This window comes from Vibrio sp. YQ_11 (assembly GCF_043103065.1).
GTDB classification, from domain to species: domain Bacteria; phylum Pseudomonadota; class Gammaproteobacteria; order Enterobacterales; family Vibrionaceae; genus Vibrio; species Vibrio parahaemolyticus.
This window is the reverse complement of the sequence record NZ_JBICJM010000010.1, coordinates 1-115,343: the sequence shown is the minus strand read 5'-3', so window position 1 is coordinate 115,343 and position 115,343 is coordinate 1. Positions and strand designations below refer to the sequence as shown.

At 45.3% G+C, this 115,343-nt stretch carries 98 protein-coding genes and 1 pseudogene (1 of these 99 running past the window's edge); 63 read left to right on the top strand and 36 right to left on the bottom strand.

Annotated elements, in window-relative coordinates:
* A protein-coding gene (gene dusC, locus ACF8EG_RS07680) for a tRNA dihydrouridine(16) synthase DusC (RefSeq protein WP_206926088.1) crosses the window boundary here: on the bottom strand, positions 1-569 show its 5' portion. Its footprint begins 400 nt before the window's first position; the window shows 569 of its 969 coding nt (coding positions 1-569); its start codon is at positions 567-569; its stop codon lies beyond the left edge, outside the window.
* 149 nt (positions 570-718) lie between these two features.
* On the opposite strand from dusC, the gene ACF8EG_RS07675 reads away from it, so the two are divergent.
* Entirely contained in the window at positions 719-1,327 is a 609-nt protein-coding gene (locus ACF8EG_RS07675; protein ID WP_069504691.1) for an SEC-C metal-binding domain-containing protein, read from the top strand.
* An 84-nt stretch (positions 1,328-1,411) separates the two neighbouring features.
* Here ACF8EG_RS07675 and dsbB read toward each other — a convergent pair whose 3' ends face one another.
* Together dsbB and nhaB are read right to left on the bottom strand one after the other, a co-directional pair.
* Complete coding sequence (gene dsbB / locus ACF8EG_RS07670) at positions 1,412-1,948, bottom strand: disulfide bond formation protein DsbB (protein ID WP_069504690.1); 537 nt, start codon at positions 1,946-1,948, stop codon at positions 1,412-1,414.
* Positions 1,949-2,032: 84 nt separating this feature from the next.
* Positions 2,033-3,619: a Na(+)/H(+) antiporter NhaB gene (gene nhaB, locus ACF8EG_RS07665; protein ID WP_005461506.1), complete on the bottom strand. Its 1,587-nt coding sequence runs from the start codon at positions 3,617-3,619 to the stop codon at positions 2,033-2,035.
* Positions 3,620-4,260: 641 nt separating this feature from the next.
* Between nhaB and fadR the strand changes: the two genes are divergently transcribed.
* Positions 4,261-5,100, top strand: a complete 840-nt coding sequence (gene fadR / locus ACF8EG_RS07660) for a fatty acid metabolism transcriptional regulator FadR (protein ID WP_005461531.1) — start codon at positions 4,261-4,263, stop codon at positions 5,098-5,100.
* A 115-nt stretch (positions 5,101-5,215) separates the two neighbouring features.
* Here fadR and ACF8EG_RS07655 read toward each other — a convergent pair whose 3' ends face one another.
* Together ACF8EG_RS07655 and metG are read right to left on the bottom strand one after the other, a co-directional pair.
* The gene (locus ACF8EG_RS07655; RefSeq protein ID WP_005494538.1) at positions 5,216-6,022 is read right to left on the bottom strand and encodes a hypothetical protein; all 807 of its coding nucleotides are present in this window, start codon (positions 6,020-6,022) and stop codon (positions 5,216-5,218) included.
* 212 nt (positions 6,023-6,234) lie between these two features.
* Positions 6,235-8,301 carry a methionine--tRNA ligase gene (metG, locus tag ACF8EG_RS07650; RefSeq protein ID WP_069490069.1) on the bottom strand — a complete coding sequence of 689 codons (2,067 nt, stop codon included), beginning with the start codon at positions 8,299-8,301 and terminating at the stop codon, positions 6,235-6,237.
* A 162-nt stretch (positions 8,302-8,463) separates the two neighbouring features.
* Here metG and apbC point away from each other — a divergent pair, with 162 nt between their 5' ends.
* The 3 genes from apbC to ACF8EG_RS07635 all read left to right on the top strand — a co-directional run bounded on the left by apbC (position 8,464) and on the right by ACF8EG_RS07635 (position 12,629).
* Positions 8,464-9,540 carry an iron-sulfur cluster carrier protein ApbC gene (gene apbC, locus ACF8EG_RS07645; protein WP_025546071.1) on the top strand — a complete coding sequence of 359 codons (1,077 nt, stop codon included), beginning with the start codon at positions 8,464-8,466 and terminating at the stop codon, positions 9,538-9,540.
* Between the two features lie 171 nt (positions 9,541-9,711).
* Positions 9,712-10,353 (top strand): uridine kinase, encoded by a 642-nt coding sequence (udk, locus tag ACF8EG_RS07640; protein ID WP_005461598.1) that lies wholly within the window; start codon positions 9,712-9,714, stop codon positions 10,351-10,353.
* 188 nt (positions 10,354-10,541) lie between these two features.
* Positions 10,542-12,629: an AsmA family protein gene (locus ACF8EG_RS07635; protein ID WP_069504688.1), complete on the top strand. Its 2,088-nt coding sequence runs from the start codon at positions 10,542-10,544 to the stop codon at positions 12,627-12,629.
* 62 nt (positions 12,630-12,691) lie between these two features.
* On the opposite strand, the gene cobO is transcribed toward ACF8EG_RS07635, so the two are convergent.
* Positions 12,692-13,297, bottom strand: a complete 606-nt coding sequence (gene cobO / locus ACF8EG_RS07630; protein ID WP_005494542.1) for a cob(I)yrinic acid a,c-diamide adenosyltransferase — start codon at positions 13,295-13,297, stop codon at positions 12,692-12,694.
* A 117-nt stretch (positions 13,298-13,414) separates the two neighbouring features.
* On the opposite strand from cobO, the gene ACF8EG_RS07625 reads away from it, so the two are divergent.
* On the top strand, positions 13,415-13,864 hold the full coding sequence (locus tag ACF8EG_RS07625; protein ID WP_025506294.1) for a low molecular weight protein-tyrosine-phosphatase: 450 nt from the start codon (positions 13,415-13,417) through the stop codon (positions 13,862-13,864).
* 61 nt (positions 13,865-13,925) lie between these two features.
* On the opposite strand, the gene ACF8EG_RS07620 is transcribed toward ACF8EG_RS07625, so the two are convergent.
* Both ACF8EG_RS07620 and rne read right to left on the bottom strand, forming a co-directional pair.
* Positions 13,926-15,485 (bottom strand): SulP family inorganic anion transporter, encoded by a 1,560-nt coding sequence (locus ACF8EG_RS07620; protein WP_017448358.1) that lies wholly within the window; start codon positions 15,483-15,485, stop codon positions 13,926-13,928.
* Between the two features lie 327 nt (positions 15,486-15,812).
* Positions 15,813-18,884 (bottom strand): ribonuclease E, encoded by a 3,072-nt coding sequence (gene rne / locus ACF8EG_RS07615; protein ID WP_069504686.1) that lies wholly within the window; start codon positions 18,882-18,884, stop codon positions 15,813-15,815.
* 639 nt (positions 18,885-19,523) lie between these two features.
* Here rne and rluC point away from each other — a divergent pair.
* On the top strand, positions 19,524-20,471 hold the full coding sequence (gene rluC, locus ACF8EG_RS07610; protein WP_005461586.1) for a 23S rRNA pseudouridine(955/2504/2580) synthase RluC: 948 nt from the start codon (positions 19,524-19,526) through the stop codon (positions 20,469-20,471).
* A gap of 94 nt (positions 20,472-20,565) precedes the next feature.
* Here rluC and ACF8EG_RS07605 read toward each other — a convergent pair whose 3' ends face one another.
* Positions 20,566-21,147: a nucleoside triphosphate pyrophosphatase gene (locus ACF8EG_RS07605; protein WP_005494552.1), complete on the bottom strand. Its 582-nt coding sequence runs from the start codon at positions 21,145-21,147 to the stop codon at positions 20,566-20,568.
* 149 nt (positions 21,148-21,296) lie between these two features.
* On the opposite strand from ACF8EG_RS07605, the gene yceD reads away from it, so the two are divergent.
* The 15 genes from yceD to ACF8EG_RS07530 all read left to right on the top strand — a co-directional run bounded on the left by yceD (position 21,297) and on the right by ACF8EG_RS07530 (position 34,509).
* A complete protein-coding gene (gene yceD, locus ACF8EG_RS07600) occupies positions 21,297-21,821 on the top strand; it encodes a 23S rRNA accumulation protein YceD (protein ID WP_005461584.1) in 525 nt (174 codons plus the stop codon).
* Between the two features lie 59 nt (positions 21,822-21,880).
* Positions 21,881-22,051 carry a 50S ribosomal protein L32 gene (gene rpmF / locus ACF8EG_RS07595; RefSeq protein WP_005396978.1) on the top strand — a complete coding sequence of 57 codons (171 nt, stop codon included), beginning with the start codon at positions 21,881-21,883 and terminating at the stop codon, positions 22,049-22,051.
* A 10-nt stretch (positions 22,052-22,061) separates the two neighbouring features.
* A complete protein-coding gene (plsX, locus tag ACF8EG_RS07590) occupies positions 22,062-23,087 on the top strand; it encodes a phosphate acyltransferase PlsX (protein WP_005490633.1) in 1,026 nt (341 codons plus the stop codon).
* Between the two features lie 5 nt (positions 23,088-23,092).
* Positions 23,093-24,043 (top strand): beta-ketoacyl-ACP synthase III, encoded by a 951-nt coding sequence (locus ACF8EG_RS07585; RefSeq protein ID WP_069490072.1) that lies wholly within the window; start codon positions 23,093-23,095, stop codon positions 24,041-24,043.
* A gap of 76 nt (positions 24,044-24,119) precedes the next feature.
* Entirely contained in the window at positions 24,120-25,043 is a 924-nt protein-coding gene (gene fabD, locus ACF8EG_RS07580; RefSeq protein WP_015297035.1) for an ACP S-malonyltransferase, read from the top strand.
* A gap of 34 nt (positions 25,044-25,077) precedes the next feature.
* Positions 25,078-25,812: a 3-oxoacyl-ACP reductase FabG gene (gene fabG, locus ACF8EG_RS07575; protein WP_005494558.1), complete on the top strand. Its 735-nt coding sequence runs from the start codon at positions 25,078-25,080 to the stop codon at positions 25,810-25,812.
* 245 nt (positions 25,813-26,057) lie between these two features.
* Positions 26,058-26,291 (top strand): acyl carrier protein, encoded by a 234-nt coding sequence (gene acpP / locus ACF8EG_RS07570; RefSeq protein ID WP_004406112.1) that lies wholly within the window; start codon positions 26,058-26,060, stop codon positions 26,289-26,291.
* A gap of 93 nt (positions 26,292-26,384) precedes the next feature.
* Positions 26,385-27,635 carry a beta-ketoacyl-ACP synthase II gene (gene fabF / locus ACF8EG_RS07565; RefSeq protein ID WP_069504684.1) on the top strand — a complete coding sequence of 417 codons (1,251 nt, stop codon included), beginning with the start codon at positions 26,385-26,387 and terminating at the stop codon, positions 27,633-27,635.
* Positions 27,636-27,742: 107 nt separating this feature from the next.
* Positions 27,743-28,561, top strand: coding sequence for an aminodeoxychorismate lyase (gene pabC / locus ACF8EG_RS07560; protein ID WP_069504682.1), 819 nt, complete (start codon positions 27,743-27,745; stop codon positions 28,559-28,561).
* The gene (gene mltG / locus ACF8EG_RS07555; RefSeq protein ID WP_031853727.1) at positions 28,558-29,574 is read left to right on the top strand and encodes an endolytic transglycosylase MltG; all 1,017 of its coding nucleotides are present in this window, start codon (positions 28,558-28,560) and stop codon (positions 29,572-29,574) included. Before pabC ends, mltG begins: the two co-directional genes overlap by 4 nt.
* A complete protein-coding gene (gene tmk, locus ACF8EG_RS07550) occupies positions 29,571-30,203 on the top strand; it encodes a dTMP kinase (protein WP_020841031.1) in 633 nt (210 codons plus the stop codon). The genes mltG and tmk overlap by 4 nt, the downstream gene beginning before the upstream one ends.
* Before the next feature lie 24 nt (positions 30,204-30,227).
* Entirely contained in the window at positions 30,228-31,190 is a 963-nt protein-coding gene (locus ACF8EG_RS07545; protein ID WP_069504680.1) for a DNA polymerase III subunit delta', read from the top strand.
* A complete protein-coding gene (locus ACF8EG_RS07540) occupies positions 31,181-31,948 on the top strand; it encodes a TatD family hydrolase (RefSeq protein ID WP_069504677.1) in 768 nt (255 codons plus the stop codon). Before ACF8EG_RS07545 ends, ACF8EG_RS07540 begins: the two co-directional genes overlap by 10 nt.
* A gap of 445 nt (positions 31,949-32,393) precedes the next feature.
* A complete protein-coding gene (ptsG, locus tag ACF8EG_RS07535; protein WP_005453963.1) occupies positions 32,394-33,824 on the top strand; it encodes a PTS glucose transporter subunit IIBC in 1,431 nt (476 codons plus the stop codon).
* A gap of 283 nt (positions 33,825-34,107) precedes the next feature.
* Complete coding sequence (locus ACF8EG_RS07530) at positions 34,108-34,509, top strand: hypothetical protein (protein WP_031781943.1); 402 nt, start codon at positions 34,108-34,110, stop codon at positions 34,507-34,509.
* Between the two features lie 66 nt (positions 34,510-34,575).
* Here the strand turns inward: ACF8EG_RS07530 and ACF8EG_RS07525 are convergent, their stop codons facing one another.
* The 3 genes from ACF8EG_RS07525 to ACF8EG_RS07515 form a co-directional block, all read right to left on the bottom strand.
* Positions 34,576-34,671, bottom strand: a complete 96-nt coding sequence (locus ACF8EG_RS07525) for a MetS family NSS transporter small subunit (protein WP_005494570.1) — start codon at positions 34,669-34,671, stop codon at positions 34,576-34,578.
* Positions 34,668-36,134, bottom strand: a complete 1,467-nt coding sequence (locus tag ACF8EG_RS07520; RefSeq protein ID WP_005453956.1) for a sodium-dependent transporter — start codon at positions 36,132-36,134, stop codon at positions 34,668-34,670. The genes ACF8EG_RS07525 and ACF8EG_RS07520 overlap by 4 nt, the downstream gene beginning before the upstream one ends.
* 477 nt (positions 36,135-36,611) lie before the next feature.
* Complete coding sequence (locus ACF8EG_RS07515; RefSeq protein WP_005494573.1) at positions 36,612-37,202, bottom strand: outer membrane beta-barrel protein; 591 nt, start codon at positions 37,200-37,202, stop codon at positions 36,612-36,614.
* Between the two features lie 127 nt (positions 37,203-37,329).
* On the opposite strand from ACF8EG_RS07515, the gene ACF8EG_RS07510 reads away from it, so the two are divergent.
* Positions 37,330-37,422, top strand: a complete 93-nt coding sequence (locus ACF8EG_RS07510; RefSeq protein WP_005494575.1) for a YnhF family membrane protein — start codon at positions 37,330-37,332, stop codon at positions 37,420-37,422.
* 30 nt (positions 37,423-37,452) lie between these two features.
* Complete coding sequence (locus tag ACF8EG_RS07505; RefSeq protein ID WP_005453952.1) at positions 37,453-38,604, top strand: patatin family protein; 1,152 nt, start codon at positions 37,453-37,455, stop codon at positions 38,602-38,604.
* 68 nt (positions 38,605-38,672) lie between these two features.
* Here the strand turns inward: ACF8EG_RS07505 and pyk are convergent, their stop codons facing one another.
* Positions 38,673-40,115, bottom strand: a complete 1,443-nt coding sequence (gene pyk / locus ACF8EG_RS07500) for a pyruvate kinase (protein ID WP_015297028.1) — start codon at positions 40,113-40,115, stop codon at positions 38,673-38,675.
* 421 nt (positions 40,116-40,536) lie between these two features.
* On the opposite strand from pyk, the gene ACF8EG_RS07495 reads away from it, so the two are divergent.
* On the top strand, positions 40,537-41,754 hold the full coding sequence (locus ACF8EG_RS07495) for an ROK family protein (RefSeq protein WP_021453636.1): 1,218 nt from the start codon (positions 40,537-40,539) through the stop codon (positions 41,752-41,754).
* A 288-nt stretch (positions 41,755-42,042) separates the two neighbouring features.
* Entirely contained in the window at positions 42,043-42,996 is a 954-nt protein-coding gene (locus ACF8EG_RS07490) for a chemotaxis protein CheV (RefSeq protein WP_005494587.1), read from the top strand.
* A gap of 58 nt (positions 42,997-43,054) precedes the next feature.
* On the opposite strand, the gene ACF8EG_RS07485 is transcribed toward ACF8EG_RS07490, so the two are convergent.
* The 4 genes from ACF8EG_RS07485 to ACF8EG_RS07470 form a co-directional block, all read right to left on the bottom strand.
* The gene (locus ACF8EG_RS07485; RefSeq protein WP_053815701.1) at positions 43,055-46,129 is read right to left on the bottom strand and encodes an error-prone DNA polymerase; all 3,075 of its coding nucleotides are present in this window, start codon (positions 46,127-46,129) and stop codon (positions 43,055-43,057) included.
* 6 nt (positions 46,130-46,135) lie between these two features.
* Positions 46,136-47,539, bottom strand: a complete 1,404-nt coding sequence (locus ACF8EG_RS07480; RefSeq protein ID WP_065969441.1) for a DNA polymerase Y family protein — start codon at positions 47,537-47,539, stop codon at positions 46,136-46,138.
* A gap of 4 nt (positions 47,540-47,543) precedes the next feature.
* A complete protein-coding gene (gene imuA, locus ACF8EG_RS07475) occupies positions 47,544-48,236 on the bottom strand; it encodes a translesion DNA synthesis-associated protein ImuA (protein WP_069504675.1) in 693 nt (230 codons plus the stop codon).
* Positions 48,237-48,367: 131 nt separating this feature from the next.
* Positions 48,368-49,114 (bottom strand): YciK family oxidoreductase, encoded by a 747-nt coding sequence (locus tag ACF8EG_RS07470; RefSeq protein ID WP_005453938.1) that lies wholly within the window; start codon positions 49,112-49,114, stop codon positions 48,368-48,370.
* A gap of 254 nt (positions 49,115-49,368) precedes the next feature.
* Between ACF8EG_RS07470 and sohB the strand changes: the two genes are divergently transcribed.
* The 8 genes from sohB to ACF8EG_RS07430 all read left to right on the top strand — a co-directional run bounded on the left by sohB (position 49,369) and on the right by ACF8EG_RS07430 (position 58,428).
* Positions 49,369-50,430, top strand: a complete 1,062-nt coding sequence (sohB, locus tag ACF8EG_RS07465) for a protease SohB (protein WP_005494599.1) — start codon at positions 49,369-49,371, stop codon at positions 50,428-50,430.
* 247 nt (positions 50,431-50,677) lie between these two features.
* Complete coding sequence (cmk, locus tag ACF8EG_RS07460; protein ID WP_011106010.1) at positions 50,678-51,358, top strand: (d)CMP kinase; 681 nt, start codon at positions 50,678-50,680, stop codon at positions 51,356-51,358.
* Positions 51,359-51,468: 110 nt separating this feature from the next.
* Positions 51,469-53,139, top strand: coding sequence for a 30S ribosomal protein S1 (gene rpsA, locus ACF8EG_RS07455; RefSeq protein WP_005494602.1), 1,671 nt, complete (start codon positions 51,469-51,471; stop codon positions 53,137-53,139).
* Between the two features lie 204 nt (positions 53,140-53,343).
* Positions 53,344-53,625 (top strand): integration host factor subunit beta, encoded by a 282-nt coding sequence (gene ihfB / locus ACF8EG_RS07450; protein WP_005491075.1) that lies wholly within the window; start codon positions 53,344-53,346, stop codon positions 53,623-53,625.
* Between the two features lie 250 nt (positions 53,626-53,875).
* Positions 53,876-54,169, top strand: coding sequence for a lipopolysaccharide assembly protein LapA domain-containing protein (locus tag ACF8EG_RS07445; RefSeq protein WP_005457987.1), 294 nt, complete (start codon positions 53,876-53,878; stop codon positions 54,167-54,169).
* An 18-nt stretch (positions 54,170-54,187) separates the two neighbouring features.
* The gene (gene lapB, locus ACF8EG_RS07440; RefSeq protein WP_021448870.1) at positions 54,188-55,363 is read left to right on the top strand and encodes a lipopolysaccharide assembly protein LapB; all 1,176 of its coding nucleotides are present in this window, start codon (positions 54,188-54,190) and stop codon (positions 55,361-55,363) included.
* A 90-nt stretch (positions 55,364-55,453) separates the two neighbouring features.
* Positions 55,454-56,155 carry an orotidine-5'-phosphate decarboxylase gene (gene pyrF, locus ACF8EG_RS07435; RefSeq protein WP_005481650.1) on the top strand — a complete coding sequence of 234 codons (702 nt, stop codon included), beginning with the start codon at positions 55,454-55,456 and terminating at the stop codon, positions 56,153-56,155.
* Positions 56,156-56,589: 434 nt separating this feature from the next.
* Positions 56,590-58,428 carry an extracellular solute-binding protein gene (locus ACF8EG_RS07430; protein WP_005457989.1) on the top strand — a complete coding sequence of 613 codons (1,839 nt, stop codon included), beginning with the start codon at positions 56,590-56,592 and terminating at the stop codon, positions 58,426-58,428.
* A gap of 71 nt (positions 58,429-58,499) precedes the next feature.
* Here ACF8EG_RS07430 and ACF8EG_RS07425 read toward each other — a convergent pair whose 3' ends face one another.
* A complete protein-coding gene (locus ACF8EG_RS07425) occupies positions 58,500-58,739 on the bottom strand; it encodes a hypothetical protein (protein ID WP_015297020.1) in 240 nt (79 codons plus the stop codon).
* A gap of 490 nt (positions 58,740-59,229) precedes the next feature.
* Here ACF8EG_RS07425 and ACF8EG_RS07420 point away from each other — a divergent pair, with 490 nt between their 5' ends.
* The 4 genes from ACF8EG_RS07420 to ACF8EG_RS07405 are packed head-to-tail and all read left to right on the top strand — an operon-like array spanning position 59,230 to position 63,423.
* Entirely contained in the window at positions 59,230-60,234 is a 1,005-nt protein-coding gene (locus tag ACF8EG_RS07420) for an NAD-dependent epimerase (RefSeq protein ID WP_069504673.1), read from the top strand.
* A gap of 53 nt (positions 60,235-60,287) precedes the next feature.
* A complete protein-coding gene (locus ACF8EG_RS07415; protein WP_029802352.1) occupies positions 60,288-61,037 on the top strand; it encodes a glycosyltransferase family 2 protein in 750 nt (249 codons plus the stop codon).
* Positions 61,034-61,702, top strand: a complete 669-nt coding sequence (locus ACF8EG_RS07410) for a TVP38/TMEM64 family protein (RefSeq protein WP_029802351.1) — start codon at positions 61,034-61,036, stop codon at positions 61,700-61,702. The genes ACF8EG_RS07415 and ACF8EG_RS07410 overlap by 4 nt, the downstream gene beginning before the upstream one ends.
* Positions 61,699-63,423 carry a glycosyltransferase family 39 protein gene (locus tag ACF8EG_RS07405; protein ID WP_069504671.1) on the top strand — a complete coding sequence of 575 codons (1,725 nt, stop codon included), beginning with the start codon at positions 61,699-61,701 and terminating at the stop codon, positions 63,421-63,423. Before ACF8EG_RS07410 ends, ACF8EG_RS07405 begins: the two co-directional genes overlap by 4 nt.
* Before the next feature lie 91 nt (positions 63,424-63,514).
* On the opposite strand, the gene ACF8EG_RS07400 is transcribed toward ACF8EG_RS07405, so the two are convergent.
* From ACF8EG_RS07400 to dsrO, 8 genes are all read right to left on the bottom strand, one after another.
* Complete coding sequence (locus ACF8EG_RS07400; RefSeq protein ID WP_029802349.1) at positions 63,515-64,093, bottom strand: membrane integrity-associated transporter subunit PqiC; 579 nt, start codon at positions 64,091-64,093, stop codon at positions 63,515-63,517.
* Entirely contained in the window at positions 64,093-65,739 is a 1,647-nt protein-coding gene (gene pqiB / locus ACF8EG_RS07395; protein WP_025545886.1) for an intermembrane transport protein PqiB, read from the bottom strand. Before pqiB ends, ACF8EG_RS07400 begins: the two co-directional genes overlap by 1 nt.
* Positions 65,732-67,063: a paraquat-inducible protein A gene (locus ACF8EG_RS07390; RefSeq protein WP_005494620.1), complete on the bottom strand. Its 1,332-nt coding sequence runs from the start codon at positions 67,061-67,063 to the stop codon at positions 65,732-65,734. Before ACF8EG_RS07390 ends, pqiB begins: the two co-directional genes overlap by 8 nt.
* A gap of 313 nt (positions 67,064-67,376) precedes the next feature.
* Positions 67,377-68,429: a c-type cytochrome gene (locus ACF8EG_RS07385; RefSeq protein WP_069504669.1), complete on the bottom strand. Its 1,053-nt coding sequence runs from the start codon at positions 68,427-68,429 to the stop codon at positions 67,377-67,379.
* 8 nt (positions 68,430-68,437) lie between these two features.
* Complete coding sequence (locus ACF8EG_RS07380; protein WP_373897354.1) at positions 68,438-69,001, bottom strand: cytochrome c; 564 nt, start codon at positions 68,999-69,001, stop codon at positions 68,438-68,440.
* Between the two features lie 212 nt (positions 69,002-69,213).
* The gene (locus ACF8EG_RS07375) at positions 69,214-72,306 is read right to left on the bottom strand and encodes a tetrathionate reductase subunit A (protein ID WP_069504665.1); all 3,093 of its coding nucleotides are present in this window, start codon (positions 72,304-72,306) and stop codon (positions 69,214-69,216) included.
* Between the two features lie 16 nt (positions 72,307-72,322).
* Complete coding sequence (nrfD, locus tag ACF8EG_RS07370) at positions 72,323-73,453, bottom strand: NrfD/PsrC family molybdoenzyme membrane anchor subunit (protein WP_069504662.1); 1,131 nt, start codon at positions 73,451-73,453, stop codon at positions 72,323-72,325.
* On the bottom strand, positions 73,450-74,217 hold the full coding sequence (dsrO, locus tag ACF8EG_RS07365) for a sulfate reduction electron transfer complex DsrMKJOP subunit DsrO (RefSeq protein WP_023585286.1): 768 nt from the start codon (positions 74,215-74,217) through the stop codon (positions 73,450-73,452). The genes nrfD and dsrO overlap by 4 nt, the downstream gene beginning before the upstream one ends.
* Positions 74,218-74,395: 178 nt before the next feature.
* Here dsrO and ACF8EG_RS07360 point away from each other — a divergent pair, with 178 nt between their 5' ends.
* Entirely contained in the window at positions 74,396-76,231 is a 1,836-nt protein-coding gene (locus ACF8EG_RS07360; protein WP_069504660.1) for a sensor histidine kinase, read from the top strand.
* Positions 76,232-76,251: 20 nt separating this feature from the next.
* Positions 76,252-76,863 carry a response regulator transcription factor gene (locus tag ACF8EG_RS07355; RefSeq protein WP_005457930.1) on the top strand — a complete coding sequence of 204 codons (612 nt, stop codon included), beginning with the start codon at positions 76,252-76,254 and terminating at the stop codon, positions 76,861-76,863.
* Positions 76,864-76,882: 19 nt separating this feature from the next.
* On the opposite strand, the gene ACF8EG_RS07350 is transcribed toward ACF8EG_RS07355, so the two are convergent.
* Positions 76,883-77,779: a LysR family transcriptional regulator gene (locus ACF8EG_RS07350; RefSeq protein WP_069504658.1), complete on the bottom strand. Its 897-nt coding sequence runs from the start codon at positions 77,777-77,779 to the stop codon at positions 76,883-76,885.
* Positions 77,780-77,919: 140 nt separating this feature from the next.
* Between ACF8EG_RS07350 and ACF8EG_RS07345 the strand changes: the two genes are divergently transcribed.
* The 3 genes from ACF8EG_RS07345 (at position 77,920) to ACF8EG_RS07335 (ending at position 81,003) form a co-directional block, all read left to right on the top strand.
* The gene (locus ACF8EG_RS07345) at positions 77,920-78,318 is read left to right on the top strand and encodes a hypothetical protein (protein WP_069504656.1); all 399 of its coding nucleotides are present in this window, start codon (positions 77,920-77,922) and stop codon (positions 78,316-78,318) included.
* A 61-nt stretch (positions 78,319-78,379) separates the two neighbouring features.
* Positions 78,380-80,491, top strand: a complete 2,112-nt coding sequence (locus ACF8EG_RS07340; RefSeq protein ID WP_069504654.1) for a protein-disulfide reductase DsbD — start codon at positions 78,380-78,382, stop codon at positions 80,489-80,491.
* Positions 80,488-81,003, top strand: a complete 516-nt coding sequence (locus tag ACF8EG_RS07335) for a protein disulfide oxidoreductase (protein ID WP_069504651.1) — start codon at positions 80,488-80,490, stop codon at positions 81,001-81,003. Before ACF8EG_RS07340 ends, ACF8EG_RS07335 begins: the two co-directional genes overlap by 4 nt.
* Before the next feature lie 49 nt (positions 81,004-81,052).
* Here ACF8EG_RS07335 and ACF8EG_RS07330 read toward each other — a convergent pair whose 3' ends face one another.
* A complete protein-coding gene (locus tag ACF8EG_RS07330) occupies positions 81,053-81,586 on the bottom strand; it encodes a hypothetical protein (protein ID WP_017448384.1) in 534 nt (177 codons plus the stop codon).
* A gap of 399 nt (positions 81,587-81,985) precedes the next feature.
* Between ACF8EG_RS07330 and ACF8EG_RS07325 the strand changes: the two are divergent.
* The 9 genes and pseudogenes from ACF8EG_RS07325 to ACF8EG_RS07285 all read left to right on the top strand — a co-directional run.
* A pseudogene (locus tag ACF8EG_RS07325) lies at positions 81,986-82,198 on the top strand (class I SAM-dependent methyltransferase); the annotation flags it as partial.
* A gap of 25 nt (positions 82,199-82,223) precedes the next feature.
* A complete protein-coding gene (locus ACF8EG_RS07320) occupies positions 82,224-82,979 on the top strand; it encodes a class I SAM-dependent methyltransferase (protein WP_069504647.1) in 756 nt (251 codons plus the stop codon).
* A 19-nt stretch (positions 82,980-82,998) separates the two neighbouring features.
* Positions 82,999-83,424: a GNAT family N-acetyltransferase gene (locus ACF8EG_RS07315; protein WP_062854302.1), complete on the top strand. Its 426-nt coding sequence runs from the start codon at positions 82,999-83,001 to the stop codon at positions 83,422-83,424.
* Positions 83,425-83,427: 3 nt separating this feature from the next.
* Positions 83,428-83,988, top strand: coding sequence for a GNAT family N-acetyltransferase (locus ACF8EG_RS07310; RefSeq protein ID WP_079858800.1), 561 nt, complete (start codon positions 83,428-83,430; stop codon positions 83,986-83,988).
* 227 nt (positions 83,989-84,215) lie between these two features.
* The gene (locus ACF8EG_RS07305; protein ID WP_025558271.1) at positions 84,216-85,349 is read left to right on the top strand and encodes an efflux RND transporter periplasmic adaptor subunit; all 1,134 of its coding nucleotides are present in this window, start codon (positions 84,216-84,218) and stop codon (positions 85,347-85,349) included.
* Positions 85,342-86,613, top strand: coding sequence for a TolC family protein (locus tag ACF8EG_RS07300; RefSeq protein ID WP_069504645.1), 1,272 nt, complete (start codon positions 85,342-85,344; stop codon positions 86,611-86,613). The genes ACF8EG_RS07305 and ACF8EG_RS07300 overlap by 8 nt, the downstream gene beginning before the upstream one ends.
* Complete coding sequence (locus ACF8EG_RS07295; RefSeq protein WP_069504643.1) at positions 86,610-87,824, top strand: ABC transporter permease; 1,215 nt, start codon at positions 86,610-86,612, stop codon at positions 87,822-87,824. Before ACF8EG_RS07300 ends, ACF8EG_RS07295 begins: the two co-directional genes overlap by 4 nt.
* A 2-nt stretch (positions 87,825-87,826) precedes the next feature.
* Positions 87,827-89,110: an ABC transporter permease gene (locus tag ACF8EG_RS07290; RefSeq protein WP_069504641.1), complete on the top strand. Its 1,284-nt coding sequence runs from the start codon at positions 87,827-87,829 to the stop codon at positions 89,108-89,110.
* A gap of 22 nt (positions 89,111-89,132) precedes the next feature.
* Positions 89,133-89,852: an ABC transporter ATP-binding protein gene (locus ACF8EG_RS07285; protein WP_079858803.1), complete on the top strand. Its 720-nt coding sequence runs from the start codon at positions 89,133-89,135 to the stop codon at positions 89,850-89,852.
* Between the two features lie 121 nt (positions 89,853-89,973).
* Here ACF8EG_RS07285 and ACF8EG_RS07280 read toward each other — a convergent pair whose 3' ends face one another.
* On the bottom strand, positions 89,974-90,498 hold the full coding sequence (locus ACF8EG_RS07280) for a cysteine hydrolase family protein (protein WP_031853742.1): 525 nt from the start codon (positions 90,496-90,498) through the stop codon (positions 89,974-89,976).
* A gap of 110 nt (positions 90,499-90,608) precedes the next feature.
* Here ACF8EG_RS07280 and ACF8EG_RS07275 point away from each other — a divergent pair, with 110 nt between their 5' ends.
* The 3 genes from ACF8EG_RS07275 to ACF8EG_RS07265 all read left to right on the top strand — a co-directional run bounded on the left by ACF8EG_RS07275 (position 90,609) and on the right by ACF8EG_RS07265 (position 93,885).
* Positions 90,609-91,523, top strand: a complete 915-nt coding sequence (locus ACF8EG_RS07275; RefSeq protein WP_069504637.1) for a GlxA family transcriptional regulator — start codon at positions 90,609-90,611, stop codon at positions 91,521-91,523.
* Positions 91,524-91,851: 328 nt separating this feature from the next.
* Positions 91,852-92,826 carry a DUF1852 domain-containing protein gene (locus ACF8EG_RS07270; RefSeq protein WP_005457949.1) on the top strand — a complete coding sequence of 325 codons (975 nt, stop codon included), beginning with the start codon at positions 91,852-91,854 and terminating at the stop codon, positions 92,824-92,826.
* A 30-nt stretch (positions 92,827-92,856) separates the two neighbouring features.
* Entirely contained in the window at positions 92,857-93,885 is a 1,029-nt protein-coding gene (locus tag ACF8EG_RS07265) for a methionine synthase (RefSeq protein ID WP_005481684.1), read from the top strand.
* An 89-nt stretch (positions 93,886-93,974) separates the two neighbouring features.
* Here ACF8EG_RS07265 and ACF8EG_RS07260 read toward each other — a convergent pair whose 3' ends face one another.
* On the bottom strand, positions 93,975-94,994 hold the full coding sequence (locus ACF8EG_RS07260) for a DUF2955 domain-containing protein (RefSeq protein WP_206926087.1): 1,020 nt from the start codon (positions 94,992-94,994) through the stop codon (positions 93,975-93,977).
* Between the two features lie 9 nt (positions 94,995-95,003).
* A complete protein-coding gene (locus tag ACF8EG_RS07255; RefSeq protein ID WP_005376744.1) occupies positions 95,004-96,068 on the bottom strand; it encodes an HlyD family secretion protein in 1,065 nt (354 codons plus the stop codon).
* Positions 96,069-96,167: 99 nt separating this feature from the next.
* On the opposite strand from ACF8EG_RS07255, the gene ACF8EG_RS07250 reads away from it, so the two are divergent.
* Together ACF8EG_RS07250 and ACF8EG_RS07245 are read left to right on the top strand one after the other, a co-directional pair.
* The gene (locus tag ACF8EG_RS07250) at positions 96,168-97,028 is read left to right on the top strand and encodes a LysR family transcriptional regulator (protein WP_005376746.1); all 861 of its coding nucleotides are present in this window, start codon (positions 96,168-96,170) and stop codon (positions 97,026-97,028) included.
* A gap of 150 nt (positions 97,029-97,178) precedes the next feature.
* Positions 97,179-97,721, top strand: a complete 543-nt coding sequence (locus ACF8EG_RS07245) for a hydrolase (protein WP_005457944.1) — start codon at positions 97,179-97,181, stop codon at positions 97,719-97,721.
* A gap of 39 nt (positions 97,722-97,760) precedes the next feature.
* Here ACF8EG_RS07245 and ACF8EG_RS07240 read toward each other — a convergent pair whose 3' ends face one another.
* On the bottom strand, positions 97,761-98,657 hold the full coding sequence (locus ACF8EG_RS07240; protein ID WP_069504739.1) for a 1-aminocyclopropane-1-carboxylate deaminase/D-cysteine desulfhydrase: 897 nt from the start codon (positions 98,655-98,657) through the stop codon (positions 97,761-97,763).
* Between the two features lie 280 nt (positions 98,658-98,937).
* Between ACF8EG_RS07240 and ACF8EG_RS07235 the strand changes: the two genes are divergently transcribed.
* Positions 98,938-100,176: a leucine-rich repeat-containing protein kinase family protein gene (locus tag ACF8EG_RS07235; protein WP_069504635.1), complete on the top strand. Its 1,239-nt coding sequence runs from the start codon at positions 98,938-98,940 to the stop codon at positions 100,174-100,176.
* 95 nt (positions 100,177-100,271) lie between these two features.
* Here the strand turns inward: ACF8EG_RS07235 and ACF8EG_RS07230 are convergent, their stop codons facing one another.
* Both ACF8EG_RS07230 and ACF8EG_RS07225 read right to left on the bottom strand, forming a co-directional pair.
* Positions 100,272-101,561 (bottom strand): HAMP domain-containing sensor histidine kinase, encoded by a 1,290-nt coding sequence (locus ACF8EG_RS07230; RefSeq protein WP_042765777.1) that lies wholly within the window; start codon positions 101,559-101,561, stop codon positions 100,272-100,274.
* A complete protein-coding gene (locus ACF8EG_RS07225) occupies positions 101,558-102,235 on the bottom strand; it encodes a response regulator transcription factor (protein WP_005457963.1) in 678 nt (225 codons plus the stop codon). The genes ACF8EG_RS07230 and ACF8EG_RS07225 overlap by 4 nt, the downstream gene beginning before the upstream one ends.
* A gap of 561 nt (positions 102,236-102,796) precedes the next feature.
* Between ACF8EG_RS07225 and ACF8EG_RS07220 the strand changes: the two genes are divergently transcribed.
* The gene (locus tag ACF8EG_RS07220; protein ID WP_069504633.1) at positions 102,797-104,893 is read left to right on the top strand and encodes a methyl-accepting chemotaxis protein; all 2,097 of its coding nucleotides are present in this window, start codon (positions 102,797-102,799) and stop codon (positions 104,891-104,893) included.
* A 130-nt stretch (positions 104,894-105,023) separates the two neighbouring features.
* Here ACF8EG_RS07220 and ACF8EG_RS07215 read toward each other — a convergent pair whose 3' ends face one another.
* Positions 105,024-107,357 carry a YgiQ family radical SAM protein gene (locus tag ACF8EG_RS07215; RefSeq protein WP_069504631.1) on the bottom strand — a complete coding sequence of 778 codons (2,334 nt, stop codon included), beginning with the start codon at positions 107,355-107,357 and terminating at the stop codon, positions 105,024-105,026.
* Between the two features lie 432 nt (positions 107,358-107,789).
* Here ACF8EG_RS07215 and ACF8EG_RS07210 point away from each other — a divergent pair, with 432 nt between their 5' ends.
* The 3 genes from ACF8EG_RS07210 (at position 107,790) to ACF8EG_RS07200 (ending at position 111,659) form a co-directional block, all read left to right on the top strand.
* On the top strand, positions 107,790-110,246 hold the full coding sequence (locus tag ACF8EG_RS07210) for an EAL domain-containing protein (protein ID WP_069504628.1): 2,457 nt from the start codon (positions 107,790-107,792) through the stop codon (positions 110,244-110,246).
* Positions 110,247-110,410: 164 nt separating this feature from the next.
* On the top strand, positions 110,411-111,097 hold the full coding sequence (locus ACF8EG_RS07205) for a hypothetical protein (protein WP_021453098.1): 687 nt from the start codon (positions 110,411-110,413) through the stop codon (positions 111,095-111,097).
* 361 nt (positions 111,098-111,458) lie between these two features.
* A complete protein-coding gene (locus ACF8EG_RS07200) occupies positions 111,459-111,659 on the top strand; it encodes a DUF4250 domain-containing protein (RefSeq protein WP_005457961.1) in 201 nt (66 codons plus the stop codon).
* A gap of 20 nt (positions 111,660-111,679) precedes the next feature.
* On the opposite strand, the gene metR is transcribed toward ACF8EG_RS07200, so the two are convergent.
* Positions 111,680-112,591, bottom strand: coding sequence for an HTH-type transcriptional regulator MetR (gene metR, locus ACF8EG_RS07195; protein ID WP_005481610.1), 912 nt, complete (start codon positions 112,589-112,591; stop codon positions 111,680-111,682).
* A 445-nt stretch (positions 112,592-113,036) separates the two neighbouring features.
* On the opposite strand from metR, the gene metE reads away from it, so the two are divergent.
* Positions 113,037-115,319, top strand: a complete 2,283-nt coding sequence (metE, locus tag ACF8EG_RS07190) for a 5-methyltetrahydropteroyltriglutamate--homocysteine S-methyltransferase (RefSeq protein ID WP_023585308.1) — start codon at positions 113,037-113,039, stop codon at positions 115,317-115,319.
* Positions 115,320-115,343 lie beyond the last annotated feature (24 nt).

Sequence of the window (115,343 nt, the reverse complement as noted above, 5' to 3'; positions counted from 1 at the left end):
CGAATTTTATTGATGTATTCCCACTTGATTTCAGATGCTTTATAACCGCCTTGCTTAGTACGTGCGTGAACGGTCAGTTCATTCGCTCCCGCAGATTGAATCGCATCCACGATTTCAAAACAGTCTTCAGGGTTTTCCCAGCCCAGACGAATTTTTGCGGAGACAGGGATATTCGCAGGCACTGCGTCACGGCATGCTTTGACCACGCTATGAATCAACTCAGGATGCTGCAATAGCGCCGCACCTCCTTTGCTTTTGTTGACCATTTTTGCTGGGCAACCAAAATTTAGGTCGATGCCGCGCGCGCCAAGCTCTGCTGCTCGGATTGCGTTTTCCGCCATCCAGTGTGGCTCTTGACCTAGTAGTTGAACATGTACAGGCACACCAGAAGTGGTCTGAGAGCCTTGCATAAGCTCCGGACATAAGCGATGAAAGACATGGTCTGGCAGGACTTGATCGATCACTCGAACGAACTCCGTCACACACAGATCATAGTCGTTTATTTCGGTCAGGATTTGGCGCATCAAATGGTCTAAAACGCCTTCCATTGGGCCTAATACAACTCGCATAGTTTGCCTAATACAGTTTGGTGATAAAAAGGAGGGCGATTGTAGCGATGTCGGCTAAGTTTGTCATTAAAAGACTCGGCGCTGGTGCCAACTGGCATCTCACTTGTATTGGAGTATAATGCCGCCAAATTCATGGGAAACCAGATGTCATGCAATACACTTTGATTGAAAAAGGTGAAGTTCAACTTGATGAATCTTCGCTATTTATTGAAGGTGCGGTACTTGCCGCAAACCTAACCACAAAACCTTTGGCGCCAGAGGCCTGGCTTGAGCCGCTATTTGGTGAAGGTTTTAAATCGATTCAGCCAGCGGTCGAAGAGCAAATTCACAAGCAACATAACCGTATTTTACGTAATGAGTATTCAGCTCTAGAACTAACTGAAAAAGATCCTGAGCAGTTAGCCGATTTTGCTGAAGGTTTCATGTCGGTTTGGCCTTTGATTGAAGAGCAGTGGCAAGAGGTTGAATTAAATGATGGTTTACAACGTATGTTGCAAGCGCTGCTTACCACAATGATGCTAGCCATTGATGAAGAGTCTACTCAACAACATATGCGTGACGCGGGCATTGAAACACCGCCAGCGTTAACAGACCTTGTTGATCAACTTGATTTGATGTTAGTTGAAGTCGCATTGGGTGCAGATGAACTAATGGTTGGCAATAAATCTCAAAGCTTAAACCCATTTAAAAATGTGGGGCGTAACGATCCATGCCCTTGTGAGAGCGGTAAAAAGTTCAAGCAATGTTGTGGTAAGTAACACTATAAAAGCGAGTTACTGAATCGAACCTAATAAAAAGCCGACCCTAAGGTCGGCTTTTTCTCATCTATATTTTTATACGCCTTAACGAATTGGATTCTTACGTTTCACCGGAAAGAACTGTGCAATCACGATCAACGCCAAAGCAATCAAGTTACCAGCGAAGATAACCACCAACCATTGTGGCATCGATAAGTCGAAGAACTGCCAAACAATTTTTGAACAATCGCCATACGCTTCAAACATCCAAGGAACCCATTGGTTTAACGGAGCCCAACTTGGGAAGGTGACAAAAAGATCACAAGTTGCAAATGGTGATGGATTGAACTGGTAATCAACGTGCTGCATTGCAAGCATCAATCCTTTGTACGAGCTTAATCCCCAACCAATAAGCCCTAACCAGCGGAATAGTGCGTTGTTCGGTGCGATAAGTCCGATGATAGCTGCACCGCCAATACCCATCATTGCCACACGCTCATAAATACACATTACGCATGGCGCAAGCATCATTACGTGTTGGAAGTAGAGTGCGCAGGCTTCAAAAAATATGATGAACAAAAGAAGAAGCAACCACGATACGCGTCCCTTCGAAAATTGGTTAAGTGATGAAAAAATAGTCACGGTTTCAATCCTGTCTGAAATAGAAAAAAGCTCTGAATACTCAGAGCTTTTTATCGTGTATAAGTTTCCTAATCAACTCAAATTTTAGTGTCCGCCAGACACAACTGGAGTCAGATCACCGGTATGAGGTGCAATCCAGCCCGCATCGTAGAAAGACGCTGTTGCTGGCTCTAGGAAGAACATGATGCCCATCAGACCTACAATCGCCAAAACGACGGTGTATGGCAATGCCATCACTACCATTCGACCGTAAGACAGACGAATTAACGGTGCTAGCGCAGACGTTAGTAGGAATAGGAAAGCGGCTTGACCGTTTGGCGTTGCAACAGAAGGTAAGTTTGTACCGGTGTTGATTGCAACTGCTAACAGGTCGAACTGTTCACGCGTTATCAAGCCTTCCATAAGGGCTGATTTCACTTCGTTGATGTATACCGTACCTACGAATACGTTGTCCGAAACCATCGATAACAAACCGTTCGCAACGTAGAAGAGGGCAAGCTGTGTGCCTTTGTCTTCAACGGCTAACACGGCGTCAATAACAGGTTTGAATAGCTCTTGGTCAATGATTACTGCAACGATCGAGAAGAAAACCGCGAGTAGGGCTGTGAAAGGCAGAGCCTCTTCAAATGCTTTGCCCATTGAGTGCTCTTCAATGACGCCAGTAAATGACGTTGCTAGGATAATGACAGACAGACCAATCAGGCCAACGGCTGCTAAGTGAAGCGCTAACGCGACAATCAGCCAAACGGCGATAATGCCTTGTACCCACAGTTTTGCGACGTCTTGGTTTGTACGTGTCTTACGTTCTTCGCGGTCAAAGTCCACAAGGATTTGACGTACGTTATCAGGCAGTTGTGCGCCGTAACCAAATACTTTTAGCTTCTCAACCAATGCACAGGTAATAAGACCACAGATAAATACTGGTAACGTCACAGGAGACATACGGATTAGGAATTCACCAAATAACCAACCCGCTTGGTCTGCAATGATAAGGTTTTGAGGTTCACCAACCATCGTTGTTACGCCGCCCAGCGCGGTACCCACACCAGCGTGCATAAGCAGCGAACGTAGGAATGCACGATAGTTTTCAAGGTCATCACGAGTCAGTTCTGTGATGGTGTCGTCTTGAGTATGGTCGTGATCGCCAATTGGGTTACCTGAAGCAACTTTGTGGTAAATCGAGTAGAAACCAACTGCTACGCTGATGACAACAGCGATTACTGTCAGCGCATCTAGGAATGCTGACAAAAACGCGGCTGCGAAACAGAATGCAAGCGAAAGCAGAGTTTTTGAACGAATACCAAGCAGGATTTTGGTGAAGATGAACAGCAGAAGCTGTTTCATGAAGTAGATACCCGCGACCATGAATACTAAAAGTAGTAATACTTCTATATTCGCAACCAACTCATGCTTTACTTGCGCTGGGCTGGTCATGCCAATAGCAATAGCTTCAATTGCAAGTAAACCACCAGGTTGTAATGGGTAGCATTTTAAAGCCATTGCAAGCGTGAAAATAAATTCTGCGACGAGCAACCACCCAGCAACAAATGGATTTATTAGGAAGAAAACAATCGGGTTAATAATAAGGAAGGCTATAATGGCAACTTTGTACCAATCAGGCGCTTTACCAAGGAAATTCTTGATAAAAGCGTTTCCGAGCGATATCGGCATGATAATTCTCTTTATAACAATATTATGAATAGACACTACAATTAGCGCTCAAGTATCTGTTTGTTAGACTTATTAACTAGTCTTTTAAAACAATAACTTAGTAAAACAACAATCCTTTGTTTTATTGTAGTTTTGCCAAGTTACTTCCCCTGAACTCAAGCACCGCTCACTTTCGATCGCAAACTCTACACTCCGGCTTTTATTAGTCAATAACAAAACGTAATGCTTCCGACTAAAACTACTTTTTAAGTGTAATAACGCGATCAAAACGGCGTTACTATATCATGGAAAGCTTGAAAAAATCCCCTTGGATTTTAAATGACGCCAAGTGACGAGAAAAGATCAATTAAAAAGGAATATTAACCAGAGAATACAAATTTATTTTGCATATTATGAACATAAAAATGTGACGTACTTGTCGTTATTTTTTCTCTATTTGTGTTCGGTTTCTTTTTTATAAAATACAAATTTTACGGCTTTGAACTGCTTCACTAAGTATCCTAAATTCAGCGAACGTGTAGAGTATTAACTCTATATTGAGGGATCGTTTCAATAATTGATCGTAAATTTTCTCAAATCGTTAAGTAGTGGTATGATGAGTAGTATCGACCCTCAGAAATCAATATTGGATAAAAAGTAGAATGGTCATTAAGGCGAAAAGCCCTGCGGGATTCGCAGAAAAATATATTATCGAGAGCATTTGGAACGGCCGTTTTCCTCCAGGCTCAATTTTACCTGCTGAGCGCGAGCTGTCCGAACTGATTGGTGTTACTCGAACGACTTTACGAGAGGTTCTTCAACGACTAGCACGTGATGGATGGTTGACTATCCAACACGGTAAACCAACAAAAGTTAACCAATTTATGGAGACATCTGGTCTGCATATCTTGGATACGTTGATGACGCTAGACGTCGATAATGCAACAAATATTGTAGAAGATTTGCTTGCGGCACGTACCAACATCAGCCCTATCTTTATGCGTTATGCATTCAAGGCGAACAAAGAAAACTCTGAGCGTACAATCAAGAACGTAATTGAGTCTTGTGAAGCGCTTGTGAATGCATCGTCTTGGGATGATTTCATTGCCTCTTCTCCGTATGCGGATAAGGTGCTTCAAAGCGTTAAAGAAGACAACGAAAAAGATGAAGCAAAGCGTCAGGAAATCTTGATCGCGAAAACATTTAACTTTTACGATTACATGTTGTTCCAACGCTTAGCATTCCACTCTGGTAACCAAATCTACGGTTTGATTTTCAATGGCTTGAAGAAGCTGTATGACCGAGTTGGCAGTTACTACTTCTCTAACCCGGCATCACGTGATTTGGCGCTAAGATTCTACCGTCAACTGCTAGAAACTTGTGAAACGGGCCAGCGTGAACAATTGCCAGTTGTAATTCGCCACTACGGCATGGAAAGTGCTCAAATCTGGAACGAGATGAAAAAGCAACTACCAACCAACTTCACTGAAGATGATAGCTAAGCATTGAGTGAGCAAAGTTAGAAAAAACCGCAGGCAATGCCTGCGGTTTTTTATTGCTCGTTACTTACGGCTTTTGATCTAGTTCTGCATGCAATTATGTCGAAAAATGAGTCTTTCAGGCTAATGATAGTCTGGGCAAAGGCAAATACAGTGTTTCGACAATATCTGATAGCACGTGATCATAGGTATTGAAAATCGTCAGTGACAGGTCTGAGGTGATGCCATAAAGCTCTTCTTCTGTTAGTCCGGTGTGTTTTCCTTCGACATAGTCGTTTAACGCTTGTGTCGAACGTACGGAGATCGGCGCTGCGATAGTCAGCGGTGCTATTACCGCTAACTGATTCAGTTTACGTGTCATTACAGATGCGTAGTTCTTTACTCGAACGCTTCCTCCTTGTTCGTTTAAGTCTTGAATGCTAATACGAAGTTGAGTCAAGGTTTCGAGGCTATCGATAATGGTTTGCCAATTCATGTGGTACTCATCATGCAACTCATCTCGTTGCTCAACTGCTAGCCACGCAATAGTGACTTCATCCATTAAGAACAAACAATGTCGAATCAGCTTTCCGTGCTCCATTTGATTTCTCGCGATGCTGTTTTCCTGCCATTGTTCGAGCAACTTACTGACTTTTATCTGTAACACACGATACATGGGTTTATTTTCAAAGCGCGATGTTTCCAACAAAAGGTGCAGCTTGTTGTTGAGAGCATGATGGATCTCTTCTATTTCTCGCTCATAGTTTTGTTGGGATTGAAGGGAGTAATGTGTGATTGCTCGATGACGTCTAAGCAAGTTAACGACATCGCGAAGTAGGGTAAGCAACTGATACTTTCGTGCATGTTGCTGTTCGCGTTTTGTGGAAAGGTGGTAAATGCCGGCTAATATGGCGACGGATAATAACGTTGAAATCAAAACAAACATAACCAACTCCTTGTTAGTGTTTGGACCTAGCAAGAAGGAATTTGCAGTTTTGATGCCAATTAAAATTACTTTAAAAACAAGTGGTTAAAATTTAAACCTAAATGTTTTGCGCGTTATTGGTGCAGAATCTCCCCAATAATGTGAATTTGATCAAAAAAATCCCCGCCTAGAGAGGCGGGGATTGAACTCATTTCAAGCGTAACGTAAGGGAATTACATTACTCGCATGCCAGGCTGAGCGCCGTCGTGTGGCTCAAGAATCCATAGGTCGCTACCACCAGGGCCTGCCGCTAGGATCATGCCTTCAGACATACCGAATTTCATCTTACGAGGTTTTAGGTTCGCTACCATTACGGTTAGCTTGCCTTCTAGCTCTTCAGGTTTGTAGGCTGATTTGATGCCAGAGAAAACTTGACGAGTTTCACCACCGATGTCCAGTTGGAACTTAAGCAATTTGTTTGCTTTAGGCACTTCTTCACAAGAGATGATGCGAGCGATGCGCAAATCCACTTGAGCAAAAGTATCAAACTCAATCTCGTCCGCGATTGGGTCTTTGCTTAGCTCAGTTTCTGTTTTAGCCGCTTCTGCTTTCTCTTTCGCTGCCATTTCTGCTGCAGCGTCTTCTTTCGATGCTTCGATCATCGCTTCGATGTTCTTTGGATCTATACGGTTGAATAGCGCTTTGAACTTAGTGATTTCGTGGCCAGTGAGTGGCTGAGCAATGCCTTCCCAAGTTAGCTCTTGGTTTAGGAATGCTTCAGTACGTGCAGCAAGAGCTGGCATTACTGGTTTCAAGTAAGTCATTAGTACGCGGAACAGGTTGATACCTACAGAACAGATTTCTTGTAGTTCCTGATCTTTGCCTTCTTCTTTCGCTACAACCCAAGGGGCTTTCTCGTCAACGTATTGGTTTGCTTTGTCCGCAAGTGCCGTGATTTCACGGATAGCACGGCCAAATTCGCGAGCTTCAAAAAGCTCTGCGATACGGTCAGCCGCTGCCACGAATTCGTTGTAAAGCTCTGGTTCAGCGAAGCTGTCAGACAGTTTGCCTTCGAAACGTTTAGCGATGAAGCCTGCGTTACGAGATGCTAGGTTAACGATCTTGTTGACTACGTCAGCGTTAACGCGCTGAGTGAAGTCTTCAAGGTTAAGATCTAGATCGTCAATACGGCTGTTTAGTTTCGCTGCGTAGTAGTAACGTAGACATTCTGGGTCTAGGTGATCGAGGTACGTGCTTGCTTTCACGAATGTACCTTTCGACTTAGACATTTTCGCGCCGTTTACCGTTACGTAGCCGTGTACGAATACGTTGTTTGGTTTACGGAAGCCAGAACCTTCAAGCATTGCAGGCCAGAATAGGCTGTGGAAGTACACGATGTCTTTACCGATGAAGTGGTAAAGTTCAGTTTTACTGTCTTTGTTCCAGTATTCATCGAAGTCTAGATCTTCACGTTTGTTACATAGGTTTTTGAATGAACCCATGTAGCCAATAGGTGCATCTAGCCATACGTAGAAGAACTTGTCTTTTTCGCCTGGGATTTCGAAGCCAAAGTAAGGTGCGTCACGCGAGATATCCCATTGTTGCAGACCGGATTCAAACCACTCTTGCATCTTGTTCGCGGTTTCTGATTGCAGAGAACCAGAGCGAGTCCACTCTTTTAGCATGCTTTCAAACTGAGGCAGGTCAAAGAAGAAGTGCTCAGAATCTTTCATTACTGGCGTCGCACCAGAAACTGCAGATTTAGGATTGATCAGTTCTGTTGGGCTGTAAGTCTCGCCACAGTTGTCACAGTTATCACCGTATTGATCTTCAGACTTACACTTAGGACATGTACCTTTTACGAAACGATCCGGTAGGAACATCTCTTTTTCAGGGTCGAAAAGCTGAGAAATAGTACGGCTAGAGATAAAGCCGTTTTTCTTTAGCTCTAGGTAAATGTGAGATGCCAGCTCGCGGTTCTCTTCTGAGTGCGTGCTGTGGTAGTTATCAAAGCTGATATCAAAGCCAGCGAAGTCTTTTTGGTGCTCTTCGCTAACAGCGGCAATCATCTCTTCTGGAGTAATACCCATCTGTTGCGCTTTAAGCATGATTGGCGTGCCGTGAGCATCGTCAGCACAGATGAAGTTTACAGTGTTGCCGCGTAGGCGTTGGTAACGAACCCAAATGTCCGCTTGGATATGCTCAAGCATATGGCCAAGGTGGATCGAACCGTTAGCGTACGGAAGGGCACAAGTTACCAGCAGTTTCCTTGAAGGAAGGTGTCTTGGATCGTTTGCCATACTTAATATTCGCTTTTCTTGATAGGTATAAAAAAATTTTGATGGATAATACTACCCCATGAACTCACTAACTCCAAGGTGTCAAACCGCGGAATGCCTTAGTTTTTTTAGGGTTCTGGTTATGTCGGGTCGGTGGTAGCATGGTACTCAAAAGGAGGACTTATGCATCAGTTCACTTCAAAACAAGATTTTTGTCATTGGTTTAATCAATTTCAACATCCACAGTTAGTGGAAAACTGGGCCGATATTCACGGCGTTGTCACCATCACCGCTCAAGGTGAGGTGAAGATTACATTGCCATTTGCTAGTAATGAGCTTCAGCGCACATTGCAAGAATGGATTCAACAACAGCAAGCATCCAAAGCTGTAGCCGCGTTTCCGTTTCACATTGAACTCGGCGTAAAAGCACTAGAAACGCAGGTTTCTAATGCGGTGAAAGGCGTGAAGAATATCATTGCGGTGAGCTCTGCAAAGGGTGGGGTGGGCAAATCCACAACAGCCGTTAACTTAGCCTTGGCTATCGCGCAGTCGGGAGCGAAGGTTGGCCTATTGGATGCCGATATATACGGTCCATCGGTTCCGATGATGCTCGGCCAGGAAGATGCGAAACCAGAAGTTCGTGATGGCAAATGGATGGAGCCTATTTTTGCTCACGGCATCTATACTCATTCTATTGGCTATTTAGTTAATAAATCTGAAGCAGCGATCTGGCGTGGCCCTATGGCATCGAAAGCGTTAGCTCAGCTATTGAATGAAACCGATTGGCCAGATCTGGATTACCTAGTGATAGACATGCCTCCAGGCACGGGTGATATCCAGTTGACGTTGTCACAACAAATTCCTGTTACCGGCACGGTTTTGGTGACGACGCCACAAGATTTAGCGTTGGCAGACGCGCGCAAAGGCGCAGCAATGTTTAACAAAGTCAATGTGCCAGTAGTAGGTGTGGTCGAAAATATGAGTTACCACATTTGTAGCCAATGTGGCGCGACTGAACACATCTTTGGTATGGGTGGCGCGGAGAAAATGTCTCAAGAGTTTGGCTTAGCGCTATTGGGCCAAATTCCGTTGCATATTTCTATGCGAGAAGACATTGATGCTGGTGTGCCAACCGTTGCGAGACGACCTGACAGTGAGCATTCAGGCTACTACAAACAGCTTGCAGATCGAGTGTGTAGCACAATGTTTTGGCAAGGCAAAGCGAAACCAGATGCAATCAGTTTTACAATGGTAAACTGAGGTTGGTGGTTGAAAGTTGCACATTTTAACGTTTGCCCGGAGGTTAATCCTCTGGGCAGGCAGAAACTTATGACTAAACTCTAATTCCAGCTAGTAACTACGGGGTGAACTCCCTATAATCAGGCAGTTTATCTTTTTATGTGACTAGAAATCATCATCGGGTGCAAACTAATGTCTGATAATAATCAATGCGTCATCGTAGGTATTGCTGGCGCTTCTGCTTCTGGAAAAAGTCTGATCGCGAGCACAATTTACAATGAGCTTCGCGCGAAAGTAGGCGATCATCAAATCGGTGTCATCACGGAAGATTGCTACTACAACGACCAAAGCCACCTAAGCATGGAAGAGCGAGTAAAGACGAACTACGATCACCCGAGTGCGTTGGACCACGACCTATTGTGCGAGCACCTAGAGAAGCTTGTACGTGGTGAGGCCGTGGAAGTGCCTGAGTACAGCTACACAGAGCACACAAGAACAAGTAACACCACCACAATGACCCCTAAAAAGGTAATCATTTTAGAAGGTATCCTTCTTCTTACTGACCCTCGTCTTCGTGACCTGATGCACGCGACTGTATTTATGGATACGCCTCTGGATATCTGCCTACTTCGCCGCGTTAAGCGTGACGTTGAAGAGCGTGGCCGTACAATGGAATCCGTTCTTAAGCAATATCAGCAAACTGTTCGTCCGATGTTCATGCAGTTTATCGAACCTTCTAAGCAATATGCGGACATCATCGTACCTCGTGGCGGTAAAAACCGTATCGCGATCGATGTACTAAAAGCTCACATTGCAAAACTTTTGAAAGCTTAAGTCTTTAGACGGCTATATCGCTTTATTTTTATGATAAGAAGTGGCACTTTAGGTGCCACTTCTTTTTTTGTTTTTAAATTAGTCAGTTGCATGTCAAAACCGGATGATTTTCACGCTTTTGTGGAACTCTCGGCGGTAAATCTAGTCTGCGCTTATAATTTTAAAAACACACGAGCAAGGAAAAACAAATGAAGAAACTGCTCTTAGTTCTCGCGATACCTGTTGTGGTATTTGTTGCTGCAATTTTAGCGTTAACTATTTTTGTCAATCCAAACCAATTTAAGCCACTGATTGTTGAGCAAGCTCAGAAACAAACAGGGTTAGAATTAGTGATTGAAGGGGATATCAGTTGGCAATTCTTCCCATCAATTGGTTTTGAATTGGGAAGAACCGAACTGCGTAACCCGCAAGGTTTTAGTCAGCCAAATCTTTTTAAAGTCGACACTGTCGGTGTTGATGTTTCTGTCACACCACTTTTTAGCAAACAACTTGAAATCGGTAACATTACTTTAGATGGTGCGGAGTTCTACGTTGAAACGAAGAAAGACGGCAGCAAGAACATTGATGCTCTAACGAAAGCGCAAACTCAACAAGCAGAGCAACCGAATGATACTGCACCAGATCAAAGCGGCGAATCGCAGTCTGAAGGCTCAGATTGGAGTATCAACCTGGCTGGTGTTACGGTTTCTAATGGCTCACTAGAAATTCAAGACAAGCAAGCCGGCAATTACACCAAGCTGTATGATGTATCGTTGAACCTTTCTGAATTTGCTTTTGACAGCTGGACGACAGCTGACTTTGGTGTGAAAGGCGAAATGAATGACCAGAAGTTTACAGCAGAAGGTAAGGCAGACTTTAAACTGGCGAAAGGTCTTACCAGTTATGCGTTGAAGAACATCGATGTTGATGCGACGTACACTGATCCAAACAACACTATTGAATCGGCAAAAATTGGCTTAGATACATTTGAATTCGATAAAGTAAACAATCTTAACTACGCGCTTAAAGGCAGTGCTGCTGGTATGACGCTGGACATGCAAGGCGGTGGGCAGCTTACGGTTGACCAAGCGATTAGCAAAGTGTTGTTGAATAAGCTTACGCTGAAATCAAGCTTTGAAGGTGATGCTTTGCCACAATCACCAATGAAAGTTGATATGGTCTCTGACCTCTCATTTGACCTAAACAAAAGCCACCTTAGCTTTATTCTAGAGAAGTTAACCGCAAACGCGATTGCATTGGATGGTAAAGCCGATGTGACATTGGGAGACATTCCAAAAATACGTTTTACCCTTCATAGCCCTAATATCGATTTAGATGAATTCTTAGGCTTGGATAAACAAGCACCAGCAAGCGAAAAGCCAGCATCTGGTGGTAAGAGTGCATCCGCGGGGCCTGAAGTTGAGCCGGATCTTTCAGCACTGAAAACGCTGGATGTCAAAGGTGATATCACCATCGATAAGTTCAAAGCGGCTAACGCGAAAATGGAAGCGGTAAAAGCGAGCTTCATTGTCAATCGTGGTGTGTTTGACCTCACATCATTTAGCTCGAAGTTGTACCAAGGCACAATTTCAGCAACAGCAAGACTAGATGCACGTAAGACGCCAGCGACTTACAGCGTGAAAAAATCAATCAAAGGTGTGAAAGTTCAACCGCTACTGATTGATGTTGCTAACAATGACAAGCTAGAAGGTACGGGTAACATCGACGTGAATGTCCAAGGTAGCAGTTTGACGCCGACAGGTATCAAACAGAACCTTGCTGGTACGGTAACGATTAACTTTGCTGATGGTGCGGTAAATGGCATCAACGTTGCTCAATTGATTCGTGAAAACTACGCGCGATTCAAAGGGCAAAAAGTTGAAAGTACCAACGAAGTGAAGAAAACAGACTTCAGTGCGATGACCGCGACGTTGAAACTAAACAAAGGTGTGGTATCAACGGACAACTTGCATGCTCAGTCACCATTACTACGTGTGCGTGGTAAAGGCAGTGCAAACTACATCAATGAGACGGTCGACTTTACTATCAGTACTTCAATTGTGGGTACGCTAGAAGGCCAAGGTGGTAAAAACATCGATGAGCTGAAGGACATCACGATTCCAATCAATGTGTCTGGTAAGTGGGCGGACCCTAAATTCAAACTCGTATTCGATGATGTTCTTAAACAGAAAGCTCAGAAAGAAATTGACCGTGGCGTAGAGAAGCTAACGGACAAAATCAAAGATGAGAAAACCAAAGAAGCGGTCGATGGTCTGTTGAAGAATCTTTTCAACTAACCACGTGTTGAAAGTGAAAGGGTTGGCATTGTGCCAACCTTTTTTTCATTGTGCTGCAAGCTTTACCAGTCGACGCCTTTCAGCGCTTTTACGCCAGATTCAAATGCGTGCTTTACATTCTTCACTTCAGAAACGGTATCGGCCATTTCAATTAGAGTGCGATGTGCGCCACGACCAGTAATCACAACCGACTGCATTTTTGGGCGATTGTTTAACGCTTCGACCACTTCGTCCAAATCGATGTAACCGTAACTCACCATGTAAGTTAGCTCATCGAATAAGATGACATTAATAGAGTCGTCTTGCAGCATGCGCTTACATTCTTTCCAGACCAGTTGCGCTGCTTCGGTATCGGCGGTTTTGTTCTGCGTCTCCCAAGTAAAACCAGTCGCCATAACTTGGAATTCTACTCCCAGTTTTTCTAGCAAGTTGCGCTCGCCGTTGTCCCAAGTGCCTTTGATAAATTGAGCCACTGAACACTTAAGGCCGTGACCGACGGCGCGAGCAATCGTGCCAAAGCCAGATGTCGATTTACCTTTACCATTACCAGTAATGATCAGCAGTAGACCTTTCTCTTCTTGAGCGGCCGCAATTTTTGCGTCTACCTGTTCTTTTACTTTTTGTTGGCGTGCCTTATGGCGTGCTTCTTTATTTTCTTCGATAGACATAATACTTCCTTAAATCCGTTTCGTGCTTTGCCCACGGTAGCTTGGGTTCATTGAATTATCTCGCTATGATAGACCAACATATCGTGAAGAAAAACCATCGATAATTCAGGGAATAAAATGAAGAGAATACTCGTTGTTTGTATGGGAAATATTTGCCGTTCACCAACCGGTGAGGCCGTTCTGAGAGCTAAAGCAGAAGAGTTAGGTGTCGATGTCGACATTGATTCGGCTGGGACAATTGGCTATCACACCGGAAACACGCCAGACACAAGAGCCATGGCGGCAGGGAAACAACGTGGCTATTCGTTTAAAGGAATGCGAGCTCGCCAAGTGTCAGTGCAAGATTTCGAAGACTTCGATTTGGTACTGGCTGCGGATAAAGCAAACTTGGCTGACTTACTCGATATTTGTCCTGCAGAACATCGTCATAAAGTCTCGCTATTTTTAAGCCACTCTAATTCGAGTTATGACGAGATCCCAGATCCTTACTATGGTGGAGATGATGGGTTTGAGTTGGTATTGGACTTAATCGAAGAGGCGTCGGTAGCGGTTTTGCAGAAGCTGTAATTATCACGATATCAGATAAATAATAAAAGGGATGAGCATTGCTCATCCCTTTACGCATAGATTAGCCAGCTAAAATGTCCGTTGCGACTTTGTAGCTAGGGTCTTCTTTCACGTTGATTTCGACTAGACTGCCAGCTTTGTCGAGTAGTTTGCGACAATCTGGACTTAAGTGGCGAAGGTGAAGCGTTTTGCCGATGGAAGCGTAGCGCTCTGCTAGCGTTTCAATTGCCTCAATTGCCGAGTGGTCTGTTACGCGAGAGTCTGCGAAATCGACAATCACATCTTTAGGATCTTCTGGCGCATTAAACAGCTCGAGGAAGTTTGCTGCTGAACCAAAGAAGATTGGACCGTGAATTTTGTACTCTTTTGAGCCTTCTGCGTTCAAGCAAGTATCTGCGTAAATGTGCTTCGCATGTTGCCATGCAAACATCAGCGCTGAAGCGATTACACCAACCGCGACCGCAACAGCAAGGTCAGTCAGTACTGTAACGACGGTTACTAGTACGATAACGAAGAAATCTTGCTTTGGTACACGGCGAGCCAACTTAAATGTTGCCCATTCGAATGTGCCAATCACAACCATGAACATCACACCAACTAGGGCTGCTAGTGGAATCATTTCAATCAACGATGACGCAAACAAAATGAACATCAGCAGAGCTACAGCCGCTACGATGCCAGACAGACGGCCACGGCCACCGGAGTTTACGTTGATCATTGACTGCCCAATCATTGCACAACCACCCATCGCGCCGAATACAGAACATGTCATGTTTGCCATACCCTGACCGATACATTCACGGTTAGATTGGCCACGAGTATTCGTCATTTCGTCTAAAACGGTCAGCGTTAGCAAAGATTCAATTAGGCCGATGGCCGCAAGGATCACTGCATAAGGCAAGATGATTTGCAGAGTCTCTAGCGTAAATGGCACTGATGGAATAGAGAAGGTTGGCAAAGAGCCTGCTAGTGTAGCGGCTTCATTACCTGACATAGAACGTAGGAAGTCGACAACTGTACGTGTCTCTAGATCTAACCCAACAACTAGTGCAGTCACGGTTACGATAGCAACAAGTGAAGATGGCACTGCTGTTGTAATTTTCGGCAAGAAGTAGATGATCGCCATGGTCAGCGCAACCAAACCTAGCATTAACATCATTTGATCTTGTGGAAGCCAAGTCAGCACGCCATTCATGTCTGGAGCCTTGAATTGTCCTAATTGCGCGAGGAAGATAACAATCGCTAGGCCGTTAACAAAACCAATCATTACAGGGTGTGGAACGATTCGAATGAATTTGCCCAATTTAAATAAACCGGCAGCAATTTGAAGAATACCGGCCAACATAATGGCAGCAAATAAGTACTGAACACCGTGGCTTGCAACAAGAGAGACCATTACTACAGCCATTGCGCCTGTAGCACCAGAGATCATGCCTGGGCGACCACCAAAGATTGAGGTGATAAGGCCAACGATGAATGCTGCGTACAGACCAACCATTGGGTCTACACCAGCAACGAATGCAAATGCTACGGCTTCAGGGACAAGTGCCAGGGCAACCGTCAAACCTGATAGCACGTCATTTTTAATAGAGTGCTTAGAAAATTGCGGGAATTCGAACATGTTTGTCTTTAAGTTCTCGTTGAGATGAGTTTATCCCGACACATATTCGTATTTGCATTAACCACTAAGTGATGAAAATACATTCAAGGTACTTAGTGTAAACCGTAGTAATAAAAGAGCAGCAGTAGAATGGTGTCGAAAACTTGAGTTGGCGAATGCTACCGAAAAGTGTGATTAAGTTCAAGAATGATACGGATAATGAACCACAAATGTGATCCGTCGTTGATATTAATATGACCAATTACGCTAGACCGAGAACAAACAAAAAAGGCCACCTTTCGGTGGCCTTTTGATTCTAGCTTTCAGGCTATCGCAATGTATTCAAACTTAGTTGAAGTTTGGCTTTGTCATTGCTGCAGAGGCGCGGTTTGTTGCCACTTGGCTACCAGCACCTTTAGCTTGGTAGCGTTCAGCTTTAAACGGCGCTGCGGCTACTTCGATTTCACGTAGTTCTTGAGGACCAGGTGCTTTTGTCATTGGTGCGCTAGCTCGTGGCTTAGCAACAACGTTGATAACTTCAGCTTTCATCTCTGGCGCTGCTACTGGAGTTTCAACGGCAACTTCTGTTGCTGCTTCTTCCACAGTTTCTGCAACGACTGGCTCTTGAACCGGAGCTTCTTCAACAACTGTTTCTGTTGTTGCTTCCGCAACAGGTGCTTCAGCCACTTCAACGATCGGCTCTACAGGAGCTTGATCAACCGCTACTGGCTCTGCCTTTTCAGGCGCTACAGCTTCAACAATCGGTGATTCAGCTTTAGCTTCTACTGTTTCTTGAACTTTAGGTTCAACAACAGGTGCTTCAGCTACCGCTGGTTGCTCACGACGGATGATGACTTTACCCATTGCCATTTCAGGGCAAGCAAAACCACCTTGCATAGCAGGTGCAGTTGCAATTGCCACAACCGCTTCTTCCTGAACTCGCTCTTCCTTCTTAGGCGCTGGTTTTGGAATGTAACGTGGCATCACTTTACCCATTGCCATCTCAGGAGATGCTACACCGCCTTTGCGCAGACGGAATGGGTTAGGACGACGATCACGACCACGACGACGACGTTGACCACTTGCTCGTAGGTGACGAGGAGAACGACGGTTACGACGTTGTTTCGATTCACCTTGCTTGTTGTCTTGCTGTGCGTCTGCTGCTGTATCAACGGCTTGATCTACTTGAGACTCAACAGGTTCAATTGCTTTCACTGCTGTTTCTTCTACTTGCTCATCGGCAAGTTGATCTTTAACACGAACAGATTTGTTCAGTTTGCGACGTTGACGGCGCTCTTTGACTTTCTCTGTTTTCGCGTTTGCTTTCGCTTTATTCTCTTCAGGCTTCACTTCTGAGCGAGCTTCAGCCGCAAGTTGTAAGCCTTTTTCCGCTACTTTCGCGTTTGCTTTCGGCTCTTGAGCTTTTTCAGCTTGTTGAGGTTTTGGCTTACGCTTCTGGCTACGGTTTGGTTGCTGTTTGTTTGCAGGCTGTTGAGCTTCGTTTTGCTCATTTGCTTGCTCTTCACGAGGCTTACGGCGACGACGGTTATCACGGTTTTCACGACCTTCGCGGTTATCGCGTTGGTTGCTACGACGACGGTCGTTGCGATCGCGTTTGTTGCGCTTGTTGTCGCGGTTTGATTTCTTCTCTTCTTGTTTTGGTTCTTCTTTTACTTCTTCAGAACCACCAAATAGGAAGCTACCTAGTGCTTTAAACAAACGGCTGAATAGGCCAGGTTTTGCTTCTTGCTCTACTTCTTTCTTCTTCGCTACCGGCGCAGGTTTAGAAACAGGAGCTGGAGCGGTTTGAGCTGGCGCTGCAAAGCCCTTAAGAACTGGCTCTTCGATTCGCTTAGGTTTGATGTCTGTTTCAGAAGGTTCTTTACCTTCTGCTTCTTTCATTGCTTCCAACTTCTTAGGAAGTAGGTAAGAAATTAAATCAAACTCTTCACCTTCGCGTACGCGAATTACTTCAAAGTGCGGTGTTTCCATGTCTGAGTTAGGAACAACCGTAATTTTCACTTCTTGAATTCGTTCGATATGGTTAACCGAGCGACGTTTTTCGTTCAATAGGTAAGATGCGATTGGCACTGGTACTACAGCCAATACTTGAGCTGTGTTGTCTTTTAGTGCTTCTTCTTCAATCAAACGAAGAACAGAAAGTGCTAGAGATTCGTTGTCACGAACAACCCCTGTGCCGCTACAGCGAGGACAGATGTGGTGGCTTGCTTCTGCAAGAGAAGGGCTCAATCGTTGACGAGACATCTCTAGAAGACCAAAGCGTGAGATACGACCGATTTGTACGCGAGCACGATCTAGTCGAACAGCTTCACGTAGGCGGTTTTCTACTTCACGTTGGTGGCGTACTGGTGTCATATCGATAAAGTCGATAACCACTAGACCACCTAGGTCGCGTAGACGCAATTGACGAGCGATCTCGTCTGCTGCTTCTAGGTTGGTATTAAGTGCTGTTTCCTCGATATCACCACCCTTAGTTGCACGAGCAGAGTTGATATCGATAGAAGTCAGAGCTTCCGTTGGGTCGATTACGATAGAACCACCAGATGGTAGGCGCACTTCACGTTGGAAAGCCGATTCAATTTGGCTCTCGATTTGGTAGTGGCTAAACAGCGGCACTTCGCCTTCGTACTTCTTAACGCGGTTGATGAAATCTGGGCGAACCAATTGAATGTGCTCTTTCGCACGTTCATAAATGGTGTTGCTGTCGATAAGGATTTCACCAATATCACGACGCAAATAGTCACGAATTGCACGAACGATAACGTTACTTTCTTGGTGGATTAAGAATGGGGCAGGGTTAGAGTCTGCCGCGCCTTTAATCGCGCTCCAATGGTTCAGTAGTACGTTCAAGTCCCACTCAAGTTCTTCTGCGCTCTTACCAACGCCAGCAGTACGAACAATCAGACCCATGCCTTGAGGCAGTTCTAGAGTGCTTAATGCTGCTTTTAGTTGAGTACGCTCATCACCTTCGATACGGCGAGAAATACCGCCTGCACGAGGGTTGTTTGGCATAAGAACAAGGTAGCTACCCGCAAGAGAAATAAACGTGGTTAGAGCTGCGCCCTTGCTACCACGTTCTTCTTTTTCTACCTGTACGATTACTTCTTGGCCCTCAGTCAGCACTTCTTTAATGCTTGGACGGCCTTGGTAGGTATAACCTTCAGGGAAGTATTCGCGGGCAATTTCTTTAAGAGGGAGGAAACCGTGACGCTCAGCACCGTAATCAACAAATGCGGCTTCTAAGCTTGGTTCAATACGTGTGATACGTCCTTTGTAGATATTCGCTTTTTTAGATTCATGTCCTGGACTCTCGATATCAAGATCGAAAAGTCGCTGGCCATCAACCAGAGCGACACGCAACTCTTCTTTTTGAGTTGCGTTAATTAACATTCTTTTCATTGAAAATTCTCGTTGTCTTTTCTTTTATATCTTTCTTGTCGACTTGCCACGTTTTTTTCGCTGTTTCACGGTGCCTGATCCCATGGCTAATATTTTGCAGCCTCCCGGCTGGAAGGGGATGCTCTGGGGCACTTCAGTCATCACAAATCTATTTTGGTTTCTGTTAGAAACGTAGACTTGTAACCCGCTATTTGGGCGGTAGGTACTCAACGTGAATATGCGAGGAGTAGGGTGGCAAGAGTGTTGAATTCAATGTGTCTTACGCCAATGCAGCACCTGAGCTTCAACCTTCTACTCACATTGCTTGAGGACAAATGATTGGTAGTGAATAAAATATAACCAAACCTTCCTTAGCAGCTGTGAACTATAGCAGTGCGCGTGGATATCAGCAATCTGCTTTAGCGCAAACGATGGAAAATTTGCCGCTAAACTCAAATTTTCCAATTTATAACTGGCTGTTAAATAAGCGATTGAATCACGTAAACTTCCAAAGACAGAAAACAAAACCCGAACAAGGGAAAGGGTTTTAATAATCTAAACAAAAGGTTGGCGTATTTCGGAGCAGATTCTCGCAACAAGTGTTTCTTTTGCAGCAAGAATAATGTGAAGTCACGCGGATTTACGTTTACAATAGCGCGTATGAGCGAGATAAGAACACAAGTCCAGTTCGTTGATATCGACGAAGACATGGCGGGTCAACGCATTGATAACTTCTTGCGTAACCAATTAAAAGACATTCCAAAGAGCATGATTTATCGAATCGTGCGTAAGGGTGAAGTGCGCGTGAACAAAAAGCGCATCAAAGCCGAATATAAACTAAAAGCTGGCGACCTAGTCCGAATTCCACCTGTAACGGTTGAGAAAAAGGAAGAGGATGTCGCACCAAGCACGAAACTTAATAAGGTTGCTGAACTAGAACATATGATCATTTATGAAGATGATCATATGCTGATTCTGAACAAACCGTCTGGTACAGCAGTGCATGGTGGTAGTGGCTTGAAGTTTGGTGCAATTGAAGCATTAAGGGCATTGCGTCCACAGGCACGCTTCCTCGAATTGGTTCACCGTATTGACAGAGATACCTCAGGTATTTTACTGGTTGCTAAAAAGCGCTCGGCGCTTCGCCATTTGCAAGCGCAGTTCCGTGAGAAAACGGTGAAGAAGTTTTACTTCGCCTTAGTAATGGGGCAATGGAAAAGCAGCTGTAAAGTTGTGAACGCACCTCTACTTAAAAATGAAGTGAACAGTATTGTACGAGTGAACCCAAACGGTAAGCCATCGGAAACGCGTTTCAAAATTCTTGAGAAATTTGAGCAAGCGACGTTGATTCAAGCCAGCCCAATTACGGGGCGTACTCACCAAATTCGTGTGCATACTCAGTACACCGGACATCCTATCGCATGGGATGATCGTTACGGAGATAGACGTTTTGATGCCTATACTGGTCAACTTGGATTGGACCGTTTGTTTTTGCATGCCGCGAACATTAAGTTTCAACATCCGTCTAATGATGAATGGATGGAAATTAATGCTCCGATGGAATCCAAACTAGAGAAAGTGCTTGTTGGATTAAGAAAGGCAAACTGAACGCATTTACTATAAACAAAGGGAGCTCTAGCTCCCTTTTTGCATTTCACTTATATATTAGGTTTCAAATGATGAGTAGAGGCGTTGATTAAACTTACAAGATCTCGAAACCTTGCTTTTGCAGCATATCAATCAAATCAATCAGAGGCAGGCCAACGAGAGTGTTTGGATCTTTGCCGACTAACTTTTCGAACAAACAAATTCCCATCCCTTCGCTTTTGAAGCTGCCAGCACAGTAAAACGGTTCTTCTCTGTCGACGTAACGTTCAATTTGTTCACGGTTTAAGTTTCTAAAATGTACTTCAAAAGTGTCGTAGCCAACTTCAGTCAGATTCGTCACCGAGTTATAAACCGCCAGTCCGGTATAGAAAGTGATGGCTTTACCACTTTGAGCAAGTAATTGATTGATAGCATTTTCACGATTTAGAGGTTTGCCAACGATTTTTCCATCAATTACGCAAACTTGATCGCTGCCGATGACCAAACTTGGTTTATTAATAGAGCAAGAGGTTGCTTTGTTTACGGCTAAGCGCTGCACTAGATCCAGAGGAGTTTCACTCTCATACGGCGTTTCATCGCAGTCAGGAGATAAACAAATGAACGGGACTGAAAGCTTTTCAAGCAGTTGTTGACGAAAAGGGGAGGTTGAGGCTAAAACCAGTTGGTAATTTTTCATTTTGAATTACAATTCACGCAAGCATTTCCAATAGGATAATCGATCAAAATTGATTATGGCTAATGCTCTGTATGTTAAGCGTAAAAAAGTACAACTTTTTTGCCTTTTTCTTTGACTAATTTTGATTTGGAAGATAATATTCGCGCCCTATGCAAAAGGTAAAAATACCGCGAACGGTTGATCCAGCAAAGTCCGCACAGAAACGATTAGATTACGATGGCATCATCCAAGCTAGTCTTTTCAAGCGCTTAGCGGAAGCAACTGAAGGCGTAAAACGCGACGCAGAAGTCTCATTGTCATTTGAGATAGATGAACAGCGACTTGTTGTTATCTCTGGTAAAGCTAACATCGAAGTCGAATTAGAGTGTCAGCGTTGTAATGAGGTATTCACACACGCGTGTGAAGTTGAATTCCTTTACACTCCTTACTACGGTGAGAAGACGGAAGAGGAAGCACCAGAAATTTATGATTTGGTAGATCTAAATGAGTACGGTGAATTAGACCTTATACAACTGGTTGAAGACGAGTTCATCTTAGCATTACCTCAAATTGCGATGCACGATGAAGCGGATTGTAGCGTTGATTCAAATAACATGGTTTTTGGTGAGCTTCCTGAAGAAATTGAGGAAAAGAAACCGAATCCATTCGACGTTTTGAAAAATCTGAAAAAGTAACTGGTGTGGTAGCCGCTTCTTCTTTAGGTTTTTAACCCAATAGTATAGGAGTAGGGTCAATGGCCGTACAGAAAAACCGTAAAACTCGTTCTAAGCGCGGTATGCGTCGTTCACACGATGCGCTAACTACAGCTGCACTATCTGTAGACGCGACTTCTGGTGAAACTCACCTACGCCACAACGTAACTGCTGAAGGTTACTACCGTGGTCAAAAGGTTATCAACAAGTAAGGTTGAACCTTTGCAAAGTATTACCGTTGCACTTGATGCAATGGGCGGGGATTTCGGTCCACGCGTAACAGTGCCTGCCGCCGTGCAGGCACTGTCTCATTTCCCAGAGCTAAAAGTGATTCTTATAGGTGATCAAAGCCTGATCACATCTCAATTATCTCAACTCGGTACCTCTACCAGTTCCCGCTTGACTATTCTTCATAGCGAGAAAGTTATCTCGAACTCAGAAAAACCGTCTTTAGCATTACGCAATAGCCAAAACAGTTCTATGCGTATGGCAATTGATCTGGTTTCTGACCAAGAAGCGGATGCTTGTGTAAGTGGCGGCAACACCGGCGCATTAATGGCGCTGTCGCGATTTATCCTCAAGTTGCTTCCCGGTATAGAGCGGCCTGCTTTAGTTTCAGCTTTACCCACCATCAGTGGCAAACGTACTTGGATGTTAGATCTTGGTGCGAATGTGTCTTGTGACGCAGACAGTCTGTTTCAGTTTGCCGTGATGGGCAGTGCATTAGCAGAAGAACACCTATGTCGTCCTCCTCGCGTTGCTGTACTTAATATTGGTGCAGAAGAAATTAAAGGGAACGATTTAGTTAAACGCTGTGCAGAAATGCTTTCTCAAACCGACGCTATCAATTTTGTTGGTTATATTGAAGGTAATCAAATTTTGCATGACGTAGCCGATGTCATCGTTTGTGATGGATTTGTTGGCAACGTATGCTTAAAAGCCAGCGAGGGAACAGCACAACTTTTTATCGAAAAACTAAAAACCAGCATGATGGCATCGACGATAAAGGGTTGGATTGCTAGAAAGTTGTTTTCTCGGCTATTTAATGAACTAAAAACACTGAACCCCGACCAGTATAACGGCGCAAGTTTGCTAGGATTGCGCGGCATTGTCATAAAAAGCCATGGAAGTGCGGATGTATCTGCGATTGTCAATGCACTTGGCGAGGCAGTACACGAGGTCAAACGACAAGTACCAAGCCGTATTAGCGATCGTTTGGAAGCGGTTTTACTCGAGAGGCATTATTAGTCTTCATGTATAGCAAAATTTTAGGTACTGGCAGCTACCTGCCATCTCAAGTGCGTACTAACGCAGACCTAGAGAAAATGGTAGATACAAGTGATGAGTGGATCGTAGCTCGTACTGGTATTAAAGAGCGTCGAATTGCAGCAGAAGACGAAACTGTTGCGGACATGGCATTCTACGCAGCTGAAAACGCTATCGATATGGCCGGCATTGATAAAAATGATATCGACCTAATTATCGTTGCTACCACGAGCAGTAGCCATACTTTCCCTTCATCTGCGTGTCAGGTGCAGGCAAAGCTTGGCATTAAAGGTTGTCCGGCTTTCGACTTAGCCGCTGCTTGTTCTGGTTTTGTGTACGCATTGTCTGTTGCGGATCAACATATCAAATCAGGTATGTGTAAAAACGTATTGGTGATTGGTGCAGATGCACTATCTAAAACGTGTGATCCAACTGACCGTTCAACGATCATTTTGTTTGGTGACGGTGCGGGTGCAGTTGTTGTTGGTGTAAGCCAAGAGCCTGGCATTATCTCTACGCATATCTACGCGGATGGCCAATTTGGTGATTTATTAAGTCTACCTGTACCAGAGCGTGGTAAAGATGTTGATAAATGGCTTCATATGGCTGGTAACGAAGTATTCAAAGTTGCGGTAACTCAACTGTCTAAACTCGTTAAAGATACGCTTGAAGCAAACGATATGCACAAGTCTGAGCTAGACTGGCTAGTGCCGCACCAAGCGAACTACCGTATTATTTCAGCGACGGCGAAAAAACTGTCAATGTCACTAGACCAAGTTGTTGTCACATTAGACAGGCACGGTAACACGTCGGCAGCGACAGTTCCGACGGCGCTTGATGAAGCGGTTCGTGATGGCCGTATTAAGCGTGGACAAACGTTGCTACTTGAAGCTTTCGGTGGCGGTTTCACATGGGGCTCTGCTCTGGTGAAATTCTAAGTTTCGCGAGAATTCAAAATTTAAGGTGCACTCACGTGCATCTTATTTCTTTTTACATTGCTTAAAGGAAAACAACATGAGCAAGTTTGCTATCGTATTTCCAGGTCAAGGTTCTCAAGCTGTAGGTATGCTTGCTGATCTAGGCGAACAATATGACGTAGTAAAACAAACATTTGCAGAAGCATCTGACGCACTAGGTTACGATCTATGGGCGCTTGTTCAAAATGGCCCTGCTGAAGATCTAAACCAAACTTTCCGTACTCAGCCTGCATTGCTTGCTTCTTCTGTCGCTATTTGGCGCGTATGGCAAGAGCTTGGTCTAGAACAACCAGCAAACCTAGCGGGTCACAGTCTCGGTGAATACTCAGCGCTTGTGTGCGCTGGCGTGATTGACTTTAAAGAAGCAATCAAATTGGTTGAACTACGTGGCAAGCTAATGCAAGAAGCGGTTCCTGCGGGTACTGGCGCAATGTATGCAATCATCGGTCTAGATGATGATGCGATTGCAAAGGCGTGTGAAGAAGCAGCGCAAGGCGATGTCGTTTCTCCAGTAAACTTCAATTCTCCTGGTCAAGTTGTTATCGCAGGTAGTAAAGATGCAGTAGAGCGCGCTGGTGCACTGTGTAAAGAAGCTGGCGCGAAACGTGCTCTTCCTCTTCCTGTGTCAGTGCCTTCACACTGCGCGTTAATGAAACCAGCAGCAGATAAACTAGCAGTAGCGCTAGAGTCTATCGAATTCAACACACCACAACTTCCAGTTATCAATAACGTTGATGTGGCAGCTGAAACTGACCCTGCAAAAATCAAAGACGCGCTTGTTCGTCAGCTATACAGCCCAGTTCGTTGGACTGAAAGCGTACAGCTAATGAGTGAACAAGGTGTAGAAAACCTTCTTGAACTTGGCCCGGGCAAAGTTCTGACAGGTCTAACAAAACGTATCGTGAAAACACTAAGTGCAGCAGCAGTTAACGATGTGGCGTCGTTAGAAGCCGCTAAATAATTCTTTCACGATAAGAAAAGGAAAACACAACATGATGAATCTAGAAGGTAAAATCGCTCTAGTGACTGGCGCAAGCCGTGGCATTGGTCGTGCGATTGCTGAGCTTCTTGTTGAACGCGGTGCCACCGTTATTGGTACCGCAACGTCTGAAGGCGGCGCGGCTGCGATCAGCGAATACCTAGGCGAAAATGGTAAAGGTTTAGCGCTTAACGTCACTGACGTTGAGTCTATCGAAGCAACACTAAAAACCATTAACGATGAGTTTGGTGCGATCGATATTCTAGTGAATAACGCAGGTATCACTCGCGATAACCTACTAATGCGCATGAAAGACGATGAGTGGAACGACATCATCAACACAAACCTGACGCCTATTTACCGTATGTCTAAAGCGGTTCTGCGTGGCATGATGAAAAAACGCGCGGGTCGTATCATCAACGTAGGTTCTGTTGTAGGCACTATGGGTAATGCGGGTCAAACTAACTACGCAGCAGCAAAAGCGGGCGTGATTGGTTTTACTAAATCAATGGCTCGTGAAGTGGCTTCTCGTGGCGTAACGGTTAACACAGTTGCACCTGGTTTCATCGAAACAGACATGACTAAGGCGCTAAATGACGACCAACGTGCAGCAACGTTGGCGAACGTGCCAGCTGGTCGCTTGGGTGATCCTCGTGAAATTGCATCAGCAGTAGTTTTCCTAGCTTCACCTGAAGCCGCTTACATTACTGGTGAAACTTTGCATGTAAATGGTGGCATGTACATGGTTTAATGCACAGTTCGTGCAAATTTAGCTATTTTACATTGTGAAAAATAGCCTATAGTTGCAATTAACTGTCATGAACTTGTCATGCTTATGCGCAAGATTTGTGCATGATTTAAGTCAAAAATGTATTGAAATTCGGTTAAATTCGCTAATTTTGTGGTTTGACCAGCAAGGACCCCCTTGCAACTTTCAATAGTTCGAATAAACTACGGAATCATCGCATTAGGCGAAATCTGTAAAGGAAAAGAAAAATGAGCAACATCGAAGAACGCGTAAAGAAAATCATTGTTGAACAGCTAGGTGTAGACGAAGCAGAAGTTAAAAACGAAGCTTCTTTCGTTGATGATCTAGGTGCTGATTCTCTAGACACTGTAGAACTAGTTATGGCTCTAGAAGAGGAATTCGACACTGAGATTCCTGATGAAGAAGCTGAGAAGATCACTACTGTTCAAGCTGCAATCGACTACGTAAACAGCGCTCAGTAATTATCTCTCCCAGGCGGTCTCCTAGACCGCCTGTGTTCTTTCTAACTTCTTCTATCCTCTCATAGAAATATTCAATTCCCGGAGAATTATATCGTGTCCAAGCGTCGTGTAGTTGTCACTGGCATGGGTATGTTGTCACCGGTAGGCAACACAGTAGAATCATCTTGGAAAGCCCTGCTTGAAGGTAAAAGCGGTATCGTAAATATCGAACACTTCGATACTACGAACTTCTCAACTCGTTTTGCAGGTCTTGTTAAAGATTTCGATTGCACAGAGTACATGTCTAAAAAAGATGCTCGTAAAATGGATCTATTCATCCAGTACGGCATTGCAGCGGGTATCCAAGCGCTAGATGACTCTGGCTTACAAATTACCGAAGAAAACGCGCCTCGAGTTGGTGTTGCAATCGGCTCAGGTATTGGCGGCCTAGACCTCATTGAAACTGGTCACTCAGCACTGGTTGAGAAAGGTCCTCGCAAAGTTAGCCCATTTTTTGTTCCTTCGACCATCGTAAACATGGTTGCGGGTAACCTGTCTATCATGCGTGGTCTTCGTGGTCCAAACATCGCGATCTCTACTGCATGTACTACAGGTCTACATAACATTGGCCACGCTGCTCGTATGATTGCATACGGTGATGCAGACGCGATGGTTGCTGGTGGTGCAGAGAAAGCTTCTACGCCTCTTGGTATGGCTGGCTTCGGTGCTGCTAAAGCACTTTCTACTCGCAATGACGAACCTCAAAAGGCATCTCGCCCATGGGATAAAGGCCGAGACGGCTTCGTTCTAGGTGATGGTGCTGGCGTGATGGTTCTTGAAGAATACGAACATGCGAAAGTACGTGGCGCTAAGATTTACGCAGAGCTAGTTGGCTTTGGTATGTCTGGCGATGCTTACCACATGACTTCACCAAGTGAAGATGGTTCAGGTGGTGCGTTAGCAATGGAAGCAGCAATGCGTGATGCGAACATCACGGGTACTCAAGTAGGTTACGTGAATGCTCACGGTACATCTACTCCTGCTGGCGACGTTGCTGAAATCAAGGGTGTGAAACGTGCTCTTGGTGAAGAAGGCGCAAAACAAGTTCTTGTTTCTTCAACTAAGTCAATGACTGGTCACCTATTGGGTGCTGCTGGTTCAGTTGAAGCTATCATCACGATTATGTCTTTGGTTGACCAAATCGTTCCACCAACGATTAACCTTGATGATCCAGAAGAAGGTCTAGACATTGACCTTGTGCCACACACTGCGCGCAAAGTTGAAGGTATGGAATACGCAATCTGTAACTCGTTTGGCTTTGGTGGTACAAACGGTTCTTTGATCTTCAAAAAGTTCGCTGAGTAAAAATCTCTAATAAGGTTTTAAGACCGCGAAACTTGTATTCTAACGGCTCGATGCTTAGCATTGAGCCGTTTTCTTTTATTTGTCGTCTGTAACCTAAGGGTGTTCTAATGTTTTGGGTAAATGGAGTTCCACAAACACAGGTTTCATTAGGTGATCGCTCTTTTCAATATGGAGACGGTTGCTTTACTACTATCCAGACTAAAAACGGCGAGCTAGAGTATTGGCAAGCGCATGTTGAACGTTTGGAAGCATGTCTCAAAACACTTCATATTCCTTTACCTGACTGGAGTATAGTTTCCGAGTGGGCTCACTTGGCTACCCTGAAAGATGAACACGCTGGAATCAAAATTCACATTAGCCGCGGAATCGGTGGAAGAGGGTATGGCACTAAGGGCATTGAGGGCCCAATGGTGACCATCTCGAACTTTGCATTTCCTGTCCATTATGTCGACTGGCAACAAAATGGGGTGAATCTGGGGGTATGCGAAACCCGTCTCGGAATTCAGCCTTTGCTCGCAGGGCATAAACACAACAATCGCTTAGAACAAGTGCTTGCGAAAGCTGAAATTGAGCACTCTAACTTTGCCGATGCAGTGACGTTAAATGTGCAAAATCATGTCATTGAAACTACAATGGCAAACCTTTTTTGGGTTAAAGATAACAAGGTTTATACGCCTAGCTTAAATTCGTCTGGCGTCGCAGGCGTGATGCGTCGTAAGGTGCTTGAGTTTTTCGAGGCCAATAATACCGAAGTTGAAGTAGGGGACTTTTCTCTGATGGAACTGCTTTCTGCGGATGAAGTATGGATGTGCAACTCACTACTAGGTGTTGCTCCTGTCACGAGCATTACAGCCTCTAATAACCACAAAACTGTCTTTCCGATAGGAAAACTGACTCAACGACTGCAAGGGAATTTAAATACGTGATTAAAAAACTGTTGGCTTTTGTTGTGCTGATCGCTGTGATAAGCGCAGCAGGGTTTTTTTACGTTGTTTCACAAACAAAGCAATACGTTAACTCGCCAATTTTAATTGAGCAACCTCAACTGTTCACTGTCGAAAACGGCACAAGCTTTCATCGTGTAATGCGCGATTTGGTGAAAGAGAACATCATAAAAGCGTCTGATTACACTCGCTTAATGCCCCATCTTTACCCAGAGCTTCTTCAAGTGCGAGCAGGCACTTACCAACTTGAGCCAAATGTATCGCTTTACGAGGCGTTAGAGCTACTCAATACAGGCAAAGAACATCAATTTGCCATCACGTTTGTTGAAGGTAGTCGTTTTTCTGAGTGGTTAGAGCTACTTCAAAGCGCACCTTATGTTCAACACGACCTTTCAGGGTTGTCAGAAAAAGAGATGGCACAGAAGCTTGGTATTGAACGTGATAAGCTTGAAGGCTTGTTTTTGGCTGAAACGTACCACTACACCGCTGGTGCGAGCGAAAGTCAGTTGCTAAAGCGTGCACATTCCAAATTAAATAAAATACTGGATGCGAACTGGGACGCTCGTCAGGAGAAGCTGCCTCTCAAAGACAAGTATGAAGCGCTGATCCTTGCCTCTATTATCGAAAAAGAAACGGCGATTGATTCAGAACGCGAACGTGTTGCTTCTGTGTTTGTTAACCGTTTGAATAAACGTATGCGACTTCAAACGGATCCGACCGTTATCTACGGGATGGGGGATGCTTACGATGGTAACATCCGTAAGAAAGACCTACGCACCCCAACACCATACAATACCTACGTTATTAATGGTTTGCCGCCGACACCTATTGCAATGGCCGGAGAAGCCTCTATTGAAGCTGCACTAAACCCAGAAAGCAGTGATTACTTATATTTTGTAGCAAGTGGGACGGGCGGACACGTTTTCTCGAAATCACTTGCTGAGCACAATCGTGCTGTTCGAGCCTATTTAAGAGAACTAAGAAAGAACAAATGATGAAAGCAAACTTTATTGTCGTAGAGGGCCTTGAAGGCGCAGGGAAAAGCACTGCGATTAAAACGGTTTTAGACACGCTCAAACAAGCGGGAATCGAAAACATCGTTAACACGCGTGAACCTGGTGGGACACCTCTTGCCGAGAAAATGCGCGCTTTAGTCAAGGAAGAGCATGAAGGCGAAGAGTTGAAAGACATGACAGAGTTGCTTCTGTTGTACGCCGCGCGTGTTCAACTGGTTGAGAATGTGATTAAGCCAGCGCTTGCAAACGGACAATGGGTTGTTGGCGATCGCCATGACTTGTCATCACAAGCTTACCAAGGTGGTGGCCGTCAAATTGATGCGTCACTCATGAAAAACCTACGTGACACTACGTTGGGTGACTTTAAGCCCGCATTTACACTTTATATGGATATCGACCCTTGTATCGGTCTTGAGCGCGCTCGTGGTCGTGGCGAGCTAGACCGTATTGAAAAGATGGATATCAGCTTCTTCGAGCGCACTCGTGAGCGTTATTTGGAAATCGCCAATGCTGATCCGTCAATTGTTGTGATCAATGCAGAACAATCGATTGAAGAAGTGTCTCGTGATATTCAAGACGCCTTGAACGAATGGTTGTCTCGCCAGTAAGTAAAAAGCGAATATAGGTTACGCATGTTTAATGATTTTCCTTGGCTAAAGCCAGCATGGGAGAACCTCAAATCTGGGTTGGATTCAGATCGAATTTCTGGAGCTTTATTGCTGCAAAGTGATAAAGGCTTGGCAGTAGAAAAGCTTGTTGAGTTTTTTAGTCATGCACTTCTTTGTCAAAACTACAGCAGTGAAGCTTGCGGTTTTTGCCATAGCTGTCAACTGACGAAATCTCAAAGCCATCCAGATTTGCACTGGATTAAGCCAGAGAAAGAAGGCAAGGCGATTACGGTTGACCAAATTCGCGCTTGCAATCGTCTAGCTCATGAATCTTCTCAGCTGAATGGTTACCGTTTGTTTGTGATTGAGCCAGCCGATGCGATGAATGAATCCGCTTCTAATGCGCTATTAAAAACGCTGGAAGAACCGGGCGAAAAATGTTTGTTTTTGCTGGTCACTCATAATCAAGAAAGATTGCTACCGACGATTCGTAGCCGATGCCAGCATTGGGTTGTGACGCCGCCTTCAACCGATCAAGCTATGCAGTGGATAGGGGAGCAAGGCTTGTCTCAAGTACCGGCTTTCGCGTTGAAACTGAATATGGGTTCTCCATTAAAAACGCTTGAATCGTTGAAAAATGGTGAGCTAGAGGAGTATTCGGCTTTCGAACGTTGTTTGGTTGAAACACTGTTATCTCCGACGTCTGATGTATCCAAATGTGCATCGTTAATGGCAAAAAATCCAGACCAAGCGCTGGATTGGGCATGGTTGTTATTGACGGATGCTCAGAAGGCGCAGTTTGGTGTCGTAGACGAAGGCATACTGCCTGGTGCTGCAAAATTTCAGCACCATCATTACGATGGGTTGTATGCATCAACAAAGAAACTCATGGAGCTCAAAGCGCAAATGCAAACCTTTCCGGGTTTGAACCTTGAGCTACTATCAATGAACTGGTTAATTGAATCACGAGAGGCATTATGTTCGTAGATTCGCACTGTCATTTAGACAAATTGAATTACGATGATCTTCATATCAATATTAAAGACGTTATTAACAAAGCAAAGCAAGCTAACGTAAAAGAGCTGCTATCTGTAGGTGTTACGTTAGACTCATTTCCTAATATGTTGGAGATGATCGAACCTTACGAGAATGTGTACGCTTCTTGTGGTGTTCACCCATTGGATGTTGAGAGTGCGTTTTCCATGGAGACGTTGCGTCGCCATGCTAGCCACGAAAGAGTCGTTGCTATTGGCGAAACTGGATTGGACTACCATTACAAACCAGAAACAGCGGCACTTCAAAAAGAGCGTTTTGAACAGCAGGTTGAGTTGGCGGTTGAACTGAACAAGCCGCTTATTATTCACACCCGCAATGCGCGTGAAGATACATTGGACATTTTACGTAATGGTGGCGCGGAGAAATGTGGTGGTGTCATTCATTGTTTTACTGAAGATCTTCCCTTTGCCGAAGCTGCTATGGATTTGGGTTTTTATATCTCGATTTCAGGTATTGTAACTTTTCGTCAAGCAACCGAGTTGAAAGAAGTGGTGAAAGCGTTGCCATTAGAGCAACTGCTGATTGAGACCGACTCACCATACTTGGCTCCAATTCCTCATCGAGGAAAAGAGAACCAACCTGCTTATGTTGTCGAGGTTGCCGCGTATATTGCGCAACTTAAGTCATGTGCACTGTCTGAAGTTGCGCATAAAACCACCGAAAACTTCCGAAATCTTTTTTTGCGATAAAAAATGACATCCGGTATTAAAAAGGAGCGAAAGCTCCTTTTTTTGTTTACAAATACGTCAGATGTACTCTTCATTTTAATGTTTACGAAAAATGTTGATTCAATAACATTCAAATTTTACAAATGTAATTTTGTTACTAAAAATAACATTGTTCTGTATTTTATTTACGCCTTAAAATTAATAATATAAATAATAAAACCTTTATAAAACAGTAATATAGGTTAAATGCAAACCTTTTCATTGACCGTTTTTGGGTGTGATCTAAGACTTGTTTTGAAACTAAATTTCGTAACTGTGTGGAAAGTTTGAGGGTCATCAATATATATTTAGAGCCGGAAAATATAATGCAGTTGTGGTTACATTTTCATTGGGTGCTAACCTTTAGGCTACGGGGGTGTGCCGTTAGTGCCCAAATAATACTTATAAATTTATCAGGAGCATAAACATGTTTAAGAACCTTTTTGCTAACCTGCAAAAAGTTGGTAAGGCGCTGATGCTTCCAGTATCAGTTTTACCAGTTGCAGGTATTTTACTAGGTGTTGGTGCTGCCCACCTAAGCTTTATTCCAGAGATCGTTTCTAACCTTATGGAACAAGCTGGTGGTTCAGTATTCGGCCAAATGGCACTTCTATTCGCTGTAGGTGTTGCACTAGGCTTCACAAACAACGATGGTGTAGCTGGTCTAGCTGCAATTGTTGGTTACGGCATCATGACTGCAACACTAGGTGTTATGGCTGGCGTAATGGGCGTTGAAAAAATCGATACAGGTGTACTAGGTGGTATCCTTGTCGGTGGTGTTGCTGCTTGGGCATTCAACCGTTTCTTCAAAATTCAACTTCCAGAATACCTTGGCTTCTTTGCTGGTAAGCGTGCAGTGCCAATCATCACTGGTTTTGCAGCGATCATCCTTGGTGTAATTCTTTCTGTAATTTGGCCACCAATCGGCGGTGCAATCTCTGCATTCTCTGACTGGGCTGCGCACCAAAACCCACAACTAGCATTCGGTATCTACGGTGTTGTTGAGCGTTCACTAATCCCATTCGGTCTACACCACGTTTGGAACGTACCTTTCTTCTTCGAAGCTGGTACTTGTGTTAACGCAGCAGGCGAAACTCAACACGGCGTTCTAACTTGTTACCTAGTTGCTGATGAAGCATCTCGTGCTGCTGGTAATGGCTTCGGTCAGCTAGCGGGTGGTTACATGTTCAAGATGTTCGGTCTACCAGCTGCAGCAATCGCGATTGCTCACTGTGCTAAACCTGAAAACCGCGCGAAAGTAATGGGTATCATGGCGTCAGCTGCTCTGACTTCATTCCTAACAGGTATTACTGAGCCAATCGAATTCTCATTCCTATTCGTTGCTCCTGTTCTATACGGTATCCACGCTCTACTAGCTGGTTCTGCATACATCGTTGCTAACACTCTAGGCTTTGTACACGGTACATCTTTCTCTCACGGTCTGATCGACTTCCTAGTTCTATCTGGTAACGCTCAGAAGATGGGTCTGATGATCGCTGTTGGTCTAGTTTACGCAGTAATCTACTACGTAGTGTTCCGTGCAGTAATCACAGCTCTTGACCTAAAAACTCCTGGTCGTGAAGATGAAACTGAAGAAGCTGCGGCGACTTCTAGTTCAGACATGGCAGGTGAGCTAGTTGCAGCATTCGGCGGCAAAGCAAACATCACTGGTCTAGACGCATGTATCACTCGTCTACGTGTTGCTGTTGCAGATACTGCTGCGGTTGACCAAGACAAACTAAAACAACTTGGCGCTGCTGGTGTTGTAGTTGTTGCAGGTGGTGTTCAGGCTATCTTCGGTACTAAGTCTGACAACCTAAAAACTGAAATGGATGAGTGGATTCGTAACCACGGTTAATCCCCAACATTCATTGTTTTGAAAGGAGGCTAAGGCCTCCTTTTTTGTGTTTTGGATATCGCTGAATAACTTATTATCTATTGCCTGCCTGACTTTCTTGCCTATATTTTTTGCCTATTGGTTTCATAAGTACGACCTAGGCTCACCTTATTGAACCTTGTGATCTCAAACTCATCTTTACTTTTGTCGGCTTTTTCGTACAAACCGTTTACTCACTGATGACATAACAAATATTGAACATGTTTGAATTATGCACGATGTTTTTTAAGAATTGATAACGTGTATGAAGAATAAAATTATCTTAGCTGTGGGTCTTATTTCTAGCTCGGCAATGGCGGCTAACGAGCCTGCTAATCTGTCTGTCGGTATGGCAGTAGACCAGCAATTGAGCGTGGTTGTGGAAGTTGATAACAAGTATCGAGGTATCATTGGCAACGATGGCATGGCGTTCGACTATATCGCGAAGCGTGGTGCGTTTGACCAGAATATGCCAATCACTTGGTATGTCGGGGTTGGTGGCTGGTATGAGTGGGATGACGAATTTGGTATTCGTGTTCCACTTGGCGTGAACTGGGACCTATCGAAAGGGTGGGACGTTTATGCGCAGATCCATCCTGAGCTCGATTTCTATAAAGGCCCTGACTTACAGTTGGGTGGGGCAGTTGGTGTGAAATACAGCTTCTAGCTCTCAAATAAAAAATGCCGGCATAGATGCCGGCATTTTGTGTCTGATTAAGACGGAATTTCAATCTTACTGTTTGTTCATCGCACGTTTAATGCAGATAGCTGCACCGCCCCAAGTGATGCCCAAACCAAGAACCATCATAATGATTGCGCTAACGGTCATTTTACTGCCTCCTTGCGGTTTGCTGCGTTGATAAGTAAGCCAAAGATAAAGAGTGCGGCAATGATTGCCCAACCTAGAGTTAGATCGTAGCCACCATAGCCTTCTGTAAATAGAGCATAAAGCTTAGTTGCCAAGATGATTGCTAACATGATTGGTGTGACAAAGCGTAAACAAATCTCAAACCATTGACCGATAGAGAAGTCAGAACGCTCATTCACGTAGCCGCGTACTTCTGGTACACGATTTAGCAACCAAGCCATCAATACGATTTCAATCAAGCCACCAACCATAATACCAACGTTGTTTGCAAAGTGATCGACTAAGTCTAGTAGCAGTAGGCCACCGTTGGTCGCAAATGCCATCGACACAACAAAGCCAGTACCGATTACCACATTTGCTGCTTTCTTACGGCTCCACTTTAACTTATCAATAATGGCTGACGTCACTGCTTCCATAATCGAGATGTGTGAACTTAGACCGGCCACAACAAGCGCAAAGAAGAACAGCGGGCCAAGAATGTAAGGCGCTGGCAATAGGTTAATTGCCGCAGGTAACGTCACAAAGGCAAGGCCTACGCCAGCAGAGACAACTTCTGTTAGTGGTTTACCTTGCTCTTGAGCCATGTAACCCAATACAGAGAAGATCATGATACCTGCAAGGATAGAGAAACCACAGTTGATCAGTACGGTCATAAAGGCGTTGTTTGTGATGTCAGACTTCTCAGGCAAGTAGCTTGAGTAGGCCAACATGATTGCAAAGCCGATACTTAGGGTAAAGAAGATTTGACCATACGCGGCAGCCCATACTTTTACGTCCCAAATCTTGCTGAAATCGGGTTCGAACATATAGTTCACACCATCGAGTGCACCGGGTAGGAATACCATGCGACCGATCAGAAATAGAACCATCAAGAATAGGATTGGCATCATGATTTTTGATGCGCGTTCGATGCCGGACTTAACGCCACTTGCAATGGCAATGTAAGTAACAGCCCAAGCAATGGTCATCGCTATAGCAATTTTCCATTGAATACCGCCTAAGTTTGTTGGTGAGTTATCACCTAACTTTAGGTATTCGCTAAAGAAAAACGCGTTAGTGTCGGTTCCCCAACTTTGAGTAAACGACATACCAAAGTAAGAGATAGACCAACCAATTACCGCAACATAGTAAACGGCAATAACAGCAGCAACGCCAACTTGGAACCAGCCAAGCCATTCAAACTTCGAATGGATTTTTGCTAGTGTTTTCGGTGCTGAACCACGGTATTTTTGTCCCATACTGAACTCAAGGATCATGAATGGGATACCGGCAGTGATCATGGCAAAAAGGTAAGGAATAAAAAATGCGCCGCCACCGTTTTCGTAAGCCATGTATGGGAAACGCCAAATGTTACCCAATCCGATGGCTGACCCGACTGCTGCTAAGATGAATCCTGCACGGGATCCCCATTGTTCTCGCTTCATATCTGACTCCTATACGACTCCCTAAGGAATGAAGCTCTCTCAGTTGATCAGCAATCCCTGCTAAATTGTTAAAAGAAAGGACAACTGTTATCCGTCAGTTTTATGATCCTAAATTCTAACTTGTTATTAATTTGCAGAGTTATGTTTTGCCTAACATAAGAGAAGTTAGAGATTAACTCTTATTATGTTGATGTGTGTTTGATAAAACTGAAATATTTATCTGTTTTCGTTATTCAGACTAACTTCTAATAATACAGAGCGCAATAGATTCTAAATGTTAACGGTAGTGTTTTGTGTGGTTTTAATGTTGTTAAATAGTGAGAAAATAGGTGATCTGAAAGGTTGGTTAGGCGGTTTAGTGAAATAAATGACTGCTATATTGCCATTTGAAAGGTCTTATGGACTATTTTTATCATTTAGGGCGTACGACTATCTTTTGCACACCCTATAGATAATGTTCCGGTTAATTTACCTCAGTTAAAAGCGAAAACTAAAGCCTACGTTTGACTGAAATTGGTTCATCCAATCAGTATCGAATTTGATGATGCAGCTTGAACCATCAGATGGCAAAGTGCATGCACCAGATGTGTCATTATCTACGACCGTACCTAACCAGCGTACTTGTGCCGTTAGAGCAAAGTTTTTTGAAAATGCGTACTCTAACCCAGCAAAAGCACTGGCAGAAAAACCGTATTTTTTATCAGCCCAGTCGACGTCGGTGTAAGACCCGCCAACCCCCAACCCTACATAGCTTTGCCAACCTTCAGCGAGGGGATAGTAAATACTGCTTTGGAATTGTAAATAATGGATATCGGCGGAGTTCGACAACTCTTTGAGCTCTGTCGGTTGTGCAGAATAGAAAAGGCCGATTTTTCCCATTTCAAAAGGTGTTTCTATTGATAAGGCGTAACTGAGGGCAGGGTCTATGTCATAGGTGTTTTTGTTTTCATCTTCGACTTGCCCGCCGCCAGTAAAGCCAATAAATGGGGTTACGATAACATTTGCTTGTGCGCTCAATGCGCAGCTCATTAACATGCCCCCAACTAGCCAACTGAGTTTATTCTTCATGTCCTATCTCCTTATTATGACTAAGCTAATTGTGATGGCTTAGTCAAAATCGCGCGACTAAATTAACCAAATCTTGAACATGTTTCACACTGGTGTTATTAATTTGTTACAGCTCAAGGAGGCGTTTATGGAACACGATCTAAAATCCGCACTAATCATTGTCGTCAGTGTTTTCGCAGTGCTTTTGTCGTTCGGAATTATTGCGATTACGACGGCCTAACAATAAGCATCAGAAAACTGGCGTGAGCCGATGATACGTAACAGCGGTATAATCACCGAAAGCCATACAGAGCTCGATATAGAAGTTTATGAGCACTTTAGACATGGCAAAACTGCTCTAGTCACACAAGGAGGAGGGCAGCGAGGGATTTTTACCGCTGGAGTGTTGGATGCACTACTCCTTTCTAATTTCGATCCTTTCGATGAGTTTTACGGCACTTCTGCCGGTGCTCTAAACCTTTGCTCGTATTTATGTCGTCAACATGGCATGGGTAAAGCGTTCATTACCGAACTGACTACTTCTCCTGAGTTTTTTAATCTTTTCCGCTACATTCGTAAGCAACAATACTTGAGTCTTGAGTGGGCGCTAGAAAGAATCCAAGATTTTCCTTACAAACTTGATCTCGATTTAGGGCGTAAGACCTTGGCTGGAAGAGGAGCGTTTGCAGCCGTTACGAACGTGGAAAATTTATCCGATCAGTATTTGCCGATTCTTGGGGACGATTGGTTCCACACCATGCTAGCCACTTGTGCGATTCCTAAGTTGTACCATGGCCCTGTCGATGTAAATGGGCAAAAGTTTGTGGATGGTGGTGTTTCCGCCTCGATTCCGGTTCAAGAAGCGTGGCGACAAAATGCGCGCAACATTATTGTGATTCGCACAGAACCCTTCTCTGAGATAGAGGCGAGGGCGCAAAGTGAAATCGGAGACGTGCCAGTAGAATGGTATCGCGAATCCATAAACTCGGTGCAGCAATCTTGGCAACAAAAAGTCAGCCAGTGGAAGTCTGACTGGACGTCTTTCTTCCAACAAAAAATTAATACTGCGCACCAGTCTAAGTTAACTGGGAAAATGCTTCTCAACGGTGGTCGTTGGTTATTTGGGGCTGATAATTTGTATCGATTAAGCCATTTGATTGGTGAGAATTTTGATTCTGGCTTGGCCGATATGCTGATGATTCACTATCAGACCTTTGAGCTAACGCAGGCGTTTTTATCAAACCCACCGGACGACACGTTTATTTTGCAAATTGCGCCCAAAGAGGGCTTGAAATCTTCTTCACTCCTGAGTGAACCAGAAGCGTTAGAGCATGATTATCAATTGGGCTTGCAAGCCGGGTTTAATCTGGTTCAGTTGTACGATCAACTGAATATGGATCTTGAAGGTCGAGAAAGCGCTTGAGCTAGCGTAAGTCACCTAAGCGATAAACAAAAAAGGGCTCCACTGGAGCCCTTAGCATTTCTATTACGTTAGACTGGCAGAATACGCATGCAGTTGGTTGAACCAACGACGTCCATCACGTCACCTTGAGTGATGATCACTAAGTCACCTTCATGTAAGTAACCTTGCTCTTTGAGGCTAGAAATTGCGGCTTGAGCGGTTGGTAAGCCTGCATCGCATTTCGCATCAAAGTACACTGGCGTCACGCCACGATATAACGCTGCGCGGTTGAGCGTCGATTCGTTACGCGATAAAGCAAAAATCGGCAAACCAGAGCTTAGGCGTGACATCATCAAAGCAGTTCTTCCTGACTCTGTTAATGCAATCATCGCTTTGATGCCTTCCATGTGGTTCGCTGAGTACATGGTTGCCATTGCAATGGTCTCTTCTGCTGTTTCAAAGGTGCGGTCGAGACGGTAGGTCGATAGACTTGCTTCAGACATCTTTTCTGCGCCAATACAGACATCCGCCATTGATTTCACGGTCTCTACCGGATATTGACCGGCAGCGGTCTCTCCAGACAGCATCACGGCATCGGTGCCATCCAAAACGGCGTTTGCTACGTCCATGACTTCTGCACGCGTTGGCATTGGGCTATTGATCATCGATTCCATCATTTGAGTTGCAGTAATGACGACGCGGTTCAAACTGCGAGCTCGACGAATGAGTTTTTTCTGAACACCGATCAGTTCAGGATCGCCAATCTCAACCCCTAAATCGCCGCGAGCGACCATCACGACGTCAGAAGCTAGGATGATATCGTCAATCGACTCGCTCGTGGCGACGGTTTCTGCACGTTCTACTTTTGCGACGAGTTTTGCTTCTAAGCCGGCATCCCTGGCCAAGCGTCTGGCATAGTGCATGTCCTCGCCATTGCGTGGGAAAGAAATGGCCAAATAGTCGACCTTAATTTCTGCGGCTGTGATGATGTCAGATTTGTCTTTCTCCGTGAGCGCATCGGCTGATAAGCCACCGCCTTTTTTGTTGATGCCCTTGTTGTTGGATAATGGACCACCAACGGTCACACGGGTATGGACTTTATTTCCTTCTACGCTGGTGACTTGCAATTGAACTCTGCCATCATCAAGCAGTAGAATGTCGTTCGGTGAAACATCTTGAGGCAGTTCTTTGTAATCCAAACCAACGGATTCTTGGTTCCCTTCGCCTTTTGGTAAGTCGCTATCTAGTGTGAATTTATCGCCGACTTTGAGTGTGATTTTACCGTCTTTAAAGGTCGAAACACGAATTTTAGGTCCCTGTAAATCGCCAAGAATGGCAACCTGACGCCCTAATCTTGCGGCAATCGCGCGTACTTTTTTAGCGCGTTGAATGTGGTCTTCACTTGTACCGTGAGAAAAGTTCATACGAACGACGTTCGCACCAGCTTTAATGATCTCCTCCAGCACATTGTCTTTATCAGTTGAAGGGCCAAGAGTGGTGACAATTTTCGTTCTTCTTAATTTGGAAGTCATAGATTCTCCGAAGAATGCAGGTGTAGGACAAAGTAACTCAAATTTTATTCTTACTTAATCTAACCACTGTCGAGGTCAGTATTTTCTAAGCTCGATGCCAGTTAGGTATAAGTATATGCACAGATTGTTTGCATGAAGAGTGGCACTCGCTAAAACAGACGGATAATACATAGAGGACTAACGAGTTAGCGAAAACCTCTTTGTAGGGATGCTCTGTGGTCGCTTATGTTGCTCTCCTAATTTGAAGAATAAAATAAGTTATTTTTCAAGCAATTTAACAGGAGTAGATTTCCCGTTATTTGATTGAATACACAAACAAACATGTTTATACGTGATGCTTGTCACGGGGATTTATTAATTCACTTCACAATTACTTCGCAAAGTAAAAAAATTGTCTCGTTATAGAATTTCGGAGTGCAAGATGTACATGGCTCAACCGGGCCATATTGATCATATCAAACAGGTCAATGCTGGTCGTGTATATAAACTTATTGACCTAAAAGGTCCAATTTCTCGAATTGATTTGTCGAAGCAAAGTGAGCTTGCGCCTGCGAGTATCACCAAAATCACTCGAGAATTAATCGAAGCACACTTGATTCATGAAACTACCGTACAAGAGGCGACAAGTCGTGGTCGTCCTGCCGTAGGCCTACAAGTTAACAACGAAGGCTGGCAGTTTCTGTCGATGCGTTTAGGTCGTGGCTATCTGACTATTGCTCTGCATGAGTTGGGTGGCGATGTCTTGATCGATACCAAAATCGAAATTCATGAACGTGACCAAGACGATGTTCTTGAGCGTCTGCTCTACGAAATTGACGATTTTTTTCAGACGTATGCCGATCAGCTCGATCGTGTTACTAGCATCGCGATTACGCTTCCAGGCCTTGTAAACTCTGAGCAGGGCGTGGTGCTACAAATGCCTCACTATAACGTCGAAAACCTTGCTTTGGGGCCAGAGATTTACAAAGCGACGGGTTTGCCGGTCTTTATTGCCAACGATACGCGTGCTTGGGCTTTAGCTGAAAAGCTCTTTGGCCATTCCCAAGAAAATGACAACTCTGTTCTTATTTCGATTCACCATGGTTTAGGCGCCGGTATCATTCTTGATGGGCGAGTTCTTCAAGGCCGCCACGGTAATATTGGTGAACTAGGGCATATTCAAATTGATCCCAACGGGAAGCGATGTCACTGTGGCAACATTGGTTGCTTAGAAACGGTTGCCAGCTCGCAAGCGATTCGTGAAGAAGTGGTAAGACGCATCTCTGAAGGTGAAGCCTCCATTCTCGCGGATCAAGAAGAGATGAGTATCGAAAGTATCTGTGAAGCCGCGGCAAATGGCGATCCTCTCGCGGTTGATGTGATTGAAAAATTGGGGCGCTATTTAGGTTCTGCAATTGCTATCGTGATCAACTTGTTTAACCCAGAAAAGATTTTGATTGGTGGGGTAATTAACCAAGCGAAAGAGGTGCTTTATCCGGCCGTTCGCCGTTGTATTGAAGAACAAAGCTTGCCTGTTTATCACCAAGATCTTGAGCTGGTGGAATCTCGCTTTTATAAACAAGCGACGATGCCGGGCGCTGCGCTGATAAAACAAGCTCTGTATGATGGGCAGTTGTTAATGAAGGTGGTGGAAGGTTAATCACTTCTTTCTATCTTTAATTTGATTTAGGGTGTGGCTCAAGAGCGCACCCTTTTTTGATCTTAAAAAGCCATCAAATGACGAATCTGAGCAGCAGTGCATTGCTATGTGCACGTCATTGATGTAATTTGCACTTATATCTAATTTGGCTCATGATGTTAAACGTATCAAGCTAACGTATTGAGTTTACTTAGATATCTATACACTCATTAAAAAACGTCGCCTTGTATTCTCAGCAAGGTTTCCAATAAAGAGTGAAAAATAATCGTTCAGAATTTAGGTAGTAGTATGTCCGGAGTTTTAAATACGGTTGATCAGCGTACGAACTTAGTGGGTGAAAACCGACTAGAACTTTTGCTGTTCACGTTAAACAGTCGTCAGTTATTTGCGATTAATGTGTTCAAAGTGAAAGAGGTGATAAAGCTTCCGCCGTTGACTAAGCTGCCTGGTTCACACTACAACATCCGTGGTGTTGCTTCTCTTCGAGGTGAAGCTGTACCTGTGATTGATTTGCGTTGTTCGATTGGTTTTCCTCCTCTTCGTGGAGAAGCGGAAGAAGAAAACTTGATCGTGACGGAATATAACCGTTCGGTGCAGGGTTTCCTTGTTGGTCCGGTACGTAACATCATCAATACCGCATGGACTGAAATTCAGCCGCCGCCATCGACTTCTGGACGCTCTAACTACCTCACAGCTATCACCCAAGTGAAAGATGGTGATACTTCTCAAATCGTTGAGATTATTGACGTTGAGAAAGTGTTGGCGGAAATCGTTCATTATGATGTCACTATCTCAGAAGATATCTTAGATCACGACTTATCGCAGTCGATGGTTGGACGTAACGTTCTTATCGTAGACGACTCTTCGACAGCAAGAAACCAAGTACGTGACACCCTTTCTCAATTGGGTATGAACATCATCGAGTGCCGAGATGGTTTAGAGGCATTAACGGTGCTCAAACGTTGGTGTGATGAAGGTCGTGATGTTGAAAAAGAGCTGTTAATGATGATCACGGACGCTGAAATGCCAGAGATGGATGGTTACAAATTGACTCACGAAGTCCGTAGCGATCCTCGTATGTCGAAGTTGTTCATCACGTTGAACACGTCACTCAGCGGTAGCTTTAACGAGGCGATGGTGCAAAAGGTAGGCTGTGATCGTTTTATCTCAAAATTCCAGCCAGATTTGTTAGTTGAAGTAGCACAAGATCGTTTGCGTCAGGTGCTTTCTACAAACGCCTAACTCATCAATGAATGTAAACAAAGGGAGGGTAACCTCCCTTTGTTGTATCTACTCATTCTTAATGGAAGTCACGAGACTTACTCTGCAAGTTGGATAAGTAATGAGTACAGTCAATCAATTTACCCGCAATGACGTGAATGACTTCTCCCTCTCGTTCCAAAATACCTTTTACCATCAATATTTTTGAGGTGAGGTAAGTTTGCTTTTGCGCTCTTGCCGTCGCGCTCCATACCACAACGTTAATGTTGCCAGTGTCATCTTCTAAGGTGAAAAATGTAACGCCTGCTGCAGTGCCTGGAGACTGCCTTCCGGTGACGACACCTGCCACAGTCACAAGCGATTTATGCTCTTTATCAACCAATTGTTTCATACGCGTAAAACGAGGAAGTATTCCCGCTTCTTCTAGCAGAGTAATTGGGTGCCGATTCAGCGAAAGACCTGTACTGGCATAGTCTTCAATAAGGCTTTCATATTCAGATGGCTGTGCTTGATAGCTAACGCTTGGCTCTTCGATATGATGAAACAAAGGCAAATCGGACAGTGAATCCATCGCTGCCCAACGTGCGTTATAACGGTTACCCGATAAGATCTGAAAGGCATTTGCAGAAGCTAATAATTCGATATCACGACGACTTCTCAAGATTTGTTTGACCTCTTGTATTGAGTGATAGCCCGTTTTTGGTCGTCGTTCGACTAAGCGAGTCGCGCTTTCCTCATTAAAGCCCTTAACCAATCGAAAGCCCAGTTGCACACCAAGTCGGCCATTGGGGCGTTGAATCAAATGATGTTGGTAATAGGAATGATTGACACAGATAGGCAGAACTTCGACGCCGTGGCGACGAGCGTCTTGCACCAATTGAGAAGGGCTGTAAAACCCCATTGGTTGGCTGTTTAACAGTGCCGTATAAAACTCTGCAGGATAGTAGTATTTTAGCCATGCCGAGCAATACGCCAAAACGGCGAAAGACGCTGAATGACTTTCTGGAAATCCGTATTCACCAAAGCCACAAATTTGTTCAAAAATGCGCTCCGCAAATGCTAAGTCGTAACCCCGCTCTTGCATGCCATTGAGCAGCTTAGGCTTAAACTTGGCTAAATCACCATTCTTTTTCCATGAAGCCATGGCTCGACGAAGTTGATCAGCCTCGCCACCACTAAACCCCGCAGCGACCATGGCAAGTTTGATGACTTGTTCTTGGAATATAGGCACGCCCATGGTTCTTTCTAAAACGCTTTTCACTGCTTCTGATGGATAGCTGACAGGCTCTTCGCCGTTGCGCCTTTTCAAAAACGGGTGAACCATGTCGCCTTGAATCGGCCCTGGGCGTACGATCGCGATTTGAATAACTAAGTCGTAATAACAAGCTGGTTTTAAGCGAGGCAGCATGCTCATTTGCGCGCGAGATTCGATTTGAAAAACGCCAACGGTGTCTGCTTTTTGGAGCATGCGATATACATGAGGATCATCTTGTCGGCGAGTGATCTCAGCAATTGAAAGTGATCGCTGATGGTGTTTCTCAATTAATTGAAAGCATTTACGGATAGCATTGAGCATCCCAAGCGCCAATACATCGACTTTCAGAAGCTCTAAGCTTTCGAGATCGTCCTTATCCCATTGAATGATAGTTCGATCTTCCATTGCTGCATTTTCAACGGGCACCAATTCATATAATGGACCAGATGAAATCACGAAGCCGCCGACATGCTGAGAAAGATGACGAGGAAAACCAATAATCTCGTTCACCAGTTGGATAAACTGCTGACCTTTGAGCGATTCCGGTTGCAAACCAAGCTCAATAATTTGTGCTTGCCAACCTTGGCTACGATCTCGGCGGTTAACATTTTTGATGAAAAAATCCAATTGGGTCTCTTCAATACCTAACGCTTTTCCGACCTCACGTACCGCACTTTTGAAGCGATAACTGATCACTGTTGCGGCAAGAGCGGCACGCTCACGCCCGTATTTTTTATAAATGTATTGAATGACTTCTTCACGGCGCTCGTGTTCGAAGTCAACGTCGATATCTGGTGGCTCTTTGCGTTCCTTACTGATAAATCGTTCGAACAAGACGGAGATTTGTCTTGGATCGACGGCGGTGATTTCTAAGCAGTAACACACGACGGAATTCGCCGCTGATCCTCGGCCTTGATAAAGAATGCCTTGCTGTTTAGCAAACATGACGATGTCATGAATGGTTAAAAAGTAATAATGGTACTTGAGGTCTTCTATCAACCTCAGTTCGTTTTCGATGGTTTGGTTGATGTCCTCCGGCACGCCTTCAGGAAAGCGACGCTCTTTACCTTGTTCCACCAACATTCGTAAGTAAGAATTTGGTGTATAGCCATTAGGAATCAGTTCTGTAGGGTATTCGTATTTCAGATCAGACAATTTGAATTCGCACAAATCCGCGATGTACTTACTTTCCTCTAGCCACTCTGGTTTGTAGATACGAACCAACTTATTCAGTGGTCGTAATGCGCGTTCAGCATTAGAAAGACGTTCAAAGCCCAGCTTATCAACACTGCAACCATGCTTAATGGCGGTGAGTATATGTTGTAAAGGCAGGCGCTCAGCCGTGTGCATGAGTACGCCGCCACAAGCTGTAATAGGCAGTTGCAATTCGTGAGCTAGCTTCTCGCAGTGATTTGTGTAGGCATCATCGTCGCCACCAAGATGACGTTGAATCGCAACCCATAGTCGATTGTTATGGTGTTGATTGAGCCAGCGCCCCCAGTAATGGTCACTCGCTTGGTGGTTAGGAAGCCACAATACTAAGCAGTGACGAATCGACATCAGATCCCACTCAGAAAGCTGATAGCTGCCTTTTTCGCTGCGTCGTTTCGCGTTAGTGATGATACGGCACATCTCAGCATAAGCTTTACGGCAGGGGCAAAGTAGGACTATTTGGCACTCTTCGTTGAGCCAGAACATGCTGCCGACGATCTGTTTGATATCAAGTTTATGCTGTTCAATCGTTACATGGGCTTTGACCACGCCAGCGACCGAGCACTCGTCAGTAATCGCGATGGCATGGTAGCGATAAAAAGCCGCTTGCAACACAAGCTCTTCTGCATGAGAAGCGCCAGTGAGGAAAGAGAAATTAGACTGACAAAATAATTCTGCGTAACTCATAACGACTTAACAAAAATAGCCATGAAGAAACCAATGTTTATGTTGATCGCGAAATACCCATAACCAGCGACCTTGCTTGGTATGAGCAATGTAGTAATCGCGCATAATTTCGTCGCCATCCCACCATCCGGATACGATTCGTTCTGGTCCATGCACCAGCGATACTTGTTCTTGCAGAGCAATTGGGGCAGGCAGTTGCATTGCTGGGCGCAGCAAATCTGGGATGCTATGAGTGGGTACTTCTGGCTCATCGGCTAGTCGGTATTGGCTGGCTTTCTCCGGTCTTGGGTCGTAGGCAATATCTGGCTTGAGCACTGCACTTTTCCCAAGTTTAGCTTGGAGTAAAGAGAGCAGTTCTAACGCATTCATCTGTCCTTTTGGCCCAGAAAAAAGATCTCGCGCAGCACTTAAAGGCTCACCCTGACGAACAACTTTTAGTGTCAAACCGACCACCGCTCCATTAAGCGTGAGCGACTCTAAGCTCAAACTCGCCAGTTGTTGCCAGCGATGGCATAGATAATCGCCTTGAGCAGAGGTGAGTTGAAGATGCTGCTCGTGTTTATCGCGTTGATGGAGCGTTAAGCGAAGTTCAAAGGCGACTTTGTCTCGCAATTTTAGAAAGGTTTCGAGTTGGCGAAGGAGCTTTGCTAACGGTTTTTCAATCCATTGAACGTTTTCGATCTCAAACAGTAACTCCAAATACACTTGGAACGACTCGCTTGGATGGTAAAAGTCGACAGGGTGTTTGAACTGACCAGTAAGTCGTCCGACGTAGTTGACTAAATCAATATCAAAACGGCGAGCGATGTCTTGTAATGGCAATTCCAGTAACCCTTGCAGCGTTGTTACGCCCACTCGTTGGAGTTTTTCAACATTGGAGGGCGATAAATCGGTTAGGGTTAATGGCAACGGAAATAAAGCTTTTTGGATAGAAGTTTTATCTTCGCTAAGCACATTCGCACCAGATAACGCCATCAATTTAGCGGAAAAAGGTGAGAAGCCACAACCAAACTGAAAGCTCAATTTTAGTTCATCTAAATGAGTTCGGATTTTATTCCAATAGTTCTGTAATCCTTCATAGAGATTAAGCATTGGCGTCGCACGCAGCAAAATACCTTGGTTTGGCATCAATACGACATCAGAAGTGACCAAATACATCCATTGAGCCACCTCTTGCAACTTATTCCACTCCGTTTGTGGGTGGTAAGGATGTACTTGCAAGTCATGGCACAAAGACGCAGCACTGCCTAAGCCCATATTTGGCTTAATGCCTTGCTGCTCGGCCGTCTCGTTGTATTGAATAATCCGGCAGCGTTGACTTTCGACAATGACGACCGGGTGCTCTTGGTTGTTGCCAAACAGCGCATCCAACTGTAGGTGAGGGAAGTGCAAGTAGATCCACAAAACCATGTGATTATCCTTGATTCGCCAATGGGAAGTTCACCACAGTCGATGGGATATGAGTCATCACTGGCATCACCAACTGCGGGTAATCATGTTGAAAGTCGATATTGATACTGCCTTTGTTCCAGCCCCCTTTGCGTTTCAATACTTCCACATTTACGCCCTGTTCATGACCTTGCAGCTTTAAGCTCAATGACACAGGTAGGGACAAGCGATTTGCCATGCTCGGTTTGAGCATAAAAAGCGGACAAGCGCCTTGTTCACTGGCAACCTGTAAGCGTTTTACTTGGTGGATTTCTAGTTCGTCTTGCCATAGCAATACGTTGGCACAAACACCACTTTTCAGACACTGTTCTGCGGCCCACAAAGCATCTCGATGATGTGTAGGATTTACGACCCAAACTTGGTTTATATCTAAGCCAATATTGTGTAGAAACAGCGAATTCATTAACGCTGGAGGCTGAATGAATGCGGTTACCCCTCTCGAAAGAGACGCTTTTAGATATGGAGCGAGTAAACGCAGTTCACCAATACTGCCTACGGATTCCATCTCTACCACACCGTGAGAAGGAAAGCCGCCACCAAGCAATTCATCTAGCTCAGCAAAACCGGAGCTGCTTAGAAATTGATGGTCGTCCGCTTTTGTTAAATTGGCCTGCCAAACAAGATTCTGGCTTTTTAAGTGTTGTATGATGTCTTGCATAAATAAAATACCTGTATATATATACAGTATATTTCTATGATGAAAACACGCAAGATTTTTGTCAGTGAGAAAATGAAAAAAGGCAGCGTTTGCTGCCTTTTTAATCGATTATGTGAGGTTGTGATAATGTATTACTTACGCTTAGGTTGGGCGTCAATACACTGGCCGTGTATGTCTGTCATTGCAGGATCCATCAAATGCAGATACAGCGGCATAATGTCTAGCGGTGTTTTCAGCGTGTTCGCATCTTCACCAGGGTACGCTTTCTCACGCATGCGAGTTCGAGTCGCACCAGGGTTAATTGCGTTAACGCGCATTGGCGTGTCACTCAACTCGTCCGCCAATACTTGCATCATACCTTCCACTGCGAACTTAGATATCGCATATGGACCCCAAAAAGCACGGCCAGAATGGCCAACGGTAGAAGAGGTAAAGATAATGCGACCTGCTTCAGATTTACGCATGACAGGCAGTAGCGCTTGAGTCATCAGCACCTCGGCTTTTACGTTAATCTGCATGATGTCATCGAAGTCCTCTTCGTTGATCTGCTCGAACGGACATAACGCGCTAAGAACACCAGCATTGTGTAATAAACCATCTAGTTGACCAAATTGACCTTCAATGGTTTCCGCCATATCAATGTAGTTTTGCTTGGTCGCGCCTTTTAAATCGAGAGGGATGATCGCGGCTTGTGGGTAACCTGCGGCTTCAATTTCGTCGTAGATGGATTCAAGATTCTTAACGTTTCGGCCCAATAGAATCACAGTCGCACCGTGCTTGGCGTAAGAAAGCGCCGCTTGGCGGCCAATGCCATTACCAGCACCAGTAACAAGAATGACTTTACCTTCTAGGGCATCTTTTGAAACGGAGTAGTTCACGGTATTTAATCCTTATTATTGTAAGAGGGTCCATGTAGTGGGTTAGCGCTAAAATACGCCTGTTTCTCAATGGAAAATCTTGGTAATCGTGACAAGTTGGTTACAATACACCAATTCATGTGTTATACCAATTCCAGAACTTTCGTTAGGTATGCTATCAATCAGAACAAGTGGTTACAAACCACGTTGCCTTCTCTCTGATTTATCGATGTAGCATAGCGACTATTCGCTGGAATGAGATAAAGGAGCTCTCATTGGAATTTTTATTAGATTACGGCTTATTCTTGGCCAAGATTGTGACAGTTGTTGCTGCGATTATTGTCATTCTCATCCTTGTTAAATCGGTTGGTAGCAAATCGGGCGCTGCAAAAGGCGAACTCGAAGTGACGAATCTTTCTGAACAGCACAAGCAATCTATCGAGCAACTTGAGCACTATTTGCATGACGATGCTTTTATCAAAGCTCGTGACAAAGCGGTGAAGAAAGAAGAAAAAGAGAAGAACAAATCTCGCGAGAAAGAAATCAAACAAGCGAGCAAAGAGGGGGCGCTAGACAGCAAACGCGAACCACACCTGTTTGTTCTTGATTTCAACGGTAGTATCGATGCAAAAGAAGTCGCGTCTCTACGTGAAGAAATCACTGCCATTTTGGCTGTTGCTCGTGAAGGCGATGAAGTATTGCTTCGTCTAGAGTCTGGTGGTGGTATGGTTCATGGTTACGGCTTAGCTTCCTCTCAACTTGATCGCATCAAAGCGGCCGGACTTCCTCTGACCATCTCGGTTGATAAAGTAGCAGCAAGTGGCGGTTACATGATGGCTTGTGTAGCAGACAAAATTGTTTCTGCACCATTTGCGATTGTGGGTTCGATTGGTGTCATCGCACAAATTCCAAACTTCAATAAGCTGCTGAAAAAGCACGACATCGAGTACGAGCAGTTAACGGCTGGTGAATACAAACGCACGCTAACCATGTTTGGTGAAAACACCGACAAAGCACGTGATAAATTCAAGCAAGAGCTAGAAGAAACGCACGTATTGTTCAAAGACTTCATCCGTGAGCGTCGTCCAAGTTTAGAATTGGAAAAAGTGGCGACGGGTGAGCACTGGTTTGGTACTCAAGCTAAAGAGTTGGGGCTAGTGGATGAAATCAGCACCTCTGATGATCTTGTTGTTGCTGCGTGCAAAGAAAAAACAGTGTTAGCCGTTCATTACGTGCAGAAGAAAAAATTGGCAGACAAGCTTGCTGGTGTAGCAAGTAAAGTCGCTGACAGTGTTGTGCTTAAACTTGCAGAGCGTGGTCAAAAACCAATTGTCTAATCAATGAGATAATTCGGTCATTCAACATGGCGAGAGTGAAAGCTCTCGCCATTTTTATTGGAACTAATTTGTCTACAAACGACTCAATATCCAGAACTTATTTTTATGTGTCCTGATGAACCCAAGTGAGCATTGGGTGTAATGCTTTACACGACATTTTTCCTCGCTCCAGAAGGCGATTACCCGTATAATACGCGCCTCGAAAACCGAGCAAATTGCTAAAAAGAAACTATAGGTGGAGAAGAACATGTCCTCTCAAACTCCGGTTGTAACCGTAGATGGACCTAGTGGTGCAGGTAAAGGCACTTTATGTATGTTGCTGGCGAAAAAGTTGGGTTTCCAACTCTTAGACTCTGGCGCAATTTATCGTGTACTTGCACTCGCTGCGATTCACCACGGTGTTGATACTGAGTCTGAAGATGCTCTTGTCCCGCTAGCGACACACCTAGACGTCCAATTTATCGCCGAAGGTGACCTAGTGAAGGTTATCTTAGAAGGTGAAGATGTCTCAGGTGAGCTTCGTAAAGAAGAAACGGGTATGGCTGCGTCTAAAGTGGCTGCATTACCACGCGTTCGCGAAGCATTATTGCGCCGTCAGCGTGCGTTTGAAGCCGCTCCTGGCCTTGTTGCTGATGGTCGTGATATGGGTACGGTTGTATTCCCAAGTGCTCAAGCAAAAATTTTCCTTGATGCAAGCGCGGAAGAGCGTGCAAATCGACGCCTTAAACAGTTGCAAGATAAAGGGTTAGATGTTAGATTTGCTGACCTTTTAAGCGAGATCCAAGAGCGTGACGACCGAGATCGTAACCGCCCAGTGGCGCCACTACGCCCTGCAGAGGATGCGCTTGTGCTAGATTCTACGTCGATGACTATCGACGAAGTAGTCGAAAAGGCACTACAATATATCGAATCGAAGCTAGCTGAGTAATGATACTCGACTAAGCTAAGAGCGTTGGTCGCAAGGATGATGACCGGCGAATTTAATAACCCCATGAGGTAGGATACCCGTGGACGTTTAATTTATTGAAGATTAAATAAATGACTGAATCTTTTGCTCAACTCTTTGAAGAGTTTCTAAACGAAACAGAATTCCAACAAGGCAGCATCGTTAAAGGTACTGTAGTAGCTATCGAGAACGGTTTCGTTCTTGTTGACGCTGGTCTTAAGTCTGAATCTGCTATCCCTGCTGAACAGTTCAAGAACGCTGCTGGCGAACTTGAAGTAGAAGTTGGCGCTGAAGTAGACGTAGCTCTAGACGCTGTTGAAGATGGTTTCGGTGAAACTCAACTTTCTCGTGAGAAAGCTAAGCGTCACGAAGCTTGGATCGTTCTTGAGAAAGCTTACGAAGAAGCTGAAACTGTTGTTGGTATCATCAACGGTAAAGTTAAAGGCGGTTTCACTGTTGAACTAAACGGTATCCGTGCTTTCCTTCCTGGCTCTCTAGTAGACGTACGTCCAATCCGCGACACTGCTCACCTAGAAAACAAAGAGCTAGAGTTCAAAGTTATCAAACTTGACCAAAAACGTAACAACGTAGTTGTTTCACGTCGTGCTGTTATCGAATCTGAAAACAGCGTTGAGCGTGACGAGCTTCTAGAAACTCTACAAGAAGGTTCTGAAGTTAAAGGTATCGTTAAGAACCTTACTGACTACGGTGCGTTCGTTGACCTAGGTGGCGTTGACGGTCTTCTACATATCACAGATATGGCTTGGAAGCGCGTTAAGCACCCATCTGAAATCGTTAACGTTGGTGACGAGATCCAAGTTAAAGTTCTTAAGTTCGATCGTGAGCGTACTCGCGTATCACTAGGTCTTAAGCAACTAGGCGAAGATCCATGGGTAGCAATCGCTAAGCGTTACCCAGAAGGTCACAAACTAACTGGTCGCGTAACTAACCTAACTGACTACGGCTGCTTCGTTGAAATCGAAGAAGGCGTTGAAGGTCTAGTACACGTTTCTGAAATGGATTGGACTAACAAGAACATCCACCCTTCTAAAGTTGTTAATGTTGGCGACGAAGTTGAGGTTATGGTTCTTGAAATCGACGAAGAACGTCGTCGTATCTCTCTAGGTCTGAAACAGTGTAAAGCTAACCCATGGCAGTCATTCGCTGAAGCACAAGCTAAAGGCGACAAAGTTACTGGTAAGATCAAGTCAATCACTGACTTCGGTATCTTCATCGGTCTAGAAGGCGGCATCGATGGTCTAGTTCACCTATCTGACATTTCTTGGAATGTTGCTGGCGAAGAAGCTGTACGTGAGTACAAGAAAGGCGACGAGATCTCTGCAGTTGTTCTAGCAGTAGACGCTGAGCGTGAGCGTATCTCTCTAGGCATCAAGCAAATGGAAAACGACCCATTCAATGCTTACGTTGCTGACAACAAGAAAGGTACTCTAGTTAACGCTACTGTAACTGCAGTTGACGCTAAAGGTGCTACTGTTGAAATCGCAGAAGGCGTTGAAGGTTACATCCGTGCTTCTGAAGTATCTCGCGATCGCGTAGAAGATGCTTCTCTAATCCTAAGCGCTGGTGATGTTGTTGAAGCTAAGTTCACAGGTGTAGACCGTAAGAACCGCGTAATCAACCTATCTATCAAAGCTAAAGACGAAGCTGAAGAGCAAGAAGCAATGGCATCTATCAACAAGCAAGACGAAGCTGCTTTTGGTAATGCAATGGCTGACGCTTTCAAAGCTGCTAAAGGCGAATAATATACTCGCTTAAGCTAAAAAGGAGCCGCAAGGCTCCTTTTTTATGTTCAAAGTAGTAATACTAATGCTGGTAAACTATCTTAATAAAAGGCATTTTATCATTACGCAATTTGCGTAAATTTTGTCTAGAATTGTTAGCAAGTGTTTGTTGGAATTAGTATTACTTACTATAATGAGTGATAAAGATACTCAAAGAGGGCAACTATGACTAAGTCTGAACTGATTGAAAGACTCTGCGCTGAGCAAACACATTTATCAGCGAAAGAGGTAGAGGATGCTGTAAAAGATATTTTAGAGCACATGGCCTCTACACTAGAGAGCGGTGATCGTATCGAGATCCGTGGCTTTGGTAGTTTTTCTCTTCATTACCGTGAGCCTCGCGTCGGTCGTAACCCTAAAACGGGCGACAAAGTGGAATTGGAAGGTAAATACGTTCCACATTTCAAACCTGGTAAAGAGCTTCGTGAGCGTGTGAATCTAGGCTAACGCACTCTTATTGGATTAAAAAAGCGGCATACTTTTGTGTATGCCGCTTTTTTGTAATATCGCTTACGAAAATTCAATTAGGTCATTTCATACGCAAGTTGTGATACCCAAATAACTTTAACTTCTAGGGTGTGTCTACAAACCCAGCATCTTGAGGTTACTTGGGTATAGATTATTGCTAATATACGTAGTCTGAAGAAGTATTTTCCTGCATAATCTTACCTACTTACTCCTCGAAGGGTGATGTAAAATGAAAATTATAAAAATCGTTGCTGTTTTAGTTCTCTTTTTAGTTGCACTGGCTTTAGGCTCACAAAACCAAGAACTTGTGACCTTTAATTACCTTTTAGCGAAAGGAGAATTCCATTTATCAACGCTATTGGGCGTGGTATTTGTGGTTGGTTTTGCTGTAGCTTGGGTTATCTTCGCTAGCATTCAACTAAAAACTCAGCTTCAAGTGCGACGTCTTAAAAAGAAACTGAAAAAGTACGAGCCGGCTGAAGCAGAAAAAACTGCAAAGCCAGCCATTGAAAAACAGGCATAAGGATAAGGCTTAACTTTAATGCTTGAACTACTCTTCTTGTTGTTGCCGATAGCGGCTGCGTATGGCTGGTACATGGGGCATCGCAGCGCTCAGCAAGACAAGCAGAAGCAATCTCATCAAATTTCCCGTCAGTATATGGCGGGTCTGAACTTACTGCTCTCTGATCAATCAGATAAAGCCGTAGACCACTTTATTGAATTGCTCCAAGTTGACAACGAAACGATTGATACTCACTTAGCGCTGGGTAATCTTTTCCGTTCTCGTGGTGAAGTCGACCGTGCTATTCGTATCCACCAAAATCTCATTTCTCGTTCTGGTTTGACTCTAGATCAGAAAAACTTAGCCCTGCAGCAGTTAGCGAAAGACTATATGGTGTCGGGGTTTTTAGACCGAGCTGAAAAAATCTTCGAACAATTAGTTGAAGAGCCCGATTACAAAGAGGCGGCGCTCCAACAGTTAGTCACTATTTACCAGCAAACGCGTGAATGGGAAAAAGCGATTCATTACGCCAATCAGCTAGCTAAAATGGGTAATCAGCGTAGTCGTATGCGTACAAATATTGCGCATTTTTGGTGTGAAATTGCCATGTTAGACCAAGCTGATGGCAATACGAATAAAGCTATCCAGCATTTCAAAAAAGCACTTTCCGAAGATCCAAAATGTGTTCGAGCAAGTATTTCGCTCGGCCGGATTTACTTGGAATCAGAAGACTACAAACAAACCATTAAGTATCTAACTGGTGTATTGGAGCAAGACAAAGACTTTGTGAGCGATGTTTTGCCGACAATTGCTGAGTGCTATCACCATCTCGGGCAAGAAGATGAACTGGTCGAGTTTTTACGCACCTGTATTGATAAGAAGGCTGGGGTGTCAGCGGAGTTGATGCTGGCTCAGTTAGTCGCTCACCATGAAAGCGTCGGAGCTGCCCAAGAATTGCTGACGAAACAGCTACTGAAAAATCCAACCATGAAGGGCTTTTATCGCCTGATTGACTACCACATCGCAGAGGCTGAAGATGGTCGTGCAAAAGACAGTTTATCTACATTACAAGCGATGGTTGGAGAGCAATTAAAAGTAAAACCGCACTACCGATGCAGGAAGTGTGGCTTCTCTACTCATTCCCTTTATTGGCATTGCCCTTCCTGTAAAGGGTGGGGGACGATCAAGCCAATCCGCGGATTGGATGGTGAATAGTTTTAATGCAGCTGGCAGAGTTTCTGTCCGCTGCATTTTTTTAACCTTATGTCTAACAAGTAAAAGAACCAAAAATAATTAGGAGATGAAATGATCGACCAAAAAGTTATTGTCGCACTGGATTATGATAACCAAGCTGATGCGCTAGCGTTTGTAGATAGAATTGATCCTGCGTCATGTCGCCTAAAAGTCGGCAAGGAAATGTTTACGCTATTTGGTCCTGATTTCGTACGTGAACTCCACAAACGTGGTTTTTCTGTATTCCTGGATTTGAAATTTCATGATATCCCGAACACCTGTTCAAAAGCGGTACGCGCTGCTGCTGAGTTAGGTGTATGGATGGTGAACGTTCATGCAAGCGGTGGTGAACGTATGATGACAGCATCACGTGAGATTCTTGAGCCATATGGTAAAGACCGTCCACTTCTGATTGGTGTAACGGTACTGACTAGCATGGAACAAAGTGACTTGGCAGGTATTGGTCTGAATGTTGAACCGCAAGAGCAAGTGATTCGTCTAGCGACATTGACTAAGAACTCAGGTCTCGATGGCGTAGTGTGCTCTGCGCAAGAATCTTCACTACTTAAAAATGAGCTAGGTAAAGAGTTTAAACTTATCACTCCAGGAATTCGTCCTGCTGGTTCTGATCAAGGCGACCAACGTCGTATTATGACGCCAGTTGATGCTATTCAAGCGGGTTCTGACTACCTTGTTATTGGCCGTCCGATCACTCAGGCGACGGACCCTGCTGCCGTATTGAAATCTATCAACGACAGCTTAGCTAGCAAGTAATAACTCTCGAGCATTAAATGGATAAAGGTGAGGCTAGGATGCCTCACCTTTTTTCTCTCTCAGAACAACGAATTACCCGATGAGAACAAAGGTTCTACGGATTATTCTTAGTCCTTCAGGGGAATGCACTATATCGATCACACTTTAATAACATAATTGATAATGATAAGCCGAAAATGCAACCATGTGCTGTAGATGGCTTGCGTTACAAATAGGTAACGAATACTATGTCGAAGATGCATTCACTGCGTTGTAAGGTCTAGGATGACCTGGTGAAACTCTTTGAAATCAATATAGAAGTCGGCAGGATGTCGCTTTTATATTATGCTCCTATTATTTCCTATCTGCGTACTATCGTGTCCGCAGCCTATCGTGAGCTTCACACTCGTCTTCCTTGTACTGACCTTAGTGCGCAAACACAACAAGGAAGAAATATGACCAAAAAAATGCCATTTTCAGTTTTGGCTGCACTGACTGCTGTCAGTTTCCAACTGCATGCAGCTGAGTTGCCTGCTGATATCGAGTGGGTTTCAAATAATAATGAGCCGTTATTTGCTTCGGAAGAAGCCGTTTATGGTGGAACTTACCGCACTTACATCGAAAGTTTCCCACAGACATTACGTAGTGTTGGCCCGGATGCTAACTCTGGATTGCGTCAATATTTGATGGATGGCACGCCAAAAATGGCTCAACGTCACCCAAATACGGGTAAGTGGATTCCTCAATTGGCTAAGTCATGGGCATTTGGTGAAGATAATAAAACGGTTTATTTTAAGCTTGATGACACTGCAAAATGGTCTGATGGTGAGAAGATCACGGCCGATGATTATGTTTTTATGATGCAGTACTACACCTCAAAAGACATTATTGACCCTTGGTACAATGACTTTTTTACCAACAGCATTGTTAGCGTGGAAAAAATTGATGATTACACCATCCGTGTTAATTTAGCGGTTGCACAGAGTCATGATTCTCTGATGGTCATGATTAATATGCCAAGCAATGGCTTCCAACCTCGTCCAAAACACTTTTTCAAAGGTGAGAAGGATGAAAACAACGATGGCATGCCGGATAACTTTGTACGTAAATTCAACTTCAAAGCTGAACCAACGGCAGCACCATACTACCTAGATAAGGTTAAAAAAGGGAAAAGTGTTACCTTTAAGCATGTTGGTGAAGATTGGTGGGGCTACAACAATCGTTACTACAAGAACCGTTATAACGTAGAGAAAGTCCGTATCACAGTTATTCGCGATCCTGACATTGCGATGAAGCACTTCGAAAAAGGTAATCTCGATTACTTTGAAATGGTGCTACCAAGCTTTTGGCACGATAAAACGAACACTGATGTTTACAAAAAAGGTTATATCCAAAAGTATTGGGGATTCAACCAATCACCACAAGGCGCTGGTGGCGTATGGATGAATACGGCAATGCCTTTGTTGGATAATCTTGAAGTGCGCAAAGGCATCATGGCTGCAACAGATTTTGATGGCATGATAGAGAACATCATGCGTGGTGACTACTCACGTAAGCCACATGGTTTGGGCTTTGGTCATGGTGAGTATGACGATCCAAACAACACACCGCCAAAGTTTGATGTCGATGCTGCGGTTAAGCATTTCGAAAAAGCAGGTTTTGATACTTTAGGTTCAGATGGTATTCGCGTAAACGACAAAGGCCAACGTTTAAGCTTTGCGATTACGTACGGTTACAACTCATGGACACCTCGTATTGCATACTTAAAAGAGCAAGCGAAGCTGGCAGGTCTAGAGTTCACATTGAACTTGGTCGATGGTTCATCTGCGTTTAAGTACATTCTAGAGAAGAAGCACCAGCTGGCATTCCTGAACATGGGATCTGGCGAGATTCCAGCTTACTGGGAGTACTTGCATTCTGACAATGCGAACAAGCCGCAAACCAATGCTCACACCAACTACAGTAGCCCAGAACTCGATAAGTTGATCGAAGCGTATGATGCAGAGTTTGATCAGAATAAACGTTATGAGCTGTCGCACCAGATTCAAGAATACGTAAAAGAAGCAAATATTATTGTTCCTGGATACATGGTGCCTTACTCACGTGTAGCACATTGGCGTTGGGTTAAAATTCCCAAAGATGGCATGACTAAAGCAACTGAATGGGTTCTGCACCCAATGGATATCGGTAACTTCTGGATTGATGAATCCGTTAAGAAAGAGACTGAAAAAGCCATGAAGAGCGGTAAATCCTTCCCAGAAGTCACCGTGATTGATGACCGCTACAAGCTGTAATCGTTACTGACTAAGATAGAAAGAAAGCCCCACCATATGAGTGGGGCTTTTTGTTTGTGGATTATGCTGCGTTAGCTAACTAAGTAAGACGCCTCTAATAGGTAAGTTTTTACATCACCTAGGGGCGAAAACGCTTTGTCGATCGTTTTAAATCGTTCATCAATAGAATCACAGGCGATGATTTGACTGAATGTTTCGATTGATAAAGCTTCATTTGTTTTGAAAAACTGATGGACGTTTTCCAACTGAACTTTATGAACGTTTTCGACTTTAGTTAGTGCATTCGTTAGATCTGAAATATTAATCGACATTGCTACTTAATGACCTTATCTACAGGCTTTGCTGAGCCATAGGACGTGGGCTTTATATTTGGCGGTAGAGTATCACTAACCTGTGGAGCACAGACTGATGGAGATCAATTTGTGCAGTTCGTACCAGTGTCAAACGCTTTGAGATAGAGGTGAGCTAGCAGAAAGTCTAAGCATCTAATGCTTGGATGGCGATATTATGCTTAATGTAAAACCGAAGTAAGTATTTTTATTCTTTATCAAATGTAGATTATGAATGGAAATAATTGAGTTTTCATTAAATAAATATGAAATATAAATAACGTAATAAAAATACTCTTTCTAATTAACTTCACTATTAAGATGGATGTTTTTCTTCGTTTTTCATAATAATCTAGATCAAAATCACAGCATCATTAAATTCAATATAACCAAGAAGTGGCGCTAGTTAATTAGCTTTACATATCAATAAATTACTACTATTTTTGTTGTATGCGTCTTATGGTGTTAATTTATGAAGTACTTAGTTACAGGTGCGGCAGGTTTTATTGGTAGTGCAACTATTAGAAAACTAAACTCATTAGGATATGAGGTTATAGGTATTGATAATATCAATGACTATTATGATGTTGAGTTAAAGTATGCAAGATTAAATTTTATAAAAAATCCATTATTTCGATTCTTTAATATGGATATATCAAATAAAAATGAAATAGAACGTTTATTTGAGAAAGAAAAGTTTGACAGAGTTATCCATCTTGCCGCACAGGCTGGTGTTAGATATTCACTTGTAAACCCACATTGTTACGCTGAATCGAATTTAAGTGGATTTTTAAACGTCTTAGAAGCTTGTCGTAAAAGCCATATCAAGCATTTCATATATGCATCTTCCAGCTCCGTTTACGGCTTAAACAATAAAGTGCCTTTCTCTACATCGGATAATGTTGATCACCCCGTTTCTTTATATGCAGCGACTAAAAAATCTAATGAATTGATGGCGCATAGTTATTCTCATCTCTATCAACTTCCTACAACAGGCTTACGTTTTTTTACTGTGTATGGTTCTTGGGGACGTCCAGATATGGCGCCTTTTATCTTTACTGAGAAAATAATTAACGGTCAGTCTATTGATATTAATAATAATGGTGATATGTGGAGGGACTTTACCCATATTAATGACATTGTCGAAGGGATAGTCAGAATTTCTGATGTCATACCAAGAATTAATCAGCGATGGCAGTTTGAAAATAGTACTCCAGCGGATAGTTCTGCTCCTTATTCTATTTACAATATTGGTTATGGTTCACCGATTTGTTTGATGGATTTTATCAAAGCAATAGAAAATGAACTCGGAATAGAAGCAAAGAAGAATTATCGAGAGATGCAGCCAGGAGATGTATACCAAACCTATGCTGATACAACAGCTTTCTATCAAGCCACTGGTTACCGGCCGTCAGTTTCCGTAGAAGACGGTATTGCCGAGTTTGTCGCTTGGTACCGGAATTTTTATAACAAGTAAAAGATTTGTCATTCAGAACTTTCAAGGTCGAGAGTTCACATAAGGTTAGAGCTATGTTACCGAGTATATCAGTCGTTATTCCTGCAAAAAATGAACAAGGAAATATCGGGAAGTTAGTGAAAGAAATTCATGCCAGTTTAGAAGCATACCCTAACGTCGAAATTGTCATTACGGACGACGGTAGTACCGATGATACGGTGCAAGAGGCACTTGAAGCTGCTAAAGGATGTGGGTGTGACCTGCAAGTGGTTAGTCACGAACAGAGTTGCGGTCAAAGCACAGCAGTGTTAACTGCCGTCAAACATGCAAAAGGCGAGTGGATTGTTACCTCCGATGCTGATGGGCAGAACGATCCGTCGGATATGCCTAAGATGCTTGAGCTTGCTGCTAAAGTCAGTAATCCGAATTTTTGCATCGCGGGTTATCGAGCAAAAAGGTTAGATACAGCTTGGGTTAGGTTTCAATCGAAGGTGGCGAACAGAGTGCGTCATGCATTACTAGGTGATGGTGTTCCAGATTCTGGTTGTGGACTTAAAGTCATCCCTAAATCGACTTATCTGCGCTTGCCGTATTTTGATCATATGCATCGGTTTTTGCCTGCACTCATCAAAGCGATGGGCGGGGAGATCGTCGTTCACCCAGTCGCGCACCGAGACAGAGAAGCAGGCACTTCCAATTACAATGCATGGAACCGTGCTTGGGTAGGGATTGTTGATATGTTTGGTGTGATCTGGTTACAAAAGCGCACGAAAAATCCGATGATCAAAGCTGTCAGCATTGCCAATGAAAATGCAAAACAATGAAATGGTTAAAGCTTGCACTTCTTATACTTGCTGGGGTTTTGTTAGCAAATCAGCTCGATAATCCCGTTTTATCTCACCTCACAGATAAGAACTGGCTGGTTGGCTACATTCAAAAAAACGGGGCTTTAGGGCATGTGGTCATCTTCACATTCAGTGTGGTGTTTTTGTCGTTGAGTGGACCAAAGCAAGCCATCGGATTGGTATTCGGCTATTTATACCACGTCCAATTAGGCGTGTTTATCACCTTATTTGCTTGTGTTTTTGGGGCGTCATTTAACTACGCCTGCGCGCGCTTTCTCATCGGAAATTGGCTATATCGACGGTTCCCAAAAAAAATGACGCGTTTTAATTCATTTGCGAGTCGTAAGCCGTTTTACAAAATCCTTTTGCTACGTTTGTTTCCGATTGGGAATAACGTCGTGACCAACGTTTTATCGGGTAGTGTCCGAGTGCCGTTCTTTGCCTTTATCTCCGCCAGTCTGTTGGGATACTTGCCTCAAATTATCATCTTCGCATTGATGGGCGCTGGTATTCATTCATCGAGTAATACAATGATATATCTCAGTATTTTCTTTGGTATCGTTAGCGCGGTACTCACAGGGTTTCTCTATCGAGATCATATTAAAAGTCGTGTCGAATTATTGAATATGGAAGAGGAAGTATGAGCTTAGTGACGTCCAAGTGTCGACAAGTTTGGCAAAGTGATGACTATTATCAAACCTTATGGTTTTTGTTGTTCCTCGCCTTCATCATTATTTTTTCGGGGATAGGGTTACGCGACCCGTGGCCTGCCGATGAACCACGCTTTGTCGAAGTTGCTCGAGAGATGGTGCAATCGGGAAACTGGTTTTTTCCTACCAGAGGGGGAGAGCTCTATCCCGATAAACCGCCAGTATTTATGTGGTCAATGGCGGCTTTTTATTGGTTGACCGGCAGCCTAAAAGCAACGTTCATGTTACCTAATGCGATTGTCAGCCTAATTGCTTTGGTGTGCTGTTACGATATTTCCGCAAAGCTGTGGAATGTCAAAACTGCGCGAAATGTGGGCTTTCTACTATTGCTTGCTCCACAATTTATTATTCAAGCAAAAGCGGCGCAAATTGATGCGATGGTAGCCGCGTGGATCACCATCTCCATGTATGGGCTGTTGCGACACTTCTATATTAAGACCAACTGGGTTTGGTATTGCTTGGCTTGGGTATTTATGGGGCTTGGCATTATTACAAAAGGTGTTGGATTTCTTCCCGCGTTGTTTTTGATACCCGTTTTGTTTTTGCATTTTTCTGGCAGACACCATTTTGAAGATGCGGTTTCATGGAAGCTATTACTGGGCCCAGTGTTCATGCTTTTGACCATTGCATGTTGGTTTGTGCCTATGGTTTCGATCGTAGAGATCAGTCATAACCCTGATTTTGCTGCTTACAGAGACAACATCTTGTTTAAACAAACGGGTGAGCGTTATGCGAACTCTTGGGGACACATTCAGCCTTGGTATTACTTTATTGTCAGTGTGATTCCCGTTATGTGGTTTCCACTGTACTTGGTGTTCTTCAATAAGAAGTGTTGGCAGCAACTACGATTATCACCTGCGTTATTTAGTTTGTTTGCTTGGGTTGTGCTTGTTATCGCTTTCTTTAGTCTGAGCCCGGGTAAGCGAGGTGTTTACATATTGCCAGCGCTTCCAATGCTTGCTGTTATTGCGGGTTATGCGTTAACGAACCAAGCTTGGCCTAAATGGACCGACAAATTACTTAAAGCTATCGTTTTGATTTTAAGTGTAGTTTTGTTTTCTGCCGCTGTTGTTGCAGGTCTAGAGGTTAAATCCGTCACGAAGCATTTAGGCGAGTACGATTCTATATTCCCTTACGTCGTATTCTTTCTTGTTGCCGCAGCGATTTGGGTTGGCGCATTTTTCAAAACGCGCACGGTACAGGCTCGATATACCTTTTGGGGGGCTCTTGCGCTGACTTGGGTCTGGTATAGCGTTGCGGGCTATACATTGCTTAACCCAGTTCGCACGCCAGCTAAAGAGATCATGTCAGAAGCACAAAAAGCAATCGGTAAAGATGGTGAGTTAGGACTGACGCTATTTAAAGAGCAATTTTTGCTGTTTTCACCTGTGTCGGTAACACATTTTAGCTATTTATCAGATCACAAAGAGCAAGAGCGCAATGCTTGGTTGTGGCTACAAGAAAAGCCGAATCGGTATATCTTGACCCAAGGTGGGAATGAGATGGAATGTTTCGATGCCAACAAAGCGAAAAAACTAGGGGAAGCCCACCGCCGGGATTGGATTTTATTTGATGCCGAGAGTGCGCTTGAATCCTGTCAGCCACCAAGAAGCATCAAACGATATGAGCTACATATCGACAAGCCATATTCTTAATATCTTGAACCGCTAAACATACATAAACAAGAAAGGGGAGCGTGATGCTCCCCTCTATTATCTGATGACTTTCGTATCTGATGTCTATTTACTATAGCTGCGCAGCCATCTCGTCGGTTAGTTGGTTCAAACCTGCCGACAGTGCATCAACCAGAGCGTCGTAGCCTTCATCTTGCAATGGCATCAATATTTTTACTTGCGAGCTGCGAACGACGTTGCCGCTTGCATCGATGAGTAACCATTCACCTTCAATCTCCGCGTTACCTTGGTAGCTACCATTAAACTTGTTCAAACTAAGTTGAAGCTTGGATTCTCCACTTTGATCCAGAAGATTATTCATTTCAATTGGCCAATAGTCGCTTTGTTTTTGGCGCAGCTCAGCCACAACACGTTGGGTAATTTGCTCAGAAATACTTTGAGCCCACTGGTGGCGTTTGGCTTGAACAATCTGAGTATCTGATGTGCGATACACAATACTATTGTCATTCAGGTAGCTAGCGAGTTGAGCCGGACGAATCACCAGTAAAGGTCGTTCTGCAACGCTCATCTGGTTAGGCGTTTTTGTCTCAGCTTTAGGTAGGAGATACAGCGCCCCTGTTGTTTCTGGCGCGCTGCTGCATCCTGTCAATCCGGTTACAAGTGCTGTCGCTAATAAAAATACACGTTTCATTATTGTTGCCCTCTAACAGGAATTGGATCCTTCACTTCATCTTCTCCAAATACTAATGAGTTTGGTTTTTCATTTAGCTGTTTTAAAACAGGTTTGAATTCCGTCATCACCTTCTCTAGCTCTTTCAATGTCGATTCCATCTCACTGTACATTGTCGAGTTAGGGCCATATCCATCCAGCGTTTTTTGCAGTTGCTGCAAGCTTTGGCGAATATCTGCAGGGATCTCTTGTGTGTCTTTTTGGCTTAAGAGCTTATCTATGCTATTCGCCACTTTTTCTGCGGACGCCAAGGTGCGCTCAGACGTTTTCAACGTTGCGTTCAGAGACGTTAATGTATCTTCCATTGGCAAGTTATTAAGCTTGTTTAAGAAGTCATTTACTTGGCGCTGAACCTGTGCAAAGCCACCTCGCATTGTAGGGAATACATCCAAATCTGCAAACGTACTCGGCACGTAAGGCTCGTCATCGGGATAGAAGTCAGCGTCAACATACAGTGCGCCTGTTAATAAGTTGCCCGTTTTTAAAGTACCGCGTAAACCTTTTGCAAACTCACTTTTCAATTTCTCTTTTAACATCGGCAAAGATTGAGATTGGAAGTCGCCATAAACGCGACCTAACTCGATACGTACCAAGACAGGGATTTTTTTAGCAGAAAAGTTCTCTTCTGGTGTCGGAAGGCGCATTGGTACACGCATTACGGTACCTATTCTTAATCCACGATATTCGACGGGCGCTTTACGCTTAAGTCCTCGTACTGATTCATCGAAAAGCATAACGAATTCAATATAATCATCGTACATACCTTCACGCAGTTGTTTTACATCGTCGTACAAGCGGAAGTTCGTCATATCTTGGGTAAGTGGTTCACCCGACTCCATTCCTGGAATGCTATCAAAGGTGACGCCACCAGTAAGAAGGCTTTCAAGCGAGCCAAATTTCACTTCAAACCCTTCCGCATTCAACTGTAGATCGAGGCCTGAATTGAGCCAGAATTTGGTGCGAGTGCGCACTAAACTGTCGTAAGGCTTAAAGATGAAAAGTTGGTAAAGAGCACGGCGTGTATCTACGTCAAAGCTGGTTTTCTCTACTCGCCCCACCGTAAAGCCTTTATAAATAACCGGGTCACCCACACCAAGCTTACCTGCTTCACGGTGAGTCAAGACAATGCGCAGACCTTCAGCGTCAGGCGAAGCGACAGGTGGCACATCCAGAACTGCGAAATGATCTTTTTCGACCTCAGAACTGCCCGGTTGCAATTGAATGTAAGCACCGGAGAGAAGAGTTTCCAAACCAGAGACGCCATCACGGCCAATGCGCGGCTTCACCACCCAAAACATGGTGTCATCTCGCAGCATGCGCTCCGCGTCTTTATTCATCTGCGCTTTGGCGATGATGTGATCGTAGTTCTCACTGAGTGTGACTTCAGTGATCAGTCCCACTTTTACATTCAGTGCGCGGATTTCTGTCTTGCCGACTTCAATCCCATCCGCAGTTGGCAGCTGTAAAGTAATTTGTGGGCCAGTACTGTTGATGTATTGGAACAGCATCCACGCTCCCATGGCTAGCGCAAGGATCGGAACAATCCAAATAGCAGAAATCTGCTTTTGCGGTTTTATTTGAGCGGTTGCGTTGTTCTCATCACTCATATTTGGCTTTCTCAGTTAGGTTATTAGTCATCGGCTCTTGCACTTCGCTCTGTGGTAGTTGCCACAACAAACGGGAGTCAAAAATCATCGCAGAGAGCATGGTGAAAATGACCACTGCGGCAAAAGATAATGCAGCAGGGCCGGGGTAAATTGCCATTAAGTTTTGCAACTGAACCAGTGCAACCAAAATGGCGACAACAAAAATATCGATCATTGACCAACGGCCAATGAATTCGGTTAATCGGTATATCTTTAAGCGCGAAATACTCTCTTCAGGAGGAAGGTATTGAGCCTTTTGCGCATTGTAATACAACCACGCCAACGCCAACATTTTCGCCATCGGGATAAACACACTCGCGAAGAAAATCACCATGGCGATAGGGTAGGAGCCTAAATGCCACAGCAAGATGACGCCTTCCATTATGGTTGAACCTTCTGAGTGCCCAAGACTGACGGTGTACATCATAGGGTAGAGGTTTGCTGGGATATAAAAAATCACCGAGGCAAACAACAATGCCCACGCTTTTTGTAGGTTCTCGCTGGGGTTGTATTCGTGAAGTCGACTGTAACAGCGAATACAGCGCTGATGTTTTTTATCCTCGATGGGATTGAGTTGGTGGCAAGTGTGGCAACCGATGTGATTGTGGTTGTGGTGAGTGTCACCTTCTTTGACGCTTGGTAACTCGATTGCCGGAATAAAGTGCCCCCACAGCCAGCTTTTATCGACCATCGAAATGCATTTCACTACCAATATCGTGTATACACAAAACGCCCAAAACGAGCTGCCCATACCGATGTCGGCCAGAGACGCAATTTTAATTAAGCTCACCAATACGCCAATTAAAAACACATCGACCATTAACCACGGTTCAACTCGAAACAGAATTCGGCAAAGTATTTTGGCCATACGCTGCTGCTTTTTAGACGGCGGATGGTTGCGAACTTTTAACGCCTCAAGGTGCAGAAAAAGGATCAAACCCACATAGATAGCTGGCAAAACGACGACCGTCGCGAGCAGAAGCGCACCAAGAAGAGCGTTTTGAAATTCAGCCAGCATTTTGGCTGCGTGAAGTAGAGTGATCTCTTGCGACAACCCTTGCACGCTGAATGACATGAATGGGAAAGAGATACTGAGCACCAGCATGATCAAACACGCAGACGATACCGCAATCACGCTTTGATAAGGCTTGGCGTTAATTTTTGTAAGTGAATGCGAACATCGAGGGCATTGAGCTTTTTGCCCTTGCTCGATCTCCGGAATGCGGACGACAAGGCCACATTCTTCGCAAGAAATTAACTGACGTGAATTAGGTTGAATACTCATTGGGTAGGTTTTGAATTCATTTGTCCTAAGAATACTCTGTTTTCACTAGACACGCTTGTGTTGATTCAGGAGTTTACGAGTTTCTTACTTTTGCAATCGCCGTGCGCGTGTTGCTAAAACATGCCAAGCGACGCTGAAAAGTATGCAACATTTTACTGCTAGGGTTTGAAATTGGGAAGTCGTTACCGCATAGAAGTGGTTTGAGTGAAGCAAATGAAATGGTGATTTTTGGGATGAGGGAGAGAAAGAACCTGCCCAAGCATAGGGCAGGAATGTATATAAGGATGTAGCTATACGGCAAGCTCTAACGTTGCTATTCAACCGTTCCGCTTGCAAATGCGTTTTTACCTATTTGCTTACCGTTTAGTGTTTTGCCGTAGTAACCTTGGTGCTGGTGGTATTTTTCAGCATTTGCGGTGACGCTGCCTTTAAATCGAGGATCTTGTGGGCGTTCGTGACTATTGATGTACGCAGCAACGTCCCAAGCTTCTTGCTCAGTCAGCTGCACACTTTTTCCAAGTGGCATGTTCTCATAAATAAAATAGGCCGCTGTGTTAATGCGGTGCATACCTGCGCCCCAGTTATACGCAAATTCGCCCCAAAGCGGAGGAATGTAAGAATGGCCGTCGGTGCCTTTGATACCCGAGCCGTCGGCGCGATGACAAGTCTCGCAGTTCTTTTCATAGACTAAAGCCCCTCGCTCTGGTGATGGTTCTTGCTTCGGTGCGGCGATTTTTGGGTAGCCACGTCCTGCTAGGTTGCCGCGCTCTTTAACCGGTAATGCTTGAGCGATAGCATCTGGCAAAGGGAAGTTTTGCGTTTTACCACCCACTTGGAGAGCTTTAATGTCTAGCTCTGGCACCGCTTCATCGTTCATACCATAACTATCGAGTAATCCACCCATTGCTAACCAATAAGCGTAAGCGCTGAGGGCAACAATTTCGGGTGAGTCGTAAGCGGGGGCTTTGCCGTTCATGGAGTATTCGAAGCAACCTTGAATACGGTCTGCGTAGCTGTTTACGCGATCGTTTTTCTTGCGATAAGCCGGGTAGGCCATGTAAGCCGCCCACAGCGGCGCTGCATTGGCTTTTCGTCCTGCTTCCATATGGCAGTTCACACAGTTTTGCTCATTGCCAACGTATTTACCGCGCATCTGTTGCGAGTTAACAAAGAGCGAGTAACCACGTTTTACTTGCTCACCAAATGCGGTGTTTGGAATTTTACTCAGATCGCGAGGCTGCAAATATTCACCGTGATTCTCTTTTTTTACCGCGGGCAGTTCAATTTGACGATCCGGCAGTGGCTCGTTGGCCAAAGTAGCAGCAGAGATGAGAGGCAATGTGAGCAAAGAATAGAAACGTTTCATGTCTGCTCCTAGTAACGTAATGAGGCAAAGTAGTAGGAAAGGTTTTCAATCTCTTCGTCAGTGAGATTTTTCGCGATAATGCCCATCATATTGAGCGGGTCACCACTGCGAGTGCCGTTTTTCCATGCCATCAATTGCGTTTTTAAGTAATCAGCATGTTGGCTTGCGAGGCGAGGGAATTTGTCGACGCCCATTCCGCTGGCTCCATGACAAGTCGCGCAAGCTGGAATGTTTCTATCCCAATCGCCTTGGAAGATCAATTTACGATACGGGTTACGAATGTCGGCTTGGTCGCCGCGTTGCTCTGGGTTAGTGAACTCGTAGCTTGGAAGATTAGCAAAGTAATCCATGACTTCTTTACGAACAGCAGGATCGCTAAGCTCTTTCGCCATGCCTTGCATGACTACGTTTTGTCGTTCGCCACTAAGGAAGAGTTTTATTTGGGTGTTGAGATAATTCGCGTTCAGACCAGCAATCATAGGCGCAATGTTTGGTTGACCCATGCCATCTTGGCCGTGACAACCGCTGCACACGCTGGCTTTTTCAGGAATAGACGAGGCGCTTGCGCCCATTGTGGTTGCCAGCAAACAGGCCGTCACCACAGGTAGTATTTTTGACATGCTGACTCACTTTAATTGTTATTAATATCTCCAAGTGTCTACTGTGATAGTGACTTGGGTGCTGTATTGTCGGCTTTGTCAATAACTAAAGGTATTGTGGATTTCCACATATTTAGAGGATGTGAAGAGCTGCTAAATGGCAGCTCTTCAGGTTTGGTTGTCTACTAAGCTTTGCGGATTTTGGCTGGTAATGATTGGCGAGCAGCGGCTCCTACCACCCAATCTAACAACACGCCTTTCCCTTCTCGGGTTGGGTCAATTAATCCGATGTCGTTAATGTTGACTCCATCTTGGCTGCGAGTTTTTACTGGTTGCTGTTTATCGCCGATCCAGTGCGAGCGTTGTCCTAGCTCGGTATGACCAAACCCATGTTCAAATCCGAGTGTGCCAGGGCGAATTCCGTTGACTATCATCGCAAGTGCTTTGGTGCTTGCAGATGGAGTCTCGATAACAAACTCATCACCCGTTTTAATGCCTGCGCGTTCGGCATCGATTGGATGGATGTACACTGGGTTTACGCCTTTGATCGAGTTCAACCTTGGCGATAGGTTGGATACCGCACTGTGAATGTTGGATTTAAAGTTAGTCAGGCTGAAAGGCCATTCTGAGCTTGGGAACTGTTCTTCCATTGGTGTGCCGTCGGCCAGTTTTTGTGGATGCCATGTTGGGCAACCCATGTAGAAATCCCCCGTCATAGTGTTTCTTGCGCTGCCGACACGTTCATTCCATATCGCAACAGGTCGTGTCCATTTGTGCTTCATTTGCGCACCTTGATACGCTTCGGTTGCATTTTCAAAGCGTCCGCCGCGAGCAAAAATAAACGCCACTCGTTTCATCTCATCCGCTGTTAGCGTGCTTTGCATCGCTGGCATTAAACGCTCTAAGCCTGACCACGCAATGTCTTCTGCCGAAACTTCAGGCACGCCACCTTTCACATAAGCCAAGTTTGCCGCAGCTCGCAAATAGAAATCTTCGGCGCGATGGAGAGCGTGCCAGTTGCCTTGTGCATCTTGAATTGCATTGTCACCAAAACCGCCCAGCTGCATTTTCTTAGCAACATCAATCAGGAAGTTCTCTAAACAAATCGAGCGACCGTCGGCGGTTTTCTCTGTTCGCGCTTCCACTATCGGCCAACGAGCGGTGACGGTTTTCACCGGAACATCGTGCCAAGGCGTTGCCATGCCCCAGCTTTCGTAAGTAACGGTGTCCGGCACAATGTAATCCGACAACGCGGTGGTTTCGTTAATGAATGCATCAACAGACACAATCAAACCGATCTGCTTTGGATCTTTAAGCTTGTCTTCCAGCAGTGTTTTCAAACCGGGTACACCATACATCGGGTTCGCCATGTGGTTGATCCACGCTTTAACGCGATATGGATAACCATCAATAGCCGCAGATAGGTGTTCTGTCAGCAGTGGCGCGGCAAACGGATACCAAGGTGCGCGAGTTGGGTAAGGGGATTTTCCTGCCTCAACGCGACGCTTGTATTCGCTGGTTTTGTGGTAGGGGAATTTACTGCGCGATAGAAAGACGCCTTTCGGGCCGACTTTGCCCTCAAATTTGGTGAAGTCGTAACGAGGACCCGCAGCGGAAGTCGGGTAGCCACCCGCTTTGGCCATCGCGCCGCCTTTCATGTTGATATTACCAATCAATGCATTGAGCATCATGATGGTAAACGAGTTATAGAACCCATTGGTGTGCATGTTGCCACCGTGGGTATCGACCACCGCTTTTGTGCCATAGCTTGTGAAGCGTTTCGCTAGTTCTGCGATTTGCTCAACAGGGATCTCACATTGTTGGCTGTAGAACGCAAGGCTGTATTTAAACGCCTCTTCTTTGAGCCTTTGTAGAGACGATTTTACTCGTACTTCGCCTGATGCAAGCGAAACCGTTTTATCGACAAACAGTGCCGCTTCTCCTGTCTGGGTATGCACACCAAATTCGCCGCTTTGATCATCCACGATGATGTACGGGTCGGAGTCAGACAACGCTTTGCCCTCGAATGGCAGATTCAGATCCGATGCGCGTAAAAACGTGCCGTTTCTCGGGTGCTGCTCATCGCTTATCACGAGATGTGTAGCATTACACCAGTGCGCGGTGCCGGCTCGTTTCATCGCGTTTGCTCCCGGCTGCGCCAAGAAGGTTTTGTTGTAGCGTTGGTTTTCGATGATCCATTGGATCATGCCAAGCACGAGGGCAGAGTCGGTGCCCGGTTTGATTGGTATCCAGCGGTTATTGTCACCTGCTGCCAAGCTCGATGAACCCGCCGGCAAACTTGGTGTGATGATGGTGTATTCCAAGCCGCCTTCTGTTCGCGCATTGGCGAGTTGGCGCGCCTGACGCTTAAAAGGGTTACCCGCTTGAGCTGGCGACATACCGATGAAGATGATGTATTCCGCATTATCAAAGTCTGGCTTTAAGTGTGCGTTCTTATCTAAATCGTTCATAAATGCGCCGCTGCCAGCACGAAATGCATAGCCGCAGTAAGAGCCATGATGCCCAAAGTTACGCGTACCATAGCTGTTGAACGCGAAGCGTTTGAATATGTCGTCTCGGCCTTCGTTACCAGCGTTGGTCATTAACAATTGGTTGGCTTTCGGTCCATATTCTGGGTTTTCAGGATCAACGGGCGTTGTTAAATCGCGAATATCGCGTAAGCCATCAACATGGCCTTCACCAAATAAATCACCACCTTCAACGACTTCTTCTATCAATTGCTCGTAGCTGATCGGAACCCATTTTCCTTCGCCGCGTTTGCCAACTCGTTTCAGCGGCTGAGTAATGCGGTACGGGCTGTTGCGAATTTCTAGCATCCCGTTTCCTCTTGCACAGGCGGTGGAACGACCTTCAAGGCCCGCTTCTCCTGCCAAACTCAAATAAGCATCTTTGACTGGCGTTTCGAAAGGAATGTGTTGTTGATGAGAGAGTGGGTGATATGGGTTGCCAGTGATGCGCAAGATCTCGTCGTTGCGGTTATCAATGCGTACACGCAATCCACACAGTGACCAACAACCAAAACACATCGATGGCGCAACACGCTGGTTTGGATTTGGGATCAGATTACCTTGGTCATTGACGGCGTATTCTGGTTCGAGGGAATTGCCGTGGTGAATATCGCGGGTCTTTTGCCCAGCAGTGCCTTCCAGCGCACCTTCTACCATGTGTTTGGTTGTGGTGGCGTAACCTGCAGCAAATGCACCAAGCCCACCGACTGCAAGGCCTGATTTCAAAAACTGACGGCGTTTGTTATCCATAATGAAATCCTCTTGATTAGCGTTCAGTTAAGGTGAGTGATGATGCGTTTGCTTCGATATCTTGTTTTGGCTGAACCAGCTCTGAGCCGAGCAGTGCCAGAGCAAGCCATAATCCGAGCATGCCGATAATGCCTATCCAGCCATTTCCATCCATAGTGAGTTGGTATGGATACAGCCCTGCATCGAACTTGGCGATGGTTTGTACTTCCATGATGGTGAACCAGCGAATCAGCCACGCGCTTGCCAATGCGGCAGCAGACACAAAGCCGAGCCCTATGACGTGACGAAATCTGGCTGATGTGGACTTTTGGGTATCGCGCAAGAAGATGAAGGCGAGCAAAACACAACCTAAAACGACAAAAGTGAGCAAGGCAATGTTGTGCATCCATTGTTCGCTAGAATAGAGCGAAAATGCGGAATTGTTGGATGCCCAAATGGGTAGGAGAATCAGCGTCAGAACGCCGCTCGTTACCAGTGACTTTTTGAGTAAATTGTTATCACCAGAAGTGAGAGTTTTCGATTGGCTAGGCAGCAGTAACCAAATCAGCAGAGAAAATCCGACGGCGCCCATAAATGCAGTGACAAACCAAAGAATTGGTGACGCGGGTTGGTGCCATAATGAACGTGATTTTACGACTGCAATTTCAGCTCCAGTATAAACGGCGATGGTTAAGCCTGATAACACGGTGATTGCAGATATTGTGAGCATCACTTTGCGAGAAATAGCCCATTCACCAAGCGACAACTTAGATAACAGAGGTAGTACTTTTCCCGGTTGATTTCGCAGTGCGATAAGATCCTGACGCAGATACAGCCATGCTGTCGCAATCGCCAGCGCAGAAAAAACAGGCAGGAACAGTGAGCCTAGAGACATCCATGACCACGGCGTGATGTGCGCGTAAAAATGCCAAGCTCGTCCCGGCTGGTGAAGGTCGCCAGTTAACGCCAACGGACCTACGATAGCGCCGATGGCCATCGTTAGCACCAGCGCGGCGCGTAACCGATGACTGGTGTGTTGCTCAAATAACAGTGCGATTAGGAACAAAATAGCGGCAGCGTAAGCAGAACCGATGTAAAAGAAGTACTGCACCGCCCACGGGAGCCAAGCCATTGCTTGAGGTTGGACTAACACTTCGGTGATGTTCATGCGCGCTCTCCTTGTGGGTCGTAAATAGCTGGCTGCCCGTCGATGTGGCTGGTGAAGCGTTCATCCATGCCGATGTAAAACACATGCGGCTTGGTCTCTTCATTGGGCTTTAGCACTTTGATGTCGTCTTGGTGCTTCGCAATTAAGCGGCGGACTTCACTTGACGGATCATTCAAATCACCAATCACGCGAGCGCCGCCCACGCAGGTTTCCACACAAGCGGGTAACAAACCTTGTTCTAAGCGGTGTGCACAGAAGGTACATTTGTCTGCGGTGAGCGTGTCTTCATTGATAAAACGCGCATCGTAAGGGCAGGCTTGTACACAATACGCACACGCTACGCAGCGACTGTTATCCACCATGACAATGCCATCTTCTCGCTGAAAGGTTGCTTGAACGGGACAAACGGCTACGCACGGCGGGTTATCACAGTGATTACAAAGCCGAGGCAGCATAAAGGCCTTTGCTTCTTGTGTGGTTGTGGAACCGTCATTGAGCGTGACTTCGTATTGTTTCACTGTGGTTCGGAACTGACCGATTGGCGCTTGGTTTTCAATACTGCAACCTACGGTGCACGCTTGGCAGCCGACGCATTTACGTAAATCGATCACCATGGCGTAACGTTTTCCGACTTGTCCTTTTCGGTCGGCGGATTGATTGTTGCGAATAACATTGCCCGCGGTTGCGGTGCCAATACCTGCAATGGGGATCAACGCGGCACCCGCTGTAATGACGCTAAGAAAGCGACGTTTGGTGGAATCCATAACTCACCTGCTGTTAGTTGAATTTGAACTGACTGATTCCATTGTGAGAAATGCGCTGCGAGGTCGATATAGTGGATTTCCACATACCCAGATCAAAGTTGATCTAAAACAAATGTGGTTTACGGAAGGTAGCTGTTATTCTTGCTCCATTATTTTCGAAGGAACGATTCGACTCATCATGAACAAAACGCCACGGTTGCTTCAGTTTTGGATTCTGTGCTTGGTTGTCTTTGCATCTTTAGCTCAGGGCTCTGTTTCTGAACAAGAATATCTGCAAGAAATGCAGGAGCAAAAGGCAGTGCAGCCAGAGGCCAAGCAGAAAGTCGAAGTGGGCGTGTTAGCGATACGTGGTCACCTTTATGCCGAGCAGAGATGGCAACCGACCATCGATTGGCTCAACCAGCAAATCTCGGATGTGTACTTTGAACTGCACCCTCTCAATTTGGACGAAATGGGGGAGGCGGTGAAGTTTCAGACCATGGACTTCATCTTAACCAACCCAGGTCAGGCTGTGCGCTTGGGCAGACAATATGCGTTGTCATGGATGGCAACATTGACGGGGCGCGCACCGCAAAACTCGAACTATAGTATTGGTTCTGCGCTGGTGGTTCGGGCAAATTCGCCATACCAAACATTAAAAGATGTTTCTGGATTTCCTGTCGCGGCAGTGTCCGAAAAAGCGTTTGGTGGTTATCTGACACTGCGCTATCAAATCGTGGAAATGGGACTCGATCCGAATGACTTTTTTGCGGATGTTCGCTATCTCGGTTTCCCAATTGATGCCAATCTCTACCAATTACGTGACGGCAATGTTGAAGCCGCTGTCGTGCCTGCTTGTCTACTGGAACAGATGCAAAATGAAGGTCTGTTACAGCACGATGATTTTCGAGTCTTAAACCAACAGCCAAATGAACATTCTTCGTGCGCCGTTTCTACGCCGTTATATCCAAACTGGTCGTTTGCCAAAACAGAACGCGGCTCGTCTCTTCTGGCGAAAAAAATCGCGCAAGTCTTGCTTGCTATGCCACCAGAGCACCCCGCCATTATTGCCGCTAGCGCGTCAGGCTGGACATCGCCCGTTAGCTTGTTGAGCATCGATAAACTCTATCAGGCGTTGGATTTACATCCATTGCAGCAACCTTGGTGGAGTGAGGCGCTGCGCTGGTTGCGCAGTCATCAAGAATGGGCATGGGCACTGTTCATGTTTGTGATTGTATTGAACGCGTACCACTTTTGGCTTGAGTATCGTTTTAGCAAAAGCAAACAAGCATTAGAGCTGACATCGCTAAGGCTGAAAGAGAAAAGCGAGCAGTTAGAACATTCACAAAGAGTGGCGATTGTCGGGGAAATTGGCAGCAGTCTGGCTCATGAATTAAATCAACCGCTGGCAGCCATTCGTAATTACAGTGAAGGTGGGTTGCTGCGTCTTGCAAAGAAGCGTCCGCATGAAGATATTGTGCCTGTGCTAGAGAAAATACAGGGGCAAGTGGAACGAGCCGATGCCATCATTCAGCGTTTAAGAACGTTGATACGCAAACGCAGTGTTGATAAGACACCATGCGATATTCAAGCCTTGATTGCAGACACCATTGAGCTGCTTCATTTTCGAATGCAAAAGCAGAACGTCGCCATTGTGACTAGCGTTGAAGGAGAGATACGTCCTCCACTGGCAGACTCCGTGGGCGTTCAGCAGGTTTTGGTTAATGTGATCAACAACGCCATTGATGCGTGTGCTTTGTTTCAGGAGAAATACCACTCGTCGGACTACCAAGGTAAAATTGCCCTGCATTGTGACTACCAAGCTAACCAGCTTTCTATTCGCATATTGGATAACGGCACTGGGTTACAGCAAGATAATCCGACCCAAGCTTTTGTGAGCTCTAAAGCTGAAGGGCTTGGGCTGGGGCTGGCGATTTGTCGTGACGTAATGGAAATGCACGGCGGCGAGTTTCTCATTGCTTCGACCACGCCGCACGGCTGTTTGGTTGAGCTTGTGTTTCCTTATCAAAACTAATCGGTATTTAGGAGCAGTTAATGATCAGCAGTGAAAAGCAGCTGCCTGTTTATGTGGTTGACGACGATGAATCGGTACGTGATTCGCTGGCTTTTATGCTGGAGGAGCATGACTTTAACGTGACGACTTTTGCTGATGGGCAATCTTTTCTCGACGAAGTGAACATTCATCAGGCCGGATGCGTGATCCTTGATAGCCGAATGCCTAACCTTCGTGGTCAGCAAGTTCATCAATTTTTGAATGAGGCGCACAGCCCATTAGCGGTGATTTATCTGACCGGTCATGGTGATGTACCGATGGCGGTCGATGCGTTGCAAGCTGGGGCGGTCAACTTTTTCCAAAAACCAGTTAAAGGCGATGAACTGGCTCAAGCAATATTACATGGTCAGATGCAGTCGGCGGCGAGCCTCGATATGGTGGCGGCAAGAGCGGCGTATGAATCACTAACGCCGCGCGAAAAAGATATCTTACGTTTGATCATTGCTGGTAAGCGCAATATTCGAATTGCGGATGAGCTGTGCATTGCAATGAGAACGGTGGAAGTTCATCGAGCCAGCTTACTGAAAAAGTTCTCAGCCAAAACCGTCGCAGAATTGGCCTACATTTATGGCAAGTTGGAGAATCCCATCTAGCGAGAGCTGAGCTGTAAGATTAGGAATCTTCAAACTTCTGTTTGATGAAATCGATAAAAGTTCGCAGTCGTTTCGGTTGATAGCGATCTCGATGGAATATGGCGGAAAAGGGCACCGACGGAATTTCCCAATTTGGCATCACTTTTATCAGTTGGCCTAGCTCCACTTCTTCTGCACAGTAACTCAGTGGAACACGAATAATGCCGTTGCCGTGCAGCGCGCCCATGACTAACGCTCGTCCATTTTTACAGCGCAAGTTGCCTTTTACGACCACATCGGCGTGGTCATTTGGGTTCTCTGCTTTACGATAGTTCCAACGCGTAACCGAACCAGTCAGAGTTCGATGTTCGGCCAGCTCTTTTGGGTGTTTTGGCATGCCATATTGCTGCACATAGCTCGGGCTTGCGATCGTCACCATGTCAACCGTCATCAGCTTGCGCGCGACAAACCCTGCATCATCCAATTCCCCCATGCGAAATGCGACATCAAACTGATCTTCAATCAAGTCAATACGAGGCGAAGAAAAGTCCAAATCAATGCTGACGTTCGGGTACTGTTGCATAAACTCACACACGTATTTGGCGATGATGTCTTCGCCGATGTAGCCACCCACACAGTTCACTCTAATCACGCCGCGAATCTCTTGAGTATCATCGACGGCGGCAATCAACGCTTGGTCGATGTCTCGCAAAGCTTTTTCACAGTCGTGATAAAAGCGCTCGCCGGCATGAGTCAAACGCAGCGTGCGTGTGGTTCGGTTGAGTAGTGTTACGCCCATTTGCGCTTCAAGTCCGCTGATCTGGCGAGAAACGTGAGATCGAGAAACGGACAGAGCTTCCGCCGCTTTGGTGAAGTTGCCAAGTTGGGCGATCAAAACAAACGAGCGAATGTCGGCGAGATTAACTTTATTGAGCATAATGAGCGTGTTGCAAAAAGCGATGGGTTTAAGGTTATCACAATTATTTACCAATCATATCGGCAAGCAAGGTCGAACGACTTGAGCTTTACGACAACTTGCGTATTATTTTCTGCGTTTCCATCTTTATCTGACTTTTTATGAGCTTATTGATTTCACGACAAGGCACGCCTCAAAAGCGCGCGAAATGGCTGCTAGCAATGATTGGCTGGGTCACCGTCGTGTGTCTGATGCAAAATTCTGGTTTGGTTTCGGCATGCTCGATGAGTGATGACCAAACCTTGGTTTCTGCTTTATCTAGCGATGATGCTCATGTTGTGAAAGCTGATAAAGTCAAAGAGCCGAGTAAGTGTGAACTGTCTGAAAAGTTGATTCAGTTTACCCAGCATCAGCTCGAAGCCTTCATTGTCGTTTTGTTCATTGGCATTGTTTTAGCCGCAGTTTGGCGATGCAGTGCCTTTGTTAACGCAAGGCAATGGACTGAGCCCATCTACGACAAACATCGAATTCATCTTACCTTTTGTGTGTTCCGAGAATGACAAGTGATTCTGGCCGAAAACGCCAGCCATTTTCTACACTTGTTATTAATTAGGAATCACTATGAATCATATTACTAAAGCGACTCAACTCGCATCCATGTTCTTTATGGCGTTGGTATTGGGTTTGTTCTCTCTTAATCTCTCGGCGCAAACTACCGATACGGGATGGATGACCAATCCACAGCATCCGCCTGTGCAAACGCGTTTTGTTTTGACTGGTCAGCAAGATCCGCAAGCAAAAACGCTCACTGGTTATTTGGATGTTAAGCTGAGCGGAGACTGGAAAACTTACTGGCGATCGCCGGGCGAGGGGGGTGTCGCGCCATCGATAGATTGGCAAAACTCGCAAAACCTGAGCAAGGTTGATTGGCAATGGCCATATCCGCAAAAGTTCGAGTTATTGGGCATTGAGACTCTCGGTTACAAAGGAGACACTTTGTTCCCAATGACGCTGCATATCGACAATATGTCGAAACCCGTCACGATTGATGCAGTGCTCACGCTCTCTTCCTGCACCACCATCTGTGTGTTGACGGACTATCAAATTCAACTGACCTTCCTGCCTTCTGAGCTGCAAATCGACGAGCAGGTGATGTTCAGTTACGCCCAAGCGGTGAGCAATGTGCCCCAGCCATCGCCGTTTATTGATGTCACTCAAGCAAGTTGGGATGCAAACCAATCGAAGTTGCAAATCAAGCTCACGAACACTCAAGGTTGGAACCAACCACAAGTGTTGGTGGACGGTGTCGATGAGGCAACGCGAGACTATAGCTTCAAGCTTGAAGGTATACATCAAGAGGGAAATACCGTTACCGCGAGCTATTTGGTGGATACTTGGTTAGGCGATGTGGAGTTAAGTGATCAGTCGCTGTTTGTGACCATCAAAGACGCCAACTTGTTGGCAGAAGAAACCACTCAAGCAATAGCCGAGGCGATAGTAGACCCACTGCCGAGCACGTCTGTAGTGAGTATTTTTCTGTTCGCTTTGCTCGGTGGTTTGATTCTCAACATCATGCCTTGCGTTCTTCCGGTTTTGGGGATGAAGCTCAGTAGTATTGTTGCCGCTCAAGGTATCGAGCGTCGTCAAATCCGCGCTCAGTTTGTTGCGTCTTCACTTGGCATCTTAACGTCGTTTTGGATTCTCGCTGGTTTTATTTTGGCGCTCAAACTGACAGGTAATGCCATTGGCTGGGGCGTTCAGTTCCAAAGCCCTTGGTTTTTAGGATTAATGGTTCTGGTGACAGGTTTGTTTGGCGCCAACATGCTAGGACTGTTTCAAATCCGTCTTTCGTCTGGCACCAGTACATGGCTCGCGTCGAAAGGCGGCAACTCGTTAGCTGGACACTATGTGCAAGGGATGTTTGCAACCTTGCTTGCTACGCCTTGTTCTGCGCCTTTCCTAGGAACGGCCGTGGCGTTTGCTTTGGGTGCCGATGTGGTTACGCTGTTTGCAATTTTCACCGCCTTAGCGTTGGGGATGGCGCTGCCTTGGATTATGGTGGCAATTTTCCCAAGCATTGCGCTTAAATTGCCGAAGCCGGGTCAGTGGATGAACGTGGTCAAAAACGTATTTGGTGTGATGATGTTGGCCACCAGCGTTTGGCTACTGTCTTTGATGGCCAATCACCTACCAGTGTTTTGGGTCATTCTCGTCGGTTTAGTCGCGTTTATTGTTCTGATGATTCGCGTTAAACGCGTTCATGGCGATAAAGCACTCGTGGTATCCGGTTCTGCATCGCTTATCTTAATTGCTGGCGGGCTGCTACTTGGCAGTGTCACCGCAAATCAATGGGCGACACCACTTCCTGAGGACTTAACATGGCAGAAGCTTTCCAACTCGGCGATCGAACAGCACGTCAATAATGGGCGAGTGGTGTTTGTGGATGTGACTGCGGATTGGTGTGTCACGTGTAAAGCGAACAAGATCGGCGTGATCTGGCAAGATCCTGTCTACTCATTGCTGCAAAGCCCTAATGTGGCGACGTTAAAAGGGGATTGGACACATCCGGACGGCTCGGTAACGGACTTTTTACGAGCTCATGGGCGTTACGGTGTGCCGTTTAACATCGTCTATGGCCCGGCGGCGCCACAAGGTATCCCGTTACCTGTTATTCTGACTGATGATGTTGTTTTAAGCGCGGTGAAACAAGCGAGTGGGGGAACCATTCAATGAGTTCGACAAAGCAGCGTAGAACATTCCGATATTGGCTCGTTCAAATCGTACAGGTGGTGCTCATTGTCACCGCTATTTCTATCGCGATGGATTGGTATCGCACCAAAGATATTCCGAAACAGGAGGCACCACCATTGAGCTCAGTATTGAGCGATGGTGAATACTTCAATGCAATCGCGCAAAGTCATGAACAACCTGTCGTTATTTATTTTTGGGCGACTTGGTGTCCCGCTTGTAAATTTGTAAGCCCAAGCGTGAGCTGGCTGAGTGATGACTATGCCGTAGTTGGCGTTTCTGGCTCATCGGGGCCGAATGAGCGCGTGGCGCAGTTTATGCAGGCAAAAGAATATCGTTTTGAAAACATAAACGATCCTTCAAGCGATATTATGCGTGAATGGAAAATTAACGTGACTCCAACCATTTATATTTTAAGAAATGGTGAAGTGACCTCTATTACGACAGGCATCACAACGCCGATAGGAATATTGGCGAGAATTTGGTTGGCTCGATAACGAAATAAAAATCCGATATTCAAAATACTGAATATCGGATTTTTTCTTTTTATTTTCTCGCTCCAACGGGAATCATAATGTGTGCGTATGGTGTGCCTTTCCACATCACGTATGGGCCACCATAACTTGGGTCGGTTGGTAGAGAGTCCAGCAACGTTTGGTCTGGGGTAATAATCATCAAGTGTGGTCCTTCCACAATCCATTGATTATCGTCCGTCATCCCTTCTGCAAATGGGTCGGTGTTACTGGCACCGCCATCACCCGCTAACATGTAAGAAATGCCTAATGCTTTGGCTTGGAAAGGTTTTTTGTTCATCCAAGCGTCTGCCCATTCCATCCAAGGACCATCCATACACATTGGAGCAATGCCTTCCAATTGAGGTGGCGTTGGGAAGCAAGTGTATTGGCTAGAACCTTCTTGAAGAACGTTATTGTTCCAGTCCATCACCGTTACTTTATCGCGAATAGTCGGTGGCGCCGCACTCAGTGCATCTTCTAAAAGTGCTTTTGAATCATCGGCTGCGAATGCGCCAAAAGCGCAGCTGACCGAAACAACAGCAGTTAAATAAGGAGTTAGTTTCATAAATTAAACCTCAAGTTAATACAACATGAGAATTTGAGCACTTTAATTATAGATTGATATTAAAAATAAGAATCATTATTTAAATGAAAAATAATAAGCGATAGGTTTGTTATGTTAATTTAAATATTGTTTTTATATACAGCGAATAGAATGATGGAAATAAGATTAGCTGAATAATCTAAGACAGATTATCAGGACATATTTTCTCTTTATGCACTTAAAAATCCCATCGGAATTACGGGCTAATACTTTTCAAAATTTCATCTATTTCTACTGGTTAGCGCTGAATAACCAGCCGGTTACGTTTCATAAAAAATTAGCCATTTAATAAGTGCTTAGGTGCGTATTGCGTGTTACATTCGAGCATCGTTCTGGTTATCAAGGAGGAAATGATGGATGTTTCAATACCACGATCCGGATGGACAAGATTTGCCTCGAAACACTTATAGTGGATCGGTCGTGCATACGGCATATACCGAATGTGAAGTTGAACAACTCTGTCAGCAGGCGGGGTTGGAAGTGGTTTCCCTAGAAAATGTGATTGGTTACGTATCTGGTGTTGGTTATGTGTGTCGATACTTGATGCTAGAGCTGAAAAAGTCACACCGCTGAAATAAGTAACAAACAAGGACTGTTTTTGAAAACACAAGATTTAACCGAGTTCGGGTCGGGCATTGAATACGATGCTCAATACGAGCAGCATTACCATCACGACATTGCTTTCATCACAAGGTTAATCGAAGAAACCAATGCTCGAAGTGTACTGGATGTCTGTTGTGGTTCCGGCATTGTCACGATTCCAGTCTCTGAGCAACTCAACGAAGCCATTGGCATTGATATTTCTGAAGGGATGCTCAAACACGCAAAGGACAAAGCCAAAAGTAGGAGTAACTTACGTTTTCTTCATCTCGACGCAACCCAGTTTTCGTTAGGTAAGAAGTTTGACCTAGCCATAATGACAGGGAATGCATTCCAAGCCTTTTTAAGTGACGACATGCTGGCAGGCGCACTGAGCTCAATATCAAAGCACCTAGAAAAAGGTGGGCGATTTGTCTTCGATACGCGGTTACCAACGCCAGAGAATCTAGAATTGGATCATGAGATGGCGCTGTGGCAAACCTATGTTTCTCCAACTTATGGTGAAGTGAATTATTTAGGTATGAAAGCCGAGTATGACTTGCAAACGTCCATCATGTATTTGAAGAAAGAGCGCCATTTTGAAGGTGGAACGATTGAGTATTCCAGCATTGATTTAAAATATCGTCCGCTGGAAGACATAGAGGTTTTCCTTGAACAAGCGGGATTCAGAATCATAGAGAAGTACCAGTCTTGGTCAGCGCAAGCATTTGAGGCGAATGCCAACTCGCTTGTCTGTGTGGCTGAGAAAATATAAATCAATGTTGAGGGATACAATGCAAGGGTTTCGAATTACCACGTCGTTAGATGACATGGATTTAGACGTTATCTACCAATTCATTTCAAACAGTTATTGGGGAAAGGGTATTCCAAGAGAACGCTTTGAGAAGTCTTTGCGCCATTCGTTCTGTTTCGCGGTTTTGGATGACGAAAATCAACTCGTTGCTTTTGCTCGGTTAATTACCGATCGCACCACGTTTGCGTACCTTGCCGATGTGTTTGTTGCGGAGGTACACCGTGGTAAAGGCATCAGTAAGTGGTTGATCTCAGAAATTCTTGCTCATCCAGAACTACAAGGCTTACGCCGTATGATGCTTGCAACCCGTGATGCTCATGGATTGTACGAACAGTTTGGGTTCACTCCTATTGCTCCAGTAGAAAACTTCATGCAAATCTGGAAACCGAATGTTTATCAGAGCTAAATCATGATGAGAGTTGAATCTCAACAAGTGGCAATCAGATACCTCAAAACAACAGACGCTGCTCCTCTGTTTGAAAACTATTTAGGCGATGAGCAAGCATGCCGCTTCCTCAATCGCCAAGCCCACCAAAATGTTAATCAAACCCTTGAAGCGATCGAAAGATGGCGCGCTCAATATGATCAAAAGTCTCCCAATCTATTAGTCTTCGCTATTGAAGAACTCACTTCTCAAACTCCTATTGGTTGTCTGGTGCTGATACCTGAGCAAGACAGCAGTGAAATCCATTTTGGTATTTCTGCTCGCTATCAGGGAAAAGGCTATGCAACCCAAGCCTGCAAACTTGGCGTTGTTTACCTGCAAAGCTTGGGTATAACGCGCATTCGCACTACCCCGCATATTGGCAACCACGCGAGTATTCGTGTGTTGGAGAAATGTGGCTTTATCAGCCAAGGCATTTTAAAAGCGCATGCGGTTTTTCCTGCTCTAGGACGTGAGGCGCAAGACTGTATGGATATGCGATTGGAGGATACAGAACAGCACCATTTTGCACATTGTTCAGAATGAAAAGGGTGGCGGTTGAAACGAGCGGTTACAGAGCATGTTAGTCGCCATCGTAGACAGCGTCTTTGCTGAATGATTCGTCGAGATTTTTTAGTCTTTGATTGTCAGAGGCGACTGACAAAACCATACCAACTGTGACAACCAAACCGCTATTAAAGCAGGATATTATTCCTTCAACTTTGTGTTTTAGGAGTAGTCATTAGACTACCCAATAATTGTTGGAATAAATAATGACGAAACGTTGGCTTGTCTCCGCTGTGAGCATCGCGCTGCTCGGCGGTGCTACGTATTTCTATCTCCAATCTGCTGCTCAACCAGAATTGCTGCCTACATTGATTGTGGAAAAAGGCACGATTGAAAAACAAGCTGTGGCTGTTGGTAAAATTGTCCCTGCACACTCTGTGTCTATTAAGTCACAAATCGACGGTATCGTCGGTGAAATTTACGCGAAAGTTGGTGAAAAGGTGAAGCAAGGCCAGCCGCTGATCAAAGTGCGTCCAAACCCAACTCCCCAAGCATTAACGGATGCATCGGCAGAACTCATGCGTAGCGAAGCCGATCTGGAATCCGCCAAACAAAAACTGTCCAACTTAGAAAGCTTGGTCAAGCAGGACATTATTCCAAGTAACTACGACGAGTACGTAAGTGCGCGCTCGGCAGTCAAATCTGCGCAAGCGGACGTATTGCAAAAGCGCCAGAATCTCGAACTCATCCGCAGTGGTGAGGCGTCTATCGGCGATGCGCGTTTAACGTCGACGATCTACGCGCCAATTGATGGCACAGTACTCAACCAGAAAGTAGAGGTCGGAGAGCCGATCATCTCGACTCAATCAAGCCAAGCCGCGACTGAAATGATGTCATTGGCCGACATGAACAGTCTGATTTTTAAAGGTAGCGTCAGTGAGCATGATGCTGCGCAGTTGTCTCCGGGAATGCCCGTTATGTTGACGGTTGCGCCTTATCCTGATGTGGCGATTTCTGGTGTGCTAACCAAAGTGGCGATTCAATCTGAGAACCTCAACTCACCAGAGGGCAATGCTTCGGCAAAAAGTTTTGATAACGGTTTTGAGGTTGAAGTGGGAGAACTCAAGATCCCACAAGATGTATTGCTTCGTTCTGGTTTTTCATCGACGGCTCAAATCATTCTGAAGAAGTCTGAAAACGTGCTCACTCTACCGGAGCGCGCTCTGCAATTTGATGGTGACGCACCGAATGTTCTGATCCCCGACAGCTCAGAACAAGGGTTTCATAAACAACCTGTGAAACTCGGTCTGTCAGATGGCATCAATGTCGAAGTGCTTGACGGCGTGGAGCTTGATGAAGAGGTTATCGACAACAGCATGATGGGAGCGGCGCATGGTTAAGCTGCAACGATCAAAAATCGCCTTTGCATTGTTGGCTGCCACGCTCAGTTTGCCGACCTACGCAATTTCTATTGAACAAGCTTGGCAACAAGCAAAGCAGAACGATCCTAATTACGAAAAAGCGAAAATCGGCTCCCAGCTTGGCGAGGTTGGCGTACAGAGTAGCCGCAGTGCGTTATTGCCGGGTTTAAGTGCCAGTGCGTCAGCGGATTGGAATGAGTCTTCAAGCCATTCCAACAGTTACGGCGCTACCTTATCTCAAACTATTTGGGATAGCAGTTTATGGTCGGAACTAGATCAAGCGAATGCCAATTATCTCAAAGCACAGTTAGAGCTATCTCAATCACATAACGAGCTTGCGCAGAAGTTGCTCACCGCTTACCTAGATGTGGCAAGCGCACAGGGCGACCTCAAATTGGCACAGTCCAAGCTGGAGGAGGGGAAGGAACTTCTCAACATCATTGAGAAACGCTATCGAGCAGGCAAAGTGAAGTCGGTTGATGTTGAAGAGATGCGAGCGAATCAAGTCTCTGAGCAAGCAAGTATCCTCAATGCAAAAGCCGATCTCGAAGTGAAAAAAGCAGAGCTTGCGGCGTTAATCAATCAAATGCCGGAGAGTGTCGACCAAATTCGAACGGATTCTTTGATTCAGCCGCCGATGCTGGTGGACTCTCAGGAGCAATGGCTAAAACTGGCGAAAGACAGCAGTCCAGAGCTGTTGGTGGCGGCGCAGATGGTGAAAGCGAGCGAGTTCGCGAAAGATTCAGCTAAAGGTGGATACTACCCGACCGTCAAAGGCAGTGTGGGCTACAGCGATGGTGACAATCGTTCAAACGGCGAGTTTAACGCTGGGATTAGTTTGAGTTTGCCGATTGACCTCAATGGTGCAGTGCGAGCGAAAGTGGACGAAGCATCGTTGAACATTTTAAGCGCCAAGCAAGATATGCGTAGAGTGGAAATTGATATTCAGAAACGAGTTATTCAGCAGTTTACTCAGGTCGATATCAACTGGAATCAAGTTTTGATAGCGAACGAGCTGGTTGAGTCGCGCGCCAGAGTGTTGCAAAGCAAAGAGAAACTTTACGACGCTGGTCTGCTTGAAGTGTCGGAAGTTATCAGTGCACACAACAGCTTGTTTGAGGCGAAAAACAGTCTGCAAACCAACTTGTACAGCTACTGGCGTAAGAGAATCGGCTTACTGCAAACCGCAGGGAAACTCGATGACGATACCATGGCGTTGATCTCTCGAGCTTTTCATTCATGAGCAGTCTATTGCAACAAACTTGGCAAACGTTGATGGCGCACCGCATGAAGAGCGTGCTGGCCATTATCGCGATTGCTTGGGGCGTGATCTCTGTGGTGGTGTTAATCGCACTTGGCGAAGGCTTTTATCGCCATCAGACCCAGTCGTTTTCCTTTATGATCAACAATGTGCAAGTGGTGTTTCCGTCGAGTACCAGTAAACCGTGGCAAGGGTTACCTTCAAGACGACAAATTGATATTCCACAAGAAAAAGTCGACATGATCAAACAGTCGGGCTTCGTGCAACAGGCGTCGAGCGTTTACGCCAAATGGGAGGCGAATATCACCAATCTCAAAGGACAGAACTTATCGAGTACGGTCAGCGGTATTGATACGTCTTACTTTCCTTTAATGCAACGCAAGCTGCAATCCGGTTCGAGAAACCTGTCACCAAGTGATATGGACAACCACACTCGCGTGGCAGTGTTAGGCGATCAAATTGCGCAAATGGGCGGAATCCAAATCGGGGATAGGCTCAAAGTCAACGGCATTCCGTTTTTGGTGATTGGGATAACCGTTGGTGAGGACACTGGCATTTCATTCGGCGATAGCCGCACGGTTTTCATTCCTCAAACAACGTACCGCGATTTGTGGGATGCGAAACCTTGGATGGTATTGATGAAGCCGAGAGACGGGATGGATGCACCGTCGTTTCGACAAAATATCGTGAACTTTTTCGCCAAGCAGCTTCATTTTGACCCAAGTGATAAAGATGCGGTCGAATTACCCGATTTTAGTGAAGGAGCGGCGGTCATCAGTGGAATTTTGCGTGGCATTCAGATTTTTCTCGGAGCGAGTGGCGCGATGACCATGGCGGTCGGTGCGCTTGGCGTTGCCAACATCATGTTTTTATCTGTCACGGAGCGCACGCGTGAAATCGGTGTGCGTTTGGCGATCGGGGCGACTCAAAAATCCATACTCAGTCAGTTTATTCTTGAGGGGCTTATTTTGGTAGCCGTGGGCACGGCATTAGGTCTGATGTTTTCGTATGCCGTGGTATCTGTCTTAAGCAGCATGGCATTACCGGAATGGATTGGTTTGCCTGTGATCACGCCAGATTCCATTGCTTGGTCTTTACTTGTGACGCTTGTCTTGGCATTGATGGCATCGTATTTCCCAGCAAGGCGAGCATCGCGTCTCACGCCAGTCATTGCTTTGAGTGCGAGGGCCTAGTCATGTTGTTACCGATGAGACAAATTTTCCAAGAAATGGCTGCAGAAAAGCTGAGATTGGGTTTGACCATTCTGGCTGTAGCGTGGGCGACCCTCTGTATCGCTGCTATGTTGGCGGTAGGTGAGGGTATTCGTCAGGGCGTATTGAAAACCGCACAAAATGGTAACGGCAACTTGATTTATTTGACCGGAGGGATGGCCACCGTCGACCACGGTGCTTTTCACCAAGGTAAATTTCTGACATTAAAAATGGGCGATTCAGAGATCGTTCGAGCATTACCCGATGTAAAAAGCGTTGCGCCAACTGCGAAGTGGAAAGAGCGCATCACCGTTGGTGACAGAAGCTCATGGCAAGAACCGTTAGCGGTCACGAGCGAGTTTCAATCCATGACCAATTTGGTGCCTATGGCGGGGGGGCGATGGTTAAATCCACTCGATCAAAAAGAGACGCGCAAAGTCGTTGTACTGGGTTATGAACTGGCAGCCGACTTATTCAACCCGAATGAGGACTTTAGTTGGTTTGCGACAGTCACATTGCAAGTCAACCCTGTGGGGAAAAAGGTAAAAATCGGCAATGAGGAGTTCACCGTTGTGGGCGTATTGGAGAAAAACAGCGCTCAAATAGAGCTGGGGGATCTTATCAACTATTCCAGCTTTGTGCCGTTAGCGACGTGGAAGCGATTTCATGTCAACGGTGAAATTGGTGGCATCAATGTGCAACCACAAGCCGATGTAGACCGAGAAGCCTTAGCAAAGACGATCAGGCAAGTGATTGCCCGTAAACACGGGGCAAGTGTCAGTGATGAACAGGTCGTCCAAGTCGATGATATGTTCCTTAAGCAAAAGAGTATGCAGCAGTTTCTGATAGGTTTGCAGAGTTTTCTTGGCATTATCGGCTTCGTGACGTTAGCTGTTGCTGGCGTCGGCATTGCCAATGTGATGTATGCCACCGTAAAGCGATCTACGCGTGATATCGGTGTGCGCATGGCAGTCGGTGCAACCCCAACGGCTATTCGCATGCACTATTTAGTGCAGTCTTTATTGACAATGATGATGGGGGGCGCGCTTGGCTTAGGCGTGACGTACGCGCTGGTGTCTGCCATCAGTTCCATTCCTTTAGAGGGCAATGCTTTTTATGAACAACTGGGTAAACCTGTCCCTGAGTTGTCGTGGGTCGTTGTCGCGATTGTCATCCTCACCTTAGTGATCATTGGTGTGGCATCTGCATGGTTACCTGCAAACCGAGCCGCAAAAGTCAGCCCGTTGGAGGCGCTACAAAGTGAATAACAACAATAACTCTGGAGAGAACATGTCGAACAAGCCGCTTGTTGAGCTGACCAACATCTGTAAATACTACTCAAGTGGGGAGGCGGAAGTTCGCGCGTTAGACGGCGTTGACTTAACCATTAATCAAGGCGAGTTTCTTTCGATTCTTGGCCCGTCCGGTTCGGGTAAATCAACGTTGATGAACATGCTCGGCTGTTTAGATAAGCCCACCGATGGCGAGTACCAACTTGGCGGCCAAAACGTCGCAAGTTTAAGTGCGAATGAGCTGGCTGGCATTCGTAACCAAAAGATCGGATTTGTCTTCCAAAGCTTTAACTTATTGGAATACGCGACGGCGCTTGATAACGTGGCACTGCCGTTGGTTTACTCTGGTATCAAAGCCAAAGAACGTCGCCAGCGCGCAGCTAAATTGCTAGAGCAAGTCGGGTTAGGGGATCGTTTAGACCATAAACCAAACCAGCTTTCTGGTGGTCAAAAGCAGAGAGTTGCGATTGCAAGAGCCTTGGTCAACGATCCGCAAATCATCCTAGCTGACGAGCCAACCGGCGCGCTCGATTCAAAATCCGGCGCAGAGATTGAAGCCTTGTTCAATCAACTTCACGCTGAAGGAAGAACATTGATCATCGTGACTCACGATAACGCTCTGGCAGAGCGCACTAAACGCATCATCACCATCAAAGATGGTAAGGTGATTTCGGATAGAGCGCCGGTAGAGAAGGAGAACGCAATTTCTCACGGCTAAGCTAAATAAGATCGATGATTTGAATTTGGGCAGATATGGATGCTGATACCATAACTGCCCAAGTTCGATTGGTATGAGAGCTAACGGGCAAATAATACTGGTTAACTTTTCTGTTGGGCGTTTATTTTAAAAGCACGTCGGAAGAAGCCAATAGAGGTACTCGAATAGATACCGCACTTAAAGCAATGTTATGAATCATTTGATCGGTCGTCGTACAACAATCTTCAATGATGGAAACGTTGTATTTTTCCGCTGCTTTTGAAATTGCCGTATGTGTCACGCAATTTTGCGTCATCATTCCACAGATCAACAATTCATCTACGCCGCTCCGTTCTAGTGCTTGTTCGAGGTTCGTTTGATAAAAACTGTCAGCGTGCTGTTTTTGAATAATCTCGGCGTCAGGACATATTGAGATGACGTCGGGATGAATCTCCACACCAACACTGCCTTCCTCAAAGAAATGCGCTTTCCCTTTAGGGGCCGAAGATACATGTTGAACAAGGAATATCGGGATATCTTGTGCTTTGGCTTTCGCCATCAACTGCTTAATGTTGTCCAGAGTGGCATCGGTATTCCACAAAGGAAATCGGCCATTCGGGAAATAGTCGTTTTGTATATCGATTACAAGTAATGCGCTGTTGCTCATGTTCAATTCCTGCTGATTTGGGTTCTCGTCTTGTCAAATTATGAGTAACTTGCTGCATTATTTTTAGAGTCTAAAATGACATAAAAGAAGTCAAAAACGACAAATTTAAGATGATCAAAATAACGATTGGAATCTGCGAATATCCCTCAGTATTGAAGTCGGCAGTTTATGGCTTTGAAGAGATGTTTTTGCTGGCCAACAGAATATGTAAGGAGCAGAACATTGAGGTTGTGTTTGAGCCGATTTTAATTCCACATACAGACCTAACCGCAGAAAGACTAACGGTTGTTTTGTTGCCACCTGCGTCACTTGATAATTACTACTTAGCTCCTGATGATGCGTTGATTCGATGGCTTAAAGCGCACTACTCACAAGGGGCGGTGTTATCTTCTGCATGTGCCGGAGTATTCATTCTTGCCGCAACCAATTTGATCGATTCGAGAGAGGTCACGACCCACTGGGCATTGGCGGAAACATTCTCCCAAGCCTTTCCTAGCATTGCGTTAGATAGCAATAAGATATTGATCAATCACGGTGACATAGTAACGGCGGGTGGGATGATGTCATGGTTAGACCTTGGCTTTGAGCTGATCGCGAAATACGCTTCGCCGGGTGTTGTGCGTCAGCTTGGAAAAACGCTAGTTATTGATACCGCTCAGCGAGCGCAGAGCTACTACCAACAGTTTCATCCATCGTTTTCTCACGGTGATTATGCGATTGTTTCCATTCAACAAATCATGCATCAGCGCTATGCAGAGCCTTTGTCCATAAAGCAGTTAGCAAAGCAAGCCAACTTTACTGAACGCACGATGCAACGACGATTTTTGAAAGCGACAGGATACAACCCTAATCAATACTTGCAGCGTCTTAGAATTCAGAGCGCATGTAATTTGTTAGAAAGCACACAACATTCCTTTGATTCTATAAGCCATCAAGTTGGTTACGAGGATACGAGCGCATGTAGGAAGGTTTTCATAAACGTCATTGGTTTAACTCCGCGAGAGTTTAGAAAACGATTTGCTTGAGTCTTGTTTGAATATGTAGAGCAACTCGGTGAAGTTGCGAGTTTCAAGTGAAACCGCAAAGAATGGAAGTATGCGTAGGTCCATTTCTCCAACCATGAATTTCTTTCATGTTCAATGTGAAACAATACCAATATTATTCAACTCGTGAAGCAAGTATAAAAAACGGACTGCTCTGGTGTTAGGCACTGCGACCACCGTTTTTAGTACGAACTGTTCGTCGTAAACGCTGCGCAACCTAACGATTGGGAAAACCAAAAAACAAAAATATCCCCATGCACAGAGTTAGGAAAAGTCTGCTTTATCTAAGGAAATAGGATACCAACTCACGATGAATAACGATTTCACATTTGCTATCAAAAGCATTCGTTTTGATGAGAATTACCAACCATCAGACAACACGCGAATCACTACCAACTTTGCTAATCTGGCTCGTGGAAACTACCGCCGAGAGAATCTGCGCAATGCACTCCGAATGATCGACAATCGTTTTAATGCGTTGGCACATTGGGATAATGCGCAAGGTGACCGCTACTCAGTAGAGCTTGAAATCATCTCTGTTGATATGGATATCCAAGGCAGTGGCGAAGCCTTCCCATCAATTGAAGTGCTCAAAACCAACATTGTTGACCACAACACTAACGAGCGCATCGAAGGCATTGTGGGCAACAACTTCTCTTCATACGTTCGTGATTACGACTTTAGCGTTTTGCTGTTGGACCACAACAAAAACCAGCCCCGTTTCAGCATCCCAGCTAACTTCGGTGATTTGCATGGCAAACTGTTCAAAGCTTTCGTTAATTCTGAGTCTTACAAACAGCATTTCAAAAAGCTGCCTGTGATTTGTTTGAGCGTATCGGACAACAAGGTATACCGACGCACCGAAAACCAACATCCTGTTTTGGGCTTTGAATATCAGCCGAACGAATCTTCGTTGACGGAGCAGTACTTCAAAAAGATGGGCTTACAGGTGCGCTACTTTATGCCACCAAACAGTGTCGCACCATTGGCATTCTACTTCTTCGGTGACTTGCTGAACGATTATTCAAACCTAGAGCTTATCAGCACGATAAGCACGATGGAGACATTCCAGAAGATTTACCGACCTGAGATTTACAATGCCAACGCGGTTGCCGGTAATTGCTACCAGCCAAACCTAAAAAACCTAGACCACTCGCTAACTCAAATCGTTTACGACCGAGAAGAGCGCAGCCAACTGGCGATTGAACAAGGGAAATTTGCCGAGGAGCATTTCATCAAACCTTATCAATCTGTGCTTGAACAATGGTCTGCAAACTACGCGTAATCGACAACGAGAATCTAGAAAGGAATGACGATGAAAACACTATTACCGACTTCAACGGCTGGCAGCTTACCGAAACCTTCTTGGCTGGCCGAACCAGAAAAACTTTGGTCACCGTGGAAACTGCAAGGTGAAGAACTGATTGATGGCAAACGCGATGCGCTACGTGTCGCTTTGCAAGAACAAGAACTGGCAGGCGTTGATATCGTCAGTGATGGCGAGCAAACTCGCCAACATTTTGTGACGACCTTTATTGAGCATTTAAGCGGCGTAGATTTTGAAAACCGCAAAACGGTGACCATTCGCAACCGTTATGAAGCAAGTGTTCCGACTGTGGTTGGCCCAGTAAGCCGCACAAAGCCCGTGTTTGTTGAAGATGCCAAGTTCTTGCGTCAGCAAACTAAGCAACCTATCAAGTGGGCGCTGCCTGGCCCTATGACGATGATCGATACGCTTTATGATGATCATTACGGTAGCCGTGAAAAGCTGGCTTGGGAATTTGCAAAGATCCTCAATCAAGAAGCGAAAGAGCTTGAAGCGGCAGGTGTTGACATCATTCAGTTTGATGAGCCTGCGTTCAATGTGTTCTTCGATGATGTGAACGAGTGGGGCATTGCATGTTTAGAGCGTGCGATTGAAGGGCTGAAATGTGAAACGGCGGTGCATATCTGCTATGGCTACGGCATCAAAGCGAACACGGATTGGAAGCAAACGCTAGGCACTGAATGGCGACAATACGAAGAAGTATTCCCTAAATTGCAGCAGTCGAATATCGATATTATCTCGCTCGAATGTCATAACTCACGAGTGCCTATTGAGTTACTTGAGTTGATTCGCGGTAAGAAAGTGATGGTTGGTGCGATTGATGTTGCAACCAACGAAATTGAAACGCCAGAAGAAGTGGCGAATACACTGCGAGAGGCATTGAAATACGTTGATGCCGACAAGCTTTACCCATGCACCAACTGTGGTATGGCGCCTTTGTCTCGTGAAGTATCAACCGCTAAGCTCAATGCGCTAAGTGCGGGAGCGGAGATTGTTCGTAGAGAGCTGTCTGCTTAAGTTATTCAAAATATTTTCCCTTTAGATAAACAAAAAAACCAAGAGCTCGGTTCTTGGTTTTTTCTTAAAACAGACGTTGTAACTTCGCGCTAGTTCATTTCTAGCTGTCGAACTTCAGGATGCTTTAGCAACATTACACGAATCCAGTGATGCACTACCCACATCACCATCGCGGTGAGCAGAACCGCAACGAAAATCGAGCTGAAACGGTACAAGATCGAAAAGAACGCGTCTTTTTGTTCTGGCACCAATGAGGTCGTCAGCGGAACCGATAGGGCAGACATGGCAGAAAACGCGATAGCCGCTTTAATTTGCCCTTTGGTGAGCCACGAGCAGAATGGCCCCATAGCAATGGTAAAGGCGAGCCAAAAGAGTAGCCCATGCCCATACCAACTGCCCAATATCAGCTGAACAGCCATCCCTGCGATGCAGCCTAGTGCGGTGCCGATGATGCGAATTTTTGCCATGGCGAGCGAGCCCGCTAAAGTCATTGGGGTTAGGATGATCAAAATGGAAGCTTGTGCGGACAGCGAGTCATATAAGTCCGCTACTTGGAATACGATAAATGCCGCCATCGCCACTACCCAACCCATAGCAACTTGGCTGATGTAGTCAATATCGCTTTTTACTGGGGTCGACATCTCAATGTGCTCGGCGGGGGATTTTGGCTCCGGGAACAACCAATACGCGAATGCGCAAACAAAAATATTGCTGAACGCCATCACCCACATGTTGACGTTGAACTCTTCAATATCCATGAAGTTATAGCTGGCAAAGTTCAACACAATTGAACCCACCAACAATCCCATGTAACCAAACAAATAGGTTTTCTGGTTCATCATTGCAATGCACTTGAACAGCATCATAATTCCGACGGCAACGGTCATTAATGTTGGATGAAACTGCAAGTATTCCAGCAAAAATGTGGCTTGTATGGTTGTCCACACCGCAGAGAAAAACACGATCAATAAAGCCGAAAGATTAAAGTTGTCCATTCTGCCCAATATAAACAGCGGCATCATGATGGCAAAAAATCCGTAAGACCAACCGAAGATCATGCTTAGCGCGAGCCCTAAAGAGCAGCCGAACCAAATTCGTAAGGTTTTCATTGTCGCCGCCTAGTAAATGAAGTGGAACCAGCTTGCGAGGTGAATCTGTGCTTGCGCCATCAACTGCCAGAAAATGCTGTTGTCTGGGTACAAAACAATGGTAGCGCGAGAGCCGACAAACAGTGCTGGTGGTAACTCTTCGCTGCTGGTTAGGTTCACTCGTGTACGCTGCGCATCACGTACCCAGCGGTTGTTGACTTCCACTTTGGTTAGTGCGCCATTAGGCGTTTGTTGTGCGGCTGCTACACCGTAATCGCGGCTAGCTAAATCAAAGTCGTACACCGAACCTGGGTTGGCATCAAATGTGACCAAGGCGTGGAAAGTCTTGTCTACGTTCGCGACGGATTTTTCACGAAAATCAGCGGCTACCCAGAGTGATCCTGTTGGTACAAATGTCAGCAGTGGCATGTTGGTGTTTGCCATTGTGCCCACTTCTAGTTGAAGGTTGGTCACGACACCATCACTGGGAGCGAGTACCGCGGTATTTGCCAAATCAAGTTGCGCCTTTTCGATGCCGTTTTTGGCAATTCGAACGGCGGTGCTTTGACCTTTTTGATCGCCTAATTGCGCCTCAATGACTTTTAAGTTTTGTCGTTCCGCTTTAAGCGCTGCACGTGATACCTGATTTTGGGCAAAGGCATTATCGAGTGTCGATTGAGAGATGACTTTCTGTTTCGATAACGTCAGTAAGCGGTTGTACTCGCGGTGTGCATTATCAAATGTCGCTTGTGCGCGGGCAATATTGGCAAGAGCGGCTTCGCGTTGAGAATACAGCGTTGCTTCTTTTTCATAAGCGGACTGCAGAGACAGCTCCGCCTGTTCAAGCGCTATCTTGTATTTACGATCATCAATCGTAAACAACACATCGCCTTTTTGAACGGACTGGTTATTTTCGATGAGAACGTCAGTCACTTTGCCAGATACCTCGGGCGCGACTTGGACAACGTATCCTTGTACTCGTCCTTCGGTCGTTAAGGGAGCGTGGCGGTCAGCAATGATAATGTACAAAAATAGTACGATGAACAGGACAATCAAAGTTCGCATCCAGTGTTTGAATTTTTGGTCAGCCGTCATTACAAGTTCCGTTAAACATATTGGATAGCGGATTATAGAGAAGTCACTCACAATTCAGTAGAATGATAATACGAACATAAATGACCTAAAAGTAGGACAATGAACGTTAGTTTTGATGATATTTACCTATTCACTCAGACGGTGGTTCACGGCGGTATAAGTGCGGCGGCAGAGGCGAATCAACTACAACGCTCAAAAGTGAGTCGTCGCCTGCAAGAATTAGAGAAATCACTCGGGGTACAGCTTTTGATCCGCACAACACGCAGCATTGAGTTGACGGAGCACGGGAAACGCTTGTTTGAGTTGGTGGGGCAGCCTATTGACCATATTCAGCAAGGTTTAAATGCCATGCATGAATATCAACAAGAGCTAACGGGCAAGGTGCGTTTAGCCATTCCTTCCGCATTGATGAGCTCTGCCGCGTTTAACGCGATCATCACCGAGTACACAACGCGGTATCCGGAGATTTCGGTCGAGATTGAAAACCATCAAGAGAGTGTCGATCTTAAGCGTCAATCGTTTGATTTGCAGCTTCTTCCTAGCGTGGTCAAAGTCACCGATGACAGCTATGTGCAGTTCAGTCTTTTGCCTTATCGTAGTCACTTTGTTGCGTCAAAAGCCTATCTAGAATCGCATCCGCCAGTAAAAACGGTGGAAGATCTTAAGCAGCATCGCCTTTTAACTAATCGTTACAATGCCGATTTGCTCGATTCAGATCTGCATGTGGCGTTGCGTTCGGATGACCTCAACTTGCTGCGCTCGATGGCGATAGCAGGAAACGGCATCGCGTTTATTCCACAAATTCATTCCAAGCCTGCATTGCGAGATGGTTTGTTGGTCGAGGTGCTGCCTCAATTTGCGCATCCGAAGCAGCATCTTACTCTGATTTATCCCTCGGCCTTATTTCTGCCCAATAAAGTCAAAGCCTTGATTGAGCTAATTCGAGAGAAATTTAAATAGTCAGTTCAAACCACCCTTACCTAAGGGCAAATGTGTGAGCGAAGGTCATCTTTCTAGGTTTTATTGCTCTAACATGAAAGGGTTCTGATACATTAACTGTTGTTCAACTTGTTGAGTATGGTTTGTGGTCGCACAAGATAGGAGATGGAAATGTTATCGAAAGGAAACACGGGCCTGATTGTGGTGGATGTTCAGGGCAAACTCGCTACATTAATGCATGAAAGCGACGCACTGATTGAAAATATCACGAAACTGGTAAAGGGTGCCAAAGCACTAGATTTGCCTATTCTGTGGCTAGAACAGAATCCAGAAAGGTTGGGCCCAACCGCGGAGCCGATTCGTGAAGTGCTTGAAAGCACGCATTTACCTATTACCAAGTACACGTTTGATGGTTGCAAAGAGGCGACGTTTAAGGTCGCGGTGGAGAACGCGAAAGTTGATACCTGGTTGGTTTGCGGTATTGAATCCCACATTTGCGTCTATCAAACCGCGGTTTCTCTGCGCCAGTCCGGTTATCGCGTTGAATTAGTCACGGATTGTGTCTCTTCCCGAACCGCTGCCAATAAAGCGCTCGCTCTTGCGAAGTTAACCGCTAACGGTGTGGTGCTCACTGGGTTAGAAATGTGTTTGTATGAAATGGTCGAAGATTGCCGAGCACCTGAATTCAAAGAAATTCTGGCGCTCATCAAATAGTGGAATCACTGTAATCAGCAACAACTTTATTTGAACACGCTATTCAAATTCTCGTTGATATCTTGGCAACATCGACTCGTTGCCAAGTAACCCGCCTTGGTGAATATAAATCACCGTTTTATCTGTGTTCTCTTCCAACCAAGGGGTGAGGCATTGCCACATATACGGGTCGTATAACAGGTCAAATTCGAGGTCGGTTTGCTCAAAGAGTGCTTTCCATGTGATGTAATCTTCTTCGTACAAGCGACCAAAATGGTGTTTGTTGCGCACGGTTAAAATGGTTGGGTGGCTGTTTTCACCGAGCTGGTTGAACTGCTCAGTTAAGTAATCTGCATCGCCTACGCAAGGGCAAGTTAGCACTTCTATGCCGTGTGGGCTTAAATGTTTATGAAGATATAAAGCCGTCGTGCCAGTACCTGATGGCAGGGCGACCGTAAACTGCTCTTTACCTCTCAATCGCGTCCAATCAAGAATTTCTCGTGCTAACTGTTTGATGCCAGCTTCAGCGAGGTGGGAACGTCCACCCTCTGGAATCAGCAATGTCGACTCATCTACTCTTCGTACCTGGTGGATGTATTCACTAGGGTGAAGTTCGCTACCGATGTCTTGCATGGCGGTGATTTTCATACCCAAATCGAGAGCGCCGCGATAGTTTCCGATGGGGGAGCTTTTTAGCCAAGATGGAATGTGATGAACATAAAACTCAAATGCCCAACCTTTAATCTGGGCGAGAGCCGCTAGCGAGTACATGGCATTAGATTGAGCGGAGCCAAAGCTTATTAACGTGGTGATGTTGGGATTTTGCTCTTCCATTAACGTCATAAACTTACGTGCTTTGTTCCCAGAAAAGTGAGAGTGGAGCATGTCGTCACGTTTAAGGAAAAATTTGTGCCCATTAAAGCTATGTTGGGTGATAGGACTTTCTGAGAGTTTCATGTCGATGCTGACGGAATAAACCGTGTCACCTTTGCCATTTAAAAAGGGCGCGTAGTGTAACGCCATTAAACCCAGATAAAAAGTCTGTGTTTCAGTACAACCATTTCGGTTATTCCTGATGTTTTGACTCGCACTCACCGGTGCTGTAATACCATTGCAATGGTTTCACTTCTATCCTTTGGTTACTTTGATTCCATGCTATTCCACCCCATGACTCGCCTTTCTACCTCAAGCCACGTACACTACTCCGCTTATTTCCATTCAATCAGAAGGCTTAGTTTTGCAGACTCTAGAACAATTAAAAACAGGACAATTAGTAGGAATTAAACAACTGAAGTTGGCTGAAGGGCTAACTGAGTTCCCTATGGAAATTTTAGAGCTTGCAGACTCGCTTGAAGTGTTAGATTTATCCGGCAACGCACTGTCAGATTTGCCACAAGAAGTGGAACAGCTGACCAAACTAAAAATCATTTTTGCTTCCAATAATCAGTTCACCCATTTACCAGAGGTATTGGGCAAGCTGCCAAACCTTGAGATGGTTGGGTTTAAAACCAACAAGATCAAAGTGGTGAGTGAAGCCTCACTACCAAGTCAGTTACGTTGGCTGATCCTGACTGACAACGAGATTGAAACGCTGCCAAACAGTCTGGGTGAAAGGCCGCGCTTAAGAAAGCTTGCACTGGCGGGGAATCGCATCAAACTACTGCCAAGTAGCATGGAAAACTTAGTTAATTTGGAACTGATTCGTCTCTCTGCGAACCAGCTAGAGCACTTTCCGGATGTGTTGATGAAGCTACCTAAATTGGCATGGTTTGCTTTTGCAGGTAATCCATTCTGCAAACACCCATCTTCGCTAAACAGTGTGCCGAAAGTGACCTCAAACAGTTACTCGCTTAACCATGTTCTCGGCCAAGGGGCAAGTGGCGTGATTTCTCATGCTAACTGGATTGATGCTCAATACGACTTCCCGAGTGAAGTTGCGGTAAAAGTGTTCAAGGGCGAGGTCACCAGTGACGGTTACCCTCATGATGAACTTGAAGCGTGTTTGCAAGCTGGGCATCACAACAACTTAGTGAAATCCATCGCGCAAGTGGATGACGGTAAAGAGCTTGCGTTGGTGATGGAGCTGATTCCAAACAGTTACTACAACTTGGGTTTACCGCCAACGTTGGAAACCTGCACCCGGGATACGTTCCCACAAGGGTTTACGCTGACAATCGAGCAAATGAATTCTATTGTTGAGCAGATGGTGGACGTATTTAATCACTTACACGACAACAAGGTGTGTCATGGTGATTTGTATGCGCACAATACGTTGGTGAACGAGCAAGGGGAGATGATCTTCGGTGACTTTGGCGCGGCGAGCATTTACGGCTATTTATCGGGCGAGCAGCAAGCTGCAATCAGAGCCATTGAATCCAGAGCGTTGAAGTACTTTATCGAAGATGTGTTTTCTGTGTGCGAAGCGTCGGAATCGGCATCGCAAGCATTCGAACGACTAGTTGCGCTTGCGGCATAAGATTTCATTCAATCGAATAAGAAAGAGGTATCGAACCGCCCGTTTTGATACTGAGCAAATGAGATACCTCTTGATTGAATCTAGTGCTGAGGAAGTTACTCTGAGCAAGCCTCATGATGCTCTGACGAAAGGTCAATCACAGCCTCACATCCACCCTCAGAATGTGTATCAATAGTGAATTGCCAGCCATAGCGTCGGCATAAGTCATCCACAATCATGAGCCCCAAACCATGGCCTTCGGCATCTGGCACGGAAGAGAAGCCTTCACCTTCATCTCTCACCGACAGTGTGGTATCGGTCATGGTGATATGAATCGTTCCTGCTGACGTGGCTGCAATGCCGTTGCGAATTAAGTTACTCAACGTAATGTTAAGCACTGCAGTGGTCGCTTTGGTTTGCGGATGGCCCAATATCTGTACATTAAATTCCAACGACTTTTCATCGGCTTGCGCTTGGCTAAGAGCAACGATGTTGTGAAGCTCTTGCTCTGAGATGGTTCGAACGGGGCTGTCGTCTGTGTTGCGTTCATATCGCACCAAACCCAACAAAGCATCAACCATGGTCGACATCTGCTGAGTAGCATCTTGAATACGGCCAATCTGACGCTCTTGAAACGGCGTGCTTGGGCTTCTGGCTAGCAGGCTGCTCGATCCTTTCATCACCGTTAGTGGCGTTCTCAGTTCATGACTGGCATATCGCGCAAAAGCTTGCTCGCGTTTGATCACCTGATTGATTTGGCTGCGATATTCATTGAGCTGAGAGGCTAACGTTTGGAACTCTTTAGCCGAACCTTCAGGCACGATGAATTTTTGGGATGTATCGCCTTGGTGTTGGTCTAGCTGCACCTTGAGTGCGCTGACTGGCTCAATCAAACGTTGTGATAGGCGCAGTAAAAGGCTGCCAAAAATTAGAATAAGCGCCGTTACCACCGCTAGTACCATTACGATGACATAAACAAACTCGGTTGAGGTGATTTCGATTTCATCAATGAGTGAAATCAGAATGATAGGGTGCTCTTCGCCATTTTGGTTAAAAGTGCTCATGTAAATCATTCTGGTGTTCGGCTCTTGACCGACTTCACCGAGAAAGTACTGCTTGTCTTGCAAAAAAGGCTGGTAGATAGGCGGGATCAGATTGATGTCGTTGTACGCCGTTGTTAGCAGATCGAGCTTTATCATTCCGTCGCCAGGATGACGCCTAAAATGCTCAATCGCTTCTTTCTTGTCGATCATAATACGTCGTTCACCGACGCGATCTTCCGACCACAACAACGCGCCACTAACAAGTGCGAAGCACAGCAGACCAATCACAATCGACACCAACAGGAAGAAGAGTTCGAGGCGTCCAGTTAAGCTTTGTGTGTTGTTAAATAAGCGGCGAATCATGCCCCCGGCTCCAAGCGGAAGCCGACTTTAGGGATGGTTTTCAATAAATGTTCTTCAAAGGGTTTATCGAGTTGACCGCGCAGTTGATAAATGTGGCTGCGCAAAACGTCATTGTTTGGCTCATTTTCTTGCCATAGGCGGAATGCGATTTCTTCACGCGTCACAACTTCGGGGGCATTTTTGACCAGCATTTCTAGAATAGTGTACGTGGTTGGATTCAACGCCAACAGCTTATCTTGACGGTAGGCTTGATGCGTTTTTTGATCGATAGACACTTCGCCATACTGGAGTTTGGTTGATGCAACCGTACCGCGATAGCGTTTAATCAATGCAGTCATGCGTGCTTCAAGAATATCGAGATCAAACGGTTTGGTGAGGTAGTCGTCGGCGCCGTGTTGGAAGCCTTTGAGCATGTCGTCTCGGCTATCAAGTGCTGTCAACATCAACACCGGAGTGTTATTACCCGCATCGCGCAGCTTGTTGCACAGTGTTAGGCCATCCATGCGCGGCAGCATGAGGTCGAGCAAAATGATGTCAAACGCATTATCCATCGCCAGCTTTAAGCCTAGCTCACCGTTGTCGGCATAATCCAGCTGCATGCCAGCACACTCAAAATAATCGAACAACATTCCCGCTATTTCACGATTATCTTCTACCAAAAGTACACGTTTCATTTATTCTTATCCAATCTCGATAAATTCGAATGTTGATCTTAACGAACATTATTCACTATAGGTGTGAAAAAGTTGTCGACAATGATTTTCTCACCTTTGTGTCGGTTTTCAATGTCTAACTTAAATACAGTTGTACCTGTTTATTTATATCTATCAATACTGATTGAAATATAAATGGTATAGATTGGTTGGTTCTGTTAACTCCATATAAAACATGAAGATACTGAATTATTTATGTGACACTGAGCACATTATTAATAATTGCCAATCTTCACAAGTGCACTTGATAGGGAAGGTTCTTACTTTTTATAAAACCATTTTTTAGATATGGTTATTGCGTTTAAATACAAACGCTTAGATTCTCTTTTTTTGAGATAATTCAATCAAATCAATGGTTTCATGCATAAGCGAAACGCTGCATTATTTTATTTTTATTAATAAAACTACATTTTCTGTTCTTGAACTATTCATAAATGAAAGTCTCCCATTAACTTTACTTGTTTAAAATCCATGATCCTTTCAATGCTTAATGCCAGATAAAAATCAATTTGTGAGGCTATCATGTTTAACAGTATACGCACTCGAATTGCTGTCATTGCGGGTGGGGCAATGGCCTTCACTCTATTGATTGCAATGGGTATGACAACCAATGCGTTCACGCAAGTGAATGAACAAATCACTACAAAAGTAAAATCTCAACTGACCGAAGCCACCACGACCGACCTGAGCAATACGGCGATTCAGCAAGGGCTGAATATTTCCAACCAGTTAGAGCCAGTGTTGGCGAACTTAAAGCAAGCGCGTTCAATTATCGAATTAAGCGCAGAGACGGCCGCGACGCCAGACATTATTGTTAAACAGTTTATTGCGTCGCTAGAAGCTCAGAACAAAGCTGTGTTTGCTGGTTACATGGTATGGGAAAAGCCATCGTGGGTTGAGCCAACGATTCAAGACAAAAGCCTTGGCTTTAATAGCGAAGGCTACTTAGCACCATTCTTTTCGCCAAATTCGCACAACAGTTTTGATGTTGTGGCGATGGATAGCTTTAGCAATACTGAATTAAACAACAACGGTGAGCGTAAAGACGATTGGCACTTGATGCCTTTCGAAACGGGCAAAACGTTCGTGATGGAACCGTACATGTATCCGGTTCGCGGCAAACAAGAACTGATCACGACCATCAGCCAACCAATCAAGTTACGTGGCGAGATCATCGGCTCTCTCGGTTTTGATTTGTCATTGAACGAGTTACAAAGCCAAAGTGAAGATTACGCGAGCGACTTGTTTGATGGACAAGGCCGTATTCTGATTTCTTCGTGGAAAGGCATCACACTGGCGAACAGCAGCCAAGCGGATCAAGTGGGCAAGAAAGTCTCTCATGAGTTGGCGTCTCAATGGGCTCGTATTCAATCCATTGCGAAACAAAAGGGCGCAGGCCTTGTGACGTTTGGCGGGGATGAGTATGCGATTACTGCAATTGACACCAGCGATGCGCCTTGGATCGTTATGGTGTCGGTTCCCAGTAGCTTCCTTAAAAAGAACGTGGATGACTACGAGCGATGGAGTGAAGAACAAAGTGCAGAAGCTCTTGAAAAGGGAGTGTGGGCAGGGATTATTGCGGCTCTGATTGGTATTGTTGCGATGACAATGATCGCGACCTCGTTGGGCAAAGTTTTAACTAACTTAGTGGAGCGTTTTAAAGACGCAGCACAAGGCGAGGGCGACCTAACTTACCGCATTGAGGTGAAAGGTAAGGACGAAACCGCCCAACTGGCGCACTGGTTTAATACTTTCCTCGCTCGCATTCAGGAAATGCTTTTAACCGTAATGGCGACGGCAGACCAAGTTGATAAAAACGCAAGTGAAGGCCAAGCACGTGCGGCGGCTTCGAGAGATCAACTGAACGTTCAAGTGAACGAAGTCAACTCGCTAGCAACGGCGATTAATGAGATGAGCGCAACCGCACAAGAAGTGGCAAATTCTGCGGTACAAGCAGCAGCGGCGGCAAGCCAAGTTCAAAGCAATAGCGCGAATGGCATGTCGCGTATGGACAATGCTGCAAGCGCGGTGGATAACCTCGCTTCGCAAGTGAATGATGCACAGCACCAGACGCAGAATTTGGTGGCTTCAAGCACGGCTATTCAGGGTATTCTGAGTGAGATTGGTGGCATTGCCGATCAAACCAACTTGTTGGCGCTGAACGCTGCGATTGAAGCTGCGCGTGCTGGTGAAGCGGGTCGTGGTTTTGCTGTGGTAGCCGATGAAGTCCGCAACCTTGCAACGCGCACGCAAGGCTCGACAGAAGAAATTCGTGCAATGTTGGCTCGTTTGGAGCAAGAAACGCAATCAATCGTCGTGTTGATGGAGCAAAGCCAGAAGCAAGCGGTGGATACCAAAGAAGAAACACAAGCAGCGCAGTTGGCGTTGGCCGAAATCAACCAAGCTATTGAAGTAATTAATGATATGAATAATCAGATCGCTTCAGCGGCAGAAGAGCAAAGTTCGGTGTCGGAAGAGATCAACCGCAATGTGGTTGTGATTAATGATACGGCGATGGAAGTGATGGATACCATGTCATCTTCTGTAGCGATCAGTAACGAACTGACAGTAAAAGCCAGTGATCTTCACGGTGAGTTGAGTAAGTTCAAGTTGTCTTAATCAAGCGAGTGAGTTCAAGCCAGCTCACTAGGTTCATTTCCGGCAAAACGATTGGCGAGAAATATCGAACAAAACAAAAGGGCTCCAGAGTTACCTCTGGAGCCCTTTTTAATATTCAAGTTCTAATGAACTAACGACGTTTTGGCTTACGTTGACCTGCTGGTTTGCCTTGGCCTTGTGGACGACCTTGGCCTTGCGGCTTGCTACCTGCTGGGCGGTTTGCACCGTTGCCGCTAGGGCGCTGGCCGTTGCTAGCAGGGCGTTGACCACCTTGTACTTTACCAGAACCGTTACGGTTGCCAGATGGTTTACCATCTTTTGAACCGCCTTCAGAGCGTTTGTTCAAATGACCACCGAAGCCTGGTTGGTTTTTGGTATGTTTGGTTGCAAAGCGGTTTGCCCCGTGACGGCCAGACTTACGACGTTGCGCTGGAGTTTGAGCATCAATATCTTCAGCAGGAACCAAACATGTTGGTTTGTCACCAATCAAATGCTTCTTGCCCATGTTGATCAGTGCTTCACGAATCAATGGCCAGTTAGCAGGATCGTGGTAACGCAGTAGTGCTTTGTGCAAACGACGTTGACGTTCACCTTTCGCTACTGGAATGTCTTCGCGCTGTTTGTATTTCACGCGTTTCAGAGGGTTAGTCTCTGAGTAGTACATTGATGTTGCGTTACACATCGGCGATGGGTAGAAGTTTTGTACTTGGTCACACTCGAAGTTGTTTTTCTTCAGCCACAGAGCAAGGTTCAGCATGTCTTCATCTTCTGTGCCTGGGTGCGCAGAGATAAAGTAAGGGATTAAGTACTGCTTTTTGCCTGCTTCAGCACTGTACTTCTCGAACATTTCTTTAAAGCGATCGTACGTGCCCATGCCCGGTTTCATCATCAGATCAAGAGGGCCTTTCTCTGTATGTTCCGGTGCAATCTTCAAGTAACCACCTACGTGGTGAGTTACGAGCTCTTTTACATATTCTGGTGATTCAATCGCAAGGTCGTAACGTACGCCAGATGCGACCATCACTTTCTTCACGCCTTCAACTTTACGCGCTTCGCGGTATAGATCGATGGTGTGTTTGTGGTCTGTATTTAGCTTGTTACAGATGCCCGGGAATACACAAGACGGACGACGACAGTTCGCTTCCGCTTTTGGATCTTTACAACCTAGGCGGTACATGTTTGCAGTCGGGCCACCAAGATCGGAAATTGTGCCGGTAAAGCCCGGAACTTTGTCGCGAATTTCTTCAATCTCATTGATGATCGATTCTTTCGAGCGGTTTTGAATAATTCGACCTTCATGCTCGGTAATTGAACAGAAAGAACAGCCACCAAAACAACCACGCATGATGTTCACAGACGTTTTGATCATGTCATACGCTGGAATTTTTGCTTTGCCGTACATAGGATGAGGAACACGCGCGTAAGGCAGGCCAAACACAAAGTCCATTTCTTCGGTCGTCAATGGGATTGGGGCTTGGTTTACCCAAAGTTCACGATCACCATGGCTTTGAAGTAACGCTCGACCTGAGTACGGGTTCGTTTCTAAATGCAATACACGACTTGCATGAGCATAAAGAATGCGATCGTTTCTTAGCTTTTCAAACGAAGGCAGGCGAACCGCAGTTGTCGCAGCATCGTGGCGTGATGGGCGAATCGTGATTGGTTGTGCAACTGGCTCATCTTTTTTAGTTTCACACTGAGTTTCTACTTCGTATGGGTTCTTTGGTACGAACGCTTCCTTAAGAGGTTTTTCAATGCGAGAAGAATCGATAACCGTGTAGCCTTCTGGCGCGGCTGGCAAGTTCACGGCAGTACCACGAATATTGGTCATGGTGCTGATGTCTTCGCCATTTGCAATGCGATGCGCTACTTCTACAAGTGCGCGTTCTGCGTTACCGAAAAGTAGGATGTCTGCTTTTGCATCAAACAGTACCGAACGGCGAACTTTATCTGACCAGTAATCGTAGTGCGCAACACGGCGTAGGCTAGCTTCGATACCACCTAAAACAATTGGTACTTCTTTGTAAGCTTCACGACAACGCTGAGAGTAAACCAAAGTCGCGCGGTCTGGGCGTTTGCCACCTTCGTTATTTGGTGTGTACGCGTCATCGTGACGAAGTTTTTTATCCGCGGTGTAACGGTTGATCATGGAGTCCATGTTACCCGCAGTGATCCCGAAGAACAGATTTGGCTTACCAAGCTGCATGAACGCATCTTTGTTTTGCCATTCTGGTTGAGCAATGATACCGACACGGAAACCCTGCGCTTCTAGCAGACGGCCAATGATAGCCATACCAAAGCTCGGGTGATCTACGTAAGCATCACCGGTTACGATGATAATGTCACAGCTATCCCATCCTAGGGCATCCATTTCTTTGCGACTGGTCGGCAAGAAAGGTGCCGTACCAAAACACTCTGCCCAGTATTTTTTGTACTCATGAATAGGAGTGATGTTATTGGTCATATTTTGCTCTCTGTTCCAGGGAGCGCGAATTATAGCGATTTGATGATCAGGTATCTATAACAAACTCATCTATTCAAGCCCAGTTCAGCGAGTTTTATTTGGTTTGCAGAAATATCATTGTTATATCGACGATTTTTTATCTGATATCCCCTTTGAAGCCTTATGGTTATTAGCCTGCTTAGATTTGTTTGTCGCAATTTTAATACATTTGATAAGCAATGGAATGCTTATTTGAAACTCGCCTATAATCAAATTAGTGCATAGTTAAAAGTGCATGTGCCGAGCATGCTCGAAGCAACATTCAAAACGGCAAGGCTTAACCTGTTAACTTTCGAGTCAGAACAGAGAACCTAAAGGTTCCTCAAACATCGACAGTGACATTGGGTTTTGAATGGAGAGCAAAAAGGCCGACCAAAATAAGGGGGCTAGGAAATGAGCGAATCACTAACGATTGCACAAGGACAAGTGCAGCACGCAGCCAATCACACTCAGGTCGTGGAATGGTCTTATGACATCTATACTCGTGAGTTTGAATGCGACCAACCAAGCATGGCCAATGCTTTTGGCTTTAAACGTCCGATTAACAGTTTAGATGAGCTGCTTCAATATATGTTGATGGGGCAGCAAGAGGCTTGTCGTCAACGCATTGCGGGCGTCGAATTTATGGGTGGGCAAGGGCATTTTTCTTGCTGCTTAATGCCTAGTGACGCCAAGCTCATTCATGTCACCATGAGTTTTGAAAAGCTCAACGAGCGGATTGTTCAAGGCACAATCATTCCTCAGCTGACCATCACTGGGTGTGAAGAGCTGGCGAAGATTCTTGAAACCATCTTCGATTTGCCAAACGTCGGCGTACTCGTTGCCGATGAGGACACGCGTATTCTTGGTTGCAATCGCGCCTTTGAGCTTCAGATGGGGTATCAAAATCGTGATCTCGTTGGGTTAAAAACCTACATCTTCAGCACTTCTCACCATAGCCAAGCGTTCTACGATCAACTTTGGAAACACATTGATGAAGAAGGGTATTGGAGCGGCAATCTTCTTAGCCGCACAGCCAATGGCAGTAACCAAGCGCATCATTTGTGTATCTATCGCCTCACATTCAATTCAGGGCGTGTGCTTTTTCTCGGTTTTTCAACGGATATCTCGGCTTCCCTTTTGTGGATGAAAAATCGTTGTGAGCAAGTGCAAGACTGGTCGGCATTTTTGCCAACCAGAGATGAATTCGAACTTCAATTGGATAACCTCGCAAACGAAAGTGGTCACAAAGACCTTAATATCGTGATGACGCTAAGACCGAACTTTGCCCAGAAATGCATGTTGGAACAACAGCTAGGTTTTGCGGACTTTATCATGCGTAGTCGCTACACCAGCATTGCGGGGCAGTTGTCGCGAGACGTCTTTGTGGTCTGTTTACAAACGCCACATTGTCAGTGGTTGAGCCCCTTGCGCTTGATTCAAATAGCCATGAAAGGCTTCTTTTCTGAGCTGAGAAGTGAAATGGGGAACAAAATGCACGCTACGATTGTGGAAGGGCAAACCGGGGTTTCTGTTCTTGGGTATGACACCAACAATCCCAAACAGGCACTTGCTCATGCGGCGCAAGCGATGGTGTCTTCGAAAGCTGGAGAAAACGGCTACTTCAACTTTTACAACAGTGAACTTCACGCCGAGTTGGTGAAACGTCAGCATTTGGAAACGTTCCTGAAAACCCAAATTGAAAGTGAGCTGGTGGATGTGTATTTTCAGCCAATTATTGAAACGCGAACCGGCAATGTGGTGAAGTTCGAGGCATTAGCGCGCTTCTATCACGAAAACAGCGAGTACAGCACGCAAGAGATGATTTCCATCATTGAAGACCTGGAGTTGATCGCTGCGCTGGATGACGTTGTTTGCCAAACCGCGCTGAAGCAGTGGCCACATTTGCAAAAAATCTATGGCGAAAATATCGGACTTTCCATTAATCGCTCGTTGAATACCAAGCTGGATTCATTGCAAGTTCTCCAGCGATCGCTCGATTTGATTAAAGCCAGCGATGTAAACCCAAAACTGGTGACTATTGAGTTAACAGAAACCGCGTATTTCGAGCAAGATGAAGAACACGCGTTTGCGTTAGAACAGATTCGCCAAGAGGGTATTCAAATTGCGATTGACGACTTTGGTACGGGCTACTCTTCGTTTTCTTATTTGGAAGAAGGGCAATTTGATGTACTAAAAATCGACCGCAAGTTCGTCAAGAATATTCATGAGGGCAGTACAAGTTATAACATCGTCAAAACCATTACCGATTTGGCACACAAGCTGAACGTCGAGGTGGTTGCCGAAGGTGTCGAGTCACAACGCGAGCTCGAAGTGTTGGCTGGTATTGGTGTTGATTACATGCAGGGCTTTCTCTTTTCTCAGGCGTTGCCAGTCGTACTACTCGATACGGCTCAAGCTCATGACAAACTTTTTAATGGTGTGATGGTTAAACCGACTCAAGATGCGATGTTACAGTCGTTATGTCATCACGATGTGCGCCGACTCGACCCAGGTGAACCGCTGTCTTTGGCGGTGGAATACATGAATCTGAGCCCAAGCGCACCTTTGGTGGTCATCAATGAAAACCGCTGCGTTGGGTTGATCACCAAAGAGCAAGTCAACTTGCACATGACGCCAGCGATGGGGACAGATTTAGAAACCGAGCGCGAACATCGACTTTGGAAACGGCCAGTCAATCAGGTGATGAGCACCGCATTTGAACAAGTTGATGCCTGTTTGCCAGTAGCGGCCATTCGAGATTTGATCAAAGCTGGTATAGGCTTCCCTTGGATCTTGTGCGACGCCAAAGAAGAATATCGTGGGCTACTCACTCAAGATGATGCCTTGCAGTATCTGGCTTCTTGCTAATGACTAGGTCAAGTATTGCTGCACAGGCTTAATATTGAACGCATGAGCATTAAGCCTGTTTGATGCAATTTGGATCGCAAGTTAGGCGGAGAGTTTAGGTGGTTTGGCGATAGGTGATTTGCTATTATCGCCACCCCAAAACGACTTTTGAGCTTGCATTCAACATGATTCAACAATTGCTGGTTACTTTCCCTCCAATGTTATTTGGCGCACAAGCGCTGCTGACTTTGCTTTTGATCAAGGGCGATATTTGTCCGGGTCAGCGAGGTCGTCTCCACAAAATGTTGCCTGCGATAGGGGTACTTTGGCTTGCGGTGGCATCACTTCGTATTGAAGCGTTTATGGTGGTGTTCGCGATTTTCTATTTCTACTCTCAAGTTCAGACTAAGAAAACGCGTGAAAAGGGCCCGTTGTGGGCGCTGCATTTGGCGAATGGTTTGGCGTTTGCTTACGTGAGCATTCAAGTGTTTGAACAGCCTAATTGGCCTGCTTCAGCAGCGATGGCTGTGATGATCTTCTTCTTAGGTGCGTCGTTCTCTCAATTGCTGCTTACGATTGCCCGTAGCCGACTACAGGCGTTTCACCGTATTTTACCCGTAACGGGTATTGTTTCTGGCATGTTATTGGTGCTTGCGATTTTATTTTCATCGTACCAATTGGATGAAGCTACGCTTGCGAGCGCGACGCAGCCGATTTTGATCTCTTTAGCGCTGCTTATCTCTACCATTGTGGTTTGGTGTTGGCATATCTTCACACATAAGGCGCCAGAAAAAGTGCAACTGAGCATTGCTTTGCTGCTTGCTCTTGCTTCCATGACAAGCCTACAAGGTTTGTTTGCTCTGGCTGTTTAACAGTCTGATAGTGAGTTCACGATCTCGAGTGAGCTCACTTTAAATTCTCCAGATCCTGTCTACGCTGTATGTATATACCCAAGTAACCTCGAGATGCTTGGTTCAGCGAGAATGACTTGGTTTGAAGGCGAGGCAACAATTTGAAGATCTAGTGGTTCTAAATCAAAAATTGTTAACAAAGCATGCGAACCAAGACAACTCGCCCTTTGGGAGCGTGTCACTAAAGCAATTTCATCGTCAAAAAACTTGGAAATAGCTGGCTATTCCGTCTTGAACTTGAATTAGTGACAACGCTCTGAACTCTACATCTTGAAGTCACTTGGGTATATACCTTGATACGTTGTCGAAGAGGAGTGTCGCGATGGATTTAAGCAATGTAGGCAATCTGGATAGCATCATTTTGTTGGGTATCGTCAACGAAAAACTACGCTTAGAGTGCGACAGTTTTGACGAGTTGGCTTCGGTCTACGAAATGGATGTTGAGTCGGTGGTGGGCAAACTTGATATGCTTGGTTATCAGTACGACCCACTCACCAATCAATTCAAAGCGTACGAACGCTAGTCTCAATCGATTCCTTGTTGTTAAGCCATCTTGATGCCGTCAAGATGGCTTTTGCATTGTTGTCTCGCCGTCGCAAAGAAGGCTTGCAGATAACGCTTATCTTTTTCAGAGTTACGCGTTGCTGCGAACAGACGACGCCACAAACCTTTGCCAAATGGTTTACTGGTGATTAACCCCTGACGAGAAAACTCGGATATCGCCCAGTTTGGCAACGCCGCAACGCCCAACCCTGCCGAAACCATTTGCACCAGCATTAAGGTATTGTCCGCTTGCTTCCATCTGGCAGGCTCGACGCCGGCCGGCTGCAAGAAGTGCTTAACAACGTCCAATCTTTGTTTTTGAACCGGATAAGAGAGCATAGTTTGATCGGCAAGATCTTGTGGTTCGATAATTTCTTTGTCAGCTAATGGATGATTGGTTGCAGTAATCAGGCGCATTTCGAAGTCAAACAACGGTTCATAATGTACCTCAGAACGGGGTTGAATATCCGACGTGATAACGAGATCTAACTCGCCAGCCAACAATGCGGGTAGGGGCTCAAACCCGAAGCCGGACGAAAAATCCAACGTGACGCTTGGCCACGCCAATTGATATTCCCTTAGAGCAGGCATGAGCCATTGGAAGCATGAGTGACATTCGATCGCCATGTGTAATCGACCGTTGACGTCCTCTTTCAAACTTGCCAGTTCGTTTTCTGCTCTTGCCAACTTTGGCAAAATATCTTCCGCGAGGCGCAAGAGAATTTCACCCTCAGAGGTAAATTTCACTGGGCGAGTTTTGCGTAAAAATAACTGACCGCCAATACGAGATTCGAGATCTTTGATTTGGTGAGAAAGAGCGGATTGCGTTAAGTGCAAGGCAGTAGCCGTAGCAGTTAACGAGCCGGTGTCTCGAAGCGAAGTTAATGTTCGCAAATGTTTTAGCTCTATCATGAATCCCTTTCATCCTTTGTGGTTCGCCGTGAACGAATTCCTATCCCAGTCAACAACGGCTCAATATGGTTTCTTAATGCTCTGTCTTGTTGAAATACTCAATAGCTACTTTGAATTTTTGATTTAAGAATAAACACTTATCAAACAAATCCACTTAACTCGCAAGCAATTTTTTATTGCTGTTAAAACGTATTGATTGACTGCGACAGACATAACTAACTTAACGACAAAAAACGGATATGTAAACGTCTAGACGTCTATTGTTGTAATTTATTTGCGAATGAAATCGACCCATGATGAATTTTTTTAATAAACAAGTTGAATAAATGGACGTTGTCCAAACGACAGAGGAGAGAGATAGTTTAGCCATCCAGACATCTTGTGAATTTAGAGAAAGATGCTCTGACCTAAACAAATTGAACAAGGTTGAAAAAGGAATAGGGACATGGCTACAACAACGCACATACTCGGTTACCCACGCATCGGTGAAAAACGAGAATTAAAATTCGCTCAGGAAAAATACTGGCGCGGTGACATCGATCAAACAGAGCTTAAGAAAGTCGGTGCAGATCTGCGCGCTAAAAACTGGCAAACACAAACAGAGGCTGGTTTAAGTTTTACTACCGCTGGCGACTTCGCTTGGTACGATCATGTATTGACGACGACGTTGCTATTGGGTCACGTGCCAAAACGTCACGCAGGTGGTTTTCCTAATCTCGATACGCTCTTCAAAGTGGGTCGTGGTCAATCTCAAGCGGGTTGTGGTTGTGCGGGTGCAGCAGCATCGGATATGACTAAATGGTTCAACACAAACTACCACTACATCGTACCTGAATTCAGCAAGGACGATACGTTTGAAGTGAGCTGGCCGCAACTGTTTGAAGAAATCAACGAAGCAGTCCAAGCTGGGCATAAAGTGAAGCCGGTATTGCTCGGCCCAGTTAGTTATCTTTACTTAGGTAAAGAGGTAGAAGAAGGGTTCGATCGCCTGACGCTACTGCCACGATTGCTTACGGCTTACCAAGCTATTTTGGCTAAGCTGGCGAGCCAAGGTGTTGAGTGGGTTCAGATTGATGAGCCGATTTTGTCGCTTGAGCTAGAAAAACAGTGGGCTGACGCGTTCAAGCTGGCATACCAAGTGATTCGTAGCGATGTGAAAGTGCTGCTAACGACGTACTTCGATTCTGTCACCGATACCCTAGACAAAATTGTTGAGTTACCAGTGGACGGTTTGCACGTTGATTTGTCTGCCGCGCCTCAGCAGCTTGACGACGTGGTTGCCAAACTACCAGAAGGTTGGGTGCTTTCTGCCGGAGTTGTGAATGGCCGTAACGTGTGGCGCTCGGATTTGAGTGCGCAACTTGAACGTCTACAGCCAGTCAAAGAGAAATTGGGCGACAAGCTTTGGGTGGCGAGTTCATGTTCTCTATTACATAGCCCAGTTGATCTGGAACTGGAAACAGAGCTAAGTGAAGAAGTGAAAAGCTGGTTTGCATTCGCAAAACAAAAAGTGACAGAAGTCGCTTTGCTTGGCCGAGCACTCGACGGTGATCAAAATGCGATTCTCGCTTGTGATACCTATAGCCAGCCAATCAAAGCACGTAAAACGGCAACACATGTGAATAAGCCCCAAGTGCAAGCTCGTTTAAACAATATTACAGCTTCACTTGCCGAGCGCAGCGCACCTTACGCGGAGCGTGCTGCGCATCAAGCTGAAGTGTTGGGTTTACCTTTGTTGCCAACCACGACTATCGGTTCTTTCCCTCAAACAGGTGAAATCCGTGTTCAGCGCAGTGCTTATCGTACTGGTCAGTTATCTGAGTCCGACTATATCCAAGCACTTAAAGGACACATTGCGGATGCCGTAAAACGCCAAGAAGCGCTCGACCTAGATGTACTTGTGCATGGTGAAGCAGAACGTAACGACATGGTGGAATACTTCGCGGAGAATTTGGCGGGCTTCCAAACGACGAAGTTTGGTTGGGTACAGAGTTACGGTTCGCGCTGTGTGAAACCAGCCATTGTGGTTGCCGACATTGAGCGTGAAAAGCCGATTACGGTTGAATGGTCGACGTACGCACAATCGCTAACCAGCAAGCAGATGAAAGGCATGTTAACTGGCCCAGTGACGATTCTATGTTGGACGTTCCCGCGTGAAGACATCACACGTCAAGAAATCGCGCAACAACTGGCTTTAGCACTGCGTGATGAGGTTTCTGATTTGCAAGATGCAGGCATCAATATCATCCAAATCGATGAGCCTGCGATTCGTGAAGGTCTGCCGTTGAAAAAGCGCGATCACAAAGCGTACTTAGAATGGGCGGTGAATGCATTTAAGATCTCAGCAGCGAGTGCAAAACCAGAAACTCAGATTCACACTCACATGTGTTACAGCGAGTTCAATGAAATCATCGATTCTGTTGCAGCGCTCGATGCGGATGTGATTACCATTGAAACGTCACGCTCAAATATGGAACTGCTTAAAGCGTTTGAAGAGTTCAATTACCCGAACGAAATCGGCCCAGGTGTTTATGACATTCACTCACCAAATATTCCGACGGAAGAGTGGATTGAAGGCTTAATTAAGAAAGCGGCAGAAAAGATTCCGGTACAACGTTTGTGGGTAAACCCAGACTGTGGTTTGAAAACACGTAACTGGGCAGAGACGGAAGCTGCACTTGCCAACCTTGTGTCTGCTGCGAAGAAGCTTCGCGCAGAGCTTGCATAAGGTAGCTCTTCACCAATTTAAAGT

Excerpts from the sequence above, each read along its gene's own strand:
- ACF8EG_RS07495 (WP_021453636.1), top strand. The coding sequence starts at position 40,537 with ATGTACATGGCTCAACCGGGCCATATTGATCATATCAAACAGGTCAAT.
- ACF8EG_RS07400 (WP_029802349.1), bottom strand. The coding sequence starts at position 64,093 with ATGAAACGTGTATTTTTATTAGCGACAGCACTTGTAACCGGATTGACA.
- rne (WP_069504686.1), bottom strand. The coding sequence starts at position 18,884 with ATGAAAAGAATGTTAATTAACGCAACTCAAAAAGAAGAGTTGCGTGTC.
- ACF8EG_RS07290 (WP_069504641.1), top strand. The coding sequence starts at position 87,827 with ATGTTGTTACCGATGAGACAAATTTTCCAAGAAATGGCTGCAGAAAAG.
- ACF8EG_RS07605 (WP_005494552.1), bottom strand. The coding sequence starts at position 21,147 with ATGAAAAATTACCAACTGGTTTTAGCCTCAACCTCCCCTTTTCGTCAA.
- ACF8EG_RS07360 (WP_069504660.1), top strand. The coding sequence starts at position 74,396 with ATGAACAAAACGCCACGGTTGCTTCAGTTTTGGATTCTGTGCTTGGTT.
- ACF8EG_RS07425 (WP_015297020.1), bottom strand. The coding sequence starts at position 58,739 with ATGTCGATTAATATTTCAGATCTAACGAATGCACTAACTAAAGTCGAA.
- ACF8EG_RS07285 (WP_079858803.1), top strand. The coding sequence starts at position 89,133 with ATGTCGAACAAGCCGCTTGTTGAGCTGACCAACATCTGTAAATACTAC.
- ACF8EG_RS07520 (WP_005453956.1), bottom strand. The coding sequence starts at position 36,134 with ATGAAGCGAGAACAATGGGGATCCCGTGCAGGATTCATCTTAGCAGCA.
- ACF8EG_RS07620 (WP_017448358.1), bottom strand. The coding sequence starts at position 15,485 with ATGTTCGAATTCCCGCAATTTTCTAAGCACTCTATTAAAAATGACGTG.
- cmk (WP_011106010.1), top strand. The coding sequence starts at position 50,678 with ATGTCCTCTCAAACTCCGGTTGTAACCGTAGATGGACCTAGTGGTGCA.
- ACF8EG_RS07280 (WP_031853742.1), bottom strand. The coding sequence starts at position 90,498 with ATGAGCAACAGCGCATTACTTGTAATCGATATACAAAACGACTATTTC.
- ACF8EG_RS07345 (WP_069504656.1), top strand. The coding sequence starts at position 77,920 with ATGAGCTTATTGATTTCACGACAAGGCACGCCTCAAAAGCGCGCGAAA.
- nrfD (WP_069504662.1), bottom strand. The coding sequence starts at position 73,453 with ATGAACATCACCGAAGTGTTAGTCCAACCTCAAGCAATGGCTTGGCTC.
- pyk (WP_015297028.1), bottom strand. The coding sequence starts at position 40,115 with ATGACTTCCAAATTAAGAAGAACGAAAATTGTCACCACTCTTGGCCCT.
- ACF8EG_RS07295 (WP_069504643.1), top strand. The coding sequence starts at position 86,610 with ATGAGCAGTCTATTGCAACAAACTTGGCAAACGTTGATGGCGCACCGC.
- ACF8EG_RS07445 (WP_005457987.1), top strand. The coding sequence starts at position 53,876 with ATGAAAATTATAAAAATCGTTGCTGTTTTAGTTCTCTTTTTAGTTGCA.
- ACF8EG_RS07315 (WP_062854302.1), top strand. The coding sequence starts at position 82,999 with ATGCAAGGGTTTCGAATTACCACGTCGTTAGATGACATGGATTTAGAC.
- ACF8EG_RS07260 (WP_206926087.1), bottom strand. The coding sequence starts at position 94,994 with ATGAAAACCTTACGAATTTGGTTCGGCTGCTCTTTAGGGCTCGCGCTA.
- ACF8EG_RS07240 (WP_069504739.1), bottom strand. The coding sequence starts at position 98,657 with ATGAAACTCTCAGAAAGTCCTATCACCCAACATAGCTTTAATGGGCAC.
- apbC (WP_025546071.1), top strand. The coding sequence starts at position 8,464 with ATGCATCAGTTCACTTCAAAACAAGATTTTTGTCATTGGTTTAATCAA.
- ACF8EG_RS07380 (WP_373897354.1), bottom strand. The coding sequence starts at position 69,001 with ATGGGCGCAAGCGCCTCGTCTATTCCTGAAAAAGCCAGCGTGTGCAGC.
- ihfB (WP_005491075.1), top strand. The coding sequence starts at position 53,344 with ATGACTAAGTCTGAACTGATTGAAAGACTCTGCGCTGAGCAAACACAT.
- ACF8EG_RS07485 (WP_053815701.1), bottom strand. The coding sequence starts at position 46,129 with ATGAGTTACGCAGAATTATTTTGTCAGTCTAATTTCTCTTTCCTCACT.
- metG (WP_069490069.1), bottom strand. The coding sequence starts at position 8,301 with ATGGCAAACGATCCAAGACACCTTCCTTCAAGGAAACTGCTGGTAACT.
- rpmF (WP_005396978.1), top strand. The coding sequence starts at position 21,881 with ATGGCCGTACAGAAAAACCGTAAAACTCGTTCTAAGCGCGGTATGCGT.
- ACF8EG_RS07375 (WP_069504665.1), bottom strand. The coding sequence starts at position 72,306 with ATGGATAACAAACGCCGTCAGTTTTTGAAATCAGGCCTTGCAGTCGGT.
- nhaB (WP_005461506.1), bottom strand. The coding sequence starts at position 3,619 with ATGCCGATATCGCTCGGAAACGCTTTTATCAAGAATTTCCTTGGTAAA.
- fabD (WP_015297035.1), top strand. The coding sequence starts at position 24,120 with ATGAGCAAGTTTGCTATCGTATTTCCAGGTCAAGGTTCTCAAGCTGTA.
- ACF8EG_RS07420 (WP_069504673.1), top strand. The coding sequence starts at position 59,230 with ATGAAGTACTTAGTTACAGGTGCGGCAGGTTTTATTGGTAGTGCAACT.
- ACF8EG_RS07410 (WP_029802351.1), top strand. The coding sequence starts at position 61,034 with ATGAAATGGTTAAAGCTTGCACTTCTTATACTTGCTGGGGTTTTGTTA.
- ACF8EG_RS07305 (WP_025558271.1), top strand. The coding sequence starts at position 84,216 with ATGACGAAACGTTGGCTTGTCTCCGCTGTGAGCATCGCGCTGCTCGGC.
- ACF8EG_RS07415 (WP_029802352.1), top strand. The coding sequence starts at position 60,288 with ATGTTACCGAGTATATCAGTCGTTATTCCTGCAAAAAATGAACAAGGA.
- ACF8EG_RS07270 (WP_005457949.1), top strand. The coding sequence starts at position 91,852 with ATGAATAACGATTTCACATTTGCTATCAAAAGCATTCGTTTTGATGAG.
- ACF8EG_RS07200 (WP_005457961.1), top strand. The coding sequence starts at position 111,459 with ATGGATTTAAGCAATGTAGGCAATCTGGATAGCATCATTTTGTTGGGT.
- ACF8EG_RS07300 (WP_069504645.1), top strand. The coding sequence starts at position 85,342 with ATGGTTAAGCTGCAACGATCAAAAATCGCCTTTGCATTGTTGGCTGCC.
- pyrF (WP_005481650.1), top strand. The coding sequence starts at position 55,454 with ATGATCGACCAAAAAGTTATTGTCGCACTGGATTATGATAACCAAGCT.
- acpP (WP_004406112.1), top strand. The coding sequence starts at position 26,058 with ATGAGCAACATCGAAGAACGCGTAAAGAAAATCATTGTTGAACAGCTA.
- ACF8EG_RS07385 (WP_069504669.1), bottom strand. The coding sequence starts at position 68,429 with ATGAAACGTTTCTATTCTTTGCTCACATTGCCTCTCATCTCTGCTGCT.
- ACF8EG_RS07540 (WP_069504677.1), top strand. The coding sequence starts at position 31,181 with ATGTTCGTAGATTCGCACTGTCATTTAGACAAATTGAATTACGATGAT.
- ACF8EG_RS07510 (WP_005494575.1), top strand. The coding sequence starts at position 37,330 with ATGGAACACGATCTAAAATCCGCACTAATCATTGTCGTCAGTGTTTTC.
- metR (WP_005481610.1), bottom strand. The coding sequence starts at position 112,591 with ATGATAGAGCTAAAACATTTGCGAACATTAACTTCGCTTCGAGACACC.
- rpsA (WP_005494602.1), top strand. The coding sequence starts at position 51,469 with ATGACTGAATCTTTTGCTCAACTCTTTGAAGAGTTTCTAAACGAAACA.
- ACF8EG_RS07505 (WP_005453952.1), top strand. The coding sequence starts at position 37,453 with ATGATACGTAACAGCGGTATAATCACCGAAAGCCATACAGAGCTCGAT.
- ACF8EG_RS07585 (WP_069490072.1), top strand. The coding sequence starts at position 23,093 with ATGTATAGCAAAATTTTAGGTACTGGCAGCTACCTGCCATCTCAAGTG.
- pqiB (WP_025545886.1), bottom strand. The coding sequence starts at position 65,739 with ATGAGTGATGAGAACAACGCAACCGCTCAAATAAAACCGCAAAAGCAG.
- metE (WP_023585308.1), top strand. The coding sequence starts at position 113,037 with ATGGCTACAACAACGCACATACTCGGTTACCCACGCATCGGTGAAAAA.
- ACF8EG_RS07215 (WP_069504631.1), bottom strand. The coding sequence starts at position 107,357 with ATGACCAATAACATCACTCCTATTCATGAGTACAAAAAATACTGGGCA.
- ACF8EG_RS07525 (WP_005494570.1), bottom strand. The coding sequence starts at position 34,671 with ATGACCGTTAGCGCAATCATTATGATGGTTCTTGGTTTGGGCATCACT.
- pabC (WP_069504682.1), top strand. The coding sequence starts at position 27,743 with ATGTTTTGGGTAAATGGAGTTCCACAAACACAGGTTTCATTAGGTGAT.
- ACF8EG_RS07225 (WP_005457963.1), bottom strand. The coding sequence starts at position 102,235 with ATGAAACGTGTACTTTTGGTAGAAGATAATCGTGAAATAGCGGGAATG.
- ACF8EG_RS07335 (WP_069504651.1), top strand. The coding sequence starts at position 80,488 with ATGAGTTCGACAAAGCAGCGTAGAACATTCCGATATTGGCTCGTTCAA.
- ACF8EG_RS07625 (WP_025506294.1), top strand. The coding sequence starts at position 13,415 with ATGAAGAGAATACTCGTTGTTTGTATGGGAAATATTTGCCGTTCACCA.
- ACF8EG_RS07255 (WP_005376744.1), bottom strand. The coding sequence starts at position 96,068 with ATGACGGCTGACCAAAAATTCAAACACTGGATGCGAACTTTGATTGTC.
- ptsG (WP_005453963.1), top strand. The coding sequence starts at position 32,394 with ATGTTTAAGAACCTTTTTGCTAACCTGCAAAAAGTTGGTAAGGCGCTG.
- ACF8EG_RS07310 (WP_079858800.1), top strand. The coding sequence starts at position 83,428 with ATGATGAGAGTTGAATCTCAACAAGTGGCAATCAGATACCTCAAAACA.
- udk (WP_005461598.1), top strand. The coding sequence starts at position 9,712 with ATGTCTGATAATAATCAATGCGTCATCGTAGGTATTGCTGGCGCTTCT.
- ACF8EG_RS07250 (WP_005376746.1), top strand. The coding sequence starts at position 96,168 with ATGAACGTTAGTTTTGATGATATTTACCTATTCACTCAGACGGTGGTT.
- rluC (WP_005461586.1), top strand. The coding sequence starts at position 19,524 with ATGAGCGAGATAAGAACACAAGTCCAGTTCGTTGATATCGACGAAGAC.
- ACF8EG_RS07340 (WP_069504654.1), top strand. The coding sequence starts at position 78,380 with ATGAATCATATTACTAAAGCGACTCAACTCGCATCCATGTTCTTTATG.
- ACF8EG_RS07655 (WP_005494538.1), bottom strand. The coding sequence starts at position 6,022 with ATGTTTGTTTTGATTTCAACGTTATTATCCGTCGCCATATTAGCCGGC.
- imuA (WP_069504675.1), bottom strand. The coding sequence starts at position 48,236 with ATGCAAGACATCATACAACACTTAAAAAGCCAGAATCTTGTTTGGCAG.
- ACF8EG_RS07220 (WP_069504633.1), top strand. The coding sequence starts at position 102,797 with ATGTTTAACAGTATACGCACTCGAATTGCTGTCATTGCGGGTGGGGCA.
- ACF8EG_RS07675 (WP_069504691.1), top strand. The coding sequence starts at position 719 with ATGCAATACACTTTGATTGAAAAAGGTGAAGTTCAACTTGATGAATCT.
- ACF8EG_RS07355 (WP_005457930.1), top strand. The coding sequence starts at position 76,252 with ATGATCAGCAGTGAAAAGCAGCTGCCTGTTTATGTGGTTGACGACGAT.
- tmk (WP_020841031.1), top strand. The coding sequence starts at position 29,571 with ATGATGAAAGCAAACTTTATTGTCGTAGAGGGCCTTGAAGGCGCAGGG.
- ACF8EG_RS07350 (WP_069504658.1), bottom strand. The coding sequence starts at position 77,779 with ATGCTCAATAAAGTTAATCTCGCCGACATTCGCTCGTTTGTTTTGATC.
- ACF8EG_RS07275 (WP_069504637.1), top strand. The coding sequence starts at position 90,609 with ATGATCAAAATAACGATTGGAATCTGCGAATATCCCTCAGTATTGAAG.
- ACF8EG_RS07635 (WP_069504688.1), top strand. The coding sequence starts at position 10,542 with ATGAAGAAACTGCTCTTAGTTCTCGCGATACCTGTTGTGGTATTTGTT.
- fadR (WP_005461531.1), top strand. The coding sequence starts at position 4,261 with ATGGTCATTAAGGCGAAAAGCCCTGCGGGATTCGCAGAAAAATATATT.
- ACF8EG_RS07405 (WP_069504671.1), top strand. The coding sequence starts at position 61,699 with ATGAGCTTAGTGACGTCCAAGTGTCGACAAGTTTGGCAAAGTGATGAC.
- ACF8EG_RS07330 (WP_017448384.1), bottom strand. The coding sequence starts at position 81,586 with ATGAAACTAACTCCTTATTTAACTGCTGTTGTTTCGGTCAGCTGCGCT.
- yceD (WP_005461584.1), top strand. The coding sequence starts at position 21,297 with ATGCAAAAGGTAAAAATACCGCGAACGGTTGATCCAGCAAAGTCCGCA.
- cobO (WP_005494542.1), bottom strand. The coding sequence starts at position 13,297 with ATGTCTATCGAAGAAAATAAAGAAGCACGCCATAAGGCACGCCAACAA.
- lapB (WP_021448870.1), top strand. The coding sequence starts at position 54,188 with ATGCTTGAACTACTCTTCTTGTTGTTGCCGATAGCGGCTGCGTATGGC.
- fabG (WP_005494558.1), top strand. The coding sequence starts at position 25,078 with ATGAATCTAGAAGGTAAAATCGCTCTAGTGACTGGCGCAAGCCGTGGC.
- ACF8EG_RS07245 (WP_005457944.1), top strand. The coding sequence starts at position 97,179 with ATGTTATCGAAAGGAAACACGGGCCTGATTGTGGTGGATGTTCAGGGC.
- ACF8EG_RS07230 (WP_042765777.1), bottom strand. The coding sequence starts at position 101,561 with ATGATTCGCCGCTTATTTAACAACACACAAAGCTTAACTGGACGCCTC.
- ACF8EG_RS07530 (WP_031781943.1), top strand. The coding sequence starts at position 34,108 with ATGAAGAATAAAATTATCTTAGCTGTGGGTCTTATTTCTAGCTCGGCA.
- dsrO (WP_023585286.1), bottom strand. The coding sequence starts at position 74,217 with ATGGATTCCACCAAACGTCGCTTTCTTAGCGTCATTACAGCGGGTGCC.
- ACF8EG_RS07515 (WP_005494573.1), bottom strand. The coding sequence starts at position 37,202 with ATGAAGAATAAACTCAGTTGGCTAGTTGGGGGCATGTTAATGAGCTGC.
- ACF8EG_RS07210 (WP_069504628.1), top strand. The coding sequence starts at position 107,790 with ATGAGCGAATCACTAACGATTGCACAAGGACAAGTGCAGCACGCAGCC.
- ACF8EG_RS07480 (WP_065969441.1), bottom strand. The coding sequence starts at position 47,539 with ATGGTTTTGTGGATCTACTTGCACTTCCCTCACCTACAGTTGGATGCG.
- ACF8EG_RS07490 (WP_005494587.1), top strand. The coding sequence starts at position 42,043 with ATGTCCGGAGTTTTAAATACGGTTGATCAGCGTACGAACTTAGTGGGT.
- ACF8EG_RS07545 (WP_069504680.1), top strand. The coding sequence starts at position 30,228 with ATGTTTAATGATTTTCCTTGGCTAAAGCCAGCATGGGAGAACCTCAAA.
- ACF8EG_RS07430 (WP_005457989.1), top strand. The coding sequence starts at position 56,590 with ATGACCAAAAAAATGCCATTTTCAGTTTTGGCTGCACTGACTGCTGTC.
- ACF8EG_RS07390 (WP_005494620.1), bottom strand. The coding sequence starts at position 67,063 with ATGAGTATTCAACCTAATTCACGTCAGTTAATTTCTTGCGAAGAATGT.
- ACF8EG_RS07265 (WP_005481684.1), top strand. The coding sequence starts at position 92,857 with ATGAAAACACTATTACCGACTTCAACGGCTGGCAGCTTACCGAAACCT.
- ACF8EG_RS07205 (WP_021453098.1), top strand. The coding sequence starts at position 110,411 with ATGATTCAACAATTGCTGGTTACTTTCCCTCCAATGTTATTTGGCGCA.